75 protein-coding genes and 1 tRNA gene (1 of these 76 running past the window's edge) are annotated in these 87,577 nt (G+C 63.9%); 34 read left to right on the top strand and 42 right to left on the bottom strand.

Annotation, left to right across the window (positions count from 1 at the left end; all coding sequences use genetic code 11):
* From XB14_RS20775 to XB14_RS20750, 6 genes are all read right to left on the bottom strand, one after another.
* Positions 1–142, bottom strand: a 142-nt coding sequence (locus XB14_RS20775) for an FAD-binding protein (protein WP_143348463.1), incomplete at its 3' end; no start/stop codon positions are given.
* A gap of 138 nt (positions 143–280) precedes the next feature.
* Entirely contained in the window at positions 281–1,783 is a 1,503-nt protein-coding gene (locus XB14_RS20770; RefSeq protein WP_077963488.1) for an aldehyde dehydrogenase family protein, read from the bottom strand.
* Between the two features lie 110 nt (positions 1,784–1,893).
* The gene (locus XB14_RS20765) at positions 1,894–2,910 is read right to left on the bottom strand and encodes an AraC family transcriptional regulator (protein WP_077963487.1); all 1,017 of its coding nucleotides are present in this window, start codon (positions 2,908–2,910) and stop codon (positions 1,894–1,896) included.
* Positions 2,911–2,949: 39 nt separating this feature from the next.
* A complete protein-coding gene (locus tag XB14_RS20760; RefSeq protein ID WP_077963486.1) occupies positions 2,950–3,891 on the bottom strand; it encodes an electron transfer flavoprotein subunit alpha/FixB family protein in 942 nt (313 codons plus the stop codon).
* Positions 3,888–4,640, bottom strand: a complete 753-nt coding sequence (locus XB14_RS20755) for an electron transfer flavoprotein subunit beta/FixA family protein (RefSeq protein WP_077963485.1) — start codon at positions 4,638–4,640, stop codon at positions 3,888–3,890. Before XB14_RS20755 ends, XB14_RS20760 begins: the two co-directional genes overlap by 4 nt.
* 38 nt (positions 4,641–4,678) lie before the next feature.
* Complete coding sequence (locus tag XB14_RS20750; protein WP_268802294.1) at positions 4,679–5,923, bottom strand: acyl-CoA dehydrogenase family protein; 1,245 nt, start codon at positions 5,921–5,923, stop codon at positions 4,679–4,681.
* A 417-nt stretch (positions 5,924–6,340) separates the two neighbouring features.
* Between XB14_RS20750 and XB14_RS20745 the strand changes: the two genes are divergently transcribed.
* Positions 6,341–8,035, top strand: a complete 1,695-nt coding sequence (locus XB14_RS20745) for an amidohydrolase (RefSeq protein ID WP_210190031.1) — start codon at positions 6,341–6,343, stop codon at positions 8,033–8,035.
* Positions 8,036–8,269: 234 nt separating this feature from the next.
* Here XB14_RS20745 and selD read toward each other — a convergent pair whose 3' ends face one another.
* A complete protein-coding gene (gene selD / locus XB14_RS20740) occupies positions 8,270–9,325 on the bottom strand; it encodes a selenide, water dikinase SelD (RefSeq protein WP_234804092.1) in 1,056 nt (351 codons plus the stop codon).
* Positions 9,326–9,512: 187 nt separating this feature from the next.
* Here selD and fdnG point away from each other — a divergent pair, with 187 nt between their 5' ends.
* From fdnG to XB14_RS33310, 7 genes are all read left to right on the top strand, one after another.
* The gene (gene fdnG, locus XB14_RS20735; RefSeq protein ID WP_077963481.1) at positions 9,513–12,599 is read left to right on the top strand and encodes a formate dehydrogenase-N subunit alpha; all 3,087 of its coding nucleotides are present in this window, start codon (positions 9,513–9,515) and stop codon (positions 12,597–12,599) included.
* On the top strand, positions 12,596–13,585 hold the full coding sequence (fdxH, locus tag XB14_RS20730) for a formate dehydrogenase subunit beta (RefSeq protein WP_077963480.1): 990 nt from the start codon (positions 12,596–12,598) through the stop codon (positions 13,583–13,585). Before fdnG ends, fdxH begins: the two co-directional genes overlap by 4 nt.
* Complete coding sequence (locus tag XB14_RS20725) at positions 13,585–14,274, top strand: formate dehydrogenase subunit gamma (RefSeq protein ID WP_077963479.1); 690 nt, start codon at positions 13,585–13,587, stop codon at positions 14,272–14,274. Before fdxH ends, XB14_RS20725 begins: the two co-directional genes overlap by 1 nt.
* Positions 14,275–14,377: 103 nt before the next feature.
* Positions 14,378–15,289 (top strand): formate dehydrogenase accessory protein FdhE, encoded by a 912-nt coding sequence (gene fdhE, locus XB14_RS20720; protein WP_077963475.1) that lies wholly within the window; start codon positions 14,378–14,380, stop codon positions 15,287–15,289.
* Positions 15,289–16,665 carry an L-seryl-tRNA(Sec) selenium transferase gene (gene selA, locus XB14_RS20715; protein ID WP_077963473.1) on the top strand — a complete coding sequence of 459 codons (1,377 nt, stop codon included), beginning with the start codon at positions 15,289–15,291 and terminating at the stop codon, positions 16,663–16,665. Before fdhE ends, selA begins: the two co-directional genes overlap by 1 nt.
* A complete protein-coding gene (selB, locus tag XB14_RS20710) occupies positions 16,662–18,566 on the top strand; it encodes a selenocysteine-specific translation elongation factor (protein WP_077963472.1) in 1,905 nt (634 codons plus the stop codon). Before selA ends, selB begins: the two co-directional genes overlap by 4 nt.
* Positions 18,567–18,662, top strand: a tRNA-Sec gene (locus XB14_RS33310).
* Positions 18,663–18,803: 141 nt separating this feature from the next.
* Here the strand turns inward: XB14_RS33310 and XB14_RS20705 are convergent.
* From XB14_RS20705 to XB14_RS20670, 8 genes are all read right to left on the bottom strand, one after another.
* Positions 18,804–19,160, bottom strand: coding sequence for a helix-turn-helix domain-containing protein (locus XB14_RS20705; RefSeq protein ID WP_077963471.1), 357 nt, complete (start codon positions 19,158–19,160; stop codon positions 18,804–18,806).
* A 68-nt stretch (positions 19,161–19,228) separates the two neighbouring features.
* Positions 19,229–20,380, bottom strand: coding sequence for a hypothetical protein (locus tag XB14_RS20700; protein WP_077963470.1), 1,152 nt, complete (start codon positions 20,378–20,380; stop codon positions 19,229–19,231).
* An 11-nt stretch (positions 20,381–20,391) separates the two neighbouring features.
* Positions 20,392–22,164 carry a hypothetical protein gene (locus XB14_RS20695; protein WP_077963469.1) on the bottom strand — a complete coding sequence of 591 codons (1,773 nt, stop codon included), beginning with the start codon at positions 22,162–22,164 and terminating at the stop codon, positions 20,392–20,394.
* Positions 22,165–22,169: 5 nt separating this feature from the next.
* Positions 22,170–23,495 carry a hypothetical protein gene (locus XB14_RS20690; protein ID WP_143348462.1) on the bottom strand — a complete coding sequence of 442 codons (1,326 nt, stop codon included), beginning with the start codon at positions 23,493–23,495 and terminating at the stop codon, positions 22,170–22,172.
* Positions 23,486–24,490, bottom strand: coding sequence for a hypothetical protein (locus XB14_RS20685; RefSeq protein ID WP_077963467.1), 1,005 nt, complete (start codon positions 24,488–24,490; stop codon positions 23,486–23,488). The genes XB14_RS20690 and XB14_RS20685 overlap by 10 nt, the downstream gene beginning before the upstream one ends.
* Before the next feature lie 36 nt (positions 24,491–24,526).
* Positions 24,527–25,405 carry a hypothetical protein gene (locus tag XB14_RS20680; RefSeq protein ID WP_077963466.1) on the bottom strand — a complete coding sequence of 293 codons (879 nt, stop codon included), beginning with the start codon at positions 25,403–25,405 and terminating at the stop codon, positions 24,527–24,529.
* A 344-nt stretch (positions 25,406–25,749) separates the two neighbouring features.
* Positions 25,750–26,259 carry a gluconokinase gene (locus XB14_RS20675; RefSeq protein WP_077963465.1) on the bottom strand — a complete coding sequence of 170 codons (510 nt, stop codon included), beginning with the start codon at positions 26,257–26,259 and terminating at the stop codon, positions 25,750–25,752.
* Entirely contained in the window at positions 26,256–27,632 is a 1,377-nt protein-coding gene (locus XB14_RS20670) for a GntP family permease (RefSeq protein ID WP_077963464.1), read from the bottom strand. The genes XB14_RS20675 and XB14_RS20670 overlap by 4 nt, the downstream gene beginning before the upstream one ends.
* 282 nt (positions 27,633–27,914) lie before the next feature.
* Between XB14_RS20670 and XB14_RS33305 the strand changes: the two genes are divergently transcribed.
* Positions 27,915–28,055: a hypothetical protein gene (locus tag XB14_RS33305; protein WP_162770770.1), complete on the top strand. Its 141-nt coding sequence runs from the start codon at positions 27,915–27,917 to the stop codon at positions 28,053–28,055.
* 103 nt (positions 28,056–28,158) lie between these two features.
* Here XB14_RS33305 and XB14_RS20665 read toward each other — a convergent pair whose 3' ends face one another.
* On the bottom strand, positions 28,159–29,502 hold the full coding sequence (locus XB14_RS20665) for a PLP-dependent aminotransferase family protein (RefSeq protein ID WP_077963463.1): 1,344 nt from the start codon (positions 29,500–29,502) through the stop codon (positions 28,159–28,161).
* 131 nt (positions 29,503–29,633) lie between these two features.
* Here XB14_RS20665 and XB14_RS20660 point away from each other — a divergent pair, with 131 nt between their 5' ends.
* The gene (locus tag XB14_RS20660; RefSeq protein WP_077963462.1) at positions 29,634–30,392 is read left to right on the top strand and encodes a sulfite exporter TauE/SafE family protein; all 759 of its coding nucleotides are present in this window, start codon (positions 29,634–29,636) and stop codon (positions 30,390–30,392) included.
* Positions 30,393–30,504: 112 nt separating this feature from the next.
* Here the strand turns inward: XB14_RS20660 and XB14_RS20655 are convergent, their stop codons facing one another.
* Complete coding sequence (locus XB14_RS20655) at positions 30,505–30,987, bottom strand: methyltransferase family protein (protein ID WP_077963461.1); 483 nt, start codon at positions 30,985–30,987, stop codon at positions 30,505–30,507.
* Between the two features lie 157 nt (positions 30,988–31,144).
* Between XB14_RS20655 and XB14_RS20650 the strand changes: the two genes are divergently transcribed.
* Complete coding sequence (locus tag XB14_RS20650; RefSeq protein WP_077963460.1) at positions 31,145–31,570, top strand: OsmC family protein; 426 nt, start codon at positions 31,145–31,147, stop codon at positions 31,568–31,570.
* Between the two features lie 44 nt (positions 31,571–31,614).
* Here XB14_RS20650 and XB14_RS20645 read toward each other — a convergent pair whose 3' ends face one another.
* The 7 genes from XB14_RS20645 to XB14_RS20615 all read right to left on the bottom strand — a co-directional run bounded on the left by XB14_RS20645 (position 31,615) and on the right by XB14_RS20615 (position 41,883).
* Positions 31,615–31,995, bottom strand: a complete 381-nt coding sequence (locus XB14_RS20645; protein ID WP_077963459.1) for a VOC family protein — start codon at positions 31,993–31,995, stop codon at positions 31,615–31,617.
* Positions 31,996–32,112: 117 nt separating this feature from the next.
* A complete protein-coding gene (locus XB14_RS20640) occupies positions 32,113–33,084 on the bottom strand; it encodes an aldo/keto reductase (protein WP_077963458.1) in 972 nt (323 codons plus the stop codon).
* Between the two features lie 112 nt (positions 33,085–33,196).
* Positions 33,197–33,607 carry a hypothetical protein gene (locus XB14_RS20635; RefSeq protein WP_077963457.1) on the bottom strand — a complete coding sequence of 137 codons (411 nt, stop codon included), beginning with the start codon at positions 33,605–33,607 and terminating at the stop codon, positions 33,197–33,199.
* A 517-nt stretch (positions 33,608–34,124) separates the two neighbouring features.
* The gene (locus tag XB14_RS20630) at positions 34,125–35,465 is read right to left on the bottom strand and encodes an HlyD family type I secretion periplasmic adaptor subunit (RefSeq protein ID WP_077963456.1); all 1,341 of its coding nucleotides are present in this window, start codon (positions 35,463–35,465) and stop codon (positions 34,125–34,127) included.
* Positions 35,466–35,471: 6 nt separating this feature from the next.
* On the bottom strand, positions 35,472–37,946 hold the full coding sequence (locus XB14_RS20625) for a type I secretion system permease/ATPase (protein ID WP_077963455.1): 2,475 nt from the start codon (positions 37,944–37,946) through the stop codon (positions 35,472–35,474).
* Positions 37,947–37,967: 21 nt separating this feature from the next.
* Entirely contained in the window at positions 37,968–40,004 is a 2,037-nt protein-coding gene (locus XB14_RS20620; RefSeq protein ID WP_234804091.1) for a type I secretion protein, read from the bottom strand.
* A 130-nt stretch (positions 40,005–40,134) separates the two neighbouring features.
* Positions 40,135–41,883, bottom strand: coding sequence for a hypothetical protein (locus XB14_RS20615; RefSeq protein WP_077963454.1), 1,749 nt, complete (start codon positions 41,881–41,883; stop codon positions 40,135–40,137).
* A gap of 530 nt (positions 41,884–42,413) precedes the next feature.
* Between XB14_RS20615 and XB14_RS20610 the strand changes: the two genes are divergently transcribed.
* The 4 genes from XB14_RS20610 (at position 42,414) to XB14_RS20595 (ending at position 48,568) form a co-directional block, all read left to right on the top strand.
* Complete coding sequence (locus tag XB14_RS20610; RefSeq protein ID WP_077963453.1) at positions 42,414–42,896, top strand: hypothetical protein; 483 nt, start codon at positions 42,414–42,416, stop codon at positions 42,894–42,896.
* Positions 42,897–43,057: 161 nt separating this feature from the next.
* Positions 43,058–44,029: a DUF817 domain-containing protein gene (locus tag XB14_RS20605; protein WP_077963452.1), complete on the top strand. Its 972-nt coding sequence runs from the start codon at positions 43,058–43,060 to the stop codon at positions 44,027–44,029.
* A 100-nt stretch (positions 44,030–44,129) separates the two neighbouring features.
* A complete protein-coding gene (locus tag XB14_RS20600; protein WP_077963451.1) occupies positions 44,130–47,180 on the top strand; it encodes an AsmA family protein in 3,051 nt (1,016 codons plus the stop codon).
* A 122-nt stretch (positions 47,181–47,302) separates the two neighbouring features.
* Positions 47,303–48,568 (top strand): alkyl sulfatase dimerization domain-containing protein, encoded by a 1,266-nt coding sequence (locus XB14_RS20595; RefSeq protein WP_077963450.1) that lies wholly within the window; start codon positions 47,303–47,305, stop codon positions 48,566–48,568.
* A gap of 125 nt (positions 48,569–48,693) precedes the next feature.
* Here XB14_RS20595 and XB14_RS20590 read toward each other — a convergent pair whose 3' ends face one another.
* On the bottom strand, positions 48,694–49,263 hold the full coding sequence (locus tag XB14_RS20590; protein WP_077963522.1) for a methylated-DNA--[protein]-cysteine S-methyltransferase: 570 nt from the start codon (positions 49,261–49,263) through the stop codon (positions 48,694–48,696).
* Positions 49,264–49,464: 201 nt separating this feature from the next.
* Between XB14_RS20590 and XB14_RS20585 the strand changes: the two genes are divergently transcribed.
* The gene (locus XB14_RS20585) at positions 49,465–50,739 is read left to right on the top strand and encodes a GGDEF domain-containing protein (protein ID WP_179119628.1); all 1,275 of its coding nucleotides are present in this window, start codon (positions 49,465–49,467) and stop codon (positions 50,737–50,739) included.
* A gap of 34 nt (positions 50,740–50,773) precedes the next feature.
* Here XB14_RS20585 and XB14_RS20580 read toward each other — a convergent pair whose 3' ends face one another.
* Positions 50,774–51,418: a LysE family translocator gene (locus XB14_RS20580; RefSeq protein WP_077963448.1), complete on the bottom strand. Its 645-nt coding sequence runs from the start codon at positions 51,416–51,418 to the stop codon at positions 50,774–50,776.
* Positions 51,419–51,503: 85 nt separating this feature from the next.
* Positions 51,504–52,406: a M23 family metallopeptidase gene (locus XB14_RS20575; protein ID WP_077963447.1), complete on the bottom strand. Its 903-nt coding sequence runs from the start codon at positions 52,404–52,406 to the stop codon at positions 51,504–51,506.
* 134 nt (positions 52,407–52,540) lie between these two features.
* Between XB14_RS20575 and XB14_RS20570 the strand changes: the two genes are divergently transcribed.
* Complete coding sequence (locus tag XB14_RS20570; RefSeq protein WP_077963446.1) at positions 52,541–53,029, top strand: RrF2 family transcriptional regulator; 489 nt, start codon at positions 52,541–52,543, stop codon at positions 53,027–53,029.
* On the opposite strand, the gene XB14_RS20565 is transcribed toward XB14_RS20570, so the two are convergent.
* The 4 genes from XB14_RS20565 to XB14_RS20550 form a co-directional block, all read right to left on the bottom strand.
* Positions 53,012–54,022 carry a mechanosensitive ion channel family protein gene (locus tag XB14_RS20565; RefSeq protein ID WP_077963445.1) on the bottom strand — a complete coding sequence of 337 codons (1,011 nt, stop codon included), beginning with the start codon at positions 54,020–54,022 and terminating at the stop codon, positions 53,012–53,014. The two genes, XB14_RS20570 and XB14_RS20565, sit on opposite strands and share 18 nt — an antisense overlap.
* A 67-nt stretch (positions 54,023–54,089) precedes the next feature.
* Positions 54,090–54,497, bottom strand: coding sequence for a cupin domain-containing protein (locus tag XB14_RS20560; protein ID WP_077963444.1), 408 nt, complete (start codon positions 54,495–54,497; stop codon positions 54,090–54,092).
* Between the two features lie 52 nt (positions 54,498–54,549).
* Positions 54,550–55,302, bottom strand: coding sequence for an SDR family oxidoreductase (locus XB14_RS20555; protein WP_077963443.1), 753 nt, complete (start codon positions 55,300–55,302; stop codon positions 54,550–54,552).
* A gap of 28 nt (positions 55,303–55,330) precedes the next feature.
* The gene (locus XB14_RS20550) at positions 55,331–55,810 is read right to left on the bottom strand and encodes a carboxymuconolactone decarboxylase family protein (RefSeq protein ID WP_077963442.1); all 480 of its coding nucleotides are present in this window, start codon (positions 55,808–55,810) and stop codon (positions 55,331–55,333) included.
* A 129-nt stretch (positions 55,811–55,939) separates the two neighbouring features.
* Here XB14_RS20550 and XB14_RS20545 point away from each other — a divergent pair, with 129 nt between their 5' ends.
* Entirely contained in the window at positions 55,940–56,845 is a 906-nt protein-coding gene (locus tag XB14_RS20545; protein ID WP_077963441.1) for a LysR family transcriptional regulator, read from the top strand.
* A gap of 12 nt (positions 56,846–56,857) precedes the next feature.
* Here XB14_RS20545 and XB14_RS20540 read toward each other — a convergent pair whose 3' ends face one another.
* Entirely contained in the window at positions 56,858–57,343 is a 486-nt protein-coding gene (locus tag XB14_RS20540) for an Lrp/AsnC family transcriptional regulator (RefSeq protein WP_077963440.1), read from the bottom strand.
* Between the two features lie 142 nt (positions 57,344–57,485).
* On the opposite strand from XB14_RS20540, the gene XB14_RS33590 reads away from it, so the two are divergent.
* Together XB14_RS33590 and XB14_RS20530 are read left to right on the top strand one after the other, a co-directional pair.
* Entirely contained in the window at positions 57,486–57,902 is a 417-nt protein-coding gene (locus tag XB14_RS33590; RefSeq protein ID WP_077963439.1) for a DUF2000 domain-containing protein, read from the top strand.
* A gap of 309 nt (positions 57,903–58,211) precedes the next feature.
* Complete coding sequence (locus XB14_RS20530; RefSeq protein ID WP_077963438.1) at positions 58,212–59,390, top strand: MFS transporter; 1,179 nt, start codon at positions 58,212–58,214, stop codon at positions 59,388–59,390.
* A gap of 76 nt (positions 59,391–59,466) precedes the next feature.
* Here XB14_RS20530 and ycaC read toward each other — a convergent pair whose 3' ends face one another.
* Positions 59,467–60,093, bottom strand: coding sequence for an isochorismate family cysteine hydrolase YcaC (ycaC, locus tag XB14_RS20525; protein ID WP_077963437.1), 627 nt, complete (start codon positions 60,091–60,093; stop codon positions 59,467–59,469).
* Positions 60,094–60,239: 146 nt separating this feature from the next.
* Here ycaC and XB14_RS20520 point away from each other — a divergent pair, with 146 nt between their 5' ends.
* Positions 60,240–61,247: a LysR substrate-binding domain-containing protein gene (locus XB14_RS20520; protein WP_077963436.1), complete on the top strand. Its 1,008-nt coding sequence runs from the start codon at positions 60,240–60,242 to the stop codon at positions 61,245–61,247.
* A 211-nt stretch (positions 61,248–61,458) separates the two neighbouring features.
* Complete coding sequence (locus tag XB14_RS20510; RefSeq protein WP_034787562.1) at positions 61,459–61,752, top strand: hypothetical protein; 294 nt, start codon at positions 61,459–61,461, stop codon at positions 61,750–61,752.
* Positions 61,753–61,794: 42 nt separating this feature from the next.
* Here the strand turns inward: XB14_RS20510 and XB14_RS20505 are convergent, their stop codons facing one another.
* Positions 61,795–62,493, bottom strand: coding sequence for an aspartate/glutamate racemase family protein (locus XB14_RS20505; protein WP_077963434.1), 699 nt, complete (start codon positions 62,491–62,493; stop codon positions 61,795–61,797).
* Positions 62,494–62,731: 238 nt separating this feature from the next.
* Between XB14_RS20505 and XB14_RS20500 the strand changes: the two genes are divergently transcribed.
* From XB14_RS20500 to XB14_RS20480, 5 genes are all read left to right on the top strand, one after another.
* A complete protein-coding gene (locus XB14_RS20500) occupies positions 62,732–64,261 on the top strand; it encodes an ABC transporter substrate-binding protein (protein WP_077963433.1) in 1,530 nt (509 codons plus the stop codon).
* Between the two features lie 116 nt (positions 64,262–64,377).
* The gene (locus tag XB14_RS20495; RefSeq protein WP_077963432.1) at positions 64,378–65,319 is read left to right on the top strand and encodes an ABC transporter permease; all 942 of its coding nucleotides are present in this window, start codon (positions 64,378–64,380) and stop codon (positions 65,317–65,319) included.
* Positions 65,319–66,188: an ABC transporter permease gene (locus XB14_RS20490; RefSeq protein ID WP_077963431.1), complete on the top strand. Its 870-nt coding sequence runs from the start codon at positions 65,319–65,321 to the stop codon at positions 66,186–66,188. The genes XB14_RS20495 and XB14_RS20490 overlap by 1 nt, the downstream gene beginning before the upstream one ends.
* A gap of 3 nt (positions 66,189–66,191) precedes the next feature.
* Positions 66,192–67,400, top strand: a complete 1,209-nt coding sequence (locus XB14_RS20485; protein WP_077963430.1) for an amidohydrolase/deacetylase family metallohydrolase — start codon at positions 66,192–66,194, stop codon at positions 67,398–67,400.
* A gap of 21 nt (positions 67,401–67,421) precedes the next feature.
* Positions 67,422–67,937 carry a RidA family protein gene (locus XB14_RS20480; RefSeq protein WP_077963429.1) on the top strand — a complete coding sequence of 172 codons (516 nt, stop codon included), beginning with the start codon at positions 67,422–67,424 and terminating at the stop codon, positions 67,935–67,937.
* Between the two features lie 15 nt (positions 67,938–67,952).
* On the opposite strand, the gene XB14_RS20475 is transcribed toward XB14_RS20480, so the two are convergent.
* The gene (locus XB14_RS20475; protein ID WP_077963521.1) at positions 67,953–68,759 is read right to left on the bottom strand and encodes an IclR family transcriptional regulator; all 807 of its coding nucleotides are present in this window, start codon (positions 68,757–68,759) and stop codon (positions 67,953–67,955) included.
* A gap of 217 nt (positions 68,760–68,976) precedes the next feature.
* On the opposite strand from XB14_RS20475, the gene XB14_RS20470 reads away from it, so the two are divergent.
* Both XB14_RS20470 and XB14_RS20465 read left to right on the top strand, forming a co-directional pair.
* Positions 68,977–70,176, top strand: coding sequence for an aminotransferase class V-fold PLP-dependent enzyme (locus XB14_RS20470; protein ID WP_077963428.1), 1,200 nt, complete (start codon positions 68,977–68,979; stop codon positions 70,174–70,176).
* A 53-nt stretch (positions 70,177–70,229) separates the two neighbouring features.
* Complete coding sequence (locus tag XB14_RS20465) at positions 70,230–72,065, top strand: ABC transporter ATP-binding protein (protein ID WP_077963427.1); 1,836 nt, start codon at positions 70,230–70,232, stop codon at positions 72,063–72,065.
* A 93-nt stretch (positions 72,066–72,158) separates the two neighbouring features.
* Here the strand turns inward: XB14_RS20465 and XB14_RS20460 are convergent, their stop codons facing one another.
* Positions 72,159–72,635, bottom strand: a complete 477-nt coding sequence (locus tag XB14_RS20460) for an Lrp/AsnC family transcriptional regulator (RefSeq protein ID WP_034787587.1) — start codon at positions 72,633–72,635, stop codon at positions 72,159–72,161.
* A 143-nt stretch (positions 72,636–72,778) separates the two neighbouring features.
* Between XB14_RS20460 and XB14_RS20455 the strand changes: the two genes are divergently transcribed.
* From XB14_RS20455 to XB14_RS20435, 5 genes are all read left to right on the top strand, one after another.
* Positions 72,779–73,798 carry a 1-aminocyclopropane-1-carboxylate deaminase gene (locus XB14_RS20455; protein ID WP_077963426.1) on the top strand — a complete coding sequence of 340 codons (1,020 nt, stop codon included), beginning with the start codon at positions 72,779–72,781 and terminating at the stop codon, positions 73,796–73,798.
* A 50-nt stretch (positions 73,799–73,848) separates the two neighbouring features.
* On the top strand, positions 73,849–76,236 hold the full coding sequence (locus XB14_RS20450; RefSeq protein ID WP_077963425.1) for a 1-deoxy-D-xylulose-5-phosphate synthase N-terminal domain-containing protein: 2,388 nt from the start codon (positions 73,849–73,851) through the stop codon (positions 76,234–76,236).
* A gap of 159 nt (positions 76,237–76,395) precedes the next feature.
* Positions 76,396–77,151, top strand: coding sequence for an alpha/beta fold hydrolase (locus XB14_RS20445; RefSeq protein WP_077963424.1), 756 nt, complete (start codon positions 76,396–76,398; stop codon positions 77,149–77,151).
* Between the two features lie 188 nt (positions 77,152–77,339).
* Complete coding sequence (locus XB14_RS20440; RefSeq protein WP_077963423.1) at positions 77,340–78,524, top strand: glycoside hydrolase family 5 protein; 1,185 nt, start codon at positions 77,340–77,342, stop codon at positions 78,522–78,524.
* Between the two features lie 117 nt (positions 78,525–78,641).
* Positions 78,642–80,462 carry an adenylate/guanylate cyclase domain-containing protein gene (locus tag XB14_RS20435; RefSeq protein WP_179119626.1) on the top strand — a complete coding sequence of 607 codons (1,821 nt, stop codon included), beginning with the start codon at positions 78,642–78,644 and terminating at the stop codon, positions 80,460–80,462.
* Between the two features lie 65 nt (positions 80,463–80,527).
* Here the strand turns inward: XB14_RS20435 and XB14_RS20430 are convergent, their stop codons facing one another.
* The 6 genes from XB14_RS20430 to XB14_RS20405 form a co-directional block, all read right to left on the bottom strand.
* On the bottom strand, positions 80,528–81,373 hold the full coding sequence (locus tag XB14_RS20430) for a sugar phosphate isomerase/epimerase family protein (RefSeq protein ID WP_077963421.1): 846 nt from the start codon (positions 81,371–81,373) through the stop codon (positions 80,528–80,530).
* On the bottom strand, positions 81,370–82,683 hold the full coding sequence (locus tag XB14_RS20425) for a DUF6005 family protein (protein WP_077963420.1): 1,314 nt from the start codon (positions 82,681–82,683) through the stop codon (positions 81,370–81,372). The genes XB14_RS20430 and XB14_RS20425 overlap by 4 nt, the downstream gene beginning before the upstream one ends.
* Positions 82,680–83,960 carry an AMP-binding protein gene (locus XB14_RS20420; RefSeq protein ID WP_077963419.1) on the bottom strand — a complete coding sequence of 427 codons (1,281 nt, stop codon included), beginning with the start codon at positions 83,958–83,960 and terminating at the stop codon, positions 82,680–82,682. The genes XB14_RS20425 and XB14_RS20420 overlap by 4 nt, the downstream gene beginning before the upstream one ends.
* Entirely contained in the window at positions 83,957–85,693 is a 1,737-nt protein-coding gene (locus XB14_RS20415) for an IucA/IucC family protein (protein ID WP_077963418.1), read from the bottom strand. The genes XB14_RS20420 and XB14_RS20415 overlap by 4 nt, the downstream gene beginning before the upstream one ends.
* Positions 85,677–87,461 (bottom strand): IucA/IucC family protein, encoded by a 1,785-nt coding sequence (locus XB14_RS20410; RefSeq protein ID WP_077963417.1) that lies wholly within the window; start codon positions 87,459–87,461, stop codon positions 85,677–85,679. The genes XB14_RS20415 and XB14_RS20410 overlap by 17 nt, the downstream gene beginning before the upstream one ends.
* A 104-nt stretch (positions 87,462–87,565) precedes the next feature.
* Positions 87,566–87,577: the 3' portion of a DUF2218 domain-containing protein gene (locus XB14_RS20405; RefSeq protein ID WP_077963416.1), read on the bottom strand. Its footprint extends 279 nt past the window's final position; only the last 12 of its 291 coding nucleotides appear in the window; its start codon lies off the right edge, out of view; it ends in the stop codon at positions 87,566–87,568.

Genomic DNA, 87,577 nt, shown 5'->3' with positions numbered 1-87,577 from the left:
CGACCTCGGCGCCCTTTTCGAGCACGACGACCGAAAGCTCCGGATTGACCTGCTTCAACCGGATCGCCGCCGCCAGACCGGCCGGCCCCGCACCGACGATCACAACGTCGAACTCCATGCTCTCGCGTTCAACCATCTGCATGCACCTATCAATTGGCGACCCTACTGAGGCGCGCCGCGCGGAACGCGACGGACCGCTAGAAGTTCGCACGGCGACGAGCCGAAGACGCGGCGTCGTCACCGTGCTGGATGTCTGGTTCAATACTGGCCCAGGGCGAACTCAGTCCTTCGGCGGCCAGACCGGGATGGTGCCCCGGCCCGACGGAAAGCGCACGTTCTTGGAGCGCGTGAATTCGCGCAGCGTTTCCGCGGCATTTTCCCGTCCGAAGCCGCTTCCCTTCTGCCCGCCGAAGGGAGAGCCGAGGAAGGCGCGACGCATGTAGTTGTTGATGAAGATCATGCCCGCCTCGAGCCTGGCTGCGATCTTGCCGGCATGGGCCTCGTCGGTTGTGCAGATCGCCGCCGTCAGGCCGTATTCGCTGTCATTGGCGATGCGGATCGCCTCTTCCTCGGTCGAAAACCGCATGATGCTGGCGATCGGGCCGAACATCTCCTCGCGCGCCGCGGTCATGTCAGGCGTGACATCTGCAAGAACCGTCGGCGCGACCCAGTATCCGTCTTTCAATCGCTCCTCGGTCGGCAGCTTGCCCTGGGTGACCAGACGGGCTCCCTCCTTCAGCGCGATATCGAGATAGGACAGCACCTTGTCGCGGTGCTTGGCATCGACCATGGCGCCGATATCGGTCGCCGGATCGAGCCCGTCGCCGACGACCAGCTTCTCGGTCGCCCGTGCGAACCGCTCCAGGAATTGGTCGTAGAGCGCATCGTGCACGAGGATGCGCGACGTCGATGTGCAGGCCTCGCCCTGATTGTAGAACATGCCTTCGAGCGCAACGTTGATCGCGACGTCGAGATCGGCATCGGGAAGCACGATCAGCGCGTTCTTTCCGCCAAGTTCCATCGTGGCATAGGTGAGGTTCTGCGCCGCCGACTGCAGCACGCGCCGGCCCGTCATCGTCGAGCCCGTGAAGGTGATGCGCTCGACCAGCGGATGGGAGGCAAGTGCCGGGCCGGAGGCAAGGCCTGCGACCGCATTGAGCACGCCGGGCGGCAAGATTTCATTGGCGAGCTCGACGAGGCGCAGCACCGTCAAGGGCGCCTGCTCGCCCGGCTTGATGACGACGGTGTTGCCGGCGGCGAGCGCCGGCGCGCACTTCTTGGAAAAATGGATCGGCGGCCAGTTGAAGGGCAGGATCGCGGCGACCACGCCATAGGGCTCGTAGCTGATGCGCGCCTCGATCGGCCCCTGGTCGAGGATTTCTCCGTGGATCGTATCGGCGAGACCGCCGAAATAGTCGAAGCAGGCATGGCAGAACGACAGGTCGAAGCGCAGCGCATCGCGCCGCGGCTTGCCCACTTCGCGCGCCTCGATCTCGGCAAGCTCGTCGACATGCTTGCGGATGTGGGCGGCGACTTCGCGCAGGATCTGGCCGCGCTCGCGCGGCGAGCGATCGCGCCAGGCCTGGAAGGCGCCGCGTGCGCTTCTGACCGCCCGGTCGACGTCGCTCTCAGAAGCATTGGTCACATGCGCGATGGTCGCGCCGGTCGCCGGCTCCTCGACGCTGAACGTCGTGGCGCTGCCGTCGTCCAGAAATTCCCCGCCCACGAACAGGCCGGACATCCGGAGCGGCGCCCGCGCCTGATCCTCGACATTCCTAAGCATTGCTTCTCCTCCCATGTTGCTATCAACCGCAAATGCCGGACCGGATCCCGGTCAGGCTCTCCTCTGTCCGACGGACAATCCCGTTGCCCGGCTGGTTCCGTTTGTTCCGCCTAGCTCCTGCTCCTTGGCGAGAGGCCCGCAGCCTGCGCGGCGAGGCCGCGCCGGGCTGTTGCGGGCACGGCGAGGTCGCTCAGCCGTTTCGCCCGATAGGCCGTCGGCGTCATTCCGACCGACTTTCGAAACGCCCGCAGGAAATACTTCTCGTCGTTGTAGCCGACGGCATAGGCAATCCGGCCGATCGGCTCGTCGGTCAGCACCAGGCGCTCGCGCGCATCATCGATGCGCATCTCGCGTATCAGTGCGTTGAAGCTGGTGCCTGTGTGCTGCCGCAACAGCGCGCAGAGGCGGCTGCGGGAAAGCCTGGCATAGGCGGCCGCCTGATCGAGCGTCGGCGAGCGCAGGTAGTTCTCGGCAATGAAGTCGGAGATCCTGCGCATATGCCCGCTGTCGCGGCCGATCGCTGGGAGCACCGGCGACAATTCGTCGAAACGATCCTCATAGGCCCGGCAGATCCTGGCGAGCATCAGCGTCAACTCGGCGCGAATGATCTCCCCCGTGCAGATCCGATCTTCGGAATGCTCCAAGATCATCACCCGGCAGGCCTCCTCGACGTGCGCCGCCAAGGCTTCGTCGAGGTTGAAGTCGATATGCCCCTGCCAGGCAAAGGGCGTCAGTTCCGGGGCGATGCGCACCAGTTCCGAGATCGGATAGGAGCGCGTGATGCCCGGCCGGAGGAAATCCAGATCGAAATAGATCACGACAGACCGCGACGCGCTGCTGAAACGCATCTGATGCGGGGTCATCGGGGCGATGAAATAGACCGAACCCGGCTGCGGCTTGTAGGATCTGAGACCGACGCGCGCCGTCGGCGCTTCGCTCATGAAATAGACGATCTGAAAGTAGTCGTGCTTGTGCGCCGGATATAGCCTTTGGGTCTTTTCGACCAGACGAATATGGAACCGCGGCGCGTCGGCCCGTTCGAGCGCGTAGGAGCGAAAGGGCGCCGACAGGGTATCGTCAACGTCCTGATCCGGATCGCCGCCCGGCTGCCCATCTGTCCGCACCATCTCGTCCTCCCCGTTTACCTCAGTGCCGATGCCGCCTGCTCAAGTCGCGCTTGCAAGCGTTCCCTTCAATTCGGGAACGGCCTCGAAGAGATCGGCGACAAGACCGTAGTCGGCAACCTGGAAGATCGGCGCCTCGGCGTCCTTGTTGATCGCAACGATCACCTTGGAATCCTTCATGCCCGCCAGATGCTGGATCGCGCCGGAAATGCCGCAGGCGATGTAGAGGTCGGGCGCGACGATCTTGCCGGTCTGGCCGACCTGAAGGTCATTCGACACATAGCCGGCATCGACCGCCGCACGGCTCGCGCCCAAGGCCGCCCCCAGCGTGTCGGCGAGCGGCGCAAGCACCGTCTCGAAATTGTCGGCCGAGCCCATGCCGCGCCCGCCGGATACGACGATGCGCGCCGAGGTCAGGTCGGGCCGTTCTGAAACCGCGACGGCGTTGGCGACGAAGGTCGACAAAGAAGAGCTTGGGGCAACCTCGACCGTCTCGATCGGCTTTGCCTCACCCTGACCCACGGGTCGGAATGCCGACGCCCGGATCGTCAGAACGCGCTTCGGATCTTTCGAGCGCACCGTCTGAACGATGCTTCCGGCATAGATCGGACGGCGAAACAGGTCGGGACCATCGATCGCGATCACGTCCGAGATCTGCATGACGTCGAGCAGGGCTGCGACGCGCGGCATCACGTTCTTGCCGGTCGAGGTGGATGCCGCGACGATGGCGTCGTACCCCCCCGACTGAGCAACGATCAGGTCGGCGAGCGGCTCCGCAAGCTGGTTGGCAAGGCTTTCCCCTTCCGCGACCAGAACCTTGGAGACGCCGTCAAGACTGGCGGCCGCCAGGGCCACGTCGTGACACCCCTTGCCCGCGACGAGCACGTGGATGTCGTTGCCGAGGCAAAGCGCGGCGCTGACCGCCCTTGCCGTTGCCTCGTCCAGTTGCGCATTGCCGTGTTCGGCCAAGACAAGCACGCTCATGCCAGCACCCCCGCTTCCGTTTTCAGTCGTTCGACAAGCTCCGCCACCGATTTCACCTTGATGCCGGCGGCCCTTGTCGGCGGCTCTTCGAGGCGGACGACTTCCAGGCGCTCCTCGATGACCAGGCCGTAGTCCGAAGGTTGCCTTTCCTCCAGCGGCTTCTTCTTGGCCTTCATGATGTTCGGCAGCGACGCGTAGCGCGGCTCGTTCAGGCGCAGATCCGCCGTGACGATTGCCGGCAGGGCGAGCGCGAGCGTCTGCGATCCGCCGTCGACCTCGCGAATGACGGTGGCGCGGTCGCCATTGACGGTGAGCTGCGAGGCAAAGGTCGCCTGCGGCCAGCCGAGTTTTGCGGCCAGCATCTGTCCGGTCTGATTGCAATCATCGTCTACGGCCTGCTTCCCAAGAAGGATCAGGGCCGGCTGTTCTTCGCCGGCGACGGCGCTCAGCGCTTTGGCGACCGCCAGCGGTTCGGTCGTCGCCTCCGTCCGGACGAGGAGGCCGCGATCGGCCCCCATCGCCAGTGCGGTCCGTAATGTCTCCGTCGCCTTTTCGGGACCGACGGAAACGACGACCACCTCGGAGGCAATGCCCGCCTCCCTGAGACGGACCGCTTCTTCGACCGCGATCTCGTCGAACGGGTTCATCGTCATCTTGACGGCGGCAAGGTCGAGACCGCTGCCATCGGACCGCAGCCTCACCTTTACGTTCGGATCGGCAACGCGCTTTATCGCGACCAGTATCTTCATCTTCGTCCTCCCGAGCCCGCCATCTCCTCCGCCACGCCCTAGTTTTCAGGGCCGGCGTATTTACCGGCCGTTGCCGGGAACATGGTCTTGATGATCTTCATCCGGCTGACATCGACGGTCGCGTCCATGTGCAGGAAGATGGCGGCATCGCGGAACAGCTTCTCGATGCCGAACTCCAGCATTGCGCCATTGCCGCCATGCAGTTCCAGCGCGTGGGTCGCGACCTTCATGATCTCCTCCGACGCGTAGACCTTGGCCATGTTGCAGAGAACATCCATGTCCGGATGCCCCTCGTCGACGGCCCTGGACGCCCGTTCGATCAGGGCGCGCACCGCCTCGATCCGGGTCGCCATGTCGGCGAGCCTGAGCGCCACCGCCTGGTGCTTGATGAGAATACGTCCGCCCTGCACGTAGTTCTGGACGTAATCGGCCGTGCGCTCGAAACAGGCGACGCCGACGCCGAGGTTCTTGGCCGCCTGGATGATCTTGCCGGCCCGGAAATACTGTCCGGCGCTGCCAAGCGCGGTGTTCTGCACAAGGAGGTGATCCGCCGGCACCCGGCAGTCTTCGAACACCAGTTCGCCGTTGTTCATGAAACGGCAGCCCATCGTCTCGTTGCACTTCGTCACCGTCAGGCCGGGCGTGTCGCGCGGCACGAGGAAACTCGAGGTTCCCTGCAGCATGCCGACGGAGGTATCGGTGTTGGCGTAGACGACGTAGAGGCTCGCATCGAAGCCATTCGAGATGAACTGCTTGCGGCCGTTGATCACCCAGTGCCCGTCCTTGAGCACGGCTTTCGTATGCATCGCCGCCTCGGGCACGTTGTAGGGAAGCCAGCGATCGGAAGCTCCGCGCGGCTCGGTGAGGCAGTGCGCCAGCAGAAACTGCGGATCTGCCAAGAGGCGCGGGAACCATTTGTCCTGCAGATGCTTCGGCGCGAATTCGCGCAGGAGGATCGAGACCTTCCAGTTCTGCACCAGCTTGTCGGCAAGGCCGGAGTCGCCGCGGGCGATTTCTTCGGAGATGAGCGCGAAGGTCCTGACCTCCGTCTCGCGCTCGAGGTCAACGCCGCCATAGGCTTCCGGCACCCCGAGCGTGCGGACACCGATCGTCTCGGCGCCCTCCAGGATCGAGCGCGGCAGCCGCTCACCCGGGCTCATGTCCCATTCGCGCTGCCAGTTCGATCGAATGAAGGGCGTCACCGCATCGTCGACGAAGGCGCGGCAGCTGTCGCGCATCATTCGCTGTTCCTGGGACAGTGAGCCGTCATCGGCGTGGATCATTTCTCGCTCCCTTGGTTGATCAGGCGGGTTCCTCATCCTGCCGACAGATTGGTAGCGCGCCGTCCCGGTGGACATGAGGTTCGAGTGTGCTCTTTTGGTGGACTATCGTCCAATTCGACGTGGATTTTCTGCGCCCTATCTGAAGCAATCGAACGCTGGCTCGCGTCTCGACGGCTCCGCATACGATCACAGTCTTGCCCGGCGCCCGCAAATATCGCTGTCCTATTTTCAGGACACTGTGATCCGATTTCAGCACCTAGCGCGCGTTTGTAGCGCTCGTATCTTTTTTAAGCCCGCCAGCTCAGGCGCGGCGAGACGGCTCGGCCACCATCCGCCGCCGCACCTGCCGGAGAGGTGACACGAACCACCCGCAACCTCCGGCAGTTTGGTTTCATCGATCCTGTTGAGGAGAGTGCCTTGATCCGCCGGTTTTCGACCTTCTGCCTCGCCGCGGCGCAGCTTGCCGTTTTCACATCGCCATCCCTGGCAAGCGATCGCCCCGACCTTGTGCTCAGAAACGGGACGATCGTCACCATGGACGACGACCGGCCGGCAGCAGAAGCGCTTGCCATTTCCGACGGCCGCATTCTGGCGGTCGGCACGGATGAGGAAATCCAGGCCTTCGTGCAGCCGGGCACCAGGGTTCTGGACCTTGGCGGACGCACCGTCATTCCCGGCCTTGTCGATACGCATATCCATGCGATCCGTGGCGGCCAGACTTATCCGTTTGAAACCTACTGGCATGACGAAACGAGCCTTGCGAGCGCGCTTGAAGCCTTGAGGACGGCAGCGCGGGATCGCGCCAGGGACCAGTGGGTCACAGTCGTCGGCTCCTGGCATCCGGACCAGTTCGCCGAGCGCCGCGCGCCTGACGTGGCCGACCTCGACAAGGCCCTGCCGGACACCCCGGCCTATGTGCAGTATCTCTATGACTACGCGCTCGTGAACACCAAGGGGATCGAGTTGCTTGCGCTCGACAGCGCCACACCAAAACTGCCGCCCGGCGTCAGGATCGAGCGCAACGGCGAGAACCGCGCAACGGGCAAGCTCTTCGGAAATATCGGCTCGTTCAACGTGCTCTTCGGACAACTCAGTGCGATTGGAAAGGAAGAGCGCAAGGCAAACCTGAAGACCTTCTTCTCGCATCTCAACGCAGTCGGCGTCACCGGCTTCATCGACCCATCCGCAGGACCGGCCGCCGGCTACGAACCGTTCTTCGCACTCAGGGACGAAGGCGGCCTGACGTTGAGGGCCGGCTACCGCATTCCGGCGGCCCATCCCGGCAACGAAGCCGAATGGTTCCGCGAGATCATGTCGTTCCGTCCCGCCGTTCACGACGACGGCACGCTGAGCTTCTTAGGCCTTGGCGAATCCCTGGTCTTTGCAATGAATGACGGCGTGCAGATGGGGCCGGGTTTCGCACCGCCAAAGGAAGCCCGCGACGAACTCCTGAAGGTCGCGCTCTTTGCCGCGGAGCGACGCATCCCCGTCGAGATCCACGCCTATACCGATGACGCCGCGAGCGCCATCCTCGATGCCTTCGAGGAGGTGCACAAGACGCATCCGCTCAACGATCTCAGGTGGTCGATCGCCCACCTCAACACCGGATCGGAACGAACACTCGACCGGATGCAGAAGATGGGTCTCGCCTACACCGTCCAGATGGGCCCGTACTTCGAGGGAGCGGCGATCGCTGACGCCAATGGCGCCGATGTGGCAGCCGTTTCGCCACCCACACGCCTTGCCATCGACAAGGGGCTGCTGGTCGCAGGCGGCACCGACTCCACACGCATCGGCGTCGCCGGCGTCTGGCAGGCGATAGAGTACCACCTGACGGGGCGTTCGCTGGGAGGCACGGTGCAGAAGGCGAGCGACCAGTTGCTGACGCGCGAAGAGGCGCTGCGGCTTTACACACGAAACGCCGCATGGATCGGCTTTGCCGAAGAGGATCGGGGCACGCTTGCCGCAGGAAAGCTCGCCGATCTCGCGGTGCTCGACAAGCCGTATCTGACGATTCCGGTCGACGAGATCGATACGATAGGATCGGTATTGACCCTGCTTGGCGGCAAGGTCGTGTACGATGCCGGCGCCCTCCAATCCGCAGCGCAATAACCGGGAGTGCAGGGCGTGCACCCGTCACGCCCTTGTGGGCCCTATGCGTGGACAATCGTCATCTCATTTGCGGCCGTGACGAACCCGGCCGCAATACGCTGACCATCGCCGGGATATGACCCGCACGCCCCGGCGCGGGAGAGGTGACACCCTCTCCCTTGTTTTGCAAGATTGAACGCCGCTTTCGGACGAACTGTGGTGATAGCGGTCCGTAATGGCCAGAGCCCGCCAACGCTACGCGACCACCAGTTGCGCCGGTCCGGCCACCGCTTCCCCAATCACTGCCGCACTGAAACCATGCTTGCCGAAGAGATCGAGGACCTCCTGCGCGCAGGTTCGCGCACAGGCGACGAGCAGTCCGCCGCTTGTCTGCGGATCGCAAAGCAGCGCCTTGTCGACCGTGCCCATTTCGCGCGCAAAGGCCACATCCTGCCCGTAGCTTGCCCAGTTTCGCCCCGAGGCACCGGTCACGAAGCCGGCGGCGGCGAGATCGAGGGCGCCTTCCAGAAGGGGGACGGCGGACCAGTCGATCCGGACCTGGCAGTTCGACCCGCGCGCCATTTCAAGGGCATGGCCGGCAAGGCCAAAACCCGTCACGTCCGTCATGGCATGCACGCCGGAAAGCCGCGCGAGATCGGGCCCGGCCGTATTGAGGCGGGTCGTGCTCTCGATCATCCTGATATAGCCGGCCTCATCGAGCGCGCCCTTTTTCAACGCCGCGGAGAAGATTCCGACGCCGAGCGGTTTGCCGAGGATGAGTACGTCGCCGGGAAGGGCGCCGCTGTTGCGCTTGAGATGCTCAGGCTCGACGAGTCCAAGGGCGACGAGGCCGTAGATCGGTTCGACGGAATCGATCGTATGGCCGCCGGCGATCGGAATGCCGGCAGCCCGACAGGCAGCCGCACCGCCATCGAGAATGGCCCCGATTGTCGCCGTCGACAGCACGTTGACCGGCATGCCGACGAGCGCCAGCGCGAAGATTGGCGTGCCGCCCATGGCGTAGACGTCGCTGATGGCATTGGTCGCAGCGATCCGGCCGAAATCGGTGGGATCGTCGACAACAGGCATGAAGAAATCGGTGGTGGCAACCACCGCCTGACGGTCATTGAGACGATAGACAGCCGCGTCATCCGACGTTTCGATGCCGACCAGCAGTTCCGGCGGCACCGGCAGCTGAACACGTCCGCGCAGAATTTCCTGAAGGACGCCCGGTGCAATCTTGCAGCCGCAGCCGCCGCCATGGGCGAGCGAGGTCAGGCGCGGCTCGAGGGAAGCGGGGATGCTGCTCACGGTTCGAAACTCCCTTGGGGCAAAAGTGTCGATGGCAGGCCATGCAGGCGACGCGATCATGACCCATCACTTCCGGCAAGGCCATGACTTTTCGTGACAAAAGCCGATCAAATCGGCCTTGACACGCCGGCTCCAAGGTTCGACCATTCGCGTCAAGACCGATACGCATGGAAGAGGATGACCTCCAATGAACATCGATCTTTCCCGCCGCAGTTTCCTGAAGCTCGCTGGCGCAGGAGCCGCGGCCACCACGATCGGCGCCATGGGCTTCGGAGCGGCCGAGGCCGCAATAGCCGCCCATGTGCGTGCCTTCAAACTCGCAAACACCACCGAGACCCGCAACGTCTGCACCTACTGTTCGGTCGCCTGCGGCATCCTGATGTATTCGAAGGGTGATCTTTCCGCCGGCGAGAAGGCGGAGCTCATCCATATCGAGGGTGATGCCGACCATCCGACCAACCGCGGCACGCTCTGTCCCAAGGGCGCGGCCCTCAAGGACTTCGTGAAGTCCGAGACCCGCGCCACGAAGCCGCGCCACCGCGCGCCGGGCGCCGACACGTGGCAGGACATTTCCTGGGAAGACGCCTTCGACAAGATCGCGCGGGCGATCAAGGACGACCGGGACAAGAACTTCATCGAGAAGAACGCGGCCGGCGTCACCGTCAACCGCTGGACGACCATGGGGTTCCTGGCAGCCTCGGGCGGCACCAACGAGACGGGATGGCTGACCTACAAGACCGTCCGGTCCATGGGTGTCGTCGGCTTCGACAACCAGGCACGCGTCTGACACGGCCCCACGGTAGCCAGTTTGGCTCCAACATTTGGCCGCGGCGCAATGACGAACGCCTGGACCGACATCAAGAATACCGACCTCGTCATCGTCATGGGTGGCAACGCGGCGGAAGCCCATCCGTGCGGCTTCAAATGGGTGACGGAGGCCAAGCACCATCGCGGCGCCCGGCTGATCGTCGTCGATCCGCGCTTCAACCGCACCGCTTCGGTTGCCGATGTCTATGCGCCGATCCGCCCCGGCTCCGACATCGCTTTCCTGATGGGCGCGATCCGCTACTGCATCGAAAACGACAAGGTGCAGTGGGACTACGTCAAGAACTACACCAACGCCACCTACCTGGTGAACCCGGAGTTCGGCTGGGCCGATGGTCTCTTCACCGGCTATGACGAGGAGAAACGCGACTACGACCGCACCTCCTGGGAATACCAGCTGAACGAGGACGGGACGGTCAAGACCGACCCGACGCTGTCCGATCCGCGCTGTGTCTGGAACCTGCTGAAGCAGCACGTCGCGGCCTACACGCCGGAGTTCGTGGAAAATATCTGCGGCACGCCTAGGGATCGCTACCTGAAGATCTGCGAGATGATCGGCGCGACCTCGGCCCGCGACAAGGTGATGACCTCGCTCTACGCGCTCGGCTGGACGCAGCATTCCAAGGGCGCCCAGAACATCCGCGGCATGGCGATGCTGCAGCTCATCCTCGGCAATGTCGGCCTGCCGGGTGGCGGCGTCAACGCGCTTCGCGGCCACTCCAATATCCAGGGCCTGACTGACATCGGCCTGCTTTCCAACTCCCTGCCCGGTTACATGAACCTGGCGACCGAAAAGGAGACGGACTACACGACCTACATGTCGACGCGCGGCAACAAGCCGCTCGTTCCGGGCCAGACAAGCTACTGGCAGAATACGCCCAAATTCATGGTCAGCTTCCTGAAGGCCATGTGGGGCAGTGCTGCGACGAAGGAAAACGACTGGGGCTTCGACTGGCTGCCCAAGCTCGATGTGCCCTACTACGACATCCTCAGGATGTTCGACATGATGAGCCGTGGCGAAGTAAACCTCTACTTCTGCCAGGGCTTCAACCCGCTTCTGTCCTTCCCGAACAGAGCTAAGGTGACAGAGGGCCTGTCGAAGCTGAAGCTGCTCGTGACCATTGATCCGCTGCAGACAGAGACTGCGCATTTCTGGGAAAACCACGGCATCTACAACGAGGTGGACTCGGCCAAGATCATGACCGAGGTGTTGCAGCTTCCTGCGACGTGTTTTGCCGAGGACGAGGGCGCCACCGTCAATTCCGGCCGCTGGCTGCAATGGCACTGGCCCGGCGCGACACCGCCGGGTGACGCCAAGCACGACACCTGGATCCTCGCCAACATCTTCCTGCGGGTGCGTGAACTCTACCGCAAGGAAGGCGGGGTCTGCCCCGATCCGATCCTGAACCTTGCCTGGGATTACAAGGATCCCTACGAGCCCGAGCCTGCCGAGCTTGCCCAGGAGATGAACGGACGGGCGCTGCAAACGCTCTACGATCCGACCGATCCGACGAAGGTGCTGGTAGAAGCGGGCAAGCTTCTGCCGAACTTCGGTGTGATGCGTGACGACGGCTCCACCATGGCGGGCTGCTGGATCTATGCCGGCTCCTGGACGGAGGACGGCAACATGATGGCCCGGCGCGACAACAGCGATCCGGGCGAGATCGGCACTTTCCTCAAATGGACCTTCGCCTGGCCGGCGAACCGCCGCATTCTCTACAATCGCGCCTCCTGCGACCTTGAGGGCAAACCCTGGGATCCGGCGCGCAAGCTCATCGAATGGAATGGCGAGCGTTGGGCCGGCTTCGACGTGCCCGACATCGCGGTGACGGCAAAGCCCGAGACGGTGATGCCGTTCATCATGACGCCGGAAGGCACCGCCCGCCTGTTTGCCCGCAAGCTGATGCGGGACGGGCCTTTCCCCATCCATATGGAACCGTTCGAAAGCCCGGTCGAAAATCCGTTCAACGCCAAGCTTCGCGGCAATCCGGTCGCCCGCATCTTCCCCCACGACCTTGAGCAGTTGGGCACGAGCGGCGATTTCCCGTTCGTTGCCACCTCCTATCGCCTGACCGAGCATTTCCACTTCTGGACCAAGCACAGCCGCGTCAATGCCGTCCTGCAGCCGGAATTTTTCGTGGAGATCAGCGAGGAGCTGGCGGCCGAACGGGGCATTACGAAAGGTGGAAGGGTGCGCGTGTGGAGCGCGCGCGGCGAGGTCTGGGCGAAGGCGGTGGTGACGAAGCGCATTCGGCCGCTGATCTGCAACGGCAAGCCGGTGCATGTGGTCGGCATTCCCTTGCACTGGGGCTTCATGGGGGCGGCCCGCAAGGGCTTCGGGCCGAACAGTCTGACGCCCTTCGTCGGCGACGCCAATATCGACACGCCGGAATTCAAGGCCTTCCTGGTGAACATCGAACCGGCGGCGGAAGAAGGAGCCTCGGCATGAGCGAACGCGCACCGGAACCGGTAACGGCCGCCGCCAACCCGCCGCTGCAGCCTCTGGCGTCGAACCTGTTGCCGAGCGACGTCATCAGGGTGTCGGCAACGAGCGACGTACCGGCGCCCGAAAGAGAACTCACGCCCGTCGCCAAACTGATCGACGTGTCGAAATGCATCGGCTGCAAGGCCTGCCAATCCGCCTGCATCGAATGGAACGACACCCATCCGGATCTCGAGGAGAATGTCGGGGTCTACGAGAACCCGCACGACCTGACGCCTGACATGTTCACGCTGATGCGGTTCACGGAGTACGAGAACCCCGTCACCAACGAGTTCGAATGGCTGATCCGCAAGGACGGCTGCATGCACTGCGCCGATCCCGGCTGCCTCAAGGCCTGCCCGGCGCCGGGCGCCATCGTGCAATACTCCAACGGCATCGTCGATTTCATCTCCGACAACTGCATCGGCTGCGGCTATTGCATCGCCGGTTGTCCCTTCAACATTCCGCGCATCTCCAAGACCGCGCATGTGTCGAAGAAATGCACGCTCTGCTCGGACCGCGTGGCCGTTGGACAGGGGCCGGCCTGCGCCAAGGCCTGCCCCACCAAGGCAATTTCCTTCGGCACGAAGGAGGACATGGTCGAACTCGCCAACGAGCGTGTCGAGGACCTGAAGTCGCGCGGCTACGACCATGCGGGCCTCTACGATCCGCAGGGCGTCGGCGGCACGCATGTCATGTACGTGCTGCACCATGCCGACCAGCCCTCACTCTATTCCGGGCTACCGGACGATCCGCAGATCTCGCCGGTGGTGCGCAGCTGGAAAGGCCCGGCGAAGACCGTCGGACTCGCCGTTGCCGGGCTCGCGGCCGCCGGCGCCGTGCTCCATGGCATCTTCGCCCGGGCCAACGAGGTGACCGCCCACGAAGAGGGGGAGGCGGAAGACCTCGTCGCGCACCGTAATCACGCGCAGCAGGGCGACAGGGAGGCATGATGGCTGACAAACGCATCTATTCGGCCCCCGGCGACAGGATCGAGACGAAGCACCCCGTCACCGTCAATCGATATCGCGGCTACACACGGGTGAACCATTGGGTCACCGCCGCCTGCATGATCGTACTTCTGATTTCAGGCCTCTCCTTCTTCCACCCGTCGCTGTTTTTCCTGACCGGCCTCTTCGGCGGCGGGCAGATGACGCGGTGGCTGCATCCGATCGTCGGCCTTGTTCTCGTCGCTAGCTTCCTCCTGCTGTTTGCGCAGATGTGGAAGCTCAACCTGCCGCGGCGCGAGGATGTGGAATGGAGCCGCAAGATCGGCGACCTTCTCCAGGGCAACGAAGAAGCCCTGCCCGAACTCGGCAAGTACAATGCCGGCCAGAAGGTGGTTTTCTGGGGCATGTCCGGACTGATCGTCGTCCTTGTCACGACCGGCATCATGATCTGGGAGCAGTACTTTCCCGACCTCGTTTCCATTCCCGTGCGCCGCATCGCCGTCGCTGTGCATGCGCTGGCGGCGCTTTTCACGATCCTCATCTTCATCGTCCATGTCTATGCGGCGATCTGGACGCGCGGCACGATAAGGGCCATGACGCGCGGCACCGTCACCGGCGGCTGGGCGTTTCGCCATCATCGCAAATGGCTGCGCGAACTGGCTGGACGCCAGGGCTCCGACCCGTCAAAATGAAGGTCTCCTACGGCGCTGCGCGTCCCGTCAGGCGCGCAAAGGTTGCCGTAGCACCTTGTAATGCTGCATGATCCGGCCTTGCGGCCGGATTGCCGGAGATGCGATGGCAGAAGACGTACACCCCGATCCCTCCCTCATTGGCGGCGTGCCCAAACCGCCGCTGGCTTTCCTGCCCGAGCCGGTCAAACTGTTCCAGACACGCGCCCGCCGCTTCGCGTTTCTCGCCGAAAGCAACGCGCTTGCGCCTTACCTCACCTTCCTCGCGGCGCTCTCCAAGCTCCAGGCTCGCTTGGCCGTGACCCTTCCGCCCGTTGCGGCGCTGACATCGGCGCGTGTCGCCGAGGCTGCGCGCGCTGCCATGCCGCCGTTCGACCGAATGGCGCTTGTTGATGACCCCGGCCTTTCCGCAACGCTCGACGCGCTTCTCGAAGGTGCTGCCGATATCGCCATGCCTGACCCCGCCCGCCTGGCGCTCGATGCGGTGCGGGCAGCAGGGGACGGCGACCGACACTGGTTGCTCGCCAACATCCTTTCGGATCAGGTTCCGGAAGACAGCGCCGCTCCCCATCTCTTCGTCGCAGCCGCGGTGCAGGTGCATATGGCGCGGCTCGCCGCGACGCTCGATGCGGAAGCGCTTGTTCCGGTCGGCCTTGGCGTCTGTCCCGCCTGCGGCGGCCGGCCGGCGACCTCGTCGGTGGTGGGCACGCAGGGCGTCGAGAACGTGCGCTATGCCGCCTGCGCCTGCTGCAGCACGCAATGGAACGAGGTGCGTGTGAAGTGCCTCTGTTGCGGCTCGACCAAGGGCGTCAGCTATCGTTCGGTCGAGACCACGGAGGCGACGGTGAAAGCCGAGACCTGCCGGGAATGCCATGCCTGGGTCAAGATCTTCTACCAGGTGAAAAACCCGAGCCTGGAGCCGATCGCCGACGACGTCGGCAGCCTTGGCCTCGATATCCTGATGAAGGAGACCGAGTTTCGCCGCGGTGGCTTCAACCCCTATCTCGCGGGGTATTGATGCAGGATTTTCGCGTGCTTCCCTCGGTCGACCAGATGCTGACCTCGCCAGAGGGACTGGCGCTGGCGGAAGAACACGGCCGCCTTGCCGTCGTCACCGCCGTTCGCGCCAGGCTCGAAATCGCACGGGAAAAAATCCGGGCGGGCGAGGATGGGGCAGCGCTCGCAACCGAGCTGCCGCGCCGCGTTGCCGAGGAACTGGCGGCCGCTGCCCGCTCCGCCCTCCGTCCGCTGCTCAACCTCACGGGCACGGTGCTGCACACCAATCTCGGCCGCGCCATTCTCGCGGAAGAAGCGGTGCGCGCCGCAACCGCCGCCATGGCCAATCCGCTGGCCCTGGAGTTCGATCTTGACGGCGGCGGGCGCGGTCAGCGCGACGATCATCTGCGCGGTCTGCTCTGCGAACTGACCGGCGCCGAGGACGCCACCATCGTCAACAACAATGCCGCCGCCGTGCTGATCGCGCTCAACACGCTCGCCGACGGACGCGAGGCGATCGTCTCGCGCGGCGAACTGATCGAGATCGGCGGCGCCTTCCGCATGCCCGACATCATGGCCCGCGCCGGAGCAAAGCTGGTGGAAGTGGGCACGACCAACCGCACCCATCCGCGTGACTATGAGGGCGCGATCGGATCCGCAACCGGCGTCATCCTCAAGGTCCACACCTCCAACTACCGGATCGAGGGTTTTACCGCCGAAGTGCCGGCGCCAAAACTGGCCGAAATTGCCCGCAAGGCGGGCGTGCCGCTTCTGAACGACCTCGGCTCCGGATCGCTCGTCGATCTCTCGACCTTCGGGCTGCGGCGTGAACCGACGGTGGCGGAAGCGGTGGCCGAGGGCGCCGACCTCGTCACGTTTTCCGGCGACAAGCTGCTCGGCGGGCCGCAGGCCGGCTTCGTCGTCGGCCGCCGCGATCTCATCGCTGCCATCAATCGCAATCCGCTCAAACGCGCCGTTCGCCTCGACAAGATCCGCATCGCCGCGCTGGAAGCGACGCTGAAGCTCTATCGCGATCCCGATCGGCTGAAGGAGCGCCTGCCGACGCTGCGCTTTCTTTCGCGGCCAGAGGCCGACATCGCCGCACAGGCGGCCCGTCTCGCTCCGGCAATCGATGCACTGCTCAAGCCGCACGGCTATTCCGCGGCGCCCTGCGATTGCCAGAGCCAGGTCGGCTCGGGCGCCCTTCCGGTCGATACGATCCCGAGCGCTGGCCTGCGGCTGACGGGGACAGGCGGCGACGCACCGGAACGCCTCTCCGCAAGGCTTCGCGCGCTTCCCCTGCCCGTGATCGGCCATATCCGTGACGGCGCGCTGATCCTAGATCTGCGCTGCCTGGAGAGTGACCAGATACTGATTAAGGCCCTGGCGGCGCTATGATCGTCGGAACGGCAGGGCATATCGACCACGGCAAGACGGCGCTGGTGAAAGCCCTGACCGGCACGGATGCCGACCGCCTTGCCGAAGAAAAAGCCCGCGGCATCACCATCGACCTCGGTTTTGCCTATGCCGATCTCGGCGGCGGGACGGTCACCGGCTTCGTCGACGTGCCGGGGCACGAGCGGCTGATCCACACGATGCTTGCCGGCGCCGGCGGCATCGATTTCGCGCTGCTGGTGGTCGCCGCCGATGACGGCGTCATGCCGCAGACGCGCGAGCATCTCGCCATTCTCGACCTGCTCGGGATTGCCAGAGGTATCGTCGCGCTGACCAAAGCCGATCTCGCCGAGCCAGGCCGGCGCGCAGACGTGACGGCCGAGATCCAGGCAACACTGGCCGGCACCGGTCTGGAAAATGCGCCGATCCTTGCCGTCTCCGCTCTTAGCGGCGAAGGCGTCGAAGCCCTGCGCGCGGCCCTCTCCACCGCCGAAGCAGAAACTGCCGCCCGCAACGATGCCGGCCTGCTGCGCTTTGCCGTCGACCGCAGCTTCACGCTCTCGGGCACCGGCACCGTGGTGACCGGCATGGTGCTCGGCGGCCGTGTCGGGCTCGACGATACCGTCACCGTCAGCCCGTCCGGTTTGACCGCCCGCGTGCGGGGCATCCATGCGCAGAACCGCAAGGCCGCAGAGGGGCGTGCCGGCCAACGCTGCGCGCTGAACCTTGCCGGCGAACGCGTGACGAAGGACGCGATCTGGCGTGGCGACGTCATCCTGGCCCCGGCGCTGCATGCCCCGACGGAGCGGATCGACGCAATGGTCCGTGTGCTCGCCTCGGAGACCAAGCCCATCGGCACCTGGTTTCCCGTACGGCTGCACAGCCATGCGACAGAAGTCGGCGCTCGGGTCGTGCCCCTTGCCGGCCCGCTCGACCCGGGAACGGTGGGCCTGGTGCAACTGGTTCTCGATCGTCCCATGGCCGCGACCATCGGCGACCGCTTCATCCTGCGCGACACCTCGGCCAGCCGGACCATCGGCGGCGGCCGCTTTCTCGACCTGCGCCCGCCGGCGCGAAAGCGTGGCACCCCGGAGCGGCTGGCCTTCCTCGCCGCATCGGACAACGAGGACCAGGCGGCGGCGCTCGCGGCTCTGATCGACCTTGCGCCGATCGAACTTTCGGCCTTCCTGCGCGACCGCGGTCTTGGCGAAAAGGCGCTCGCCCGGCTGCTCACCGCCGCCAGCGCAGAGGTCATCGGCGACCATGCGTTCTCGTCCGCTGCTCTTTGCGGATTGCGGGCGGGCCTGACTGACACGCTCGCAGCATTCCATGCTGAAAACCCCGACCTGGCCGGCATCGGCCGCGAGAAGCTCCGGCTTTCGCTGAAGCCGCGCCTTGGAAAACCAACCTTCCTGACATTCCTCAAGGCCGAAGCAGCAGCAGGTCACATCGTGCTCGACGGCGCCTTCCTGCGATTGCCGGATCACGCCGTCCGGCTGTCGCCGGCGGACGAGGATCTGTGGCAGCGCATCCATCCGCATCTCCGCGACGAGACCCGCTTCCGCCCCCCGCGCGTGCGCGACCTTGTGGCTCTACTCGGCGTCGACGAGCGCGACGTCCGGCGGGTTTTGAAGCTCGCGCAGAAGCTCGGGCAGGTTCACGAGATCGCGCACGATCACTTCTTTGCCCGCGTGGTCGTGGAAGAAATGGCTGATATCGTACTCGATGTCGCGGCTGAGGCAGACGATGGCTGGTTCACCGCCCCCGCCTTCCGCGACCGGGTGCACAACGGCCGCAAGGTCGCGATCGAAATTCTTGATTTCTACGACCGGCTCGGCCTGACCTTGCGCAGGGGAGTCTTGCGTCGCATAAATCCCCATCGCCGCGACCTGTTTGCACGCTGAGGAAGGGAATCGTCTCCGGTGGGACGGCCGGACTTCAAATCCGGTTGGGGCAGCGAGCCTGTCCCGGGTGGGTTCGACCCCCACTCCCCTCCGCCAACATCCGCACGGAGCAACAATGCCTCCGCGCCCTCAAGGACCGAATGGCGCCGCTCGTGCGAGAGCCCGAGAGCCGCCGGCGGATTCGCACGGGCATCGCTTCGCCGTGAAGGACTGCGGCGAGGCGCAATGTCAGCGAGACTATACGCGAGACATCCCATTGCGCGCGCGTTCGCTCCTCAAAACCGTTGCCCGGTAGAGTATGCAGAGGTCAATGCGGCGGTCGATCTCCAGTTTGAGAAAAATACGTCGCAGATGCGCGGAAACTGTCCAATGGCTGATGCCGAGAGCAAGGCCGATCTCCTTGTTCGCCATGCCGCTCGCAACCAGGCGGGCGATCTCCTGCTCACGTGGGGACAGAAACGAGCAGCGATCGCGAAACAAGGAAGGCGGCGTGGCCAAGTCCGGCGGCAAGCTCGGGTTCCTGCTCGCCAGCGGCAGGGAGGACGCAAACGATGTTCTTTCCTCCGGTAATGATGCCGATGATATCCGTGCCATTCGGCCCTCCCAAATGAACAAAATAACACTAAAGTTTTCGCCGGATCTCGATCCCGGTCACGATCCTCTCAGGTGTAATTGATCCCGCCAAGGCCGGGCTTGCCGCGGCCTCGCACCGGTTCGAACGTAACCACGTTTCCACCATTCATCGTGGGCTTTTGCCGAAGCCCGACCGACTCCGCACTCGTCAGCCAGTCGTCGCAGGCGTCGACGATCGCCTCGAGCAGGGACTCGAAATCGATGCGCACGGTCGTCAGCAGGTAATCCTCCGACAGCCAACGCAAAATCTCGCGGCCGGTGACGGCCATGCGGCTGCGCTGCGAGGTTACCGGGATCTCCCGCAGATACCGCTTCGAGATCTCCTCGAGCACATCCCAGGCGTTGTCGGCGCCGAACAGGTTGATGACGTCGTCGGAGCCCAGGATGTCGAACGCCTCCTGCAGGAGAACCATGACTTCGCTGCGCAGCACGGCGACATGGCCGTAGGACACCTGCTTGAGATTGTGCCGGAGGTCGAGGCCGGACCGTCGAACGACGGCCATGCTGCCGAAAGTCTCGCGGATGCCGTCGGGACGCAGGACTTCAGACACGCGCTTGTCCTCGAAGAAGCGCGAAACGTGCTGGCAGAAATTGCTGAGAAGAGCATGGAACGCGATGTTCGGCTCGGCACCGGAAGGCGGCGCCACCTCGGTGTAGCCGAAGACCTTGCGGTAGGCCGAACGCCGCTCCCTCTGCGTATACCGCAACACGCGCTTGCGATCATACTGGTAGAGGGAGAGCGCACCTCTGCCGTCGGAAAGGCGGATTTCGCCGGACTGGAACAATTGCTGCAGCTTCAGGATCGCCCGGAACACGCCCGCGCGCTCGTGCTGGTAGATGTAGTAGAGATCGCCGACGGCCGTCAGCCGCTCGCGGCTGATCTGGTCGTCATAGGCTGGGACCAGCGGCGCAGGACGGACCTCGTTCAAGGTGGACGCGACCTGCTCGCCAAGGCCGATCATGCGGCCGAGACCGCCATCGTTGCCCGGTTGGCCGGGGGCGCGCTTCAACGTCTCGTAGATCGCCTCCTCGGCCTCCGTTATGTACTGGTTGATCAGTTCGGCCTGCGCCGGCGTTTTGGCCAGTTCGTCCCGGGCATCGCGGACCAATTGCGAACGCAGTCGCTGCAGCCGCCCCAGCAGATCGTTGAGACCGCCCAGATTCGTAAGTTCGGTTGCCATCTCGCGTCCTCCTAAGCCTTTTCAATGGTCAAGGCCGCAGCCATCGCATCGGCAGCATTGAGAGCTTTGTCCAGCAGGTACTTCAGTTCGACCAGCTGCCGCATCGGCCCGGGCAGCCGAACCGAGAAGCTCAGGCTGCCCGCACCGGAGACGAATTGCTCGGCCGCCTGCCTGAGGGAACGAAGCTCGCAGCGTAGAATCTTGAGGTCGCCGGCGTGCAGGCTGGCAGCCTTGTTTTCCGGCCGCGAGAACGGTTCGGCGACCGCACGTACCCATCCGAGGAACTGCCCAAGAGACAGGCTGGGTGGCGCCCCGCCCTCCCCTCCTTGAGCCGGAACGAGCACCAGGTCCTGCTCGATCGGGTCGGTGCCGGTGCGTTCGAGTTGATCTTCGAGCGCAACAGCCGCGCTGAGCGTCGCCGTCAGCGCCAGCTCGAGCCGGGCCGAGTTGACACCGCGCTGCGCACCTTCCTGAACCGAAACGATCCGGCGGCCGATCGAGCAAAGAAGGCTGAAGACAGCCCGCAGTTCGGCGGCAACCTCCTCCTCCCGGACCGCCGAAACCGGCGCCGCAAGGTCGTTTTCGATCACGTGGACGAGTTCCTTGATGAGATCGCGCACGTCGTCGCTCGTGAAGCATCTTTGCCAGTTCGCGACCGTGTGAATCTCGCCAAGCTCCAGATATTCGAGGATCGTCCTGATCACCCGGCGAAACTGATACCTGGCACGCGCCAGGTTGATTCCGAGCGGATCGCGCGCGGTCTCCACCAGGGCATCGAGCTCGTCCTTGATCCGCCGGCGCATGGACGCAGGGTCGAAGAGCCCGCGAACCGTCTCGAAACGGTTCATCGCCGGCAGCCGCGCGATCGTCGCATTCAGCGCGTTCGCGTCCGTGCTGAGCATCTGGGCATTGACGAAGGCGTCGCCTCTCAGCAGCTGTGAGGGATCTGCGGTGTTGCGGAGCTCCGGCGCGGCATCGGTGCGGTAGTAGACGCGGAAGCCATCGCGCTCCTTCCACGCGAAGTTGCGCATGAGGCCGTCGACCAGCCGGGTTCGCGCCAGCTCCACCTTGTCGATATGTCCGAACTGGACGCCCTCATGCGGCAGACCCATCACGTCGAGGGTCGCCATCATCTGCTCGCTGACGGTTTCGAAGCGGCCGCTCGCGCGGCTGGTCTCTGCCGGTCGGGCAGAACCCGCCTGGAAGCTTGCCATCATGACCGCCAGATCACGAATGGCTTCGGCAGCGGGCTGCTCATTCGCCGGGTGCATGGCGGGGCGAGCCATGTTGGCAAAATCTGACATGATCTCGATAGCAACATTCAGGAGATCGTCGGTCCGTTCGATCACCTCCGTCAACGCGTAGTCCAGGCCCCTGACCGCTTCATCCAATCCGTCTTCCACCTCTTGCAGCGACTTTGTGTCTTGGACGAGAACTCCCAGATCCTCCGCGACGTCGTCGTGCACCTCAGGCACGTTAATTTGCAGGTTGACGGTACGGATCAACTCCAAGGCGCTTTGCAGGGCGCCATTGAGGCGATGCTCGGCGATCGCGGCCTGGGCCTTCCTTGCAAACTTGAGCGCTTCGGCTGCGCCGGCCGCCAGCTGCGATAGGGATTTCGTCATCCGGTCGTCCGGACCGTACGATCTCCTGACGGGTTCCAGAAGGTCGTCGAGGCCGACCAACGCTTTGCTGACCTTGCTGAGAGCCTCAGCAAACGTTCGAAAGTCGCTCCCCGGCTCGTAAATCTCGCTCTCGATTGACTTCTTGTCGATCCCGGCCATTGCGGTCACCTCCCCAACGTCTCGTAGAAGTTGCGATGGATGATCTCCGGCGCGGCTTTCTTGCGGATCAGCGCGATGCGCGCTGCTGCAATCAAGAAACGTTCCGGAAGTACGCCTGTATCGGTGCCTGACTCGAGCCGCGCTGCGGCTTCTCGCACGAGCGCTGCGTGCTTGGGCTGAAAGCGTACCACGTCAGCGAGCGCCCGTCCTCCATATTCCTTGAAGCTCGTGAAGCACATCGCGTCGAGCGCAGCGTCTATCTGCTGCGGCAGCTTTGCACGCACCCAGTCCGGCACCTGCCTCCAGACGGAGGCGGGGTAGAGCATGTCCCAGGCTCGACGGAACGCCTGCGCATCCTCGCCAAACCCCATACGTTCCAGGAGACGGATGTTGAGCGGCACCCTGATGATCGGCGTCGGGTGCACGGCCTCGTCGGAATAGGCGGCGGTCTGCTGGCGGGAGCGACCGACGACATCCATGAGCGAGCCGACATAGGCGGGTCCAATCAGGAGCACGCCGGCGAGATCGGCATAGGTCTCCTTGTGCCACCGCGCCCAGACCTCTGCGTTGCGCTCCGGCAGCTTGTGCCGCTCGAAGGCAAGCTTGATGCGATGGGGCATGATCTCCCAGAGCTCGAGGTCGTTCTGCAGATTGTGCGCGACCTCGTGCGGCACTGCCCCCAGCGACCAGGGGTTGACCAACCGGTGAAACGGTACCTTGACCAGCGGAAACGGATTTTGCCGCTGGCCGAGCTTGGACAATTTGACCCCACGCCGATAGGTCGCCGGGCCGAACCCCGCTTCCATGTAGGCAAACGGAACCGGAGACGGGATCGACCGCGCCCGGCCAAGGCCAAGATAGACCGCCTGGTAACAATCGAGCGCGATCCGGTCGATCCCGCGAAGCCAATGACCAAAGGGGCCGGTGCGCTGGCCAAAGAGGTTGAGGTAGAATTCCCAGATCTTCTCCGTCTCGCTGGCCAGCGCCTGGTTGCGCTCCTTCAGTTGCAGGAGGAGGGCGCGGCCGGCATCGCCGGCCTTCGCGATGTTGCCGGCGACCGCCGCCAGCCGCCGGTCCTCGACCATCTGCCGCTTGCGTGCCTCCTCGATGAGGCGGTTTACCGCCTGGATGTGAGACCGACTGGGCGATTCAGGCCCGGAACCGAATTCGTCCTCGCGAAAGGCTCTAAGGCCCGTCACGTAGCGCCGGGCATTGACCGCCGTGCGCACGGCAAAGAACGGCAACGCGTTGCCGCTACCGGCCGCTGCCGCGTCGGGTCGGCTCTTCACCTTTGTCGCTACCGGTATCGTCGCCACGACGTTCATCGCCATATCTCCGGATCCGAGAACAACTCGTCGCTTTCTTTCGACGGGACCGCCCTCACCGCAAAGCTGGCGGCAATGATGGCAAGTTTTGCCATGGCCGGCAGGTGGGGCGCGAGTGCCGCGTTCACCGCGTCGGCCAGCAGCGGGACAGCACGATCATCGATGATGTTGAGACGTCGGGCCGCATCGGCGACCGCCGCTGACGTCATTGCATTGATGCCGGCATCTGCGACATCGCCGGCATTCGGATCCGAGAACAGGCGGCTGAATTCAGCCACGAAGCGATCGCTGGCGAGCCCGACAAAACGGGCGCGAACCTGGGCGATCTCTGACGGCAGCAGCGTTGGATTGCGGCGGGCGATCGCCTGGTCCGTCAGCATTTTGCTTGTGGCGGCCTTGGCAAAGGCGACCCTGGCGAGGCCGGCAAGCCGCTGCCGCGCCTGCTGCGCGCTGTACCTGGCCTGCTTGCTCGCCTGCCCCCTTGACGCCCAACGCTTGACGTCGCGCGCCGCCCACAGGTTGGCTTCGATCCTGTTGCGCCGCGCCGCCTTTGATCTCGGATCCTCAAACTCGGCACCGTCGCCCGGGCCTAGCATGGCCAGTCTTCGGTCAAGACTGCGAAGCAGATAGGCCCTGGCCGCTGCATTCGACCAGACGGAGCCGGCAAGCCGGCGGGCATTGCCTTCGTCTGCGGTCGATTTCTCAAGCTCGCGCGAAAACATGTCGACTGCGGCCACGCGAAGCGCGTGGCGGACCAGACGTCGCCGTTCGGGGCTGCCGCGATCACGCAGCCGCATGGCATAGGCGGCCGGCAGTCGCTGCAGGAGAAGCGGGATCGCCCACCGTGCCGCGGCAAGGACGAGCTGTCGTCCAGTTCCGGAGTGCCCCCCCGGCGTGCCGGCGAGGCGACCGGGGCGCTCAGGCCGCCCCGGTCGTGCCGCACGACGCCTCTCCACCACTTCGATGGTGTAGGCCGGGACCATATGGCTGCTCGCGTACATCGTCGTTCTCGCCAGCCTGGGTTGCGGTTGAAGCTTTCAGTAGAAGCGTTCTGCCCGGGCGACCGCGCGTCGGTCGATCTGCCGTTTCTTGGCGACATTGCCCGCGAGCGCCTTCGCAATCGTATTCGGATTGGTCAGGGTCCGGTTTGCCTGCTTGGCCATGACACGAATGGCGGTTCGCGGCGTCACCGGTTTTCCCGTCTGCGCCTTGCGGGTAAGCGTGGCGATGGTGCGGCGCTGGATCGTCGGCAGCGTCCGGATCAGCGTGCGGGCGCGCGGATCGTTGGTGGAAGCCAGCCGGCGGGCCACGTCGGCGCTCGCCTTTGCCAGAACCGGTGTCACCGTCTTGACGGCGAGAGGCGCGCGGCTGGAGATAGTTATCGTGATCGCCGACCCCAGTGCGAGCGCATCGCTCACGGGCGCCTTCGACGCGGCAACGGCCATTGCCTCGGAAAGCTGGTCGTCGATGGCCGGAACGCGGATCATTGCGTTCATTTCGTCCTCGGTCTCGCCTTCGTCTTCCGCCTCGAGCGAGCGGACGACGGACCCGAGCTTGCCGCCGATGGCAGCACCGGCCGGCCCGCCGAGCGCGCCGCCGATCACGGTTCCGATCTGCGGGGCGAACTTCTTGGCGATCGGTGCCACGACCTTGGCTGCCTTCTTCGCTGCCTTCCACACCGAGCCCAGGAACTGATCGCCCTCCGCCTCCATGGTAAACTCGTCTTCGAAATCGTAGCCGTCGGCGGAGAAATCTTCAGCTTCGAGGTCGAAGTAGTTGCCTTCGGCTTCGTTGAAGCTCTCGTCCTCAAAATCTTGAAAGTCGAGAGCATCACCGGCCTCGGCGCCGAGGAAACCTCCCTCATCCTCTCCAAGAAGTGCTTCAAGTCCGTTGAGCGAGCCCCTGTCCTGTGCCATTTCATCCTCCCTCGAAGATGGGCCGCTGCGGCCCGAAAAGAGATGAAGGAAAGTGATACTCCCATTGCCGAAGGGGCGTTAGAGACACGCATTCAGTAGCTAAGTTGAGCTAGTCAAATACGGCCCCCCGCCCGCTCGTGTCGGCCCTGCCCCGCGGGGTATCGATCTTGCGCTCGCGCCCGCGAAAAAACCGAGCGGGCCAGCCGGAAAGCAGGAGTTTAGGGCCGACGAGTGGCTTCACGTCGGTCCTGGCTGCGCCACGACAAATGCCGTGCGCCGATGCCGGTGAAAGAGCGGCGAACGCAATCGTCCGCCGGTCCGGGCGGCGCAAGCGCCGCAGCCGTCTAGTCGCCCAGTCGTCGCAAGGCGAGGTCGACCTGTTCGCCCGTTGCGAGCGCCACGTCGACGACGACACCATCCTCGTCCGGACCGAGCGGCTCGAGGGCTGCAAGCTGAGTGTCGAGCAGGGAGGCGGGGAAGAAGTGCCCCGCCCGATGCGAAAGCCGGTCGGCCAGAACCGCGCGGTCGCCGTGCACATGCACGAAACGGACGCGCGGCGCTCCGGTGCGCAGGGTGTCGCGATAGGCACGCTTCAGGGCCGAGCACCCGACCACCGAGGGGCGGCCGGCCGCCTCATCCTTGGCTATTTCTGCCGCCAGTGTCCGCAGCCATGGTTCGCGATCGTTGTCATCGAGCGGAATGCCGGCGGACATCTTGGCGACGTTTTCCGGCGGATGGAAGCTGTCGCCCTCGACAAAGCGCCAGCCGAGCCTTGCGGCCAGCGCCTCGCCGACGGTGGTCTTGCCGCTGCCGGAGACGCCCATGACCACGATATGCTGCAGGTCCCCGCTCATAGCAGCCACCACCCGACGAGCGCGAAGGCGAAACCGATCACCCCGAGCAAGGTTTCCATCACCGTCCAGGTCTTGAGCGTAGTGCGTTCATCCATCTGAAGGAAGCGGCCGACAAGCCAGAAGCCGGAATCGTTCACGTGGCTCAGCACCGTCGCGCCGCAGGCGATGGCGATAACGAGGAAGCACAGGTCGAACGGGCTCAGCCCCGTTGTCGCAGCGACGGTCGGAGCAAGCAGGCCCGCCGTCGTCGTCAGCGCCACGGTCGCTGAACCCTGCGCCACGCGCAGGGCCGTGGAGATGAGGAAGGCAGCGACGATCAGCGGCATGCCGATGGCCTCGAGGCTGCCGGCGAGCGCCTGCCCGATGCCGCTTGCGCGCAGCACGCCGCCGAACATACCGCCGGCTCCGGTAACGAGGATGATGCCGCAGATCGGGCCAAGGGCTCCGTCCATCAGCTTCTCCATGCCCTTGAGCGTACGCTCGCCCCTGAGAAGCCACATGCCGACAAGGACGGTGATCAGCAGCGCGACGGGCGTCTGGCCTGCCATGCGCAGGATGCTGACCCACAATGCGCCGCCGTCTATCACCTTGGCGGCGGCCAGCGTCGAAAGGCCGGTATTGAGGAAGATCAGCACGAGCGGCAGCAGCAGCACCAGCAGCACCGTGGCGAAAGACGGGGGCACGTCGTCGTGCGCCGTTTCGCTCGGCGATCCGAGAAGTGTGGGAACCGGCAGTTCGAAGCGCTTGCCGGCCCATAGGCCGAAGACGTAGCTGCCGAGATACCATGTGGGCAGGGCAAGGACGAGACCGACGAGCACGAGGAGGCCGATGTCCGCACCCAGCAATTCGCTCGCGGCGACGGGGCCTGGATGGGGCGGGAGGAATGCGTGCATCACCGCGAAGGCGCCCGCCGAAGGCAGCGCATAAAGCAGAACCGAGCCGCCGAAGCGGCTTGCGACGCTGAAGATGATCGGCAGCATGACCACGAGGCCGGCGTCGAAGAAGATCGGAAAGCCGAAGAGCAGCGAGGCGACGCCGAGCGCCAGAGGCGCGCGCTCGGGCCCGAACTGGCCGATCAGCCGGTCTGCGAGCACCTGCGCTCCGCCGGAGACCTCAAGCATCCGCCCGATCATCGCGCCGAAACCGACGAGCAGCGCGACCGAGGCAAGCGTCGAGCCAAATCCCTGCAGCAGCGTCGGGACCACGTCCTTGAACGAGATGCCGGTCACCAGTGCGGTCAGCAGGCTCACCAGCACCAGCGCGACGAAGGCATGCAGACGCAACCGGAGGATAAGAAAAAGAAGCAGGCCGACGGCTGCCGCCGCGATCAGCAGGAGCGTCGCGGTTCCATAGACGGGTTCGATCGAAGTCATGTGTCCTCTTTGTTCCGGAAGTGATGTCAAGGGCCATATAGTCTATGTTCTTTCTCAGCAACCTACCTGAAAGAGGTGGGCACGGGAGATACGGCCGTATGAAGTCGGGCTAGCGGCCTGGCGGCAACGATCGCCTTCGAGAGGCGCTCGCGGCGCGCTTGAGGCGCGGCGCATTGCCATGGCACGCATCGCCACACGCACTCGATCAAACTCCACCGGGCGTGTTAGGTATGGTCACTCGGCAGCCTCTGCCGTGATCGTTCAACTGAAAAGGTAGAATAAATGCGCGCTACAATCCTGTTGGCAATGGTTCTCGCCCTCGCCGGATGCTCCCAGACCGGCGGCGGTGGCGGTGGCGGCTACGCCGCGGACTATGAGGCCGGCGACGGTGACTACTACCACGGTATCGTCGCGCCAAGATAAGGCTTCGACTGCCTTTACGAGAGACCACCTTCCGTGTTCCAGCGGGATGGACGATCGCCCAAGTCCATCCCGGCAACAGGGCCGATCAGGCCAACAAGGGCGCTCACTCCGTGGAATAGAGCTCTTCCTCCCGCGCATTCAGCATTCCCGCCAATGTGCGCAAGCCGCTGTCGAGCTGATCCAGCGTCGGGGTCGCCAGCGCCAGCCTCACGGCATTCGGCGCGTGGCCGGGGATGACCGCGAAGGTCGTGGAGGGCGTCAAAGCGATATCGCGCCTGGCTGCTGCAACGACGAAACTCTGCGAGCGCCAGTGGGGCGGCAACGTCAGCCAGAGATGGAAGCAATTGCTGTTGGCCTGGACTTCGAAGCCGGAGAGACGGTCGGCCGCGAGCTTCTGGCGGGCGCGGGCGTCGAGCCGCTTCAGTTTGACCAGCTCGGCAACGGTGCCGTCGGCCATGATCCGTTGGGCGGCGGCGAAGGTGAAACCGGACGCGGACCAGCCACCGGAACGCACCGACGCCATCATGCTTTCACGCAAGCGTAGCGGTGGGACGATGAAACCAAGCGACAGGCCCGGTGCCACCCGCTTGGACAGGCTGTCTATGACGACGCAGGTTTCCGGCGCGAGCGCTGCGAGCGGCAGATCGTCCTCGAGAAAGCTGTAAACGCGATCCTCGATGACCGGGAGGTCGAGCGCTTCGACAACCCGGATCAGATCGCTGCGCCGCGCCGGAGACATTGTCGTGCCGAGCGGGTTCTGCACCGCCGGCTGAATGTAGATCGCCGAGAGCCGGGCCTCTTGATGCGCCTTCTTGACCGAGTCCGGCCGCACGCCATCACCATCCATCGCAAGCGGCACCAGCGTGATGCCCAAACGGACAGCGATCCCCTTGATGAAGGGATAGGTCAATGCCTCCACGCCGCATCGGCCGCCGGTCGGAACGAGGGAGGCGAGTGCCGCGGCAATCGCCTGCCGTCCATTGCCGGTAAAAACGAGCTGCTCGGCCGCAGGGCTCCATCCGCCCCGTGACAGGAATTCGGCGGCCGCGCTTCGCGCCGCCGCTGTCCCGATACTGGTTACCTGCCTCAACGCAACATCCAGGGTCGCGACTTTTTCCAGGCCCGCAAGGCTCCTTGCGATCAGCGCGGTCTGTTCGGGCAGTATTGGATAGTTGAATTCCAGGTCGGTCCGGATGCCGCGCGGTTCGCCGAGCGCCTCCGCGCCGCGCCTGGCCTCGCCCGCGACGAACGTGCCCCGGCCCACTTCGCCTACGACAAGGCCACGACGCAGCAATTCAGAGAAGACACGGCTCGCCGTCGAAGCGGCGATCTTGTGCTCATAGGCAAAGCGCCGCTGCGGCGGCAGGCGGTCACCCGGCTTCAGCGTGCCGTTCGCGATCTGCGCTGCGACCGCGTCGGCTAGCCTGATATATTCGGAGTTCGACATTTATTGCACCGAGTACAATGTTTCGATTGCACCGAGCAGTATCTGCGATCATTCTCCTTTCATCAACCCACTTGCACTGAAAAACGAGAGACGCTTCGGCGTCGCGGGCGCGTCAACGCGGAGTCACCGCCATGGAACTGACCCTTGCGACAATTCTGGTCGCCTTTGCCGGCGTGTTTCTCATCAGCTTCATGCGCGGCGCATTTGGCGGTGGCTTCGCCATCATCGGCATTCCGCTGCTGTCGATCGTGATGGATCCGGTTGCAGCCGGCGGTCTGCTTGCGCCGCTGTTCATCGCCATGGACCTCGTTGCATTGCGCTACTGGAAGCCGTCGACCTGGTCGAGGCCGGACCTGATGCTGCTCGTTCCCGGGTTGGTGATCGGTATCGGCATTGGATACTTCGTGTTCCGTGTCCTGGACCATCGGGCGATCGCAATCCTGATGGCAGCGATCACGCTTGCCTTTGTCGGTCTCTGGCTCATCCGGGGCGCCGAGGTGACGCCGCATCCGCGTTCGAGACCAAAGGCCGTTGCCGCCGGCTTCACCTCGGGCATCACCACCATGGTGGCCCATTCGGGCGGGCCGCCGCTGGCGATGTATCTGCTGCCGCTCGGCCTCAGCAAGGAAATCTATGCGGGTACCACGAGCCTGTTCTTTACCGTCGGCAACGCGACCAAGCTGGTACCCTGGCTCATCCTTTCGCAGCCATCGAGCGGAACGTGGACGTTGATGGCGCTTTGCCTTCTCACCATTCCGGTCGGCGTGTGGTCGGGCTGGCGGCTCCATGGGGTGCTGGACCAGCGCCAGCTCTACCTTGCCTGTTACGGACTGCTGGTCGTGACCGCGTTGAAGTTGCTGTGGGACGGCGTTTCCGGTTACGTCGTCTGAGCCTTGGATCTGGAGCGCCGTGCGTTCACACGAACGCACAAAGGACGCTCTAGCACTTTGATTCTAGAGCATCTTTCCGCCCGTAAGTGATTCCACTTGAAGGCAGGATGCTCTAGAGCCAGCGCCTGACGCGTGCCTTGTAGTCCCGATAGACGTCGCCGAACTTGCGCTCGAGGTAGGCCTCCTCGCGCGCCACCACGCCATGGCGGATGACAAGGTAGAACGGCACCAGCAGGATCAGCAGCCACAGGCTGTCAAAGACGATCGAAAAGCCGATCAGGCCGAGAAGCATGCCCATATAGATCGGATTGCGGGTGAAACGGTAGGGACCGGCCTCGACGATCATCGACGTCGGTCGATGGATCTGGATCTCGGTTCCCGCGCGGCCGAAGGTCATCGCCGCCCAGATCAAAAGCGCGAGACCGGCGAGAAAGACGATGCCGCCGATGAGGGCGCCCGGCACCATTTCGGGCACGAACGGCAACGGGTAGAGCCGGTCAAGCACAAGGCCGCCGCCGACCGACAGAATCCAAGCGATCGGCGGATGAACCACCGCGCCGGAACTATCGGGCGCATTTCCCGTCGTCTCGTTCATGCCAACACCTTCGCTTCGTTCCCGCACAAATGGCGCGGCTTGCCATCTTAGCGAAAGCGGACCATTTGCGAAAACGTTTCAAGGCGGTATGTGAACTGGAGGTCACCGGCTCCGCTTGGGTCGATGAGGCTGCCATGGCTACAACAGGACGAGACACATGAAAGCACGCGTCAAATGGGTGGAAGACCGGACCTTTGTCGGAGAGTCCGGCAGCGGCCACAAAGTCGTATTGGGAACCGCCTTCGGAGAAGATGGGCGCACCCCGGGACCGAGCCCGATGGAACTGGTGCTGATCGGCACGGGCGGCTGCTCGGCCTATGACGTCGTGCACATCCTGGAGAAGGGCCGCGAGCCGGTCGAAGACTGCGTCGTCGAACTCGACGCGGTCCGCGCTGAGACGGAACCGCGCGTCTTCACCCGCATCCACATGCACTTCATCGTCAAGGGTCGCGGGCTTGCGGTCAACAAGGTCGAGCGCGCCGTCTCGCTCTCGATCGAAAAGTACTGCTCGGCCTCGGCCATGCTCGCCAAGACCGCGACGATCACGCACGATTTCGAGGTCGTCGATACCAGCGCCGGCTGAGGTCGATCCGATCGACATCAGCAAACGTATCCAGCGCGCGGGCGTTACCGGCGCGCTGGCTGAAACAGTTCGACGACGTTGCCGGAAGGGTCGACCAAGAGGATCTGCGCCCCTCCGGGTCCGCTGACGATGTCATTGCGAAAACGAACGCCGGCGCGGCGCAGCCGCTCCACCTCCGCGTTCAGGTCATCGACGATGAGATGGATGCGGTTCCAGCCCCCGGGACCGGGCTTCTCGCCGTCCGGCATCGCCCTGCCCGCCGAGCTCGTCGGCCCGCTGAGCAGCAGCCGCAGCGCTCCGCGCTGGACGTCGGCGAACGCGGGCGCGTGGCTCGACAGAACCGAAAAGCCGAGATGGGCGGTGTACCAGGCGACCGCGGCCTCCACATCGTCGACCATGTAGCGAACGTTGACCGTTTCAGTCATTGCCTTTCCTCCGCAGCGAACATTGTTGCGAACAGAAACCGGCGCATGGGCACAAGCTTGTTGCCGGTCGATCTCGCCCAGCGACGCCCTCGTCCTCAAGGAGGATGTCGCCGATCTTCAATCTCGATAGAAATTGCGCCGCCAGCCATGAGCGCTCAGCTTCGCGCGCTGGGCGTCCGGAAGACCCTGTCCGTCGCCGATGGCGCAGTTGCGCTCGACGTTGCGCACCGAGCGCATGCCCGGGATCACCGTCGAGACGGCCGGATGGCTGAGCACGAAGCGCAGGGCGGTCTCGGCCAGGGCGTCGGGCTTGATTTCCAGATCCTCGACGATCTTCTGCGCCCGCTCCTCGACCTCGCGCTTGCGTTCGCCGCGGAAATAGGTTTCGCGGAAATCGCCCTCGGGGAAGACGGTGTCGGCGCGGATCTGGCCAGTGAGGCCGCCTTCGTCCAGCGCCACGCGGACGATGACGCCGACATTGTGCTTCAGACATGCCGGCAGCAGCTTTTCCTCCGGCGCCTGCTCGAAGATGTTATAGATCACCTGCACGCTGTCGACGACGCCGGTCTCGATCAATCTCAGCGCATTGTCCGGTTCGTAGTCGTTTATCGAAACGCCGAAGAAGCGGATCTTGCCGTCGCGCTTCAGCCGCTCGACCGCTTCCAGCCAGTCGCCTCGGCCAACCCACTCATCCGACCAGACGTGGAACTGCTGCACGTCGATCGTCTCGACACCGAGATTGCGCAGGCTCGTCTCGGTGCAGGCGATCACGTGGTCGGCCGGAAAGGTGTGCTCGGCCGGAGTGCCGGCATGCGCGGGCCATTGCAGGTTCTTCGGCGGGATCTTGGTGGCGACGTGGATCGTCTCCGACCGTTCGCGCAGCAAGGCGCCGATCAGCTTCTCGCTATGGCCCTGACCGTAGCCGAGCGCGGTGTCGATGAAATTGAGGCCGAGATCGACGGCGCGGTTGAGAGCGCGCGCGGACTCGTCGTCGCTTGCACCCTGCCAATGGCTCTTGCCGATGCCCCAAGCACCGTAGCCGATTTCGGAAATGCGCAGGCCCGTGCGGCCGAAGGTTCTGTAGTGCATCGTGATCTCGCTGGCTTTGGAGGAGACGGGACGTCGCCGGTTATCTAGGCTTCCGTCTTCGGTCGTCAATCGGGAATATTCCCCGCCCGCAGACGGCCTTCCGGCCGTCGACCTATGCGAGGAACCAGAAGAAAACGGCCGACAGGAAGATGAAGGCGAGCACGAGCCCCATGAACTGCCGCATGGCCTCGCTGGTATTGTCACCGAGCAGGGCCACCCAGATGGGGCCGCCGCTGCAGTCTTGGTCGCGGAGGTCCTCGATGGAGGCCAACGCTTCGCGGCCGGCCGGCCGGCGGCTGTAGTCGTGCGGCGGCGGTTGCCGGTTGCGATCAGCGGCAGGAGCGGCCGAAAGGTCGGGTGCGACCAGGCCGCCGTCACCTGCATCGACGACCTGCGCCCGCCCGGCCTCCATTGCGGGCCGGTCGCGCGCCGCATCATCCTGCCGGAGACGCCCGGCGCCATGGTGGAACGCCCAGCGCAATGCTTTCGGCGACGGATCGGATTTCGAGCGACGGATAGACATCACGCACCTCCCGCAGCCTTAACCACCTGTCGGGCGCTTTGGTTCCGTGCGCAGGCACGCATTGTTGGCGCGCATTGATCGCGTGGCGGCACGTGATGCGGCGCTTCTGGGAAGAAGAGAAATTGCCGAAAACAAAAGAGCCCGCCGCGGGAGGAGCGGCAGGCTCTCTAAAAATCGATCAGCAGCCTGGGAGGAGGAGTGGCGCTGATCTCGTGAACGATCCATGGGAGGAGGAGATCGTTCACCGCATCGAAGCTCTGCGGGAGGAGATGCATTGCTTCGATGGAGTGAATATACAGCGATCCTGCCCAAATCGTAGGCGGAATTTGTGCAAGCCAGCTATGCGCTATGCGCGCAGCGCAACGCCGGAGGCGCCCGCCCCGACCGCGTTAAAGGGATCGGGCCGCGGGCCGTACCAGGGATATGCGGGGCGGCTTCAGACCAGATACGGCTGGGCATGGACCGACCTTGCGTATCCACGCTTCCACGCCACCTTCGCCGCTATCGGTCGAGACGATCAGTTTTCCATGAAGGCGCGCGCCATGCTGTCGCGGATCGGCTTGGTGAGGTAGTCGAAGAAGGTCCTTTCCGCCGTCTGGATCAGGATTTCCGCCGGCATGCCGGGGGTCACGACGAAATTGTGAACCCTTGCAAGCTCGCTTGCCGGCAGGCTGACGCGCGCCAGGTAGACCTCGCGCGTGCCCTCCTGCGTCTGCACCGGCAGGGCGTCCGCCGAGACGTAGAAGACCTGCCCGTTGAGGACCGGCGTCGTGCGCTGGTTGAGCGCTGTCAGCCGCACCGTCGCCTTCTCGCCGACCCGGATATTGTCCACGTCGGTGCGCAGCACCTGCGCCTCGATGATGAGCGGCACGTCGGCCGGCAGGATTTCCATGATCGGCTTGCCGCTCTCGATGACGCCGCCGGACGTATGGAAATGCATCCTGATGACGGTGCCGGTGACCGGCGCGTTGATCGTCGCGCGGCGGAGCACATTGGTGGCGCCGCGCAATTGTTCACGCACCGTGTCGAGTTCGGCCTCGGCCTTCTGCAATTCGTCGAGCGCTGCCTCCTGGTAACTCTGTTCGGTCTGGTTGACCTGCTGCTGCTGCTTGAGGATCTGGGCGCCGGTCTCCGAGACTTCGGACATCAGACGGCCGATCTGCCCCTCGGCGTCGGCGATCGCGCGCTGGATGGTCTTGATTTCCGTCTTGCGGATCAGGTCCTTGGCCAAAAGCGTCTTCTTGCCGATATATTCCTCCTCGAGCAGGACCCGTTGCTCGCGCACCGATTTCAGCTGCTCCTGAAAACCTTGCGAGCGGAACTCCAGGCTCTCGATGTTCCGCTTCAACAGCCCGATATCGCTGTCGAGCTTGCTCCTCCAGGTCTGGAAGTTGAGCTCCTGGCTCTGCACGATCGGGACAATCTCAGGATCTTTCTTGACGTGCTCCGTAAGCGTCGCCGGCAGCACGATCTGCTTCAACCCATGGGCCTGCGCGGTCAGCCGGGCGACGATCGCCTCCAGTCGCGCCCAGCGTAGAAAATACTGCCTCTCATTCGCTTGCGCTGCCGTCTCGTCCAACCGCACCAGCGGCTGATCCACGGTTACGTGGTCGCCCTCACTCACCAGGATTTCCTTGATGATCCCGCCTTCGAAGTGCTGGATCACCTTGTTCTGCCCGGTTGCGACAAAGCTGCCCTGGGCGATGATGGCTGCCGCCAGAGGCGCGGTGAAGGCCCAAAGTCCAAAGCCGCCGAAGGTCACGACGATCAGCACCAGTCCGATCATCGTATGTTGCCAGATCGAACGCGGAACCTCCGCGTACCATGTCAGATCCTGCACTTTTGCCATGTCGCTCATGATCGCCTACGGAAGCTGGGGTTGGTCGAGCGGGTTGCCTTCGGTGTTGACCCCGCGTGCGGCAAGCGCCTTGAGGACGTCCTGACGTTGACCGAACAGGGCGACCGTGCCGTTGACGAGCAGCAGGACCTTGTCGACGCTGTTCAAGAGCGTGGGCCGCTGGGTGATGGTGACGACCGTGATCTTCTCGCGCTTGGCATGGGTCAGCGCCCGTGTCAGCGCCGCCTCGCCGGCGGTATCCAGGTTGGAATTGGGCTCGTCGAGCACGACCATGCGCGGATTGCCGAAGAAGGCGCGGGCGAGTGCAACGCGCTGCTTCTGGCCGCCCGACAGGGGGGAGCCGTCGGCGGCCACCACGGTCTCGTATCCGTGCGGCAACATGGCGATCATGTCGTGAACGTCAGCAAGCTTGGCGGCGGCATAGATATCAGCGTCGGTGGCATCCTCGCGCATGCGGGCGATGTTGGCCTTGATCGTGCCCGGGAAGAGCTGCACGTCCTGCGGCAGGTAGCCGATGCTTTCACCGAACTGCCGCTGGTCCCAGTTTCTCAAATCCATGAGATCAAGCCGGACGTTGCCCGACGTTGGCAGGATGGAGCCGACGAGCATCTTGCCGAGCGTCGTCTTGCCGGCGCCGGAACTGCCGATCACGGCAAGCGAATCGCCGGGCTCGAGCGCAAAGGTGATGCCGTTGAGCACCACGCGCTTGGTGCCCTGCGGAACGAAGAGCAACCGCTCGACATCGAGGCGCCCTTCGGGACGCGGCAGCTTCAACCGCTCGAAATTGAGGGGTGAGGCCTTGAGCAGCGCGGAAATGCGCCCGTAGGCAGCACGCGACTGGATGACCTGGCTCCACCCCTCGATCGCTCCCTCGATGGGCCCAAGCGCACGGCCGGCGATGATGGAGGCCGCAATCACCATGCCGCCGGTGAGCGCGCCGTTGAGGGCGAGATGGGCACCCCAGCCGAGCATTATCACCTGAGTGAGAAGGCGCACCGCCTTGGACAGCGACGCAAAGGCGATGTTGCGGTCCTGCGCCATCACCTGGGCCTTGAGCGAACCGGCCATGTCCTTGCCCCAGATGTGCACGGCTTCCGGGATCATCGCCAGTGCGTTGATGATCTGGGAATTGCGCGACATCGAATCGAGGTGAAGGTTGGCCTTGGTCTGGTAGTTGGTCGCTTCGCCAAACGCCGCAGCCGTCGCTTTCTGGTTCAACAGCGTCACGATGAGAAGAAGAACGGCTGAGGTGACGACGATCATGCCGAGATGCGGGTGGATGAGGAAGACCGCCACCAGAAAGAGCGGTGCAATCGGCGCATCGAGAAACGAAAGCAGCGTGCCCGATACGAGGAAGGAGCGAAGCTGCTGCAGATCGCCAAGCGTCTGATACTCGCGCCCGTTGCTATGCAGGGCGGCTCTCGCTGCCGCGCTCAGGATCGGCGCGCCGAGCTGTGCTGCCACCTCCACTGCGGTGCGCATCAGGATCATGCGGCGAATGGCATCGAAAACCGTCTGCAGCAGCACCGCGCCGACGATGATCACCGTCAGCATCACCAGCGTGTCGACCGAGCGGCTGGTCAGCACCCGGTCCGAGATCTGGAACAGATAGACGGGTATCGACAGCACAAGGACGTTGGTAACGATTGTAAACACCATGACGATCATCAGGTTCTGCCGGATCGCCTTGAGACCAGCGCTGAGGCTGGACGAAAAATCGACGGGGCCAAGGCGCTTGTGGAAGACGCCGCCTCCACCGCCTCCACCGCCGCCCTTGCCGTCGGACGATCCGCCACCCTTGTCGGGCGACCGCGGCTCGGCCTTGATCGGCCCTCGGTCGGCGTCGATCACCACCATACCCGACGGCGAATATCTCTCCTTCATCTCCGCCGTCGGCCAGGCAACCGGTTTTCCGACCGGCTTTTCGATGCACGGTTCCGGCCTTGGCTCCTCCTGCAACGAGCGGCGCTCCGCCGCCGCCTCGCCGCGCGGAGCGGTCCGGACCTCGACCCTCGCCACGGGCTCGGTCTTTGGAGGCCACGGCCGCGACGCGACGTTGACCGTCTCAGCGGCAGCCGCCGGTGGCGTCCCCGTCTCTGCGCTCGACGCCTGCGCGATCCCGATCGGTGCGGCCGGCGCAGCAGCGCGCGCCGGTGCGAAGCCGGGCGTCGGGCCGGCGGTCTGTACCGGCCTTGCGGCAACGCCCGATCCGGGAAGAGGCGAAACGGGTGAAGTGCCCCAGTTGCCATCCTCGCCGGCGCCGTTTGCCGCCACTCTTCTTATTTGGTCCGCCACCCCGTCGATCTCCTTAACAGCACGGTCCAGAATGTGTTCCTGATGATTGAGCCTGCGCAGGAACTGCCGCCGAATGGCGTCCGCGGCGGACGTTTCCGACCGTGTTCCGGTTTCCTCCGCGCGCGAAGAGGCATCGCCGCCGGTTTCGGCGGACGCTGGCCGAGACGGAATGCTGCGGTCGGTCATGGGTATCCTCCCGCGTTCCAATCAGGCGATCATGCTGTGCATGGGATCGACGCTGGCCGTGTCGATTGTGTGCATTCCCTGGTTCGGGGAAATCTGGTCCTGCTGCTGACCAGTGTCCGGCGTGAGCATGTCGTCGCCGAGGAAGATCACGGCTTCGCTGACCAGCGCGTCCGGGTCCTGGCCCCCGAGATAGGGATCGTTCTTGACCAGCTCCGCCTGGATGAGCACCTCATCCGAATAGGCTCCGCCGCCGGCATAGATCGTCTTGCCGGTATCGACATCGACGATCCCCGCATAGTTCAAAAGGGCGTTCGAGCCGGTCGATATGGTCCAATCCACGTCAGGGTTGGCCGCAAGCGCATTCATCGCCAGCGTCACCTGGTCGCTGTCGCCCAGGATGTTCGTCTGCTGGATGTAATTGAGGCCGATGAGATCGCCGGAAATGTAGAGCACGCGCAGGCCATGCAGCCCGGCAAAGGCGGGATCATGCAGAAGGTCTCCGCCCGAAGGCTTCCTGCCTTCCGAAAGATCCTGCAGCGCCGACAGATAACCTTCCGACATCGGATTGACCGGACCTGCACTGCCGGCTTCGACGATGCCCGCATAATTCCACAGCAGGTTTCCGCCGGTCGAGACCGACCCAGCGCCGCTGGTGTGAAAGCCGCCGACGGCACCGATGAGATCGTTGTCGAGCAGAATGTTCGTCTGCTGGATGATGTTGGCGTCGAAAACGCTGCCGCCGACAAAGATCAGGTCAAAGCGGTATCCGAGCTCCAGCAGCGATACCTCGTTGGCGGCCGTGTTGTCGCCCGCGACGATCGAAAGCTTCGAGCCCGAAGCGGACAGGATCGCCGTGTCCTGATCCGACATGAAGGCAAACTGCTGCAACCAGTTGACCATCATCAGGTCGCCCTTGACCTCGGTGATGGCCCAGGCCTTGGGGAAGTCTCCGGTTTCGGTAGGCGCCATCTGCGTCGGCTCGACATGCTTGAACATGGCGATGTTGAACGCCTGGGTGGCATGCTGCTCGATATTGTCGGCGCTCAGCGCGGAACTGACGAGGTCGCTGTCATAGTAGGTGTTGATCTGCACGATCGCGTTGAGTTCGACGTGGTCGCCGGCCACCGCCAGCACTTCGGCCTGCAGCCAGTTGCTGGTAATCACGACGGAGTTGACCAGCGTATTGCTGCCGGTCTCCAGCTCGACCGAAGTGTCGATCGAGACGGCGCCCTCGCCATAGGCGACGCCGCCTTCGACTTCGACCGCTCCGTTCGACAGCTCGGGCTCGTCCGGCGTATCGGCGGCCTCGTCCGGGTCTGGCAGGTGATCCTTGAGAACGGGTGCTTGCTCAACGATCACGCCGTTCACATAGATGCCTTCGAGCGTGTCGGCCTTGGCCGAAAAATGGCTGACGGACAGCCCCTCTGCCTCCGCTTCGCCGCCGGTGGAGAATGCATCAAGCCTCTCGGCCGTGCCGACGACGAGGCTGGCGATCGCGTCACTGGAGCCGGCGACATCCGTCTCGCCCAAGAGCGAAATCTTCTGCGTCGCGTCGATGAGCTCGGCCATCGTGGCACTATTGTCGATCTGCAGGCCGGATTTCAGGCCATGCCCGCCGACGCTGACGAAATCATTGTCCGAAAGCTCGGCGATCTGGTTGCTGTAGAGCGCGACCGAACCCGGCGGGTTGATGTGCGGCTCGATCACCTGCGTCGCCGATCTCGCCGATGGGCCCTGCAGGAAGACTTCCGAGCTGACGCGGCCAAGGGAGCCGCCAAAAATCGGATATTCGGGGAAGGACACGCCGGCATAGCCGTCGGGGATCGGCATGAAGATGTCCGGTCCGACCGGCTTGTACGGAATGTCGGGGTTGAAGTCGTCGAGATCGTAAGGTGCGTGCACCTTGACCGGCGCAGAAACGAGCTCCTTCGGATCCTTGTGGACTTCGCGATCCGGGTCGAACTTCTCGTGGATTTCACGCAGACGCGCCTCTTCGGTCGAGAGTTCGAAGAGACCGATGAAATGGGCAATGGCCTCGGTGATCTTTGCGGAATACAAGGTCAGGCCCTCCTCTTGTAGTCGGCAGTTCCCGCCGGCTTGGCGGGTCATGCCTGACTGCGCGAGAGGCTTCCCGCGCAGTCATTTTCGTGTCGAGTCCGCGAGATGCGGGTCGACGCCCCCTTACCGATCAGGTGTTGTCGTCGTCGCCGACGGCAGTGGTCGTGTAATCACCACCGACGACCGTCATGTCGATCGTGTTGCCCTGCAGGTTCGCGCCGAGCACGATCTGCTGGTTGAAGGCGTTGGTGTCGATGACTGCGTCTGCCGAGGCCGAGGAGAGCCCTTCGACGAAGCTATCGTCACCATTGTACGAGCCCCACATGCCGGCGCTGCCACCCGCGCCGCCATCGCCGTTGGTCGCAAAGCCACCGCTGCCACCGGCACCGCCGGCACCACCGACTGAGTGGCCACCATAGGCATCGCCACCGTCGCCACCGGCTGCCCACGAACCCGTGAGCGCGAGGCCGCCGAGGCCGTGACCGCCGGTCGCTGCACCACCGGTACCGTCACCACCGGTCGAGGAACCCGTGGAGCCGCCGCTGGCAAAGGCATCGCCACCGCCGCCGCCGGCACCGCCGACGCCCGCGCCGGCACCGAAGCCCGCACCCGCGCCAAGGCCAGCACCCAAGGCACCGCCGCCGTCGCCGGCATCGCCGGCATCGCCGCCGTCAGCACTGCCGGTATCGCCGACCGCGACGCTGTTGCCACCGTTGCTGTCGCCACCGTCACCACCGAGGTTCAGGATCGGCAGGATGAAGCCGCCGGCATCGCCGCCGTCACCTGCATCCGAGGATCCTGCGGGGCCGCTCGTGACGTCGCCGCTCGTGCCACCGTTGCCGGCACCGTTGCTGCCACCGTCACCACCGGCTGCCGCGCCGACGCCGAGGCCGACACCGAGACCGAGGCCGACGCCGAGACCGGCACCACCAGCACCACCGGCACCGGCTGTCGCTGCACCGCCATTCGCGTCACCGCTGGAGCTGCCGCCGCCGACGCCAACGCTCGCTGCAATGCCGCCAAGGCCGGCGCCGCCGGTCGCATCGGCATTGTTGTCTGCGTCGCCGCCATCGCCGTCGCCAGCGCCTGCGAAGCCACCGACGCTATGGCCGCCATCGCCGCCGTCACCACCGTTGGCATAGGCCTTGCTTCCGCCCTCGCCGCCGTCTGCTCCGGCTCTGATGCCGTCGCCCGATTCAGCGTCGCCGGCATTGGCGTTGCCGTTCTGGTTGAGCGTACCGCTGTTGTTGATGTCCGAGGCGCTGTCGTCATCCGACATGATGGCGTTCTGGCTGAACACGTTGGCAACGTTGCTGTCGCCGTTCATCGAGCCGTTCAGGATGTCCTTGAAGCTCGTGTTCGCCATGCCGTGGATCGAGGAGTTGTCGATATCGGCGAAATCGTCATCGGACGGCTTGTAGCCGCTCAGATCGAGATCGACGTCCACATCGACATCGACGGTGGTGCTGCTGTCCACATCGACATCGGTGCTGTTTTCATTGAGGTTGGCATTCAGGTTGGCGTTGCCGTTGCCGTTCAGGTTGGCATTGCCGTTACCATTCAGATTGGCGTTACCATTGGCATTGCCGTTGGCATTGCCGTTACCGTTCAGGTTGCCGTTGCCGTTGCCGTTCAGGTTGCCGTTGCCGTTCAGGTTGCCATTGTAGGACTCGCTGAGTTGCGACTGGTCCTGGCCCTGACCCTGGCCTTGATCCTGTCCCTGGCCTTGTCCCTGGCCCTGTCCTTGCCCCTGCCCCTGAAGCTGGGCCTGCAGCTCCGCCTGCAACTGCCCTTGACCCTGGCCTTGTCCCTGACCCTGGTCCTGATCTTGAGACTGGCTGTCATCCCATGGCCACAGAATATTCTTGTCCTTACTCATAACAATCACCTCGAGTTGAGGCCGCGACAGCCGAGCCGCATTCTTCTCATACGCGGATTTGGGCCATGCGCGGGCTACATGTTGGACTTGTTGAACTCAGTAAAGGTGTTTTCCTCCGGGCGCCTAGTCGCCCCCACGTCGATATCTTTGATCGCTTTTTTTGCCTCTCCCCTTACTTGGTCGAGAGGACCGGAACAGGTTCCCAACTGGGCTTTTCCATTCGATGCAGTGCTTGCCCATAGGGGGCCTGAGTGCGTCCTGCTCGCCGGTTGCAGAGAGACTCTGTCTAAAACCGACACACATTGTAAGTTGTCAGTTCGGGTTAACCTTCGCGGGCTAGCGATGGGACGCGGAAATGTTCACCCGTGGGCTAGGCTAAATATGGCCGTCAACCCACGGCCGGCCACGAGCCGGAGAGGGCCGATCGCCGCATTTCCGGGCCCGCAAGACGTCAACAGAACAAATTTACTCGACGCAGGAATGGGATATTCTAGCGCATGTCCAATTGACTGAAAGCGTTGGCAGGGGCCATGGCAAAATTTCATGAGATCCTACTTTTAATCGGACAACTCAACTACACGTGGACCAATACGGAGAGCTTGCTCATCTACCTCATCGCCGGCCTCGCCCGGGTCGACAAGGAAACCGCGATCGTCATCTTCCTCACGCTGAACACGACGCGAGCCCGTATCGAACTCGTCGAGAGGCTGACCAAGATGGGCAAGACGCCGGCCGCCCAGCGGCAGGAAATTCTCGCGATTACCCAACAGCTTGGCCGGCAGGCGAAGCTTCGCAACAAGTACAGCCACTGCATCTATTCCTTCGACGAAACCGGCGATCAGGCCAGCACGCAGCTGATGGCGATTTTCGACAGCAAGGACACGATCAAGTACGGCAAGATCGAGCAGATCAACGATGCGGAGATCGCGCGGATCAACGAGGTCATCGAGCAATTGCAGGAGGTCAACCGAGAGATCTGGGGGATCGTCGACCGCTACGCCTTCCCGCGATGATCGACCGCCATGAGCGCTGACGACGGCCTGCCGCGGTCCCGCCGTCTTCGGGCGGTGACCGATGAGAGGCCGCGCACGCGCGCACGGCCCGGTTTTGCCCATCCATAATTCAACCGCATTGTCACGCCATCGCACAGCGAGGCGACACGGAGACGATGCGGATGGTTCGGGAGCCCGAGGAACGGCGATTCACTAGCCTCGAGGCGCGCATCGACGCCGCAGCACATGGCGTGCTCGACCGGCTTCCTGCGAGCGGTCTCTTCGGCAGCCTGACCGAGTTTCTGGTCTTCGGCATCAAGCAGGCCTTCGCCTGCCTCTTCGGCGGCGCGATGCTGGCCCTCATGCTGGCCACGAAATTGTACTGGCCCGAAGGCGCTGGCCTTGCCCGCTACGACTTCCTGTTCCTGAGCGCCATCGCCATCCAGATTTCGCTGCTCGTCTTCAAGCTCGAGACCATCGCAGAAGCCAAGGTCATTCTGATCTTCCACGTCGTCGGCACGCTGATGGAAATCTTCAAGACCTCCGTCGGCTCATGGATCTACCCGGAGCCGAGCCTCTTCCGCATCGGCGGCGTGCCGCTGTTCTCGGGCTTCATGTATGCCGCCGTCGGCTCCTATCTGGCGCGCGTGACCCGCATTCTCGACATGCGCTACAGCGGCTACCCGCCGCTCGCTGCGACCTTGCTGCTGGCCCTTGCCATCTACGTCAACTTCTTCAGCCACCACTACATCATCGACCTGCGCTACGTCCTGTTCGGGTTGACGGCGATCCTCTTCCTGCGCACCACGGTACACTATCGCGTCTTCCGGTTTCGCCACCGCATGCCGCTGCTCGTCGGCTTTCTGCTCGTGGCCCTCTTCATCTGGTTTGCGGAAAACATCGGCACCTGGTCGCGGGCCTGGATCTATCCCTCGCAGCACCACGGCTGGACGCCGGTGTCCGTGCAGAAGCTCGGCGCCTGGTACCTGCTGATGATCCTGTCGTTCGTGCTGGTCACGCTCGTGCATCGCCCACGTGCATTTGTCGTGCCATCTTCACCGGCGCGAACCGCTCCACCACTCCCCACGATCGAGACCATCGCTCCCGGGATTGGCGATGGCGGCGCGGCCGCAAAGGGTGTCGCCGGCCGATAGCGCCTCCATCCGGCGAGGAAAGCGGATCGCGCCAAGAGTTGCAAAACAGCGCGCCGTGGAAAACGATACCGAATCAGTCGCTTTCGCAACGAGGGGAAACATGCGGCGTTTCTTTCTTTGCCTGCTGGCGCTCGGCGTCCTCGCTGTCGTTTCAGTCATGATCCTGCCCAGCTTCGTTTCGAGCGACTGGATGCGCGCCGAGCTCGGGCGACAACTCTCGAACACGACCGGCAGTTCGATCGCGCTCAACGGCCCGGTCAGGCTTTCCGTCGTCCCGCATCTGGCCGTTGTCGCCGAAAACGTCTCGCTCGATGCCGACGGCATGACCGCCGAGATCGGCGAAGTCGCCGGCTCCGTGACGCTCTCCTCGCTCTGGTCGGAGCGCCTGCACGTCAGGGAAGTAAGGCTCGTACGCCCTGTCGTGGCGCTGCGGCCGAAGGCCGAGGCCGCACCGACCGCGCGAGACGAAGGAGCCGAGGCGGGAGGGGCCACCACGGGCGAAGCGCGCGATCCACTCGCCGCCCTTATCGCTTTCCTCGAAAAAAGCGCGATCGACAAGATCTCGATCAGCGAGGGAACGCTGAGGCAGGAGGACGCCGGCGGTTCGGCCGACGTCGTCAACGATCTCGACCTTACGCTCGCCGTTCCGGATATCGACGGCGAGCTGTCGCTTTCGGCTGGCGCCGGTGTCGACGGCCGGCGATATGAGATGACGCTGGGCGTTTCGCCCTTGCGTCCGCTGCTCGAGCACAAGCCCGCCGAACTCAGCCTCTCGCTGGAGGCCGAGCCTGCGCTTGCGGCAGGGCTCACCGAACTGACCGCCAGCGGCCAGGTGGCGCTGAATGCCAATGGCGGCTACCAGATCCGCGGCGGCAAGCTCACGGTCGGAGACGAAACGCTCGGGCTCGACGCACTGTTCGTACCGGGCAGCCGCCCGCGATTTCTCGCCGACCTCAACGCCGACCGGCTGGATCTGAGCGCGTTTCTCGAAGGCGGCGAGACCGCCGCATCGTCGCAGCCGACGGAACCGACGGGCCGGACGGAAAAGGCCAAGACGGCAACGGGCCTGCAGGCACTCGCCGGTTTCGATGCCGATATCAGCGTCAATATCGCGGCTCTTGCCGTCGGCGACATCTCCGCCTCCGACGTCGCGCTGACGGCAACGCTCAAGGACGGGCAGCTGACCGGCCGGCTTGAACATCTCGGCATCGACGCCGGCAGCGTTGCCGCCGATCTTACAGCCGACATCAGCGCCAACGAGCCGATTTTTAAGGGCCGCGTCGTCAGCAACGGCCTTGATGTTTCCAAACTCGCGGCTCTGGCCGGCCAATCGGTGCCGCTGTCGGGAACCGTGACGATGGACACGGGCTTCGCGTTTCGCGGACTGAGCGCAAGCTCTGTGCGCAAGACGATCAACGTGACCGGCGGCGCAAGCCTGCGCGACGCGACCATCGTCATTCCCGGCATCACCGATCCGGCCATGGCCGAGGTGAAGGCAAAGAAACTCGCCCTCAAGATCGACGGCCTGGCCAAGCCGATGCGTCTTGCGGGCGGCCTTGTGTGGCGCGGCAAGCCCGCCGACATCGATCTCACGCTGCCGGTCCGCGACCTGCTGATGGACGCCAACGCCCGCGCGGGCGACATCCCGCTGAAACTCGACCTGCGTACGAAGGAAGCGACCCTTGCGCTGGATGGCAGGGCGGCGCTTGCGGGCAGCTATGCAGGCAAAGTGAACTTCGCGGCCGCAGACCTGCGGGCGCTTCTTGCCTGGATCGGTCAGGCCGACGCGGGCGGCATCGCGCAATTCGCCTTCAATGGCGACGTGCAGGCAAGCGCTGCCGGCGTCGCGTTCCAGAAGGCCACGCTCTCGGTCAACGGGGTCGAGGGAAGCGGCAACGGCGCGGTCGAACTCGGGACACCGCTCAAAATTTCGAGCGCGCTCCATTTCCAGGAGTTGGATCTCGCGCGGCTGGCCGGCGCTCCGTCGGCCGCACCGCAGGCGAAGGCCAAGGGCAAATCAAGCGGAAGCCCTGCCCCGGATGCGCCGCTGGATCTGTCCGCGCTTCGCTCCATCGATGCCTCCATCAAGGTCGATGCCGAGAAGCTCGGTTACGGTCGTGTCGTCGCCGGGCCGGCCGCAACCACCCTGAAGATCTCCGAGGGGGTTGCAAACCTCGACATTCCCGAAAGCCCCTTCTATGGCGGCCAGGTGGCGGCGAGCCTGACCGCCGACGGATCCGGCACGGAGCCGTCGATCGCCGTGAGGGCCTCGATATCGGGCGCCTCCGCCGCGCCGCTGCTCATCGACCTTGCGAACTTCAAGCACCTCGAAGGCGCGTTGCAGACGACCTTCGACATTGCAGGCGCCGGCGGCACGACCGGCACGCTCAAGCGATCGCTCAAGGGCACGGCTGAGGTCCGTTTCTCCGACGGCGCAATTCGCGGGATCGACGTGGCCGACGTCTACAACAATCTCGTCGGCCTGATGTCCTCAGGCTTCAAGCAGAACGACGACAAGGCGACCGGCTTCACCGAACTCGGGGCGTCCTTTGCCATCGACAACGGCGTTGCGCGCACGGACGACATCAAGCTCGTCGGTCCGCTCGTGCGGATGAGCGGCAAGGGTGAGGCAAACCTGCCGGAGGATCAGCTGAACTTCCGCCTCGATCCGCGCGTGGTCGCATCCCTGCAGGGCCAGGGCGCCGACATCGCGACCGAAGGCATCGGCGTGCCTGTTGTCATCGAGGGGTCATTTGCCGCGCCGCGCATCTATCCCGACCTCTCGGGCCTCTTGAAGAACCCCGATGCGGCGCTTGCGACCTTGAAGAAGCTCGGATTGCCGACGGGCAAGCTGGGGCTCGACGAGCTTCTGTCCGGGGAAGGCAAGGGAGGAAAAATCCGCGACATCCTCGGCGGCGCCATCGGCAAGCAGCCGAAGGATGAAGGCAGCGAACTCTCCATCGAGCAGATCATCGGCGGCGGCACCGAGCCCGACGCGGCACCGCCCGTCGATGGGCAAGTTCCGCCCGACACCGCGGTGGAACAGCCAGCGCCGGAAACACCGCAGCCGGATCAGCAACCCGCCGCCGAGGCCGAGCAGCCGGCGCAGGAAACCGGCACCTTGGGAAAGCTGTTCAAGCTTCTTCAATGAGCGAACGTCTCCAATGACGGAGCCCAAATCCGAAGGCGTGCCCGCGCGACCATACGCACCGGCTTCCAATCACGGCCGGCAATGCTAAAGGTGACGGCGATTGCTTCGAGGATGGAGAGCCCATGAGACAGGATCCGTTGTTCGAGCGGCTGTGGGACGGCACGGCTCAGATGGAAGAATGGACCGCTGCGGTCTCGCATGGCGCCATCACGCACGTCGCCGACGATATCATCACCGTCCACACGACCTATTTCTGCGGCAGCGTGACGGCGATCCGCACGCGTGAAGGCCTGGTCCTGATCGACACCGCGAAGCCGGAAACGGCAAAGCAGACCCTCGCCGTCATACGCTCCTGGGATGACAGCCCCATCCACACCGTCATCTTCACGCATGGTCATATCGACCATACGAGCGGGATCACCGATATCGACCGGGAAGCGGATGCGCGCGGACTTGCGCGCCCGCAGATCGTCGCCCACCGCAACGTCACGCGGCGGATGGAGCGGTACGAGGCTTCGCATGGCTACAACAGCATCGCGCAGAGCCAGCAGTTCAACAAACCGGGCTACATTTACCCGATCGGTCAGCGTCGACCGGACGTGGTTTATGACGATACCCTCTCGCTCTCGGTGGGCGGCGAGAGGATCGAACTCTTTCACGGCAGAGGCGAAACCGACGATGCTACCTTCGTCTGGCTGCCGGAACGGCGCGTCCTTGCGAGTGGCGATTTCGTCATCTGGGTATTTCCGAATGCCGGCAATCCGCGCAAGGTGCAGCGTTATGCTGCGGATTGGGCGACGGCACTTCGGCGGATGGAAGCGCTCGCTCCGGCGGTCCTCATTCCCGGTCATGGTCCGGTCGTCTTTGGTGAAGAACGGGTTGCCGAGATGCTGCGCCACGGGGCAGAGGCGCTCGAACATTTCGTGCGTGAAACGCTCGCACTCATCAACAGGGGCGCCACCCTCGACGAGGTTCTGCATGCGGTGAAGGTGCCGGACGGATATCTGGCAAAGCCCTATCTGGCGGCCAAGTACGACGACCCGGAATTCCTTGTGCGCGGCATCTACCACTTCTACGCCGGCTGGTTCGATGGCGACGCCGCCCATCTCAAGCCGCCGAGGACTGCCGATCTCGCATCGGAGCTGGCCGCCCTTGCCGGCGGCGCCGAAAGGCTCGCGAAACGGGCCGCCCATCTGTCGGAGGCTGGTAATTTCCGCCTCGCGGTGCAACTCGTGGAATTTGCGAGCGCGGCCGCACCTGACGACCGGGCCATTCAGGCAACCCGCGCAGCGGTCCTGCGAAAGAGCATCGAGAACGAGACGTCGCTGATGGGCAAGGCTTTCCTCGCGGTCTACGAACGCGAGGCCGAGCAACGGTCCAAAGGCTAATGCATGTCGCGCAAAAGTGTGCAGCGATCTTGCGGCAACGACATGCATAAAAACAAGAGCTTGAAGCCTGGCGTGTGACCCCTTTTTCACGCGACAGACTTTAGGCGTCCCGCGCTGGAACCGCCTCAGAAGCCGAAAGACTGCTGTGCGGGCTTGGCCTGTTGTTCTTCCAGATGGACGCCTTCCAGTTCGAGCATGCGCGTCTTGGTTGTCGAACCGCCCGGCGCTGAAAACCCGCCGATCTTGCCGCCGGCGGCCAGCACCCGGTGGCAGGGGATGATCAGCGATACCGGGTTCTTCGCCATGGCCTGGCCAACATCGCGTGCTGCTTCCGGCCCGACGCCCAGTTCCTTGGCGAGCGCGCCATAGGTCGTGGTCTGGCCCCAGCGCAGCGCCCGCGCGGCCGCATAGATGCGCAGGAAAAATTCATCCTGGCCCTGCAGATCCACCGCGAAGCCGGAAAAATCGACCTCCGTGCCCTCGAAGTAACGCCGCACGGCTTCCACCGCCGCCCGGATTTCGGGCGTCGGCTCCGACGCTTCGCCGGAAGGCAGGCGCCGCAGCAACAGCCGCTCGGTTGACTGCGATGTACTGGTCGGCAGCTGAAAGCGCGTGATGCCGACATCGTTCCAGGCGATGCCGCAGAATCCGGCTGCGGTCTCAAAGATGAAATAACGATGCATCGCCTGACCCATCGGCCTCGCCTCCGCTTGTGCGTCTGCTCCCAAAATCGTGCAGGGCGCATCCGAATTCAACCCGTTTCCTGCCGTTTTCCCGCCGGGGCAACCGCCGTTTTGGCACAGATCGTCCGATGCTGGGCACGGCCTCTGGAGCCGTCATTTGCGAAAGCTTTACGCTTGTGGGGCATGGTTTCGCGCGAACATCAGGAGACGACGGTGGACATCCTGCATACCCCGACGATCATGCTCAGTTCGTTCGCGACATTGGTGATCTTCGCCGCTTTCTTCGGTCTTGCCTGGCGGCAGGAGCGCAAAAGCCTTGAGCTGCTTCTGTGGTCCTTAGCCTTTACCATCAGCGCGGTCGGCTTCGTGCTGTTGACGCTGCGCGGCGACGGCTACAACTTCATGACCATCTCGCTTGGCAACGCGCTCGCTGTGCTGGGGCTCGCGATGATCTGGCTCGGCTTGCGCGCCTTTGACAATCAGCCGCTCAAGATCGCCGCTGCGCTCTTCGGCCCGGCCTTATGGATCCTCGTCACCTATTTTTCAGACTATGTTCGCGAGAGCGTCACCAGCCGGATCGTACTCTACTCGGTCCTGATCTTCGCCTATTCGGCATTGATCGCGCTCGAGATCTTCCGCTCGGAGAATTTCCGCAAGCTTCCCAGCTCCTACATCGTCGCCTTCGTGTTCGCCACCCACGGCCTGCTCTACCTCGCCCGCATTCCGCTGGTCCTGCTTTGGCCGCTCGCCGGCAATACGGCCGCCGGAACGTCGCAGCCGCTCTGGTATCAGCTGCTGACCTTCGAGCTGTTTTTTCACAGTCTTGCCGGGGGATTCGCCTTCTTCGCGCTGGTCAAGGAGCGAACCCAGCAACGCTACAAGCTCGCCTCGGAAACCGACGCGTTGACGGGCGTGCCGAACCACCGCTCGTTCCTTGCGCAGATGGAGGCCCATCTCGCCACGCAGCCGGCCAAGGGGGCGCTGCTCTATCTCGACATCGATCACTTCAAGGCGATCAACGATCGCTACGGGCACACGGTGGGTGACCAGGTGCTCGTCGAATTTGCGCAGATCGTCTCGAAGGCCGTCCCCCGCAATGCCACGATCGCGCGCATGGGCGGGGAGGAATTCGCGGTCTGCCTTCCACAGGCGGACCGCCCGGATGCAATCGCCATTGCAGACAGCATTCGCACCGCGTTCGAAGCGCGCCGGCTGAGCACGCCCAAGGGTGTGCTGTCGGCGACGGTCAGCATCGGGATAGCCCTTGCCGACCGGCATGGGGATGTGCATGCGATCATTCCCGCCGCCGATGCCGCGCTCTATGCAGCAAAGGCCGCCGGTAGAAACAGCGTCTGGTCGGAAGATCAGTCGGGCGTGCCGCTGTTTGTCGCGGGCCCTTCGACGGCGCCCGACGAAACCGCGACGACGCTTCTGTCGCTAAGCCCATCTAGAAGTGGCACGCCGGCACGACGGCCGGCCGGTTCCTGATCCTTCCCGCATCCCGAAGGCGAACGACCGGCCATCATCCGTTGGCGCGTTTCACCAGCGCGAGCGAAGCGGCCGAGACCAGCAGGCCCCCGCCGCAGCCTCTTTCCATCCAGCGCCGCATCGACGAGGCGGCAAACTGCGTCGTCTTGAAGCCGACAAGGGCGTAACCGAACATGACGGCGAACTCGACGACGGTGAACACGGCCGTGAGGGCCAGGAACTGCGGCAGTTGCGACGTGGCCGGGTTGATGAACTGCGGCAGCAATGCGGAGAAGAACAGGTAGGCCTTCGGGTTGGTAATGGCCACGATCATGCTGTGACGGCAGATCGCGAGCGCGGATTCCGTGCGAATGAGGTCGGCATTCTCAGAACCCTGTCCGTCCGCTCTTTTCGCTTCGCCGGGGCGAAGCATCCGGTAGCCGAGCCAGGCGAGATAGCCGGCGCCCGCATATTTGACGACCGAGAACCAGAATTCCGAAGCGGCGAGGATGGCACCGAGGCCGGCTGCGACGGCAGCGATCAGGAAGAAGTCGGAAAGCAGAACGCCGATCATCCCGGCGACCGCCTTCTTCATGCCGAAGCGAGAGCCGTTGGCCATCGCCAGGATCACGTCCGGGCCGGGCGTGACGACAGCGATGAAGGTGACGGCCGCAAAGGCGGCCATGGTGGCGATGTCCATGAACGAGCTCCTCCCGTAAGCGGCCCATATTTGGCCAATCAGGGCGCACGTGTAAAGCGCCGCCCCCTCAACCGGGCACCGGCCCTCACCTGACGAACTGCGCGTTGCGACCCGGGATACGCCCGTCGAAGGACAGTTGAACGCCCATTCCTGATCCGGCATCGACGGCATGGATATGAAGGTGCGGCTCGGTGCTGTTGCCGGAGTTGCCGACCGTGCCGATCGGCGCACCGGCGGAAACCCGCGCGCCGACGGCGGCGGTCACGCTGCCTTGGCGTAGGTGCGCCAGTTCCACCCGCATGCCATCGCAAGCGATGATCACGTGGTTGCCGGCCGGATTGTCCCGGTCCACCTCGGGTGGTGAAAGGTCCGGCAGTCCGTCGACCGCCGCGATCACCTCTCCGGCGCAGGGGCTGACGACGGTCTTGCCGAAGATGGCATAGTCGGCGGGATTCTTCGGCAGCAGGCCATATGCACGGAAGCCAGCATCGCCGACGGCGGTAATGTCGAGGGCGTGCCGCTGCGCCGGGTGGTCGCTGTGGTGGTTGAGCACGCCGATGCCACCACCTTGCGCGACGACGAAGCGGCCGCCGGAAAGCGGAAACGACAGCGCGCGCGGATCGTGTCGCGCGCCCATTCCCCATGCGACATAGGCGAGCGCCGCGCCGAAGACGACAAGGGGGACCACCATCGGCACGAGGCTGCGCGCCAGCACGCCGCGATCCGGCGACAGCCAGGGACGATGCCTGTGCCGCAGCAGCGGGACGAGTGTGGCAACGGCGGCGAGGACGGCAAGCGCGGCCCGGGTCCAGAACCCGGCAATATCCCAGCGGTTGAGAAGCCCGATCAGGGACAGCAACACGGCGGTCTCGGCAAGCGCCAGCAGCCAGCCAAGCCGCGTCGGTTCATCAAGCCGCCACAGACGCCAGATGAAGGCAAGCGGCAACAGGATGCTGAGAGCCAGCAGAAAACCGATGACAGCGACCATTTCCTCTCCTGTTGCCTTTGACGCGCGCAGTCATCCGACCTGGCGCTGTTTACACAGGGAAAAAATAGGGATATTTTTTGTCCTTAATAGATGCAAGGCGCATCTGCCGGACGAGTAAATGATCGTTAGAGCGAATGATCCTTAAGAGCCAAGTCGAATGGGCGCTGCACTGTTGCGCCATTCTCGCCGGCCTGCCCGAGGGCCGCTACCTTTCGACCAAGGCGCTGGCGGAATTCCACGGGCTTCCGAAAGAGTATCTGTCGAAGGCGCTGCAGAGCCTGTCACAGGCGGGCCTCGTCCACACGACCCTCGGTCCATCAGGGGGCTACCGGCTGGCGAAAGCGCCGGCGGAACTGACCTTCCTTGAGATCGTCGAGGCGGTCGAAGGCAGGTCGCGGACCTTCGTCTGCACCAACATCCGGGCCAACAATCCCTGCCGGGCGCCCGGTTACTGTGAAGAGACGCCCTGCGCCGTGGCGCGCATCATGTGGGAGGCGGATGAAGCCTGGCGCGACAAGTTGCGGAACGTGCGCTTGTCCGACCTGGTGGAAATCCTCTCGAAGGAGATCCCGTCAGACCTCTGGAAGCGCAGTTTCGAATGGGTGCTAGAGCGCGCCGGCTGAGGATGGCTTGAGCTCGGGCTCGGCAGGCGGCGTGTAGAGATAGGCTTGGGCCGGCGGCGCCAGCGAAAGCCCGCTTTGACGGCATTGCTCATGCACGCGGGCGATCACTTCGTTGCGCCCAGGCGTTCTTTCCGCCGGGCTTCTGACACGAAATTGCAGTTCAGCTTCGATCGCCACGGCGTCGATGGCCTTGAGGGCGACCACCGGTTCCGGGTCGTGCACGATCCGGCCGCAACCCTGCAAGGCGGCCCGCAGCACCTCTTCGACCCGCTCCGGCGGGTGATCCGCCGCGAGGCGGACGGGCAATGCGATCTGATGGGTCTCGTCGGGACGGCTGAGGTTGGTGAGGCTCACCTTGGCGAGCGCGCTGTTCGGCAGAACGATGACATTGTGGGCACCGGTGAGCAGGAACGTCGAGCGCCAGTTGTTCTCGATGACGCGACCTTCGGTGCCGTCGCCAAGCGCGATCCAGTCGCCGATGGCAAAGGGCCGGCCCAGCGTCAGCGCGATGCCCGAGAAAACGTCGCCGAGGGTGTTCTGAAGCGCCAGGCCGAAGATGATCGCGACCACGCCGGAGGTGGCGACAAGCGTACCGATGGGAGCCTTGAACACGAAACCCAGAACCGCAAGCGCCACCCCGAGATAGACCACGGCGACGATGAGATCCTGCAGAAGACGCGCCTCCTGCGGCCGCTTCTCGAGAACGATGTAAATGCGCACGAAGCCGATAAGCGACCAGGCGAGATGTGTCCACCAGAGCACGCGCGCCGACGCCGCCAGAAAGGCGGCAGCACCTTGAAGATGCCCGTCGTCGCTGCGATGCGGCATGATGCCTGCGAGAATGAGAACCGCAGTCATCGCCGAAAAGAACAGGATCTGGACGATCAGCCTCGCGGTCGGGCGGCCGCGGCCCTGCAGGTGCCAGACAACGATGCCGGTCACGCCGAGAAGGTTGATCAAAACGAGAGGCAACGGCAATTGGTCAGTGAACATCGATGGCTCCACGGAGACGAGGGCCGGTTCGCCTCCGGCGCCGGCCCTCGTCGCGAATAATGCCGATTTACTTCGTCATCGGATAGGTCAGTTCCTTCTCCGCGGTATCGACGACGAAGACCGCCAGCAGCTTGGCCGGCTCGGTATCGCTGCCGTTGGCGCTGACGCCGTGACGGTCGCCGGGCATCTCCGAAAAACTCTCGCCGGCCTTGTAGACTTTCACCGGGCCGTCATTGACCTGGCTCTTGATCGATCCTTCCAGCACCGTGGCATAGATGAAGGCCGTGCTCGGATGGGTATGCGCCTCGGACGAGCCGCCGGGGCCGTATTCCACCAGCACACCCTTGATGCTCTTGCCCGGAACGTTCGGCAATTCGTGCTCATAGACGAGCGTGACCTTGGCGGCGTCGCCGGCAGCGGCGGTGCCGCACAGGGCTGCAGTAACGGCAAGAGCGGCGAGGAGAGATTTGATCATGTCTGAAATCCTTTCAGAAACTGGCGACGCGCGACGAGCGCGTCCTGTTCGGTTACTTGCGGGGCACCGACGCGAACCACTCTTCGAAGGTGATCCGGCCGAGACGGGGATTGTCGTCGGAAACGAGCGAGGCGTCCGAAAGCAGGGCGCCGAAATAGCGCGCCTCCCGGTCAGGCTCGACCTTGCGATTGTCGCCGCTCGCCGTGAGATAGCGGGCGACGAGGTCGCTGAGGCGCGAACGTTCCGGGCCGGCGATCTCGACCGTGCCGTTGACGGGAGCGGCGAGCGCAACCGCAGCCATGGCATCGGCGACATCGTCAGACGCGATCGGCTGCACATAGGCCGGCGACAGGCGCACCGTGTCGCCAACCGTTCCGGACTGCGCGATGCCGCCCAGAAACTCCATGAACTGGGTGGAATGCACGATCGTATAGGGAATGCCGGATGCCCTGATCAGCTTTTCCTGGGCGAGCTTGCCGCGGAAATAGCCGCTCTCCTGCAGCCGTTCGGTGCCGACGACCGAAAGCGCGATATGGTGTTTGACGCCGGCCGATCTTTCCGCCGCAAGCAGGTTGCGGCCGGAGGTCTCAAAGAAGTCGAGCACCGCCTTGTCCTCGAAGGAGGGCGCGTTGGCAAGGTCGATGACGACATCGCAACCGGTCAGCGCCTCGGCAAGACCTTCACCGGTGACCGTATTGACGCCAGTGTTCGGTGAGGCGGCAATGACCTCGTGGCCTTGCCTGCGCAGGCGCTCCACCGTCTTGGTGCCGATCATGCCCGTTCCGCCGATGATGACGATTTTCATGGAATCCTCCTATCGCTGCGGAATGGGGCTAGTTCAGTCCGGCCTTGTCGAGGCCGTAGAGCTTGTCGGCCGAACCGGGGACGGCCTTGGAGGCGACGCTGACACGGTTCCAGGCATTGATGACCATGATGGAGAAAGTCAGGTCGGAGATTTCCTTCTCCGAAAGCTGGCCGCGCACGCGTTCGTAAAGTTCGTCCGGAATGCCGCCTTCGGGCAGTTTCGTGACCGCTTCGGTCCAGGCGAGCGCTGCGCGTTCGCGCGGAATGAAGAGGCTCGATTCACGCCAGATCGCGACGTGGTAGAGGCGCAATTCGCTCTCGCCGTGAATCTTTGCCTCCTTCACATGCATGTCAAGGCAGAAGGCGCAGCCGTTGATCTGCGAGGCGCGGATGTTCACGAGGTCGCGGATCTTCTGCTCTATGACGCTGTCCTTCAGGCTGAAGCTGAGCTCGGAGATTTTCTTGAAGAACTCGGGTGACTGCTGGGCGTAGTTCAGGCGCTGGGTCATGGCTTTGCTCCTAATTACGGACATTTGTTATCCTTATGGATACAAGATATCCTTAATTGATGGACAGTAAAGCGGATCGGGCGTAAACTCCGCGCATAAGGCTTATGTCGAAACGTATGGGGAAGCCGGATGGATATCGTTTCTGCGCTGAGAGCTTTCCTGCGGGTGGCAGAGACCGGCTCGTTTTCCGCCGCGGCCACCGATCTCGGCCTGACGCAGCCGGCGGTCTCGCGCCAGGTTTCGGCGCTGGAGGAGCACCTGAGCACCCGCCTCCTCCACCGAACGACGAATGCGCTGGCACTGACCGCCGAGGGCGAGCACATGATCCCGATGGCGCTTCGCGTGGTCGAGGCCGTCGATGCTCTCCGCGAGGCCTCCGGCGGAGAGACCGGGCTTGCAGCGGGCCGGGTGCGGCTCACTCTGCCCGCGCCGCTCGGCCTTTATCTCAGCGATCGTCTTGCCGCCCTGCTCGGCCGTCATCCGGGCCTGTCCGTCGAGATGCTTTTTCGCGAGTCGCCTTCGGATCTCGTCGGAGAGGGCATCGATCTGGAAGTGCGCTTGGGTCCGGTGTCGGAGAGCGGCCTGATCTGCCGGCGTATCGGCTGGACGACTGCATTTCTCGTGGCCGCGCCCGACTATCTGACCGGGCGGCCTGAGCCAAGAACACCCGACGACATCGCCGGGCACGAATGCATCTGCTACAGCCGCGCCGGCGACGGTCGCCAGTGGACGTTTTCCGAGGGGTCCGACGACGTTTTCGTGCGCATCGCGCCGCGGCTCGTCGCCAACAACGCCGTGGCCGTGCACCGAGCGGTCCTCGCCGGCAACGGCCTTGCGATCCTCTCCCATATCCTGGCATGCCCTGATATCGAGGCCGGTCGGCTGGTCAACGTCATGCCGGCGTTTCCGCCCGCACGCCTGCCGATCAGCGTCGTCTACCCCTCGCGCAGGAACGTGCCGCTGCGGGTGCGCACCGTTCTCGATTTCCTTGTCGAGGCTGTCCGGGAAGACCCGCTGATGGCTTCCGCCTCCTGACGAGGCGAGGTCTCAGCGCTGGCCGGCCGAGGCGCGCAGGGGCAGACCGCTATAGGGTTTGATCTCCTTCAGCACGAAGGTCGTTTGCATTTCCTTGATGCACGGCAGTCGACGGACCACTTTCATCGCAAAATCCGAATAGGAATCGAGGTCGGACGAGACGACCTGGAGCAGGAAATCCGCGTCGCCCGCAATGCTGTAACAGGCGACGACGCTATCGAGCTTCATCACTTCATCGGCAAAGGCGTCCGCTTCCGCCTCCGTATGGCTGTCGATCTTGACCCGGATGAAGGCGAGCACGCCGAGGCCGATTTCCCTGCGATTGAGAACGGCCATGTAACCCTGGATGACGCCGTCGTCCTCGAGCTGCCGCACGCGCCGCCAGCAGGGCGAGGTCGACATGCCCACCTCCTCCGACAGCGCCTGGTTGCTCAAGCGCCCGTCATTTTGCAGCGCGGTCAGGATCTTCACGTCGGCGGGGGCCAGAACAGCAGGCATATTCTATCTCATTTCCGGTTGTATCTGGTATAATCTACCGCGCCTTCATAATTGTTGGCAACATCCGAAAGAATCTACCTCTCCACACGGTCTATCCTCCCGCCCGGCAACTGCCTTGAAAAACAGAGAGGAAACAGACCACGTGCTTCAGGACACTCGCCTCGCCATCATCGTCAATCCCGAGCTTCTGCCGGGTCAGCTGGCCAACACGATCGCGGCCATATCCATCGGCATCGGCTCGGCGATGCCCGGCCTCGGTAACCAGCGACTGACGGACAGCAGGCAGAATACGATCGATATCAGTTCCAACCGGCCCATCCCGATTCTCCAGGCCGATGGCCCGGCGATCCGCGCGCTGCTCTTGAAGGCGCTGCCGAAGGAGGAGGGACGCGTCGTCGTGCCGTTTCCGGCCTTCGCGCGTTCGCTGCACAGCTACGCGGACTACGAAACGCAATTTCCGCAGCGTGACCTCTCGCAGGAGACGATCGATGGCATTGGACTGGCCGGCGCCGCCCAATGGGTCAAGTCGCTGACGGGATCGTTGAAATTGCTGCGCTAGGGCAAAAGTCTCGAAGCGGCGCGGGGCGTGCCAGAGCCCGCCCCGCCCGGCATGTACATTTTTTTCATCAGAGCCATACCAATCCGAGATTGGTGGCGACACATTCGCAACACTGGCAGCCATTCTATCGGAAAGGCGCCGCTTTCCGACTTGACGGCCTCTTATCGCCTTGACGGAGCCGGCCCCGCGCGACAAGCTCTGAAAACAATTTTCAGAATATCAGAATCTCTTCACATACCGCATCGGCTCGACGGCTCTCGCCGCTGCCGAGGGGGCATCGTGCGACACGATATCCGGGGAACAATGCGCATGACCAATCAACGGCTCATCATGCTGATCTTCTTCCTGCAACCGATCGCCTTCGGCGCCTGGCTGCCGCGCATTCCCGACATACAGCAAAGGCTCGGCCTCGGCCCGGCGGAACTGGCAATCGCGCTGCTGGGCATGCCCGTCGGAATTCTGCTGACGCTTCCGTTTGCCGGACGTTTCGTCGCCTGGATCGGCGGCCGCGCCACGATCCTCTACGGTTTCGTTGTCTTTCTGGCCCTCGTCTGGCTGCCGACATGGGCCCCGAACATCGAGGTGCTCTTCGTGGCGCTCGCCATCGTCGGCGCGGCACTGACCACGCTCGAACTCGGCCTCAATGTCGAGGCCGACGCGATCGAGAAACACTCCGGGCAGCTGATCATGAGCACCTGCCACGGCTTCTGGAGCCTCGGCATCATGACCGGCAGCCTGGTCGGCGTCGGCTTCGCGGCGCTGCACGTGGCACCGGAATGGGCAGTGCCGCTGACGGCCGCGGGCATGCTGCCGATCAGCGTCTTTTTCGCCCGGAAGCTGCCGCTCCTCAAGAGCGGCGAGGCCGCGGCTGCAGAAGCGGCACCGTCCAGACGCAAGCTGCCGGGCTGGGCGTTGCTTGGCGTCTGCTTCTTTGTCTTTGGCATCACCATGACCGAAGGCGCAGTCGCCGACTGGTCGGCCGTCTTCCTGCGCGACGTCTTCGGGCTTTCCAGCGCCAGCGCCGGTTTCGGCTACTCGATCTTTGCCTTCATGGTGGCGGCCGGGCGCTTCGGCGGCGACCGGCTGAAGGCGAGCTACGGACCGGTTGCGGTGGCGCGTGCCTGCGGCATCGCCAGCATCACCGGGCTGCTTCTGGTGGTCGTAAGCCCCGCCGCCTGGGCAGCGCTTCTCGGCTTTGCCGCCATGGGTTTCGGCGTGTCCGTCGGCTTCCCCTTCGCCGTCACCGCCGCTGCCGATCAGAAGGACCGGCCGGCCGCAGCGAGCGTCGCCATCCTGTCCTTCATTGCGCTGCTCGGCTTCCTGCTCGGACCGCCCCTGATCGGCCTGATCGCCGAGTACAGCGACATGCGCTTCGGCCTTGGCGTCCTCGTGCCCTTCCTCGCCGTCAGCCTGCTCCTGACCGGCCGGCTCAAGCCCGCCGCCCGCGTGGACGTGCAGGACGCCGAGCAAGCCCCCAGCCGCGCGTAGCCACCACGGCAAAAGCCAACGCGAAAGCCCCGGCCAATTCAGGCCGGGGCTTTCGTCGTTTGTCGCCAGGCGTGCCTTACTTGCGCGCCGCCATGGTGTTGTAGCTGGTGATGAGGTTGCGGTAGTCCGGAATGTGGTTCGAAAACAGCGTGCCGAGACCTTCGATGTCGTTGCGCCAATCGCGGTGCAGTTCACAGGCAACGCCGAACCAGGTCATCAGCTGAGCGCCGGCGGCGGTCATGCGCGACCAGGCGGAATCGCGCGTCACCTCGTTGAACGTGCCGGAGGCGTCCGTGACGACGAAGACCTCGAAGCCTTCCTCGATCGCCGAAAGTGCCGGAAACGCGACACAGACCTCGGTCACCACGCCGGCGATCAGCAACTGCTTCTTGCCGGTGGCCTTCACCGCCTTGACGAAATCCGCGTTATCCCAGGCGTTGATCTGACCCGGGCGGGGAATGAAAGGCGCATCGGGAAACATTTCCTTCAGCTCCGGCACCAGCGGGCCGTTCGGACCATCTTCGAAACTGGTGGTCAGCACTGTCGGCAGCTTGAAGTATTTGGCGAGATCGCCCAGCGCCAGGACATTGTTCTTGAACTTGTCCGGATCGAAATCGCGCACCAGCGACAACAGGCCGGCCTGATGGTCGACGAGCAGGACGGCGACATCATCCTTGTTGAGACGTACGTAGGGCTTGGTCATCGGAAGTCCTTTCCTTCGTTTGGTTTCCCTCACCGCCGGCAGCGCAGGTGTTGCTGCCTGATCCGCTGTGATTGAACGTAGGCTACCGCAGGACTGCGCATGCAAATAGATTGTGAATTCCGACGCAGCGTCCTATCAATAGAACGATGCAAGACCTGAACGACCTCTACTATTTTGTCCAAGTCGTGGAGCATGGCGGCTTTGCGGCTGCGGCACGGGCGACCGGAACGCAAAAGTCCCGGCTGAGCCGACGCATTGCGATGCTGGAGGACCGGATCGGCGTCCGGCTGATCCAACGCTCGCCGCGGCGGTTCTTCGTCACCGATGTCGGTCGCGAATATTACCAGCGTTGCGTCGCGGTGTTAATCGAGGCCGAGGCGGCCGATGCATTCATTGCCCAGCACCAGGGAGAGCCCCAGGGCAGCCTCCGGGTCAGCTGCCCCACAGCACTGATTTCCTTCCAGTTCGGCCGACTTTTCGCCCGGTTCATGACCGCGCATCCGAAAATCAGCCTGCAGCTCGAAAGCACCAACCGCCGCGTAGACGTGATCGCCGAAGGCTTCGACGTCTCGATCCGCGTGCGGTTTCCGCCGCTGGAGAGAAGTGAGCTCGTGATGCGCAAGCTCGACGACAGCTCGCAGTATCTCGTTGCCAGGCCCGGCTTTCTCAAGGAACCGATCGGCGAGCCCGCTGAGCTGGCGGGCCTGCCGAGCCTCGCCTGGACCTCGGCCACCCACAGCTACGAATGGCGGCTGGAAAGCGCCGATGGAGAGCAGGCGGTCGTCCGGCACGAGCCACGCTTCCTGACCGACGACATGGCGGCGCTGCGCGAGGCCGCGCTCGACGGCGCCGGCATCGTGCAGCTGCCGACCATGATGATCTGGAAGGATCTGGCGGCCGGCGCCCTGGTGCCGGTGCTGCCGCAGTGGCGTCCGGCATCCGGTATCGTGCACGCCGTCTTCCCCTCCAGGCGCGGACTTCTGCCCTCCGTTCGCACCTTCATCGACTTTCTCGCCCAGGAATGCACCGCAGATCGCCTGACAGTCGACGAAAGCCTGGCATGGCCGGCAAGGCCACCCCATATCACGACCGAGGGTATCCGGCGTCCAGGGGACCCTACTCGAAAACGAAAAGATGCAATAGGAACAATCTGATAAGACTTCTGAAGTCTACGCCACGCGGGTCCGCCGACCCATGCGCCAGCCGCATAGTAGCCATTCCTTGCATATCGGGCCGCCGCGCACGATCTTTATGGAGAAGCCGCGTTCGACGCCGGCTCCCCTCCTTAACCCACCCCAGTCGTAGACTTTTCCCCCGGCCTCGGCCGGCGCGGCCATTTCGGCTTGAACAATAGGGAAGGTAATCATGCAGACAACTGCCAAGACTCCCGACGCCAAGACACTTGATGCAATGACACTGGATGAACGCTCCAACATGATGGCGCTGGTGGCGGAGGCGCTCGAGGCAACGGCCGAGAAGGCCTACGAGATCGGCGACGACCGGTTCGCCGAGAACTCGATCAGCCTCGCCAACATCATCATCGGCTGTGCGGACGACCTGGTGGTCGGCGACCTGCCGGCGGCCGAACTGCTTTTGCAGCAGGGCATTGCGCTTCTCAGCCTGTTTCCGGGCGAGCCCCGGGAATTCACCTTGCACTAACACCAGCGTTTGCGACCACGGTCGGCCACCAGCCGGCCGTGGTCAGGTGTCTGCGAGCGCGACATCGACCGCGGCAAGCGCATGGATCTCGGTCGTATCGAACACCGGCACCGGGCTGTCGGCCTGTGAAATCAACAGCATGATTTCGGTGCAGCCCATGATGATCGCTTCTGCGCCGGCATCGACAAGCCGCGCGATGATGGCGCGATAGGCGTCGCGCGAGCTGTCCTTGACGACGCCGGCAACGAGCTCGCGATAGATGATCTCGTGCACCTTCGCCCGGTCTTCCGCCTCCGGCACCAGCACATCGAGGCCGAACGTCTCCTTCAGCCGCCCCTTGTAGAAGTCCTGCTCCATCGTAAAGGCCGTACCGAGCAGGCCGACCTTTCGAAGGCCTGCGGCCTTGATTTTCGCCGCCGTCGGGTCGGCGATATGAAGCAGCGGAATGGAAACGGCTGCCGAAACGTCGGCTGCCATCTTGTGCATCGTGTTGGTGCAGATCATCAGGAAATCGGCGCCGCCCGCTTCCAGTCGCCGTGCCGCGGCAATCATTTCCCCGGTCAGAGCCTGCCAGTCGCCATGATGCTGCAGCCGCTCGATCTCGCCGAAATCCATCGACCACATCAGCGATTTTGCCGAATGCACGCCCCCCAAGCGGTCGCGAACCGTCTCGTTGATGATCCGGTAATACTCAGCCGAACTCTCCCAGCTCATGCCGCCGATCAGGCCGATGACCTTCATCCAACGCTCTCCCATTTCGAACCGGACTCCGGGCTAACAAATCGCGAGGCTTCGCGATAGCTCCCGTCGCCGCGCTTGATCCCGACAAACCAACTCTTCCCGGCTCCGGAAGCCGGTGACGCGGCAGCGATTGTGACAGGCGGGCGACACCCCGTTGACATTTCCACCTTTGTGCCGTTTTATATTCCAAAATAAAGAACGACATAGCATAACTATGGAATATTGAGGAGGAGAAAACATGAAATCGACTAAACTTGCCTTGCTTATCGGAACAGCATTGGTGGCCTCGGCGACGCTCGCCTTTGCCCAGGAAAAGGGTGGCGTGATCAACGTCGCGACCGTCGGCGAACCGCCGACGCTCGACCCGATGGCATCGACGGCCGACCTCGTCGGCATCGTCTCGCAGCACATCTTCGAGACCCTCTACACCTTCGACAAGGACTGGAAGCCGACGCCGCTTCTGGCCGCAGCGCTTCCCGAGATCAGCGCCGACGGCAAGACCTACACGATCAAGCTGCGTTCGGACGTCAAGTTCCACGACGGCACCGAGCTTGACTCTAAGGACGTCGTCGCCTCGCTCGAGCGCTGGACCAAGGTCGCCTCGCGCGGCAAGCAGACGGCAACGACGATCTCAGGCATCGAGGCGGTCGATCCGCTGACCGTGAAGATCTCGCTCAACACGCCTTACGCGCCGCTCGTCTCGCTGCTCGCCTTCAACAACTCCGCAGCAATCGTGCTTCCGTCGGAAAAGCAGGCCGAGCCGATGACCGATTTCGTCGGCACCGGCCCCTACCAATTGAAGGAGCGCAAGGCCGACCAGTATATCCAGCTGACCCGCTACGACGCCTACAAGTCGCCGGAAGGCGAGGCCAACGGCTATGGCGGCGCCCGCCACCAATATGCCGACGAAATCCGCTTCGTGCCGGTGCCGGACCCGAACACCCGTGTCGAGGCCGCCGTTTCCGGTCAGTATGATTATGTCGATTCTCTGCCGGTCGAATCCTTCGAGCGCGTCAAGGGTTCGAGCGCCTCCGATGCCGTCATGCTGCAACCCTTCGGCTGGCCGGTCTTCGTGCTCAACTCCGGCAACGGCATGACCAAGAACCTCGACCTGCGCAAGGCGATCCGCGCTTCGCTCAGCATGGAAGACATGATGGCGGCCGCCTTCGGCACCACCGACTTCTATGCGCTCGACGCGGCCCTTTACCCCTCGCAGTACACCTGGCGCACCGATGCCGGCACCGAAGGCGCCTACAATATCGCCGATCCGGAAAAGGCCGGCGAACTGCTGAAGACCGCCGGCTACAAGGGCGAGCCGCTGCGCATCCTCACCAGCCGCCAGTACGAGTTCCACTACAAGATGGCGCAGGTTGCGGCCGAATACCTGAAGCTCGCCGGCTTCACCGTCGATCTGCAGGTGGTCGACTGGGCGACGCTCACCCAACACCGCGCCGACCCGACGCTCTGGGACATCTACATCACCCACAGCCCCTTCCTGCCGGAACCGGCCCTCATCGGCATGATGTCGACCAAGGCGCCCGGCAACTGGGACACCCCGGCGCGCGCCGCGGCGGTCGATGCCTTCAACGCCGAATCCGATCCGGCCAAGCGCGTGGCGCTCTGGGCCGACGTGCAGAAGGTGATCTTCGAGGAAGTGCCCTTCATCAAGATCGGCGACTTCAACGCGCTGTCGGCCAAGGCAAAGACGCTTGAAGGCGTCTCGCCGGCCCCGTGGCCGTATTTCTGGAACGCTTCGATCAAGAAGTAAGCTCCCACCCTCCCAGGGACTTCGGCGGGCGCCCGGCCATTGGTCAGGCGCCCGCCGGAAGGGCGCGCCATTTCCGTCCCGACGGTTGAGGCGCACAGGAAAGGTTCGAGGCCACCATGTTACGCTACATCTTCCAGCGGCTGATGGGCATGATCGTCGTCATGGCGATCGTCGTCACCATTGTCTTCGTCATCGTCCGGGTGACGCCGGGCGATCCGGCAGCCGTCATGCTCGGCCCGGAGGCGACCCAGGAGGACATTACGGAACTGCGCACCCGGCTTGGCCTCGACCAGTCGCTGGGCCTGCAATATGTCTACTATATCGGGCAGTTGCTGCAGGGCGATCTCGGCCAGTCGATCTTCCTCAACCAGCCGGTGACCTCGGCATTGGCAGAGCGTGCCGAGCCGACCTTCTTCCTCACTCTGTTTTCGATCGTGATCGCCTGCGCCATCGCGCTGCCGATCGGAATCTACGCCGCATACAGGCGCGGGTCCTTTGTCGACCAGGCCGCAACGACGCTTGCGATGCTGGCGGCGAGCATACCGAGCTTCTGGCTCGGCCTGATCCTGATCCAGGTGTTTGCGGTGCGTTTCGGCTGGTTCCCCGTCTCTGGTTATGGCGGTCCCGGCTCCTCCTTCGCAGATCGCATGTATCACCTGACCTTGCCGGCAATCGCGCTCGGCGTCGTCTCCTCCGCGCTGATCCTGCGCTTCACCCGCGCCTCGATGCTCGACGTGCTCGGTGACGATTTCATCCGCACCGCCCGCGCCAAGGGCCTTGGCGAACGCAAGGTGGTGATGAAGCACGCGCTGAAGAATGCGCTGATCCCGATCCTGACGATCATCGGCCTCACCGCCGCCGTGCTGATCTCCGGCGCCGTCGTCACCGAAACCGTCTTCGGCCTGCCGGGCGTCGGCAATCTCGTCGTCTCCGCCGTTCTTCGCCGCGACTATCCGGTCATCCAGGGCGCGCTGCTCGTCATCGCCGCGCTCTACGTGCTGATCAATTTCGCGATCGACATGCTCTACCTCCTCGTTGATCCAAGGGTGCGCTACTGATGGCTATTTCCGTATCTGCCCCGAACGAGAGCGAAGGCCGCAAGTTCATCCGCCGCCTGCTGAAGCGCAAGACCGTTGCCTTCGGCCTCATCGTGCTCACCGTCTTCGTGCTGCTTGCGATCTTCGCGCCGCTGATTGCGCCTTACGCGCCCGGCAAGCTGTCGATCGTCAACCGCCTGTCGCCGCCGAGCCTGCAATGGTTCTTCGGTACCGACGAATTCGGCCGCGACGTCTTTTCCCGCACCATCTATGCCGGCCGCCTGTCGCTGCTTGTGGGCGCCGCCGTCGTCACGCTCGCAACCGTGATCGGCGTCGTGCTCGGCCTGCTTGCCGGCTTCTTTCCGAAGCTCGACACCCCGATCGCCCGCGTCATCGACGCGATGATGGCTTTCCCGGACATCCTGCTGGCGATCGCGCTGGTCGCGGCCTTGGGCCCCTCGCTGACGACCGTGATCATCGCGCTCAGCATCGTCTATGCGCCGCGGCTCGCCCGCGTGGTGCGCGCGTCGACACTGGTCATCCGTGAGCTTCCTTACGTCGAGGCGGCCCGCGCGCTCGGCATCTCGACGCCGCACATCATGACGCGGCATGTGCTGCGCAACCTGCTGTCGCCGGTCCTGGTGCAAGGCACCTTCCTCTTTGCCCATGCGATGCTCGCCGAAGCCGGCCTCTCCTTCCTCGGTGTCGGCGTCAGCCCGGAAATCCCGACCTGGGGCACGATGATTGCGTCCGGCCGCCAATATATCGGCCAGGCCGACTGGGTGACGCTCTTCCCCGGCATCGCCATCGTTCTTTCGGTCCTGTCGCTGCAGATGGTCGGGGACGGCCTTCGCGACATGCTCGACCCCCGCCTCAGAAAGGATCTGTAAGTCATGGCTAACCAAAAAAGCAACGGTCCGGTCCTCATCAGCCAGGTGAAGCCCGTCGCCTTCGGCATGGTGCCACCGGCGGAAACCATCGACATCCTCGTCGACGGCGAAGGCCGCATCGCAGCCCTCGGCCCGAACCTGGAGGCATCAGGCGACATGCGTCGCATCGAGGGCAAGGGCGCCTGGATTTCGCCCGGCTGGATCGACCTGCACGCCCATGTCTGGCACGGCGGCACCGACATTTCCGTGCGTCCGCAGCTTTGCGGCATGGAGCGCGGCGTCACCACCATCGTCGATGCGGGCTCGGCCGGCGAAGCCAATTTCCATGGCTTCCGCGAATACATCATCGAGCCGTCGCGCGAGCGCATCAAGGCGTTCCTCAATCTCGGTTCGATCGGCCTCGTCGCCTGCAACCGCGTCAGCGAACTCTCGGACATCCGCTCGATCGACATCGACCGTATCATCGCCTGCTACCAGGAAAACCGCGAGCACATCGTCGGGCTGAAGGTGCGTGCCAGCCATGTGATCACCGGATCCTGGGGCGTGACCCCGGTGAAGCTCGGCAAGAAGATCGCCAAAATCCTGAAGATCCCCATGATGGTGCATGTCGGCGAGCCGCCGGCGCTCTACGACGAGGTGCTCGAAATCCTCGGCCCAGGCGACATCGTCACCCATTGCTTCAACGGCAAGGCCGGCTCGAGCATCATCGAGGACGAAGACCTGTTCGAGCTTGCGGAGCGCTGCGCCGGCGAAGGCATCCGCCTCGACATCGGCCACGGCGGCGCCTCCTTCTCCTTCCGCGTGGCGGAAGTGGCGATCGCCCGTGGGCTCCTGCCCTTCTCGATCTCCACCGACGTGCATCTGCGCAGCATGAACCAGTCCGTCTGGGATCTCGGCACCACCATGTCGAAGCTCTTGAGTGTCGGCATGCCCTTCGAGAAAGTGGTCGAGGCCGTGACCCAGGCACCGGCCTCGGTTATCCGCCTTTCGATGGACAATCTCTTGAGTGTCGGCGCCCGCGCCGAGTTCACCCTCTTCGATCTCGTCGATAGCGAACTCCGGGTCTTCGATTCCCTCGGCGCCGAGGCCCATCTCAACCGCCTCTTCGAGCCGCGCTACGCGGTGATGGGCACCGAGGTGGTCGCCGCCAACCGCTACCAGCCGCAACACATCGAATGCCCGGACCACAGCCACGGCTTCAGCTACCGCTAAACCGAGGCGCAGCATACAAAAATGACAGGACAACGCGTGAACAGTCTGGATCCGAAAAACGACAGCCCTGCCGCTGTCTCACCCTACGACCGCCTGCAGGCCCTCGGCATCAACCTGCCGCCGGCGCCGCCGCCGATCGCCAATTTCGTGACGCATGTGCGCGAAGGCAACATCCTGTATCTCTCCGGCCAGGGCCCTCGCGAGCCCGACGGTCATCTCTATGCGGGCAAGGTCGGTGGCGATGTCGATATCGACAGCGCCTATGACCATGCGCGACTGACCGGCATCAACCTGCTGGCCGTCATGCATGACGCGCTGGGGGACCTCGGAAAGGTCAAGCGCATTGTCAAGATCCTCGGCATGGTCAATGCCGTTCCGGATTTTGCCGAACATCCGCGCGTCATCAACGGCTGCTCGGACCTGATGATGGACGTCTTCGGCGAAGCGGGCAGCCATGCGCGCTCGGCGGTGGGTTTCGGGTCGCTGCCCGGCAACATCACCGTCGAGATCGAGGCGATCGTCGCTCTTCACGAGTGACGACGGGAGGTCGGATCAATGGCTGCGCCAGCCCATCATCTTCTCGATCCGCTCGGCGGAAACCCTGACGTGATCGGCGTAGAACGCCCGGTCGTCGAGGATTTTCTGCTCGGGCAGAACGATCGAGATCGTGGCGGCGCAATTGCCCTTGTCGTCGAGGATGGGTGCGGCGACGCAGGCGACCGCGTAATCGGATTCACCCGCCTGGATCGAAAGGCGCGCTTCAAGCGCGCTCTCGGCCTGGGCGGAAAGGGCGGCCGGATCGATGTCGGCGCGACCGGTCGGCGAGGTGCGCGCACAACGGCGGAAGAGCTCGAGCCGTTCATCGGCCGGCAGATGACCGACGAGCAGGCGCCCGGAGGCCGTCCAGTTGAGCGGAACGCGGGTACCGACGCGCGAGGTCACCTGAAAATGGCCCGGGCCGTCGGCCATGGCAAGCACCTGCATGTAGTCGCCGTCGCGGCCGCAAAGCTGGATCGTTTCGGCGACTTCACGGCCGAGGTCGTGCATCTCGCGGGTGGCGACACCGAGGAAATCGAGCGAGCGGGCATAGGCGAGGCCATAATGGTAGAGCCGGTCGCCGAGCCAGACGAGACCATCGGCATCGCGGCTGAGCAGGTTCTTTTCGACCATGTCGTCGACGATGACGTAGGCCGTCGACAGCGGCGCACCGACGGCCTTGGCAATGGCATAGACGCCGCTAGGGGCGCCGGTTTCATAGAGGAAATCGAGCACCTGCAGGGCGCGATCCATGCCGCTCACGCGCGAGCGGCGCGGCTTGCCGGTCGTTTCGATGTCGTCGTTCGGCGCGGCGTCGGTCATCGTCTTGTCCACTGTTCCACTCCTGCGCAGCCTGGAGCGCGCATCATCAGGAAATTGCCGGGCTTTGCCGTTGCTGCACCGCCGCCAGCGGTCGCATTCGATGACGGAAAGCCTCACCCATACTTCATTACTATGGTAGATATTCCGCGAAGACGGAATAGTCTACCCGCTTCGACCGCCAGAAAATCGCCTGCCAGAAAATCATATGGAGACCACTATGCCTGACCGTGACATTCGCGAAGCTCTCGGACTTCGTCCCGTAATCAACGTCTCCGGCACGATGACCAGCCTCGGTGCATCGATCGTGGTCCCGGAAGCGATCACTGCCATGACAGGCATACTGCCGCAGTTCGTCGAGATCAACGACCTGCAGCGCAAGGTCAGCCCGGTGATTGCGCGGCTGACGGGTGCCGAGGCCGGCTTCATTACGGCCTCCTGTTCCGCCGGCATCAGCCTTGCGGTCGCAGGCTGCATGACCGGCAGCGACCTTGCTGCCATCGAGCGCCTGCCGGATACGACCGGCCTGAAGAACGAGGTCATTCTCCAGATGGGCCATGTGGTGAGCTACGGCGCGCCCGTGGACCAGGCGATCCGCCTTGCCGGCGCCAAGCCTGTCATCGTCGGCCAGGCGACATCGGCCTATCGCTATCACATCGAAGGCGCGATCAACGAACGCACGGCCTGCGCCGTCTACGTCGTCTCGCATCACGTCGTGCAATACGGCCTCGTCGGCCTCAGGGAATTCGCCGAGGTCTGCCATGCGAAGGGCGTGCCCGTCATCGTCGACGCGGCCTCGGAATACGACCTGCGCATCTTCCTCGATGAGGGCGCCGACATCGTGCTCTATTCCGGCCACAAGTTCCTGGGCGGCCCGACCTCCGGCATCGTCGCCGGCAAGAAGGACCTGGTGCGCAAAACCTTCCTGCAGAACCTCGGCATCGGCCGCGGCATGAAGGTCGGCAAGGAAAGCATGCTCGGGGTGATGGCGGCGCTCCAAGCCTGGGAGACGCGTGACCACGCCGGCATCCGCGAACGCGAAACCGGTTACCTCAATCTCTGGCAAGAGACGCTCGACGGCCGTCCCGGCATCAAGCCGGTGATCGAGGCCGACCCGACCAACAACCCGCTCGACCGGCTGCGCGTCAACATCGACCCGCAGGAAGCCCATATCACCGCCTGGGATCTCGCCGACGCGCTTGCCCGCGGCACGCCGCCAATCATCGTGCGCGACCACGAGGCCGAGCACAATTACTTCTACCTCGACCCCTGCAACCTGCACCCGGGCCAGGAGACGATCGTCGCCAGCCGGCTTGCCGAAGAACTCGACAAGGCGAGGAGCTCCAACGAGATCATCGCGACATCGCTCAGCGAGCGCAACGCACGCCGCTTCGCAGGCCTGCTGCGCTGGCCCGACTGAGCGGCAACGACGACCAGACAACGACACGCACAGCATCTGACGGAGGAGACGAGATGACCGAGACCCAAGCCCAGCAGGACCGCTCGACGGCGCCCGTTCTCTCCGTCGAGAACCTGACAACTTCGTTCCTGGTCGACGGCGCCTGGAAGCCGGTCGTCCGGGACATCTCGTTTTCGGTCGCGCCGGGAGAAACCGTCGCGATCGTCGGCGAATCCGGCTCGGGCAAGAGCGTCACCTCGCTCTCGATCATGCGGCTTTTGCAGAAGGAGACGAGCCGCGTCGAAGGACGGGTGATGATGGGCGGGCGCAACATCCTCGACCTGCCCGAAAGCGAGATGCGCAACGTGCGCGGCAACGACGTTGCCATGATCTTCCAGGAGCCGATGACCAGCCTCAATCCGCTGTTCACGATCGGCGACCAGATCTCCGAGGCCTTGCTCTGCCACCGTCCGATGTCAAAGGCCGACGCCCGGGCAGAAACCATCCGGCTGCTCGAAAAGGTGCGCATCCCCTCGGCCGCCTCGCGCTTCGACGAATACCCGCATCGGTTTTCCGGCGGCATGCGCCAGCGCGTGATGATCGCCATGGCGCTTGCAAGCCGCCCGAAGCTCCTCATCGCCGACGAGCCGACGACGGCCCTCGACGTGACCATCCAGGGCCAGATCCTCGACCTGATCAAGGTGCTGCAGGAGGAGGAAGGCACCTCGGTCCTGTTCATCACCCACGACATGGGTGTGGTCGCCGAAATCGCCGACCGCACCGTGGTGATGTTCCGCGGCGACGCGGTCGAGACCGGGCCCACGGAGGACATCTTCCTTCGGGCGAAACACCCCTATACCCGCGCGCTTCTTTCGGCCGTGCCGATGCTCGGCTCGATGACGGGCGAGCCGCAGCCGATGCGCTTTCCGGTGATCGATCCGGCCACCGGCCTGCCGAACACCGTGACGGAGGCGACCGACACGGTGCAATCCGGCCGCAAGCCTATCCTCGAAGTGAAGAACCTCGTCAAGCGCTTCGACATTCACGCCGGCCTGCTCGGCAAGCTCAAGGGACGCGTGCACGCGATCGAAAACGTTTCCTTCAGCCTGCAGCCGGGCGAGACCCTGTCGCTCGTCGGTGAATCCGGCTGCGGCAAGTCGACGACCGGCCGGGCCATCATGCGGCTGATCGAGCCAGAAAGCGGCTCGGTGACGCTCGACGGTCAGGATGTCCTCAAAATGGACCGCAGGAAGCTGCGCGAAATGCGCCGCACCATGCAGATGATTTTCCAGGATCCCTTTGCGAGCCTCAATCCGCGCATGACGGTGGGGGCTGCGATCGCCGAACCCTATCTCGAACACAAGCTCGGCACGGCTCGGCAGGCGCGTGAGAAGGTCGCCGATCTGCTCGAACGCGTCGGCCTGCAGGCCGACATGGCCGCCCGCTACCCACACGAGTTCTCCGGCGGCCAGCGCCAGCGCGTCTGCATTGCGCGCGCCTTGGCGCTCGACCCGAAGGTGATTGTCGCCGACGAGTCCGTCTCCGCCCTCGACGTCTCGATCAAGGCGCAGGTTATCAACCTGCTTCTCGACCTCCAGGCAAGCCTCGGCCTTGCCTATCTGTTTATCTCGCACGACATGGCCGTCGTCGAGCGCGTCAGCCACCGCGTCGCGGTCATGCATCTCGGCGAGATTGTCGAGATCGGTTCACGCGCGCAGGTGTTCGAGAACCCGCAGCATCCCTATACGAAGAAGCTGATGGCGGCCGTGCCGATCGCCGATCCGACCCGGCGCCACACGCGCCGCAACGTCGCCAGCGACGAACTCAAGAGCCCCTTGCGCACGCCCGATTATGTGCCGGCCGAACGGCATTACCAGCAGGTCGCCGACGATCATTTCGTCCAGGTCTGACCGGGTTGCACCTATTGGGCCGCATCCGGCACGCTGAAGACGTGCCGGGTCTCGTGTGCCCTTCGATGCGAAAGGCCAATCGTTCGACGACTGTCAGAACGGCAGCCGGGCGTTCTCCTTGACTTCCTTCATCACAAAGAAAGTGCGCGTCTGGCGCACCCCCGGCAGCGCAATCAGCTTCTGACCGTGCAGTTTGTTGAAGTCCGCCATGTCTCGGACCCGGATTTTCAAGAGATAGTCGAAGTCGCCGGCAACGAGATTGCAGTCGAGCACTTCCTTCATCTCCAGCACCGCGCCCTCGAAGGCCGCAAAGCTCTCGGGCGTCGAGCGATCGAGCACAACGCCGACCATCACCAACGCTCCAAGACCGACCGCTGCCGGCGCGACCTCCGCCCTCACGCCGGTGATATGGCCCTCTTCGAACAACCTCTGTGTTCGCCGATGACAGGTCGCCGGACTGACGTTTACCCGCTCGGCGAGGTCGGCGTTCGTCAGCCGTCCTTCGGATTGCAGGGCACGCAGGATCTTGAGATCGATCCGGTCAAAATCGTCATCGGAAGAATCTTTCATTTTCTAACCCGCATTTTGAAGAAAGACAAAACTTGATCGGAATTCTATTCGGTCCGGAGAACTTTGGACAGCAACTTAGAGAGCACCTTTCACGCGACTTCGCCTATCCTTCTCCTGCAATTTTCACACGGAGGCCTGGATCAATGTCACTGCTTGAGAAGTTCGAACGCTACCCCCTCACCTTCGGCCCGACGCCGATCGAGCATCTGCCGCGGCTGACGGCGGCGCTCGGCGGCAGGGTCGAGATTTATGCGAAACGCGACGACTGCAATTCCGGTCTCGCCATGGGCGGCAACAAGCTCCGGAAGCTCGAATACATCGTGCCCGACGCAATCGCGTCCGGCGCCGATACGCTGGTCTCGATCGGCGGCGTGCAGTCGAACCACACCCGCATGGTCGCCGCCACGGCTGCCAAGATCGGCATGAAATGCGTTGTGATCCAGGAAAAATGGGTGCCGCACTACGATGCCGTTTATGATCGTGTCGGCAACATCCTGATGACACGGCTGATGGGGGCGGACAGCCGGCTGGTCGATGACGGCTTCGACATCGGCATTCGCAAGAGCTGGGAGGACGCGATCCAGTCGGTCAAAGATGCCGGCGGCAAGCCCTATCCGATCCCGGCCGGCGCCTCGGTGCACAAATATGGCGCGCTCGGTTACGTCGGCTTTGCCGAAGAGGTGGCGGCACAGGAGAACGAGCTCGGCTTCACTTTCGACTACATCGTCGTCTGCGTCGTCACCGGCTCCACGCAGGGCGGCATGATCGTCGGCTTTGCTGCGCAAAGCCGCGCCGATCGGGTGATCGGCATCGATGCGTCGGGTACGCTTGAGCAGACGCGTTCCCAGGTCCGACAGATCGTCAATTCCACCGCCGAGCTGGTTCGCCTCGGCAGGCCAATCCGCGAAGACGAGATCGTCATCAATCCCGATTACGCCTATCCCGCCTATGGCGTACCATCAGAGGAAACCAACGAGGCGATCCGGCTCGCGGCTCGCACCGAAGCGATGATCACCGACCCGGTCTATGAGGGCAAATCCATGCAGGGGATGATCGACCTTACCCGCAAGGGCTTCTTCCCGGAGGGGGCTCGCGTTCTCTACGCCCACCTCGGCGGCGCGCCGGCGCTCAACGGCTACAGCTACTACTACAAGGACGGCTGAGTCCTTGGCCTAGACTGTCACCTTTCGTCCTTCTCCATCGGAACCTGGCGATGACCGACACGACCCACCTGAAGACCATTGAAAAGCGCCTGCTCTGGCTCTCCCACTGGATGATCCATCACGCCAACCACATCCGGCCGAAGGTCGACGGCATCAAGACTGGGGGGCATCAGGCCAGTTCCGCCTCGGTCGTCTCGATCATGACCGCGCTCTATTTCTCGGCGCTGCGGCCGGAGGATCGTGTTGCCGTCAAGCCGCATGCGGCGCCGGTCTTCCACGCGATGCACTATCTGATGGGCCGGCAGACGCGCGAGAAGCTAGTGAACTTCCGCGGCTTTGGCGGCGCGCAGAGCTATCCGAGCCGGACCAAGGATGTCGACGACGTCGATTTTTCGACCGGCTCTGTCGGTCTCGGTGTCGGCATCACCGCACTTGCATCAATCGTCCAGGATTTCGTTCGCGCCAAGCAGTGGGGCGAAGGCAAGCTCGGGCGCATGGTGGCGCTCGTCGGCGACGCCGAGCTTGACGAAGGCAATGTCTACGAAACGCTGCAGGAGGGATGGAAGAACGACCTTCGGAACTGCTGGTGGATCATCGACTACAACAGGCAGTCGCTCGACGGCATCGTGCGCGAAGGGCTGTTCGAGCGCGTCGAGAAGATCTTCGACGCCTTCGGCTGGGACGTGGTGCGGGTCAAGTACGGCGTGCTGCAACGCGCCGCCTTCGCCGAGCCTGGCGGCGAAAAACTACGCGACTGGATCGACCGCTGCTCCAACCAGGAGTATGCGGCGCTCACCTTCATGGGCGGTGCCGTCTGGCGCAAGCGGCTCGCCGATGATCTCGGCGACCAGGGCGACGTCTCGGCTCTCATCGACCGGCGCAGCGATGCGGAGCTTTCCGCGCTGATGGAAAACCTTGGCGGCAACTGCGTCGAGACCATGGCCGCGACGTTTGCCGCTATCGACCACGACCGGCCCACCTGCTTCCTAGCCTATACGATCAAGGGCTGGAGCACGCCGATCGCCGGCCACAAGGACAATCACGGCGGCCTGATGACGACGACCCAGTTCGCCGAATGGCAGGCGCATATGGGTGTCGCGCCCGGCGAGGAATGGGAGCCCTTTGCCGGCGTTCCAGATCGAAAGGCGCTCGAAACGTTCCTCGCCTCGGCGCCCTTCTTCGCCGACGGCACGCGCCGCCATGCCGATCGCCGGCTTGAGGTGCCGCCGATTGCGTTCGAGACGCAGCGCGAGATCTCGACGCAGATGGCCTTCGGCAAGATTCTCGACGATCTCGCCAAGGGCAAGTCGGAGCTTGCCGAGCGCATCCTGACGACATCGCCCGATGTCACCGGCACGACCAGTCTTGGCGCCTGGGTGAACCGGCGCAAGCTCTTCGCGCGCCAGCCGCTCGCCGACGCCTTTATCGAGCACCGCATCGCCTCGACCGCGAAATGGGAGTTCACGCCGCAAGGCCAGCATCTCGAGCTCGGCATAGCCGAAATGAACCTGTTCCTGCTTTTGGGTGCGGCCGGCCTCAGTCATTCGCTGTTCGGCAAGAGGCTGATCCCCATCGGCACGGTCTACGACCCCTTCGTTTGCCGTGGCCTCGATGCGCTGAACTACGCCTGCTACCAGGATGCCCGCTTCATGATCGTCGGCACACCCTCAGGCATCACGTTGGCGCCGGAGGGCGGCGCGCACCAGTCGATCGGCACGCCGCTGATCGGGATCAGCCAGGATGGCCTCGCAGCCTTCGAGCCGGCCTTTGCCGATGAGCTTGCCGTCATCATGGAATGGGCTTTCGACTACCTGCAACGCGACGGCGACAACGACCCGGACGAGCGCACCTGGCTGCGCGACGAGACCGGCGGCTCGGTCTATCTGCGGCTCACCACCAAGCCGCTCGAACAACCGCTGAAGCGCGTTGACGACGACTTCCGCCGGGGCGCGATCGACGGTGCCTACTGGCTGAGGAAGCCGGGTCCCAACTGCGATATCGTCATTGCCTATCAGGGGGCCGTCGCCGATGAGGCGATCGCTGCGGCGGGCATGATCGGGGAGGTCCGCCGCGACATCGGCGTGCTTGCGGTCACGTCCGCCGACCGCCTGAACGCCGGCTGGACGGCGGCACAGCGCGAGCGAGCTCGCGGCAACCCGCGGGCGACAAGCCATATCGAACGGCTGCTCAATCCCCTGCCCGATCATTGCGCGATCGTCACCGTGATTGACGGCCATCCGGCGACACTTTCCTGGCTCGGGGCGGTCGCCGGCCATCGAACCATCCCGCATGGCGTCGAACACTTCGGCCAGACCGGCACGATCGGCGACCTCTACCGACATTTCCGGCTCGACCGTAACGCCATTTCGGCGTCGGTCGCGGCGCTGACTGCGGGCAGGCGTGCACCAACGGAACAGGAAGCGCTGCTCTTTCCGTAGCGGCTCTCCGCTTCACCATCACCATTGAAGGCGAACGAGATCACGCTGCCCACAGGCAGCGGGCGGGCTCGTGCGCCTTCCAAATTCGAGAAGCGTCACTGCTCCCCCAGAAGACGCCGCGTGCAGGGGAACCGAACCCTCAAGAAAAGGAAAGATACAATGCGAAAGACAAGAATTCTGGCGGCCACGCTCCTGGCATTGGTGGCTGCCCCGCTCGGGCAGGCTCTTGCCGACCCCATCAAGAACGTCGTCATCGTGCACGGTGCGCTTGCCGACGGGTCCGGCTGGCGCAAGGTCTTCGATCTCCTGAGCGCCAAGGGCTTCAACGTCACTGTCGTCCAGCCACCGATGACCTCGCTTGGCGATGACGTAGCGGCGACCAGACGCATCCTCGAGCTGCAGGACGGCCCCTCGCTTCTCGTCGGCCACAGTTACGGCGGCATGATCGTGACGGAGGCCGGAACAACCGACAATGTCGCGGGTCTCGTCTATGTCGCCGCGTTCCAGCCGGATGCAGGCGAGAGCCTGCTTGATCTTGCCGCTCGCACCCCGGCGGCCACCAACGGCATCGCCGCAACCAGAGACGGCTACCTCTACCTCGACCCGAAGGTCTTTGCGCAGGATTTTGCAGCCGATTTGCCCGAGCAAGAGGCTCGTTTCATGGCCCACTCCCAGGTCTTTCCCGCGAAAGCTGCCTTCGAGACGAAGATCACCGCACCGGCCTGGAAGAACAAGAAGAGCTGGGCGCTGGTCGCTACCGAGGATCGTGCCATCCATCCGGAACTGATGCGGACCATGGCCAGGCGCGCCGGCAGCGAACAGGTCGAGGTAAAGGCCAGCCATGCGGTGTTTCTGTCCCAGCCAGCGGCTGTCGCCGCGTTGATCGAGAAGGCAGCAACCGCGCTTTCCGACTGAACGCGCGGATAGCCACGACCAAGGACATTGCGGCGGATTGACCATCCGCCGCAAAGCCGCTTTCTGGCAGGGATGACGCCCGCTGTTCCTCAAGCTGTTCCCCAGGGAACATCGGTGAAGCGATCCGCCGGTAGGTTGGCGGCGCAAATCCACTTCCTCGAAGGCCAGAACCCAGAAAGATCAACCGCATGCGCCTGATTGCCTCCGCCCTCCTCGCTTTCAGTCTCACAGGCCCGGCCGCTGCCGCCGATCTCATCACCTTCTGGGACAAGCCCCAGCATGGCGGCAACAGTTTCAACCGGCTGCCGCCGGACGACGCCTATTTCAAAGCGTTGGCGGGGTACGGCGCCACCTGGGTGCGCCTCTCCTATGACAAATGGACACCGGCCGGTCGCGACTACCTGATCGGTAATGCGGACAAGTACGAGGGCATTCCGGCGGCAGACCTGAAGACACTTAAGGAAACGCTCGATCGCGCCGACAAGGCGGGCCTCAAGGTCGTCATCGCGCCGCTGTCGCTTCCCGGCATGCGCTGGGCGCAGAACAACGGCAATCGCTTCGACGGCCGCCTCTGGCAGGACAAGATCTGGTGGGACCAGGCAGCAGCCTTCTGGCAGGATCTGGCCCGCGAACTGAAGGACCATCCGGCGGTCGCCGCCTATAACATCGTCAACGAACCGGCGCCCGAAAAGAAAAACGGTCTTGCCGAACATGCCGACCTGGAGACGATGCAGGCGTGGTACGACGAAAAGGCCGGCAGCGCCGCGGACCTGAAGGCCTTCTACGAGACGGTGATCGCCGCCATCCGCGCGGTCGATCCGGCAACACCGATCATGGCGGATGCCGGCTGGTATGCGGCCGCCGACGCCTTTTCCTATTGGCCAGCCGCGTTGACGGACCAGAAGGTGCTCTACAGCTTCCACATGTACGAACCCTATGCGGCGACGAGCGCACCGAACATGAAACGCGACAAGCCCTATGCCTATCCCGGCAAAGCACCCTTCGGCGACGGCGAGGAGACATGGGACAAGGCGCGGGTCGAGGCCTATCTGGCAGAGCCAGTGCGTTGGGCAAAAGACAGGGGCGTGCCGCTCAATCGGCTGGTCGCAGGAGAATTCGGCTGCATGCGCCTCTGGTCCGGCTGCAGGACCTATCTTGAGGACGTGTTGGCCACGTTCGACAAGGACGATCTGCACTGGGCTTTCTACAGCTTCCGCGAAGACGCCTGGGACGGCATGGACTACGAACTGGGTTCGAAGAAGGTCGGGTGGAAATACTGGCAGCAGATGGAGGCCAACGAGCGCGACACCACGCCGCGCAAGGCGACACCGGAATTCGCGCCGATCAGCAAGCGGCTCGAAGGGACAGATTGACGCAGAGCGGCAAAGCACGACACACGGTTGGAAAAAAGCCCAAAACAGCTAGAAGACGGTGCATTCCTTGCGGGGCTACGCGAACTGCGCGCACCTGCTGCAACACGGGGCATGCACGTGCAGACGAACAAGGCGGCTGACGCCGAAACACACAAGCGAACCATTTCGCTATCGCGGACGCTGGCGATCGTGATGGCGGCACTGGTCGCACTGACCGCGGCAGTCATCCTCTCCGTGGTTTGGTTCATGTCGGCGGGAACCACCCGCGATCTGCTCGTTCAATCGGCCCATCTCGGCCTGGAAGCGGTGCAGACGCAAATCGGCAGCCGCTTTTCGCCCGTCGAGGATCAGCTCGCCTTTCTGGCGCGAGAGGTCGGCGCTGGCCGTCTCGATCCGAAGAATCTGCCGGAGTTCGAGCGTGTGATGACAGGCGCTCTGGCAGCAACACCGCAAGTTCGGGTGCTCTCCTTCGTCAGACCCAACGGCGATCTTATCGGGGTTACACAAGGCCCAAAGGGGGTCTTTTCCTACACCGACAAGGTCACCAGCGACAACGAGCGTTCGGAGATCGAGGAGGCGCGACGCAGCGGCACGCCCCATTGGGGACCTGTCTATTTCGTGCCCGATCCGGCGATACGAACGTCGGTTACGAACCTACAGCAGCCGGCAAGCCACAACGGCGAATTTGCGGGCGTCTTCCGCGCCACGATCACGGTCGACACCATGTCCGACTTCCTGCGCCAGATTGCCGTCTCGAACCCCGGGACGACCCCCTTCGTTCTCTATGGCCGCGATCAAGTGCTCGCCCATCCGCTGATGGCCTCGGGCCACCCGCTCCTTTCGGCCGAACACCGGTTGCCGAAGCTCGACGAGCTGGGCGATCCTTTTCTCGCCGCACTGTGGAAAGGTCCGCCCGAGACCTTCGACGATACGGACATGGAGGTGCGCGCGGTCAAGCAGGGAGATGATGGACGCGTCATCCTGACACGCGAAATCCGCGGCTATGCTCCGTCCGCGCTCATCATCGGCGTCGAGGTTCCGATCGAATCGGTCGAGAAGCCGATCTGGGATCTGCTGCGGGCCGGCATTGCCGGTCTCGTCGTGCTGTTTGTCGCGATCATCATCGCGTGGATTGTCGGCCGCCTGATCGTTCGCCCCGTCACGAGCATGGCGCGGGAGGTGCGTGCGGTCGGCATGCTCGATTTTGCCGCTCTGCGCCCGCTTCCCGGCAGCCTGTTCACCGAGCTCAACGAACAGGCCAAGGCGTACAACACGATGCTGACAGGCCTGCGCTGGCTCGAGACCTATGTGCCGAAGAAGCTCGTGCGCCATCTGATCGGCAGCGAGGATCTGGCATCGACCCAACGCACCGTCACCATCATGTTCACCGATGTGGTCGATTTCACCGCGACGGCAGAAAAGACCTGCGCCGGCGACGTGGCAGCGCTGCTCAACAGCCACTTCGACCTGCTCGGCAACTGCATCGAAAGCGAAGGCGGAACCATCGACAAGTTCATCGGTGATTGCGTGATGGCCTTCTGGGGTGCGCCCGACGCGCAGAAGGATCACGCCGACCGTGCCATCCGCGCCGCACGCGCGATCGCCAAGGCCATCGCCAGGGACAATGCGGACCGCCGTCGACAGGGCCTTCCACCGCTCCGCGTTCGGATCGGCATCCATTCCGGCCCTGTTGTCGCCGGCAATATCGGCATGACCGGACGGTCCGCCTATACCATCGTCGGCGACACCGTGAACGCCTGCAACCGGCTGGAGCAGCTCGGCAAAGCGATCGCGCCGGGTGAAGAAGTGGTGATCCTCCTCAGCGGCGAGACCTTCGATCTGGTGGCCGAGGATCGCTCCGACCTCGCCCAGCATGGCAAACATTGCCTCGCCGGGCGGACCGAAGAGACCGAGATCTACCGGCTGCGCACGGTCTAACGGCCAACTGCTCGCCGACATCAGACGGCGAGCAGCCTTTCAGCGCTTCGATTGTGGGCAAGGGCCTAGAGGTTTGCTGCTCTGCGAGCCGGTGCGATCCCCTCGACGACCAGACGGACCCGCGTGCGGTCGCGACGCAGAGTTTCGAGGCAATCATTGCCGAACCATTCCAGCGACGCATCAACCTGCGACTCGCCGGCGACCTCCGCCAGGAACCGATCATAATCGACAACCCCTTCGAAAAGTGGCGTCATGCCGCGGCGGCTGCCGGCGGCAGCGTAGACGTTGGCCGGCTCGAAGACCGTAAGGTCTGCCCGGCTGACGATGTTCTTCAGGTGGTAGTGGCGAATGTGCGGTTTCATCGTGCGGTGCACGGCGACCGGATCGTCGCCACCTTCCCACACATGCAGGGTATCGAAATTGATCGCGAAATAGGGATGGTTCACCTCTTCGATCAGCCTGTTGGTCGAGGCTGCCGTGTCAGCCAACGTCTTCGGGTGAGTTTCGGCAAGCAGATGGATGCCGTAACTGGCGGTGATGGTGCAGATCTCCTTCAGGCGCTCGACAATTTGTTGCCGCTCGTCGGCACTCACTTCGAGGCTGCCGCGGCTTCCCGCAAAGGTGCGGATCTTGCGGGTGCGCCACCGCCGGGCAAGCCGGCAAAGCTCCACCGCCTTGTGCCGCAGGGCCTCCACGTCGCCGTCGAGCGGCAGGTAGTCGCTGATCATCGGCACCGACAGGCCGTAGCCATCCAGCCATTCCGCATTGCGGTCGGCACGTGGCGCCAGATTTCGCGCATGTGCGCCCCAGAGTTCGATGCCCTGGAAGTCGTTGGCTTCGGCCCAGGCGGCGATCTCGTCGAGCGATATCAGCTGATGCCGGAAGGTGATGGTGCAAAGCGAAACTCTCATCGCGCAACTCTCTTCAATGGGGGATGGCTTTCGGCGGGGATGGCAAGATCGCACCAGAGATCGAAAGCCTCGGCGAGCTTGTTTTTCAGTTTCGTTTCGAGCCGGTCCGCCTCGTCGAGGCGCTCGAAGACAGGCTGCGCCAAGGCGCGGTCCCCGGTCTGGGCAAGCTTCATGCAGGCGTAGTGCAGGGTCTTCAGCGACTGGACCAGCGACTCGATTTCCTCACACCACCGTTCGAACTCGGCCGAAGGCAGTTTCAGCGCCCGCCAGTAGAAGGCGAAGCCGTGCTCATAGGCATATTTGCGGATGGTGATGACCGGCAGCTCCCGCACCGCCGTGCCAAGATCCGCGAGCGCGACGCCGTTCGTCCCGTCGAGATGCGCGGCAACGATTGACCGAACCGCATCGACCAGCGGATTGCAGTCCCGGACGAAGCAGGCCTCGAAATAGGCTTTCAGATCTTCGGCAAACGGCGTGCGCGCCTCGGCATTGTCGAAGACATAGCCGCCGCCGACCGTCGGCTGCATGATGGCATGGACGACCTTTTCCTTGGCGATCTCGCCTTCCCAGCGATAGTCGGGGTCGTTTACGAACCAGGTCTCGGGATCAGCCGTTTCCTGCAGCATCAGATAGTGCGGGAACGGGTTCTGGTTGAACTTGTTCTCCCGCTCCGGCAGGTGGAACATGTCGAGCATGACCATCACCGAACCCGTTTCGCTGCGCTGCTTCAGCAGGCCGGTGAGCACCGCAAGGTTGTCGAGCTTGGTGCGATCCGGGTCGTACCACTCGACGACCGAGACACCGTAAAGCCGCTCGAACCAGCCGCGAAAGAATTCCTGGGTGATGTCGGGCGCGTGATAGAGAAGCTCGAAACGCTCGCTGACCGCGAACTTCGCGTCCCAGACGCCGAAATAGAACGGCCGCTGATCGAGCCCGTTTCGCTTCAGGCCATCCGAGACGCAGCTGACGAAGCAATGAACCTTGATGTCGTAATAGGCCTCGCCGTGCACGCCTTCGTCGCTCGTCCCGCCCGTGAGCGGAAAGGCCGGCACGATGGCGGCGGTCGGCTTGGGCACATAAAGGGCAACGAGATCTGCGACCGTTTCGATCTCCTGCTTCGCGATCGCCTCTTCCGGCACCGACAGCCCGTATTCGAGCTCGAGATTGAGGAAGATTTCGAGGATCAGGACGGAGTCGAGATAGAGGTCCTCGTTGAGGCGGGCATCGAGGCCGAAGCCGTTCATATGGCCATGCGCCATCTTGTCAATGAGGACGGCCTCGATCGCCGCCAGAACTTCGCTTTCGGTCATGATGCGGCTCCCGCGATCGACTTGTTGAATTCGCCCGCCAGATGACGTGCCGCGACATCGCGACGGCTGATCTTGCCGTTCGCCTGGCGCGGAACCGCATCGATCTGCAGGATCTCCATCGGCAACTGGTGAGACGCGAGGTGCCGGCTGCACCATTCGCGCACCGCCTGCGGTGCGACTGGTGTCTCTGCGCTGAAAAGCAGCGCGACGCGCTCGCCGGCAAACCGGTCGGACTTGCGGAAGGCGACTGCGTCGGTGACCGCAGGCATGGCCATGACGGCATCCTCCACGTCCTTCGGATAGACGTTGAGGCCGGAGACATTGATCATGTCGTCCAGACGCGAAACGAAGACCAGCATGCCGTCGGCACGAAGGTAGCCGAGGTCACGCGTGTGGATCGGCGAACCGTCGCCATTTTTGACGACGATCTCACCCGCATCCTCGGCGCTGCTGCCGGTCGCCGCGATCAGATGCGGCAGGACGAAACCCATGTCGCCGGCGGACGTCACATCCGGATTGATGGCGATGCAACCGGATTCCGAGCAACCATATTGCTGGAACATGAACCGGCTCTTCGCGCGAATGTCGGCGAACCACGGGTCGGGAAGCAGCGTGCCCGAGGTCATCGTCGCGTGGATCTGTTCGCCCGCGGGCATCAGCCGCGCCAGCGTGTGCAGGATCGCCGGCGAGGAATAGAGCAGCGGCCTTTCGGTCTCGCGCAGTATCTTCAGGAGATACTTCGGGTTCGCGGTGTTGACGATGACGGGAGTCTGCCCGCGCTTCAGCGCCACCAGGATACCGCAGATCAGCCCGTAGGAATGGGTGGTCGGGCAGGCGATGACCGGCGTCATGTCCTCCGGTTCGCGGAAGGTGGCGACATAGCTCTCGATCTCGGCATCGATCTCCCGCCAGCTGCGCGCCACGCATTTCGGCGCGCCGGTCGTGCCAGAGCTCATCTGCAACAGCGTACCTTCGGACGAAGGCAACTCGGATGTTTCGAGGACTTCGGCCGTTAGGCTGTTGTAGAACAGCCGGTCGCAGCCGGCGCCGATCGCGAGCTTGCGCGCAGCCTGATACGGTGTGCCCGGATGGATCGGCAGCACGCTCGCCCCCGCCTGGCGGATGGCAAAAAACAGCGCCAGCCAATCGACCGTTTCCGAGAAGCAGACGGCGTAGCGGCCGGTATCTTGCGCGCGAAGGCCGATCTCGGCCGCGAGCTCGGCCGATCTTTTGTTGAAATAGGCCTCGTCATAGAGCCTGTCGTCGATACGGATCATGGCTTTCTCCTTCGTTGGAGCGTCCTTGCGGCCAAGGCGTTCGCCACCTCGTGGTGGTATTCCGGCTTGAGCGCGAGCAGCTTCCTCGTCATCAGGGATTCGGTCAGGATGCGGGGCTGGTCGCAGCTAAGCTGCGCCAGCCGCTCGGTCGCGGCGTGCTCCCCCTCATAGGAGGCAAGCACGGTTTGGACGCGCTGCCAGAAGAGTGCCTCCGGCAGGTCGTAGCAGTGGTCGAGAAGATGGGAGATCTCGCTGAGATTGTAGACGAACAGCGTGTCCATCACCAATTCGCGCAGCGAATCCAGGTTCTCCGTCCAATAGAACTGGTCGGGCTCCGCATCGAGGTACGCCGAATGGAGTGACAGGAAATCCGGCGCCTTTTCCGGCGCGCGCAGAAAGCTCGGCGAGAACTCGATGCTTTCGTGGAAGTCGCGCAGGATGAGCCTGACCGGCCAGCCGTCGCGATGGACGAGCAACATGTTCTGCCCATGCGCCTCGACCGCCAGGCCATGGTGGACCAGGAGGTGCCAGACGGGCAGGACCGCCACTTCGATCAGCCGGTTGATGAAGGGCATCAGACCGAAGCGCCTGATCCAGTCGTCGGCAAACGCGCGCCCGTCTGCCTCGACCATCATCAAGGCATTGAAAGGGATGACGGCCTCGCCGGGTGCGAGCGTCGCTTCCGCGTTCTCGCGCCAGATGGCTGCAACCTGTCCCGCCAAAGGTCCGTCGCCATCGGCGATGATGCCGGCAAATTCCTGCAGGATGGTCAGCGGATAACGCTCACAAAAGGCCGGATCGCCCGCAACCATCCCGGCGATCCAGCGCGAGATCACCGGTGCCGTGCAGACCGAATGCGGCTCGAGTATGCGGCGCGACGAGGTGTTGACGATGTTGAGCGGCAGCTTGATGCTCGAAGCGAGGGGCCGGTCCCGGTTCAACAGCGAGCGAACCGACTGCGTCGCCGTGTATCGGTCCCCCGCTGGACCGAGGCAAAGGACTTCGCCGGCGGCGATCCAACCGGCAAGCCGGGTCTCACGGAGCTCGCGCCATTGCCAGGGATGCAACGGTAGAAGGCCGAAGGCATCCGGCGAAACGCCGCGCTGCTGCCGTTTCGACCGCAGTTCGGACCAGATTTCCTCGCCCAGTTCCGCTTGCCAGAAGGCCTCCTCGTCGCAAGGCAGGGCCTGGCGCAGATGTTTTCGCGCGATGAGCAGCCAGACGAGCTGGAACGCTTCTCCCGTCTCCGGCCCATAGGCCGCATGGTCGGCAACGGAAAAGCCGGTGCGCGCCTTGTAGCAGGGATGATAGGGATGCCCCTCGTCAAGCGCGCCCTCCAGCTCGGAAAATGGCAAGGCGCGGCGCGGCCGAGCCGGCACACGGCGCTCGTTCCAGGCGCTGAAGGCAATCGTCTGCGTGAGTTCGTCGAGCAGCTTCCCGCGGGTCGGACCGCTGCCCGGCAGGGCGGACACCAGGTGCGCCAGCGGCGGCACGCCCCAGCCATCCGCGTCGTCGCGCATCTCCACCGATCCCGCCGCCAGTCGCAGCCGGCCAAAGGGGCCGATGGCACCGCGGCAGCGGAACTGCCGGCCCCCGAGCGACCATTGGAAGTTCGTGACATCGCCGTCCGTCTGCTCGCTGGCCTCAACGATGCCTTCGAAAAGCAGGGCGGCAACGAGCTGGCGAAGCACCCGCTCGTCCGGGCGGCCCTTGAGATCAAGAGGCAATGGCATGATCGGTCCTCGGCACGGTCAGAACGGCCGGCGCCCGGAGTGGGTTCGGCACGGGGCGATAAAGGGACGGCGCATTGCCGGATTGCAGTTCGTCCACGTCGTAGAGGCGCGTCGTCAGATTGGCCTTGGAGACGATCGTCGGCAGATCGAGGACGTGACGGGCAAAGTCGCGACCGGCTGCGGTCATTCGGGCGGCATAATGCTCCAGATGCGTGCGCAACTCGCGCAGGAGCAGGCTCTCGTCGCAGAGCCCGTCATGGCCCATGCGGCTGATCACCGAGAAGACCTGATTGACGATCAGGTAGTAGGCGAAGCGATCACGGATTTCGCTCTCGGCAAAATAGAGCGACGCGATCCTTTGTGTCTCCGGAACATGGCCGGCGATCAGGCTGCGATAGCGTTCCGAGAGGTAGAAGCCCTGATTGTCTCTGTAGTAGCTGACGCACGGATAGCCGGCGCCGACGTCCAGCAGGCTGTTTTGCTGGTGCGCTTCGAGCGCGACGCCATAGTCATCGTAAAGGCGGATCAGCGGTTCGACGGCGCAGTCGAGATAGCGGCGAAACCAGAGAAGCGACGCGTCCGCCAGGCTCTCGCCCGTGCGCGCGGCGACCGTCCGAACCAGCCGTTCGAGGCGGGAGACCTGCCCCGGAAGGGGATCGGCGGTCAGGGCCGCGACAGTGACGACGCCGCTTCCCCTGTTGCCGGAAAAGGGGTTCTCCCGCAGGATGACTTCGAAGCCGCTCTCGTTGCGCCCCGGCAGATCGAGCGTGATATAGGCGGGGTCCTGGATGATGCGGAAGTTTTTGGACCGTTCGGCAAAACCGATCCGGTCGATCAGCTTTGCCATCGCGACGCCCGCTTCGAGCTCCTGGCGACGGTTCAGGCGCACGGAGTTGGTGATGCGCACGGGCAGGGAAAACTTGAGCATCCAGCCGGCATCGGCGCCGTAAACCGTGCGCACCGATGACGTCGCGGTGAAGTCAGGGCCGGCAGGGCCGAGATGACGCAGCCGCCCTTCCCCCAGCATGCCCCGGATATCGGGATCAAGCAGCAGGGCTTCGGCCTGAAGCGGATGCATCGGCAGCAGATATTCGTCGGCGGGAAGCGCCATGCCGTCGGCATCCGGCCCGACCAGGGAGCGGACGATCTCAGGCGCTGCAAATTCGCGGGCGCAATCGTGCCTGATATCGGCGCGTTTCGCCGCGAAGTAGTGCAGCTTGAACTGGCCGCGCAGCTCCGGCGCGTAGGATTCCTGCTGCCAATAGGTCATGCCCTGGCGGCTCTTCGGCGTCGGATGCTGCCAGTGTCCGAAGACGAGCGCCTGTTCCGCTTCGATGAAGTGGTCGCCGTCCGCCGGTCCTGGCTCGGCCCTGTCGATGTAGAGCGCGGTCTGCTGGTAGCTTTCCAGCACACGCATCAGCAGTTCGAGTTCGAAACCGCGCAAGGCCTCGGCCCTGGCCTCATCGGCCTGGCGGTAGCATTCATGCACCAGGATATGGAGCGCCGATATCAGTTCGATCTGGCGCCATGTGGCGTCGGAAACGCCCCTGCCCCAGACCCTGCCGAAGTGGTGCGGGCCGCAGAGCGACGGCGACGTCACCTCGACGCGCAGGATCATGTGCTGTCTTGGAAGAGACCACTCGACGCAGTCGAAAACGCCGCCCGCGGCGCGATGCATGGCCCGGATACCGGGGTTCACTTCGCGCAGGTAGCAGTTTGCGAAGCTTTGAAAGGTGGCGATTTCTGCGATTTGCCTAGACGATTGCATCCTGTCGATCCTCGGCACGCGACACGCACAGCCGCGCATTTGCGTTGGCGCTTTCGACCAACACATTGAATTTTCTTGTCGGAACTGGTTTGCGAACGGTCCGCTTAGCCGGCCGG

Source organism: Ensifer adhaerens, assembly GCF_002007205.1.
Taxonomy (GTDB): domain Bacteria; phylum Pseudomonadota; class Alphaproteobacteria; order Rhizobiales; family Rhizobiaceae; genus Ensifer; species Ensifer adhaerens_D.
The sequence above is the reverse complement of the archived record's forward strand: the minus strand, read 5'-3'. Positions and strand labels throughout refer to the sequence as shown.

Bases quoted from the DNA above. Each gene is read 5' to 3' on its own strand.
- XB14_RS20575 (WP_077963447.1), bottom strand. From the start codon at position 52,406: ATGGTCGCTGTCATCGGTTTTCTGCTGGCTCTCAGCATCCTGTTGCCG.
- XB14_RS20700 (WP_077963470.1), bottom strand. From the start codon at position 20,380: ATGGCAACCGAACTTACGAATCTGGGCGGTCTCAACGATCTGCTGGGG.
- XB14_RS20615 (WP_077963454.1), bottom strand. From the start codon at position 41,883: ATGAGTAAGGACAAGAATATTCTGTGGCCATGGGATGACAGCCAGTCT.
- XB14_RS20750 (WP_268802294.1), bottom strand. From the start codon at position 5,923: ATGATCCACGCCGATGACGGCTCACTGTCCCAGGAACAGCGAATGATG.
- XB14_RS20520 (WP_077963436.1), top strand. From the start codon at position 60,240: ATGCAAGACCTGAACGACCTCTACTATTTTGTCCAAGTCGTGGAGCAT.
- XB14_RS20655 (WP_077963461.1), bottom strand. From the start codon at position 30,987: ATGAACGAGACGACGGGAAATGCGCCCGATAGTTCCGGCGCGGTGGTT.
- XB14_RS20650 (WP_077963460.1), top strand. From the start codon at position 31,145: ATGAAAGCACGCGTCAAATGGGTGGAAGACCGGACCTTTGTCGGAGAG.
- ycaC (WP_077963437.1), bottom strand. From the start codon at position 60,093: ATGACCAAGCCCTACGTACGTCTCAACAAGGATGATGTCGCCGTCCTG.
- fdhE (WP_077963475.1), top strand. From the start codon at position 14,378: ATGGCAGAAGACGTACACCCCGATCCCTCCCTCATTGGCGGCGTGCCC.
- XB14_RS20570 (WP_077963446.1), top strand. From the start codon at position 52,541: ATGATCCTTAAGAGCCAAGTCGAATGGGCGCTGCACTGTTGCGCCATT.
- XB14_RS20440 (WP_077963423.1), top strand. From the start codon at position 77,340: ATGCGCCTGATTGCCTCCGCCCTCCTCGCTTTCAGTCTCACAGGCCCG.
- XB14_RS20565 (WP_077963445.1), bottom strand. From the start codon at position 54,022: ATGTTCACTGACCAATTGCCGTTGCCTCTCGTTTTGATCAACCTTCTC.
- XB14_RS20460 (WP_034787587.1), bottom strand. From the start codon at position 72,635: ATGAAAGATTCTTCCGATGACGATTTTGACCGGATCGATCTCAAGATC.
- XB14_RS20685 (WP_077963467.1), bottom strand. From the start codon at position 24,490: ATGTACGCGAGCAGCCATATGGTCCCGGCCTACACCATCGAAGTGGTG.
- XB14_RS20635 (WP_077963457.1), bottom strand. From the start codon at position 33,607: ATGTCTATCCGTCGCTCGAAATCCGATCCGTCGCCGAAAGCATTGCGC.
- XB14_RS20540 (WP_077963440.1), bottom strand. From the start codon at position 57,343: ATGCCTGCTGTTCTGGCCCCCGCCGACGTGAAGATCCTGACCGCGCTG.
- XB14_RS20495 (WP_077963432.1), top strand. From the start codon at position 64,378: ATGTTACGCTACATCTTCCAGCGGCTGATGGGCATGATCGTCGTCATG.
- XB14_RS20555 (WP_077963443.1), bottom strand. From the start codon at position 55,302: ATGAAAATCGTCATCATCGGCGGAACGGGCATGATCGGCACCAAGACG.
- XB14_RS20475 (WP_077963521.1), bottom strand. From the start codon at position 68,759: ATGACCGACGCCGCGCCGAACGACGACATCGAAACGACCGGCAAGCCG.
- XB14_RS20510 (WP_034787562.1), top strand. From the start codon at position 61,459: ATGCAGACAACTGCCAAGACTCCCGACGCCAAGACACTTGATGCAATG.
- selB (WP_077963472.1), top strand. From the start codon at position 16,662: ATGATCGTCGGAACGGCAGGGCATATCGACCACGGCAAGACGGCGCTG.
- XB14_RS20630 (WP_077963456.1), bottom strand. From the start codon at position 35,465: ATGAGCGACATGGCAAAAGTGCAGGATCTGACATGGTACGCGGAGGTT.
- XB14_RS20500 (WP_077963433.1), top strand. From the start codon at position 62,732: ATGAAATCGACTAAACTTGCCTTGCTTATCGGAACAGCATTGGTGGCC.
- XB14_RS20450 (WP_077963425.1), top strand. From the start codon at position 73,849: ATGACCGACACGACCCACCTGAAGACCATTGAAAAGCGCCTGCTCTGG.
- XB14_RS20590 (WP_077963522.1), bottom strand. From the start codon at position 49,263: ATGGGTCAGGCGATGCATCGTTATTTCATCTTTGAGACCGCAGCCGGA.
- XB14_RS20610 (WP_077963453.1), top strand. From the start codon at position 42,414: ATGGCAAAATTTCATGAGATCCTACTTTTAATCGGACAACTCAACTAC.
- XB14_RS20625 (WP_077963455.1), bottom strand. From the start codon at position 37,946: ATGACCGACCGCAGCATTCCGTCTCGGCCAGCGTCCGCCGAAACCGGC.
- XB14_RS20470 (WP_077963428.1), top strand. From the start codon at position 68,977: ATGCCTGACCGTGACATTCGCGAAGCTCTCGGACTTCGTCCCGTAATC.
- XB14_RS20680 (WP_077963466.1), bottom strand. From the start codon at position 25,405: ATGGCACAGGACAGGGGCTCGCTCAACGGACTTGAAGCACTTCTTGGA.
- XB14_RS20725 (WP_077963479.1), top strand. From the start codon at position 13,585: ATGGCTGACAAACGCATCTATTCGGCCCCCGGCGACAGGATCGAGACG.
- XB14_RS20445 (WP_077963424.1), top strand. From the start codon at position 76,396: ATGCGAAAGACAAGAATTCTGGCGGCCACGCTCCTGGCATTGGTGGCT.
- XB14_RS20545 (WP_077963441.1), top strand. From the start codon at position 55,940: ATGGATATCGTTTCTGCGCTGAGAGCTTTCCTGCGGGTGGCAGAGACC.
- XB14_RS20580 (WP_077963448.1), bottom strand. From the start codon at position 51,418: ATGGACATCGCCACCATGGCCGCCTTTGCGGCCGTCACCTTCATCGCT.
- XB14_RS20410 (WP_077963417.1), bottom strand. From the start codon at position 87,461: ATGCAATCGTCTAGGCAAATCGCAGAAATCGCCACCTTTCAAAGCTTC.
- XB14_RS20550 (WP_077963442.1), bottom strand. From the start codon at position 55,810: ATGACCCAGCGCCTGAACTACGCCCAGCAGTCACCCGAGTTCTTCAAG.
- XB14_RS33305 (WP_162770770.1), top strand. From the start codon at position 27,915: ATGCGCGCTACAATCCTGTTGGCAATGGTTCTCGCCCTCGCCGGATGC.
- XB14_RS20660 (WP_077963462.1), top strand. From the start codon at position 29,634: ATGGAACTGACCCTTGCGACAATTCTGGTCGCCTTTGCCGGCGTGTTT.
- XB14_RS20595 (WP_077963450.1), top strand. From the start codon at position 47,303: ATGAGACAGGATCCGTTGTTCGAGCGGCTGTGGGACGGCACGGCTCAG.
- XB14_RS20485 (WP_077963430.1), top strand. From the start codon at position 66,192: ATGGCTAACCAAAAAAGCAACGGTCCGGTCCTCATCAGCCAGGTGAAG.
- XB14_RS20420 (WP_077963419.1), bottom strand. From the start codon at position 83,960: ATGATCCGTATCGACGACAGGCTCTATGACGAGGCCTATTTCAACAAA.
- XB14_RS20690 (WP_143348462.1), bottom strand. From the start codon at position 23,495: ATGGCGATGAACGTCGTGGCGACGATACCGGTAGCGACAAAGGTGAAG.
- fdxH (WP_077963480.1), top strand. From the start codon at position 12,596: ATGAGCGAACGCGCACCGGAACCGGTAACGGCCGCCGCCAACCCGCCG.
- XB14_RS20480 (WP_077963429.1), top strand. From the start codon at position 67,422: ATGACAGGACAACGCGTGAACAGTCTGGATCCGAAAAACGACAGCCCT.
- XB14_RS20755 (WP_077963485.1), bottom strand. From the start codon at position 4,640: ATGAAGATACTGGTCGCGATAAAGCGCGTTGCCGATCCGAACGTAAAG.
- XB14_RS20675 (WP_077963465.1), bottom strand. From the start codon at position 26,259: ATGAGCGGGGACCTGCAGCATATCGTGGTCATGGGCGTCTCCGGCAGC.
- XB14_RS20765 (WP_077963487.1), bottom strand. From the start codon at position 2,910: ATGGTGCGGACAGATGGGCAGCCGGGCGGCGATCCGGATCAGGACGTT.
- XB14_RS20415 (WP_077963418.1), bottom strand. From the start codon at position 85,693: ATGCCATTGCCTCTTGATCTCAAGGGCCGCCCGGACGAGCGGGTGCTT.
- XB14_RS20530 (WP_077963438.1), top strand. From the start codon at position 58,212: ATGACCAATCAACGGCTCATCATGCTGATCTTCTTCCTGCAACCGATC.
- XB14_RS20605 (WP_077963452.1), top strand. From the start codon at position 43,058: ATGGTTCGGGAGCCCGAGGAACGGCGATTCACTAGCCTCGAGGCGCGC.
- XB14_RS20560 (WP_077963444.1), bottom strand. From the start codon at position 54,497: ATGATCAAATCTCTCCTCGCCGCTCTTGCCGTTACTGCAGCCCTGTGC.
- XB14_RS20670 (WP_077963464.1), bottom strand. From the start codon at position 27,632: ATGACTTCGATCGAACCCGTCTATGGAACCGCGACGCTCCTGCTGATC.
- selA (WP_077963473.1), top strand. From the start codon at position 15,289: ATGCAGGATTTTCGCGTGCTTCCCTCGGTCGACCAGATGCTGACCTCG.
- XB14_RS20600 (WP_077963451.1), top strand. From the start codon at position 44,130: ATGCGGCGTTTCTTTCTTTGCCTGCTGGCGCTCGGCGTCCTCGCTGTC.
- XB14_RS20505 (WP_077963434.1), bottom strand. From the start codon at position 62,493: ATGAAGGTCATCGGCCTGATCGGCGGCATGAGCTGGGAGAGTTCGGCT.
- XB14_RS20640 (WP_077963458.1), bottom strand. From the start codon at position 33,084: ATGCACTACAGAACCTTCGGCCGCACGGGCCTGCGCATTTCCGAAATC.
- XB14_RS20705 (WP_077963471.1), bottom strand. From the start codon at position 19,160: ATGGCACGGATATCATCGGCATCATTACCGGAGGAAAGAACATCGTTT.
- XB14_RS20760 (WP_077963486.1), bottom strand. From the start codon at position 3,891: ATGAGCGTGCTTGTCTTGGCCGAACACGGCAATGCGCAACTGGACGAG.
- XB14_RS20455 (WP_077963426.1), top strand. From the start codon at position 72,779: ATGTCACTGCTTGAGAAGTTCGAACGCTACCCCCTCACCTTCGGCCCG.
- XB14_RS20465 (WP_077963427.1), top strand. From the start codon at position 70,230: ATGACCGAGACCCAAGCCCAGCAGGACCGCTCGACGGCGCCCGTTCTC.
- XB14_RS20665 (WP_077963463.1), bottom strand. From the start codon at position 29,502: ATGTCGAACTCCGAATATATCAGGCTAGCCGACGCGGTCGCAGCGCAG.
- XB14_RS20695 (WP_077963469.1), bottom strand. From the start codon at position 22,164: ATGGCCGGGATCGACAAGAAGTCAATCGAGAGCGAGATTTACGAGCCG.
- XB14_RS20770 (WP_077963488.1), bottom strand. From the start codon at position 1,783: ATGCTTAGGAATGTCGAGGATCAGGCGCGGGCGCCGCTCCGGATGTCC.
- XB14_RS20490 (WP_077963431.1), top strand. From the start codon at position 65,319: ATGGCTATTTCCGTATCTGCCCCGAACGAGAGCGAAGGCCGCAAGTTC.
- XB14_RS20430 (WP_077963421.1), bottom strand. From the start codon at position 81,373: ATGAGAGTTTCGCTTTGCACCATCACCTTCCGGCATCAGCTGATATCG.
- XB14_RS20645 (WP_077963459.1), bottom strand. From the start codon at position 31,995: ATGACTGAAACGGTCAACGTTCGCTACATGGTCGACGATGTGGAGGCC.
- XB14_RS20425 (WP_077963420.1), bottom strand. From the start codon at position 82,683: ATGACCGAAAGCGAAGTTCTGGCGGCGATCGAGGCCGTCCTCATTGAC.